At 42.7% G+C, this 115,343-nt stretch carries 98 protein-coding genes and 3 pseudogenes (1 of these 101 running past the window's edge); 78 read left to right on the forward strand and 23 right to left on the reverse strand.

Going from position 1 to position 115,343, the window contains the following annotated elements; translation table 11 throughout:
* Nucleotides 1–992 carry the 5' portion of an NAD(P)H-dependent glycerol-3-phosphate dehydrogenase gene (locus tag AB1I63_09105; GenBank protein MEW4354989.1) on the reverse strand. The gene continues 25 nt to the left of window position 1, outside the view, so 992 of the gene's 1,017 nt are visible here — the first part of the coding sequence; it begins with the start codon at nucleotides 990–992; its stop codon lies beyond the left edge, outside the window.
* A 229-nt stretch (nucleotides 993–1,221) separates the two neighbouring features.
* On the opposite strand from AB1I63_09105, the gene AB1I63_09110 reads away from it, so the two are divergent.
* Nucleotides 1,222–2,949: an ABC transporter ATP-binding protein gene (locus tag AB1I63_09110; protein ID MEW4354990.1), complete on the forward strand. Its 1,728-nt coding sequence runs from the start codon at nucleotides 1,222–1,224 to the stop codon at nucleotides 2,947–2,949.
* 97 nt (nucleotides 2,950–3,046) lie between these two features.
* Here the strand turns inward: AB1I63_09110 and AB1I63_09115 are convergent, their stop codons facing one another.
* A complete protein-coding gene (locus AB1I63_09115) occupies nucleotides 3,047–4,300 on the reverse strand; it encodes an IS110 family transposase (GenBank protein MEW4354991.1) in 1,254 nt (417 codons plus the stop codon).
* Nucleotides 4,301–4,656: 356 nt separating this feature from the next.
* Here AB1I63_09115 and AB1I63_09120 point away from each other — a divergent pair, with 356 nt between their 5' ends.
* Nucleotides 4,657–6,426 carry an ABC transporter ATP-binding protein gene (locus AB1I63_09120; GenBank protein ID MEW4354992.1) on the forward strand — a complete coding sequence of 590 codons (1,770 nt, stop codon included), beginning with the start codon at nucleotides 4,657–4,659 and terminating at the stop codon, nucleotides 6,424–6,426.
* Nucleotides 6,427–6,465: 39 nt separating this feature from the next.
* On the opposite strand, the gene AB1I63_09125 is transcribed toward AB1I63_09120, so the two are convergent.
* Complete coding sequence (locus AB1I63_09125; GenBank protein MEW4354993.1) at nucleotides 6,466–7,401, reverse strand: helix-turn-helix domain-containing protein; 936 nt, start codon at nucleotides 7,399–7,401, stop codon at nucleotides 6,466–6,468.
* 194 nt (nucleotides 7,402–7,595) lie between these two features.
* Here AB1I63_09125 and AB1I63_09130 point away from each other — a divergent pair, with 194 nt between their 5' ends.
* From AB1I63_09130 to AB1I63_09250, 25 genes and pseudogenes are all read left to right on the forward strand, one after another.
* On the forward strand, nucleotides 7,596–8,921 hold the full coding sequence (locus tag AB1I63_09130) for an LPXTG cell wall anchor domain-containing protein (GenBank protein ID MEW4354994.1): 1,326 nt from the start codon (nucleotides 7,596–7,598) through the stop codon (nucleotides 8,919–8,921).
* A gap of 479 nt (nucleotides 8,922–9,400) precedes the next feature.
* Nucleotides 9,401–9,844, forward strand: coding sequence for a dUTP diphosphatase (locus AB1I63_09135; protein MEW4354995.1), 444 nt, complete (start codon nucleotides 9,401–9,403; stop codon nucleotides 9,842–9,844).
* A 2-nt stretch (nucleotides 9,845–9,846) separates the two neighbouring features.
* On the forward strand, nucleotides 9,847–11,208 hold the full coding sequence (gene radA, locus AB1I63_09140) for a DNA repair protein RadA (protein MEW4354996.1): 1,362 nt from the start codon (nucleotides 9,847–9,849) through the stop codon (nucleotides 11,206–11,208).
* A gap of 13 nt (nucleotides 11,209–11,221) precedes the next feature.
* On the forward strand, nucleotides 11,222–11,680 hold the full coding sequence (locus tag AB1I63_09145) for an NUDIX domain-containing protein (GenBank protein ID MEW4354997.1): 459 nt from the start codon (nucleotides 11,222–11,224) through the stop codon (nucleotides 11,678–11,680).
* 4 nt (nucleotides 11,681–11,684) lie between these two features.
* Nucleotides 11,685–12,380, forward strand: a complete 696-nt coding sequence (locus AB1I63_09150; protein MEW4354998.1) for a TIGR00266 family protein — start codon at nucleotides 11,685–11,687, stop codon at nucleotides 12,378–12,380.
* A gap of 260 nt (nucleotides 12,381–12,640) precedes the next feature.
* Nucleotides 12,641–13,117, forward strand: coding sequence for an ester cyclase (locus tag AB1I63_09155; protein ID MEW4354999.1), 477 nt, complete (start codon nucleotides 12,641–12,643; stop codon nucleotides 13,115–13,117).
* 147 nt (nucleotides 13,118–13,264) lie between these two features.
* Complete coding sequence (locus AB1I63_09160) at nucleotides 13,265–13,777, forward strand: carbonic anhydrase (protein MEW4355000.1); 513 nt, start codon at nucleotides 13,265–13,267, stop codon at nucleotides 13,775–13,777.
* A 105-nt stretch (nucleotides 13,778–13,882) separates the two neighbouring features.
* A complete protein-coding gene (gene rpmH, locus AB1I63_09165) occupies nucleotides 13,883–14,020 on the forward strand; it encodes a 50S ribosomal protein L34 (GenBank protein ID MEW4355001.1) in 138 nt (45 codons plus the stop codon).
* A 109-nt stretch (nucleotides 14,021–14,129) separates the two neighbouring features.
* A complete protein-coding gene (locus AB1I63_09170; GenBank protein ID MEW4355002.1) occupies nucleotides 14,130–14,906 on the forward strand; it encodes a TatD family hydrolase in 777 nt (258 codons plus the stop codon).
* A gap of 1 nt (nucleotide 14,907) precedes the next feature.
* A complete protein-coding gene (gene rnmV, locus AB1I63_09175) occupies nucleotides 14,908–15,471 on the forward strand; it encodes a ribonuclease M5 (GenBank protein ID MEW4355003.1) in 564 nt (187 codons plus the stop codon).
* The gene (locus AB1I63_09180) at nucleotides 15,464–16,003 is read left to right on the forward strand and encodes a DUF1697 domain-containing protein (protein MEW4355004.1); all 540 of its coding nucleotides are present in this window, start codon (nucleotides 15,464–15,466) and stop codon (nucleotides 16,001–16,003) included. The genes rnmV and AB1I63_09180 overlap by 8 nt, the downstream gene beginning before the upstream one ends.
* A 1-nt stretch (nucleotide 16,004) precedes the next feature.
* Nucleotides 16,005–16,432, forward strand: a pseudogene (locus tag AB1I63_09185) (HIT family protein).
* Nucleotides 16,433–16,466: 34 nt separating this feature from the next.
* Entirely contained in the window at nucleotides 16,467–17,342 is an 876-nt protein-coding gene (gene rsmA, locus AB1I63_09190; protein MEW4355005.1) for a 16S rRNA (adenine(1518)-N(6)/adenine(1519)-N(6))-dimethyltransferase RsmA, read from the forward strand.
* Between the two features lie 262 nt (nucleotides 17,343–17,604).
* On the forward strand, nucleotides 17,605–18,483 hold the full coding sequence (rsgA, locus tag AB1I63_09195) for a ribosome small subunit-dependent GTPase A (GenBank protein ID MEW4355006.1): 879 nt from the start codon (nucleotides 17,605–17,607) through the stop codon (nucleotides 18,481–18,483).
* An 11-nt stretch (nucleotides 18,484–18,494) separates the two neighbouring features.
* Nucleotides 18,495–19,154 (forward strand): ribulose-phosphate 3-epimerase, encoded by a 660-nt coding sequence (rpe, locus tag AB1I63_09200; GenBank protein MEW4355007.1) that lies wholly within the window; start codon nucleotides 18,495–18,497, stop codon nucleotides 19,152–19,154.
* On the forward strand, nucleotides 19,147–19,779 hold the full coding sequence (locus tag AB1I63_09205) for a thiamine diphosphokinase (GenBank protein ID MEW4355008.1): 633 nt from the start codon (nucleotides 19,147–19,149) through the stop codon (nucleotides 19,777–19,779). Before rpe ends, AB1I63_09205 begins: the two co-directional genes overlap by 8 nt.
* A 1-nt stretch (nucleotide 19,780) precedes the next feature.
* Entirely contained in the window at nucleotides 19,781–20,998 is a 1,218-nt protein-coding gene (gene rmuC / locus AB1I63_09210; protein ID MEW4355009.1) for a DNA recombination protein RmuC, read from the forward strand.
* Nucleotides 20,988–21,935: a 3'-5' exoribonuclease YhaM family protein gene (locus AB1I63_09215; protein MEW4355010.1), complete on the forward strand. Its 948-nt coding sequence runs from the start codon at nucleotides 20,988–20,990 to the stop codon at nucleotides 21,933–21,935. The genes rmuC and AB1I63_09215 overlap by 11 nt, the downstream gene beginning before the upstream one ends.
* Nucleotides 21,936–22,220: 285 nt before the next feature.
* Complete coding sequence (gene purR, locus AB1I63_09220; protein MEW4355011.1) at nucleotides 22,221–23,042, forward strand: pur operon repressor; 822 nt, start codon at nucleotides 22,221–22,223, stop codon at nucleotides 23,040–23,042.
* A gap of 12 nt (nucleotides 23,043–23,054) precedes the next feature.
* Nucleotides 23,055–23,738: a hypothetical protein gene (locus AB1I63_09225; protein MEW4355012.1), complete on the forward strand. Its 684-nt coding sequence runs from the start codon at nucleotides 23,055–23,057 to the stop codon at nucleotides 23,736–23,738.
* Between the two features lie 203 nt (nucleotides 23,739–23,941).
* Nucleotides 23,942–24,355, forward strand: a complete 414-nt coding sequence (gene rpsL, locus AB1I63_09230; GenBank protein MEW4355013.1) for a 30S ribosomal protein S12 — start codon at nucleotides 23,942–23,944, stop codon at nucleotides 24,353–24,355.
* A gap of 18 nt (nucleotides 24,356–24,373) precedes the next feature.
* Complete coding sequence (rpsG, locus tag AB1I63_09235) at nucleotides 24,374–24,844, forward strand: 30S ribosomal protein S7 (GenBank protein ID MEW4355014.1); 471 nt, start codon at nucleotides 24,374–24,376, stop codon at nucleotides 24,842–24,844.
* Between the two features lie 483 nt (nucleotides 24,845–25,327).
* A complete protein-coding gene (gene fusA / locus AB1I63_09240; GenBank protein ID MEW4355015.1) occupies nucleotides 25,328–27,409 on the forward strand; it encodes an elongation factor G in 2,082 nt (693 codons plus the stop codon).
* A gap of 209 nt (nucleotides 27,410–27,618) precedes the next feature.
* Nucleotides 27,619–31,071: an SH3 domain-containing protein gene (locus AB1I63_09245; protein ID MEW4355016.1), complete on the forward strand. Its 3,453-nt coding sequence runs from the start codon at nucleotides 27,619–27,621 to the stop codon at nucleotides 31,069–31,071.
* A complete protein-coding gene (locus tag AB1I63_09250) occupies nucleotides 30,999–32,195 on the forward strand; it encodes a serine hydrolase (GenBank protein ID MEW4355017.1) in 1,197 nt (398 codons plus the stop codon). Before AB1I63_09245 ends, AB1I63_09250 begins: the two co-directional genes overlap by 73 nt.
* 307 nt (nucleotides 32,196–32,502) lie before the next feature.
* Here AB1I63_09250 and AB1I63_09255 read toward each other — a convergent pair whose 3' ends face one another.
* From AB1I63_09255 to AB1I63_09265, 3 genes are all read right to left on the reverse strand, one after another.
* A complete protein-coding gene (locus AB1I63_09255; protein MEW4355018.1) occupies nucleotides 32,503–33,396 on the reverse strand; it encodes an ISL3 family transposase in 894 nt (297 codons plus the stop codon).
* Nucleotides 33,278–33,760 (reverse strand): transposase family protein, encoded by a 483-nt coding sequence (locus tag AB1I63_09260; protein MEW4355019.1) that lies wholly within the window; start codon nucleotides 33,758–33,760, stop codon nucleotides 33,278–33,280. Before AB1I63_09260 ends, AB1I63_09255 begins: the two co-directional genes overlap by 119 nt.
* A 72-nt stretch (nucleotides 33,761–33,832) precedes the next feature.
* Nucleotides 33,833–34,819, reverse strand: coding sequence for an IS30 family transposase (locus tag AB1I63_09265; GenBank protein MEW4355020.1), 987 nt, complete (start codon nucleotides 34,817–34,819; stop codon nucleotides 33,833–33,835).
* A 300-nt stretch (nucleotides 34,820–35,119) separates the two neighbouring features.
* Here AB1I63_09265 and AB1I63_09270 point away from each other — a divergent pair, with 300 nt between their 5' ends.
* The 11 genes from AB1I63_09270 to AB1I63_09320 all read left to right on the forward strand — a co-directional run bounded on the left by AB1I63_09270 (nucleotide 35,120) and on the right by AB1I63_09320 (nucleotide 45,241).
* A complete protein-coding gene (locus tag AB1I63_09270) occupies nucleotides 35,120–36,469 on the forward strand; it encodes a glucose-6-phosphate isomerase (GenBank protein MEW4355021.1) in 1,350 nt (449 codons plus the stop codon).
* Between the two features lie 168 nt (nucleotides 36,470–36,637).
* Complete coding sequence (locus AB1I63_09275; protein MEW4355022.1) at nucleotides 36,638–37,069, forward strand: hypothetical protein; 432 nt, start codon at nucleotides 36,638–36,640, stop codon at nucleotides 37,067–37,069.
* 95 nt (nucleotides 37,070–37,164) lie between these two features.
* The gene (locus AB1I63_09280; GenBank protein MEW4355023.1) at nucleotides 37,165–38,085 is read left to right on the forward strand and encodes a DMT family transporter; all 921 of its coding nucleotides are present in this window, start codon (nucleotides 37,165–37,167) and stop codon (nucleotides 38,083–38,085) included.
* A gap of 113 nt (nucleotides 38,086–38,198) precedes the next feature.
* Nucleotides 38,199–38,558: a ribonuclease P protein component gene (rnpA, locus tag AB1I63_09285; GenBank protein ID MEW4355024.1), complete on the forward strand. Its 360-nt coding sequence runs from the start codon at nucleotides 38,199–38,201 to the stop codon at nucleotides 38,556–38,558.
* Entirely contained in the window at nucleotides 38,542–39,357 is an 816-nt protein-coding gene (locus AB1I63_09290; protein ID MEW4355025.1) for a membrane protein insertase YidC, read from the forward strand. Before rnpA ends, AB1I63_09290 begins: the two co-directional genes overlap by 17 nt.
* Nucleotides 39,358–39,372: 15 nt before the next feature.
* A complete protein-coding gene (gene jag / locus AB1I63_09295; protein ID MEW4355026.1) occupies nucleotides 39,373–40,392 on the forward strand; it encodes an RNA-binding cell elongation regulator Jag/EloR in 1,020 nt (339 codons plus the stop codon).
* Nucleotides 40,393–40,445: 53 nt separating this feature from the next.
* Nucleotides 40,446–41,075, forward strand: coding sequence for an HI_0552 family protein (locus AB1I63_09300; protein MEW4355027.1), 630 nt, complete (start codon nucleotides 40,446–40,448; stop codon nucleotides 41,073–41,075).
* A gap of 67 nt (nucleotides 41,076–41,142) precedes the next feature.
* Nucleotides 41,143–42,603, forward strand: a complete 1,461-nt coding sequence (gene gltX / locus AB1I63_09305) for a glutamate--tRNA ligase (protein ID MEW4355028.1) — start codon at nucleotides 41,143–41,145, stop codon at nucleotides 42,601–42,603.
* Between the two features lie 176 nt (nucleotides 42,604–42,779).
* Nucleotides 42,780–43,064: a co-chaperone GroES gene (gene groES, locus AB1I63_09310; protein MEW4355029.1), complete on the forward strand. Its 285-nt coding sequence runs from the start codon at nucleotides 42,780–42,782 to the stop codon at nucleotides 43,062–43,064.
* 16 nt (nucleotides 43,065–43,080) lie between these two features.
* Nucleotides 43,081–44,703 carry a chaperonin GroEL gene (gene groL, locus AB1I63_09315; protein ID MEW4355030.1) on the forward strand — a complete coding sequence of 541 codons (1,623 nt, stop codon included), beginning with the start codon at nucleotides 43,081–43,083 and terminating at the stop codon, nucleotides 44,701–44,703.
* A gap of 58 nt (nucleotides 44,704–44,761) precedes the next feature.
* Nucleotides 44,762–45,241, forward strand: a complete 480-nt coding sequence (locus AB1I63_09320; protein ID MEW4355031.1) for an NUDIX domain-containing protein — start codon at nucleotides 44,762–44,764, stop codon at nucleotides 45,239–45,241.
* A gap of 147 nt (nucleotides 45,242–45,388) precedes the next feature.
* Here AB1I63_09320 and AB1I63_09325 read toward each other — a convergent pair whose 3' ends face one another.
* The 5 genes from AB1I63_09325 to AB1I63_09345 form a co-directional block, all read right to left on the reverse strand.
* Nucleotides 45,389–46,039: a metal-dependent transcriptional regulator gene (locus AB1I63_09325; GenBank protein ID MEW4355032.1), complete on the reverse strand. Its 651-nt coding sequence runs from the start codon at nucleotides 46,037–46,039 to the stop codon at nucleotides 45,389–45,391.
* 202 nt (nucleotides 46,040–46,241) lie between these two features.
* A complete protein-coding gene (tpx, locus tag AB1I63_09330) occupies nucleotides 46,242–46,733 on the reverse strand; it encodes a thiol peroxidase (protein MEW4355033.1) in 492 nt (163 codons plus the stop codon).
* Between the two features lie 62 nt (nucleotides 46,734–46,795).
* Nucleotides 46,796–47,722 carry a metal ABC transporter substrate-binding protein gene (locus AB1I63_09335; GenBank protein MEW4355034.1) on the reverse strand — a complete coding sequence of 309 codons (927 nt, stop codon included), beginning with the start codon at nucleotides 47,720–47,722 and terminating at the stop codon, nucleotides 46,796–46,798.
* Nucleotides 47,723–47,732: 10 nt separating this feature from the next.
* Nucleotides 47,733–48,584: a metal ABC transporter permease gene (locus tag AB1I63_09340; GenBank protein ID MEW4355035.1), complete on the reverse strand. Its 852-nt coding sequence runs from the start codon at nucleotides 48,582–48,584 to the stop codon at nucleotides 47,733–47,735.
* On the reverse strand, nucleotides 48,581–49,306 hold the full coding sequence (locus tag AB1I63_09345; GenBank protein ID MEW4355036.1) for a metal ABC transporter ATP-binding protein: 726 nt from the start codon (nucleotides 49,304–49,306) through the stop codon (nucleotides 48,581–48,583). Before AB1I63_09345 ends, AB1I63_09340 begins: the two co-directional genes overlap by 4 nt.
* Nucleotides 49,307–49,484: 178 nt before the next feature.
* On the opposite strand from AB1I63_09345, the pseudogene AB1I63_09350 reads away from it, so the two are divergent.
* Nucleotides 49,485–51,305, forward strand: a pseudogene (locus AB1I63_09350) (M13-type metalloendopeptidase).
* Here AB1I63_09350 and AB1I63_09355 read toward each other — a convergent pair.
* From AB1I63_09355 to AB1I63_09365, 3 genes are all read right to left on the reverse strand, one after another.
* On the reverse strand, nucleotides 51,251–53,062 hold the full coding sequence (locus AB1I63_09355) for an IS1182 family transposase (GenBank protein MEW4355037.1): 1,812 nt from the start codon (nucleotides 53,060–53,062) through the stop codon (nucleotides 51,251–51,253). The pseudogene AB1I63_09350 and the gene AB1I63_09355 sit on opposite strands and share 55 nt — an antisense overlap.
* Before the next feature lie 103 nt (nucleotides 53,063–53,165).
* Complete coding sequence (locus tag AB1I63_09360; GenBank protein ID MEW4355038.1) at nucleotides 53,166–53,528, reverse strand: hypothetical protein; 363 nt, start codon at nucleotides 53,526–53,528, stop codon at nucleotides 53,166–53,168.
* On the reverse strand, nucleotides 53,525–53,881 hold the full coding sequence (locus AB1I63_09365; protein ID MEW4355039.1) for a hypothetical protein: 357 nt from the start codon (nucleotides 53,879–53,881) through the stop codon (nucleotides 53,525–53,527). Before AB1I63_09365 ends, AB1I63_09360 begins: the two co-directional genes overlap by 4 nt.
* A 563-nt stretch (nucleotides 53,882–54,444) precedes the next feature.
* On the opposite strand from AB1I63_09365, the gene leuS reads away from it, so the two are divergent.
* The 27 genes and pseudogenes from leuS (at nucleotide 54,445) to AB1I63_09500 (ending at nucleotide 93,940) form a co-directional block, all read left to right on the forward strand.
* The gene (gene leuS / locus AB1I63_09370; GenBank protein ID MEW4355040.1) at nucleotides 54,445–56,946 is read left to right on the forward strand and encodes a leucine--tRNA ligase; all 2,502 of its coding nucleotides are present in this window, start codon (nucleotides 54,445–54,447) and stop codon (nucleotides 56,944–56,946) included.
* A gap of 175 nt (nucleotides 56,947–57,121) precedes the next feature.
* The gene (gene glmS, locus AB1I63_09375; GenBank protein MEW4355041.1) at nucleotides 57,122–58,933 is read left to right on the forward strand and encodes a glutamine--fructose-6-phosphate transaminase (isomerizing); all 1,812 of its coding nucleotides are present in this window, start codon (nucleotides 57,122–57,124) and stop codon (nucleotides 58,931–58,933) included.
* A 726-nt stretch (nucleotides 58,934–59,659) separates the two neighbouring features.
* On the forward strand, nucleotides 59,660–61,756 hold the full coding sequence (locus AB1I63_09380) for an ATP-dependent Clp protease ATP-binding subunit (protein MEW4355042.1): 2,097 nt from the start codon (nucleotides 59,660–59,662) through the stop codon (nucleotides 61,754–61,756).
* A 315-nt stretch (nucleotides 61,757–62,071) separates the two neighbouring features.
* Nucleotides 62,072–63,523 carry a PTS ascorbate transporter subunit IIC gene (locus AB1I63_09385; protein ID MEW4355043.1) on the forward strand — a complete coding sequence of 484 codons (1,452 nt, stop codon included), beginning with the start codon at nucleotides 62,072–62,074 and terminating at the stop codon, nucleotides 63,521–63,523.
* A 96-nt stretch (nucleotides 63,524–63,619) separates the two neighbouring features.
* Nucleotides 63,620–63,898, forward strand: a complete 279-nt coding sequence (locus AB1I63_09390) for a PTS sugar transporter subunit IIB (protein MEW4355044.1) — start codon at nucleotides 63,620–63,622, stop codon at nucleotides 63,896–63,898.
* A gap of 83 nt (nucleotides 63,899–63,981) precedes the next feature.
* The gene (locus tag AB1I63_09395; protein MEW4355045.1) at nucleotides 63,982–64,467 is read left to right on the forward strand and encodes a PTS sugar transporter subunit IIA; all 486 of its coding nucleotides are present in this window, start codon (nucleotides 63,982–63,984) and stop codon (nucleotides 64,465–64,467) included.
* A 364-nt stretch (nucleotides 64,468–64,831) separates the two neighbouring features.
* Entirely contained in the window at nucleotides 64,832–65,497 is a 666-nt protein-coding gene (locus tag AB1I63_09400; GenBank protein MEW4355046.1) for a 3-keto-L-gulonate-6-phosphate decarboxylase UlaD, read from the forward strand.
* A 3-nt stretch (nucleotides 65,498–65,500) separates the two neighbouring features.
* The gene (locus AB1I63_09405; GenBank protein MEW4355047.1) at nucleotides 65,501–66,364 is read left to right on the forward strand and encodes an L-ribulose-5-phosphate 3-epimerase; all 864 of its coding nucleotides are present in this window, start codon (nucleotides 65,501–65,503) and stop codon (nucleotides 66,362–66,364) included.
* Entirely contained in the window at nucleotides 66,364–67,080 is a 717-nt protein-coding gene (locus tag AB1I63_09410; GenBank protein MEW4355048.1) for an L-ribulose-5-phosphate 4-epimerase, read from the forward strand. The genes AB1I63_09405 and AB1I63_09410 overlap by 1 nt, the downstream gene beginning before the upstream one ends.
* A gap of 206 nt (nucleotides 67,081–67,286) precedes the next feature.
* Entirely contained in the window at nucleotides 67,287–68,975 is a 1,689-nt protein-coding gene (locus tag AB1I63_09415; GenBank protein MEW4355049.1) for a transcription antiterminator, read from the forward strand.
* A gap of 217 nt (nucleotides 68,976–69,192) precedes the next feature.
* Nucleotides 69,193–70,284, forward strand: coding sequence for an L-ascorbate 6-phosphate lactonase (gene ulaG, locus AB1I63_09420; GenBank protein MEW4355050.1), 1,092 nt, complete (start codon nucleotides 69,193–69,195; stop codon nucleotides 70,282–70,284).
* Between the two features lie 120 nt (nucleotides 70,285–70,404).
* A complete protein-coding gene (gene tkt / locus AB1I63_09425) occupies nucleotides 70,405–72,375 on the forward strand; it encodes a transketolase (GenBank protein MEW4355051.1) in 1,971 nt (656 codons plus the stop codon).
* Nucleotides 72,376–72,611: 236 nt separating this feature from the next.
* Nucleotides 72,612–73,094 (forward strand): annotated as a pseudogene (locus AB1I63_09430) (prolyl-tRNA synthetase associated domain-containing protein).
* A gap of 205 nt (nucleotides 73,095–73,299) precedes the next feature.
* On the forward strand, nucleotides 73,300–78,045 hold the full coding sequence (locus AB1I63_09435; protein ID MEW4355052.1) for an IdeS/Mac family cysteine endopeptidase: 4,746 nt from the start codon (nucleotides 73,300–73,302) through the stop codon (nucleotides 78,043–78,045).
* Between the two features lie 291 nt (nucleotides 78,046–78,336).
* On the forward strand, nucleotides 78,337–78,669 hold the full coding sequence (gene yajC, locus AB1I63_09440) for a preprotein translocase subunit YajC (protein ID MEW4355053.1): 333 nt from the start codon (nucleotides 78,337–78,339) through the stop codon (nucleotides 78,667–78,669).
* Between the two features lie 133 nt (nucleotides 78,670–78,802).
* Nucleotides 78,803–79,552, forward strand: a complete 750-nt coding sequence (locus tag AB1I63_09445) for an isoprenyl transferase (protein MEW4355054.1) — start codon at nucleotides 78,803–78,805, stop codon at nucleotides 79,550–79,552.
* Between the two features lie 8 nt (nucleotides 79,553–79,560).
* On the forward strand, nucleotides 79,561–80,364 hold the full coding sequence (locus AB1I63_09450; GenBank protein ID MEW4355055.1) for a phosphatidate cytidylyltransferase: 804 nt from the start codon (nucleotides 79,561–79,563) through the stop codon (nucleotides 80,362–80,364).
* 26 nt (nucleotides 80,365–80,390) lie between these two features.
* Nucleotides 80,391–81,650 (forward strand): RIP metalloprotease RseP, encoded by a 1,260-nt coding sequence (gene rseP, locus AB1I63_09455; protein MEW4355056.1) that lies wholly within the window; start codon nucleotides 80,391–80,393, stop codon nucleotides 81,648–81,650.
* Nucleotides 81,651–81,683: 33 nt separating this feature from the next.
* The gene (locus AB1I63_09460; GenBank protein MEW4355057.1) at nucleotides 81,684–83,540 is read left to right on the forward strand and encodes a proline--tRNA ligase; all 1,857 of its coding nucleotides are present in this window, start codon (nucleotides 81,684–81,686) and stop codon (nucleotides 83,538–83,540) included.
* Nucleotides 83,541–83,661: 121 nt separating this feature from the next.
* Nucleotides 83,662–85,032 carry an SH3 domain-containing protein gene (locus AB1I63_09465; protein ID MEW4355058.1) on the forward strand — a complete coding sequence of 457 codons (1,371 nt, stop codon included), beginning with the start codon at nucleotides 83,662–83,664 and terminating at the stop codon, nucleotides 85,030–85,032.
* Nucleotides 85,033–85,153: 121 nt separating this feature from the next.
* On the forward strand, nucleotides 85,154–85,765 hold the full coding sequence (locus AB1I63_09470; protein ID MEW4355059.1) for a DUF6287 domain-containing protein: 612 nt from the start codon (nucleotides 85,154–85,156) through the stop codon (nucleotides 85,763–85,765).
* Between the two features lie 453 nt (nucleotides 85,766–86,218).
* Nucleotides 86,219–86,737, forward strand: coding sequence for a hypothetical protein (locus AB1I63_09475; protein ID MEW4355060.1), 519 nt, complete (start codon nucleotides 86,219–86,221; stop codon nucleotides 86,735–86,737).
* The gene (locus tag AB1I63_09480; protein ID MEW4355061.1) at nucleotides 86,737–87,036 is read left to right on the forward strand and encodes a hypothetical protein; all 300 of its coding nucleotides are present in this window, start codon (nucleotides 86,737–86,739) and stop codon (nucleotides 87,034–87,036) included. The genes AB1I63_09475 and AB1I63_09480 overlap by 1 nt, the downstream gene beginning before the upstream one ends.
* Nucleotides 87,037–87,186: 150 nt before the next feature.
* On the forward strand, nucleotides 87,187–91,578 hold the full coding sequence (locus AB1I63_09485; protein MEW4355062.1) for a PolC-type DNA polymerase III: 4,392 nt from the start codon (nucleotides 87,187–87,189) through the stop codon (nucleotides 91,576–91,578).
* A 171-nt stretch (nucleotides 91,579–91,749) separates the two neighbouring features.
* Complete coding sequence (locus tag AB1I63_09490) at nucleotides 91,750–92,427, forward strand: LemA family protein (protein ID MEW4355063.1); 678 nt, start codon at nucleotides 91,750–91,752, stop codon at nucleotides 92,425–92,427.
* Nucleotides 92,428–92,451: 24 nt separating this feature from the next.
* Nucleotides 92,452–93,696 carry an aminopeptidase gene (locus AB1I63_09495; protein ID MEW4355064.1) on the forward strand — a complete coding sequence of 415 codons (1,245 nt, stop codon included), beginning with the start codon at nucleotides 92,452–92,454 and terminating at the stop codon, nucleotides 93,694–93,696.
* A 13-nt stretch (nucleotides 93,697–93,709) separates the two neighbouring features.
* Entirely contained in the window at nucleotides 93,710–93,940 is a 231-nt protein-coding gene (locus AB1I63_09500; GenBank protein MEW4355065.1) for a GlsB/YeaQ/YmgE family stress response membrane protein, read from the forward strand.
* Between the two features lie 368 nt (nucleotides 93,941–94,308).
* On the opposite strand, the gene AB1I63_09505 is transcribed toward AB1I63_09500, so the two are convergent.
* Nucleotides 94,309–94,491, reverse strand: a complete 183-nt coding sequence (locus tag AB1I63_09505) for a hypothetical protein (protein ID MEW4355066.1) — start codon at nucleotides 94,489–94,491, stop codon at nucleotides 94,309–94,311.
* Nucleotides 94,492–94,685: 194 nt separating this feature from the next.
* On the opposite strand from AB1I63_09505, the gene AB1I63_09510 reads away from it, so the two are divergent.
* Nucleotides 94,686–94,979, forward strand: a complete 294-nt coding sequence (locus tag AB1I63_09510) for a hypothetical protein (GenBank protein MEW4355067.1) — start codon at nucleotides 94,686–94,688, stop codon at nucleotides 94,977–94,979.
* On the opposite strand, the gene AB1I63_09515 is transcribed toward AB1I63_09510, so the two are convergent.
* A complete protein-coding gene (locus AB1I63_09515; protein MEW4355068.1) occupies nucleotides 94,965–95,351 on the reverse strand; it encodes an NUDIX domain-containing protein in 387 nt (128 codons plus the stop codon). The two genes, AB1I63_09510 and AB1I63_09515, sit on opposite strands and share 15 nt — an antisense overlap.
* 169 nt (nucleotides 95,352–95,520) lie before the next feature.
* Here AB1I63_09515 and dapD point away from each other — a divergent pair, with 169 nt between their 5' ends.
* Genes dapD through AB1I63_09535 form a run of 4 tightly spaced genes read left to right on the forward strand, consistent with a single transcriptional unit; the run spans nucleotide 95,521 to nucleotide 98,616 of the window.
* Complete coding sequence (gene dapD / locus AB1I63_09520) at nucleotides 95,521–96,219, forward strand: 2,3,4,5-tetrahydropyridine-2,6-dicarboxylate N-acetyltransferase (protein MEW4355069.1); 699 nt, start codon at nucleotides 95,521–95,523, stop codon at nucleotides 96,217–96,219.
* Nucleotides 96,220–96,230: 11 nt separating this feature from the next.
* Nucleotides 96,231–97,361 (forward strand): N-acetyldiaminopimelate deacetylase, encoded by a 1,131-nt coding sequence (locus AB1I63_09525; GenBank protein ID MEW4355070.1) that lies wholly within the window; start codon nucleotides 96,231–96,233, stop codon nucleotides 97,359–97,361.
* 57 nt (nucleotides 97,362–97,418) lie between these two features.
* Entirely contained in the window at nucleotides 97,419–97,958 is a 540-nt protein-coding gene (locus AB1I63_09530) for a 5-formyltetrahydrofolate cyclo-ligase (protein MEW4355071.1), read from the forward strand.
* Nucleotides 97,939–98,616 carry a rhomboid family intramembrane serine protease gene (locus tag AB1I63_09535; GenBank protein MEW4355072.1) on the forward strand — a complete coding sequence of 226 codons (678 nt, stop codon included), beginning with the start codon at nucleotides 97,939–97,941 and terminating at the stop codon, nucleotides 98,614–98,616. Before AB1I63_09530 ends, AB1I63_09535 begins: the two co-directional genes overlap by 20 nt.
* Nucleotides 98,617–98,876: 260 nt before the next feature.
* Here the strand turns inward: AB1I63_09535 and AB1I63_09540 are convergent, their stop codons facing one another.
* The 4 genes from AB1I63_09540 to tyrS form a co-directional block, all read right to left on the reverse strand.
* Entirely contained in the window at nucleotides 98,877–99,698 is an 822-nt protein-coding gene (locus AB1I63_09540) for a putative RNA methyltransferase (protein MEW4355073.1), read from the reverse strand.
* Nucleotides 99,698–100,048 carry an HIT family protein gene (locus AB1I63_09545; protein ID MEW4355074.1) on the reverse strand — a complete coding sequence of 117 codons (351 nt, stop codon included), beginning with the start codon at nucleotides 100,046–100,048 and terminating at the stop codon, nucleotides 99,698–99,700. Before AB1I63_09545 ends, AB1I63_09540 begins: the two co-directional genes overlap by 1 nt.
* Before the next feature lie 45 nt (nucleotides 100,049–100,093).
* The gene (locus AB1I63_09550) at nucleotides 100,094–100,849 is read right to left on the reverse strand and encodes a TMEM175 family protein (GenBank protein MEW4355075.1); all 756 of its coding nucleotides are present in this window, start codon (nucleotides 100,847–100,849) and stop codon (nucleotides 100,094–100,096) included.
* 217 nt (nucleotides 100,850–101,066) lie between these two features.
* Entirely contained in the window at nucleotides 101,067–102,323 is a 1,257-nt protein-coding gene (gene tyrS, locus AB1I63_09555; GenBank protein ID MEW4355076.1) for a tyrosine--tRNA ligase, read from the reverse strand.
* A gap of 156 nt (nucleotides 102,324–102,479) precedes the next feature.
* Between tyrS and pbp1b the strand changes: the two genes are divergently transcribed.
* From pbp1b to AB1I63_09585, 6 genes are all read left to right on the forward strand, one after another.
* On the forward strand, nucleotides 102,480–104,804 hold the full coding sequence (gene pbp1b / locus AB1I63_09560; protein ID MEW4355077.1) for a penicillin-binding protein PBP1B: 2,325 nt from the start codon (nucleotides 102,480–102,482) through the stop codon (nucleotides 104,802–104,804).
* A 219-nt stretch (nucleotides 104,805–105,023) separates the two neighbouring features.
* Nucleotides 105,024–105,797 (forward strand): 30S ribosomal protein S2, encoded by a 774-nt coding sequence (gene rpsB / locus AB1I63_09565; protein MEW4355078.1) that lies wholly within the window; start codon nucleotides 105,024–105,026, stop codon nucleotides 105,795–105,797.
* A 250-nt stretch (nucleotides 105,798–106,047) separates the two neighbouring features.
* A complete protein-coding gene (gene tsf, locus AB1I63_09570; GenBank protein ID MEW4355079.1) occupies nucleotides 106,048–107,088 on the forward strand; it encodes a translation elongation factor Ts in 1,041 nt (346 codons plus the stop codon).
* A gap of 173 nt (nucleotides 107,089–107,261) precedes the next feature.
* A complete protein-coding gene (locus tag AB1I63_09575; GenBank protein ID MEW4355080.1) occupies nucleotides 107,262–107,390 on the forward strand; it encodes an ACT domain-containing protein in 129 nt (42 codons plus the stop codon).
* Nucleotides 107,391–107,542: 152 nt separating this feature from the next.
* Nucleotides 107,543–108,001 carry a CtsR family transcriptional regulator gene (locus AB1I63_09580; protein MEW4355081.1) on the forward strand — a complete coding sequence of 153 codons (459 nt, stop codon included), beginning with the start codon at nucleotides 107,543–107,545 and terminating at the stop codon, nucleotides 107,999–108,001.
* 3 nt (nucleotides 108,002–108,004) lie between these two features.
* Nucleotides 108,005–110,440 carry an ATP-dependent Clp protease ATP-binding subunit gene (locus tag AB1I63_09585; GenBank protein ID MEW4355082.1) on the forward strand — a complete coding sequence of 812 codons (2,436 nt, stop codon included), beginning with the start codon at nucleotides 108,005–108,007 and terminating at the stop codon, nucleotides 110,438–110,440.
* 211 nt (nucleotides 110,441–110,651) lie between these two features.
* On the opposite strand, the gene dusB is transcribed toward AB1I63_09585, so the two are convergent.
* From dusB to AB1I63_09600, 3 genes are read right to left on the reverse strand one after another with little or no spacing between them, the layout of a single operon-like run.
* The gene (dusB, locus tag AB1I63_09590) at nucleotides 110,652–111,629 is read right to left on the reverse strand and encodes a tRNA dihydrouridine synthase DusB (GenBank protein ID MEW4355083.1); all 978 of its coding nucleotides are present in this window, start codon (nucleotides 111,627–111,629) and stop codon (nucleotides 110,652–110,654) included.
* The gene (gene hslO / locus AB1I63_09595) at nucleotides 111,616–112,488 is read right to left on the reverse strand and encodes an Hsp33 family molecular chaperone HslO (protein ID MEW4355084.1); all 873 of its coding nucleotides are present in this window, start codon (nucleotides 112,486–112,488) and stop codon (nucleotides 111,616–111,618) included. Before hslO ends, dusB begins: the two co-directional genes overlap by 14 nt.
* Before the next feature lie 50 nt (nucleotides 112,489–112,538).
* Nucleotides 112,539–113,624, reverse strand: a complete 1,086-nt coding sequence (locus AB1I63_09600; protein MEW4355085.1) for a hypothetical protein — start codon at nucleotides 113,622–113,624, stop codon at nucleotides 112,539–112,541.
* Nucleotides 113,625–113,960: 336 nt separating this feature from the next.
* On the opposite strand from AB1I63_09600, the gene AB1I63_09605 reads away from it, so the two are divergent.
* Nucleotides 113,961–115,247 (forward strand): adenylosuccinate synthase, encoded by a 1,287-nt coding sequence (locus AB1I63_09605; protein MEW4355086.1) that lies wholly within the window; start codon nucleotides 113,961–113,963, stop codon nucleotides 115,245–115,247.
* The last annotated feature ends 96 nt before the right edge of the window (nucleotides 115,248–115,343 follow it).

Below are 115,343 nucleotides of genomic sequence, written 5' to 3' on the forward strand. Positions count from 1 at the left end.
AATTCGTTGCTCATCATGTCATGGATAGCTTCTTTGATCGCTTGGTTTTCATAAATGACTTGATAGATGGCTTGGGTAATGGGCATGTAGACACCGAGCTCTTTAGCGAGTTCGTAGGCGGCTTTTGTGGTGGAAATGCCTTCGATGACCATCCCCATATTCTTTTCTATGTCGGCTAATTTCTCTCCGCGTCCGAGAGCATCACCTGCTCGCCAGTTGCGGGAGTGCACGGAAGTGCCTGTGACAATCAAGTCTCCAACTCCAGATAGACCACTGTATGTTAGAGGATTGGCTCCTAACTTGACGCCAAGGCGGGTAATCTCTGCTAGACCTCGAGTAATAATCGCAGCTTTGGCATTGTCTCCATAGCCGAGTCCGTGTAGGACACCAGTGCCTACGGCAATGATATTTTTAAGAGCTCCTGCGGTCTCAACGCCGATAATATCGGTATTCGTGTAGAGACGGAAGTAATGATTGCTAAAGATTTCTTGAGCATACTTGGCAGAGGCTAAGTCTTTTGAGGCTGCGGTAATCAAGGTAATATCGCGTACAATGGCTTCCTCTGCGTGACTAGGACCAGATACGACAACAACCTCACTGCGAAGGTGTGCAGGAATTTCTTCTTCGAGGATTTCTGAGATTCGTTTGTGAGTGTCAGGTTCTAGTCCTTTTGAAGCGTGCATCAGAGTGACTTTGTGAGTTAATGCTTGAGCGACTTGTTTTGCGACGAGGCGGGTTACCTTGGTTGGAACCACAAAGAGGACCGCATCGACTTGATCGAGCGCTTCGTTCAAATCTAAATAAGCCTTAATCTTGTCGTCTAGGACAATATCTTTGAAATAGTGGGAATTGGTATGGTATTGGTTGATTTCTTGGATTTGTTCTGGGAGGTGCCCCCAGATACGGACTTCGTGGCCATTATCATTTAAGACTTGCGCCAAGGCGGTTCCCCATGAACCAGGCCCAAGAATGGCAATTTTTTGTTGTTGCATGATTCTCTCCTTTTAGAGTTCTCCTTTCTATTTTACCATAAAAAGAGAAAATGTGCATACGCTCTCACAAGTAGAGCTGGAGTTGTGTAGATACTTCTTTGCCTAAAAATATGGTATAATAAAGGGCTATACTTTGAACTGATGCTTACATCTGTGAGCTTTGTGAGGGTATATAAGAGAGCTTTTAGAAAATAGACTTATTGTCATGGGATAGAAAAGAGGAGGGAATATGTATTTTAAAACTTTATGGCGTTACAAATGGTTTGTATGTGCGTCTATTTTGATGACGTCTTTGATGATTGCAAGCAGTTTATTGCAACCCTTGTTTTTGCAAGATGTGATGAAGGCTTTACTTGCAAATCAACGGGAGGAGATTGTTCGGATTGGTCAGTGGTTGCTAGGGATAGCGGTAGCTGGTTTAGTGGCTGGAGGTGTCAATGTGACCTTGGCTGCCTATATTGCGCAGGGTGTCTCTTCTGATCTTCGAGAGCAGACTTTCCGTAAGATTCAGACATTTTCTTATGCAAATGTCGAGCAATTCAATGCAGGGAATTTGGTTGTTCGGATGATCAATGATGTCAACCAAGTGCAAAATGTGACCATGATGCTCTTTCAGGTTTTGCTTCGGATGCCGATTTTGTTTATCGGCTCCTTTATCATGGCGGTAACGACCTTGCCTGCGCTTTGGTGGGTGATTGTGGTTATGGTTGTTCTTATTTTTGGAACAACGGGTGTCATGATGGGCTTAATGGGGCCACGTTTTCGGATTTTCCAGACCTTGCTGGACAAGATGAATAGCATTGCTAAGGAAAATCTCCGTGGTGTGCGTGTGGTCAAATCCTTTGTACAGGAAAAGAGTCAGTTTGAGAAATTCAAGGCTGTGTCAGATGATTTGTTGGGTCAAAATCTCTTTATTGGCTATGCCTTTTCAATCGTACAACCCTTGGTCATGATGATTGGCTATGGAACGATTTATCTGACTATTTGGCTAGTGGCTGGGATGGTGGAGGCTAATCCTGCTGTGACAGGCGCGATTGCTTCTTTTATCACGTATCTCAATCAAATCATTTTTACCATTATCATGATTGGTTTTATGGCAAATGGAGTGACACGCGCTATGGTGTCCATGAAACGGCTGAATGAGGTATTAAGCACGGAGCCTGCCATGACCTTTAAAGATGTAGCCGATGAAGAATTGGATGGAACCATTGAGTTTGACCATGTGAGCTTTACCTATCCCAATGATGAAGAGCCTATGCTCAAGGATATTAGTTTTTCTGTGCGGGCTGGGGAAATGGTCGGCGTGGTTGGTGCGACAGGTGCTGGGAAATCGACCTTAGCTCAGCTGATTCCTCGTTTGTTTGATCCACAAGAAGGAGAAATCCGTATTGGTGGAAAAGCGTTGAGAGAGCTAAGTGAGGGAACGCTTCGTAAAAATATTTCGATTGTTCTGCAAAAGGCGATTTTATTTAGTGGAACGATTGCGGAAAATTTGCGTCAAGGAAAAGCCAATGCGAGTCTGTCAGAGTTGGAACATGCGGCAGGCATTGCCCAAGCCAGCGAATTTATCAATCGAATGGATGACCGCTATGAAAGTTCTGTCGAAGAGCGTGGCAACAACTTCTCAGGTGGTCAAAAACAACGGATGTCCATCGCGCGTGGGGTTGTTAGCAATCCGAAAATCTTGATCTTGGATGATAGTACGTCTGCTCTTGACGCCAAGTCGGAGAAATTAGTTCAAGAGGCTTTAAACAAAGACTTAAAGGGAACGACCACAGTTATCATCGCTCAGAAAATCAGTTCTGTCGTTCATGCTGATAAAATCTTGGTCTTAGACCAAGGGCGTTTGATTGGCGAAGGAAAACACGCAGATTTGGTGGCAAATAATGCCGTTTACCGTGAAATCTATGAGACACAGAAAGGAAAGTCTAGTGGTAAAAAGTCAAGAAAAAGTTGAATAACTTTTAGTTAATTTTCTAGAAAAAAGGGTGCAGTAAAAACACCTAGTGAAAATCGCTTTTTTCACTAGCTTATCCAAGGACTTGTGCCGATAATCAATTATCTTCCATAAGCCTCCTTGGTGGCGTATAGAGTTGGCGGTTGCGTAGTAGCACATCCACCAGACGCACAAACTTTCTAGCAGTTAAGACGATGGCTCTTTTGTGTTGGTGTTTAGGCACTTCTTGATACTTCTTCTTGTAAAAGGCTTGATATTCGCTATCATGTCGTCTGACAGAGTTGGCGGCTTCAACTAAGTAATAACGGAGATAGCGGTTGCCTCGTTTCACAAGGTCAGTATTTGGAGAATGAGCGTTCCCAGATTGATTCTGTTTCCAGTTCAATCCCGCATATTTAGCGACTTGAGGATGGTCTTTAAAGCGTTCAATCTGTCCAATCTCAGCGATAATCCCTGCAGCGTAGACTTTCCCGACACCAGGTATAGAGGTTAGACATTGATATTCAGGAATGACCTCTACCATATCCTCGATAGCTTTATCAATATCCTTAATCATCTTCTCAAGATGTCGCATTTCTCTAGCTAATAATCCAAGCACCACATTGACGGAATCCTGTTGGAGTTTAGAGAGTCGATAAGACCCACGAATAGCAGCTTGAATGGCTTTCGCTAATTTCTCAGGCGCTTTAAATCGGCCTCTTCCCATTTTTTGGATGAAGTCAGCCAAGTCATTGAGTGGAATATTAGCCAAGTCATCAAGAGTATAGTCTTCCGTCATCAAAGAGATGACAGTGCTAGACCAGAGATTGGTAGTTAGCTCTTCATTCTTGATTTCAGTTGATAAGGTATTGCACTTATAATAAATATTTTCAATAAAGTGCTGTTTGGTTCTTGTTAGCTGTTCAATGAGTTGAAGTCTCGTTCTAGTCAGATGTTGGAGGGCAAGGTATTTCTCTTCTTTGAGAAAGGCAGGGGAAAAGCGCTCAATCCGAAAATAATCAGCGATGTAGAAGGCATCAATGGTATCATTTTTGCTTTCTTCAAAGGCTTCGCGATATTTCTTAATCTTATTGGGCTGTTCCACCATCACTTCAACGTTAAGAGCCTTCAATTGACTATCTTCATGAAAGAACATAGCAGGGTGAAAGCTATAGAGACTAGTTGCTTCCATGCCGATGACGATTCGTTCAAAGATATGGATTTCATGAAGCTGAAGGATCTTTTCCTTAATTTCAGAAGCACCAGCTAGGTCATTAGAAAGAGAAGCTGTAAAGGGAGTTGTTGTATCACTGAGCATGATACAGACATCAAGTTTGGTAGAGCTAACATCTAAACCGACAAAACATTTCATTTGGAAGGTCTCCTTTCATATGGATTTGGAAAATTTCTTGACTACTGTAAGGTTCCCCAGAAACACCTTGAACCAACAGCCTCGCATAATAGAATTCACATCACTAGCTCACCTGCCGCCTGTACGCTACTAAGTACAGAAGTGAGACTAGTGGAAACAGCTAGTGTGTTGGAAGTAGGGACAAGGCTTGGGTAACAGACTTTCTTCGGAAGTCTAAGCAACAAGGAGGAGAAGAAACAACCATGAGTCCATTCCATGACTCTATTGTTCTGGAAAACCTTGCAATAGTCAAGTTAAAAATTGTTAAAACTTGGGATTAAAAATCCCCATAAACTTATTTTACGAGGAGGATTAACATGAGAACAGCGCGCTTTTTTTGGAAATATTTTAAGGCTTATAAAGTATCTTTTGTGATGGTCATTGTCTTGATTATCTTTGCGACAGCTTTACAGGCGATTTTCCCGATTTACTTAGGTCAGGCGGTGACGGATTTGGTGCAGCTAGGTGTCGCTTACCAACAAGGAGTTGATACGAAAACGCTTTGGTCTAGCTTTTCAGCTGTCATGGGCAATCTTGCGGTGGTCTTTCTGTGCATTTCTATTTCTAGTTTGATCTATATGCTCTTGATGAACCGTGTGATTTCCCATTCGACCAATGAGATGAGAAAGGGCTTGTTTGGAAAGTTAGAGCGACTAACGGTGTCCTTTTTTGACCGTCATCAGGATGGGGATATTCTCTCTCGCTTTACCAGTGATTTGGACAATATCATGCAGGCTTTCAATGAAAGCTTGATTCAGGTGATGAGTAATATCGCTCTTTATATCGGGCTTTTGATTGTCATGTTTTCAAGGCATGCGACTCTGGCTTTGGTCACGATTGCAAGTACGCCTGTCGCAGTCTTGATGTTGATGCTTATTTTGAAAATGGCTCGAAAATATACCAATATCCAGCAGGCAGAGGTTGGAAAACTAAATGCTTTTATGGATGAGAGTATTTCAGGTCAAAAGGCAGTCATTGTCCAAGGCTTGCAAGAAGAGATGATTGCAGGATTTATGGCGCAAAATGAAAGAGTTAAGAAGGCAACCTTTAAAGGACGGATTTTCTCAGGAATTCTCTTTCCTTTGATGAATGGGATGAGTTTGCTAAATACGGCGATTGTGATTTTTGCAGGTTCTGCGATTTTATTGCAGGATAGCAGTACATCCATTCCAGTAGCTATGGGCTTGATTGTGACCTTTGTGCAATATTCGCAGCAATACTACCAGCCGATCATGCAGGTTTCTGCAAACTGGGGGAGCTTGCAGCTTGCCTTTACAGGGGCTGATCGGATTCAGGAGATGTTTGATGCCAAAGAAGAGATTCGCCCACAAGAGGCTCCTTACTTTACAGAACTGCGTGAGGGTGTAGAGATTGAGCATGTCGATTTTGCCTATACGGCTGGAAAACCAATTTTGCGTGATGTGAGCATTTCAGCGCCTAAAGGGCAGATGGTTGCCGTTGCCGGACCGACAGGATCTGGAAAAACCACGATTATGAACCTAATCAATCGTTTTTATGATGTGGATGGTGGCAGTATTCGCTTTGATGGTCGTGATATTCGTGAGTATGATTTGGATAGCTTGCGGAGTCGTGTCGGGATTGTTTTGCAGGATTCTGTACTCTTTCGTGGCACGATTCGGGACAATATCCGCTTTGGTCTGCCAGATGCGAGCGAGGAGATGGTTGAGGTTGCTGCGCGTGCGACTCATATCCATGAGTTCATCATGAGCTTGCCAGATGGTTATGATACCATCGTGGATGATGAGCAAAATATTTTCTCAACAGGTCAGAAGCAACTGTTATCTATTGCACGAACCTTGATAACTGACCCGCAGGTCTTGATTTTAGATGAGGCGACATCAAATGTCGATACGGTGACAGAAAGCAAGATTCAGCAGGCTATGGAGGCTGTGGTTGCTGGTCGAACGAGCTTTGTTATTGCCCACCGTTTGAAAACGATTCTCAATGCTGATCAGATTATTGTCTTAAAAGACGGTCAGGTCATCGAGCGAGGCAATCATCGAGAACTCCTTGCCCAAGGTGGCTTTTATGCGGAGTTGTACCATAATCAGTTTGTGTTTGAGTAAATGAAAAATGCCGTCTGTATAGATGGCATTTTTTTACTATTATGGATTGAAAGGGATACCGGTTTGATTGAGTTTAACCGTTGTTTGAAAGAACTCCTCGCGCAAGGGTATGAGTGGACCTGAAATCCCTAATTCTTCGAGATTTTTTAAGATATTCATCACATGTTGCGCAATTTCTAGACCTTTGGGATTCTGTTGTCGTAAGTAATTGTGACTTTGAAGGATGAATAGATTCAAGTTGAGCCACATGTGACTTCCTGCTTTTGGGGCAATTTCAAAGAGCTCTAGGCATTGTTGAATTAGCTCTTCTGCCTCTTGGTAGTGACCGTTGTTGGAATAGTAAGATACGGTTTCTTTCAAAACAGCCAAGCAAGACTCGCCTAATTGGGAATGATTGATATGTGGATTTGTCTTGAGTAATTTGAGGATTTCTTGGATTTTAAAAGATATGAATTCATAGGAAAAATAAGGGAGTAGTTGGGTATAAACGTTGATTTCGATATTTCCCCATAGTTCAATATCGGTTAGTCGTTGTTTGATATACTCCACCTCTTGCCAATCTTTTGCAGTTAAGAAAGAGGTTCCAGTACGATTGGCTAGTCCGAGCTTGGTTACCACTCGATGGCTGATGACGTAATAGTCAGGAATAGGTTCTCCATCATCTTCTAGTGGGCGGTTGATGACCTCGATTGCTTTTGTGTATTGTCGCTTGGATACAAGGTCATAAATTTCAGATTGACGTTTATCTAGTGCACCAGAGTTTAACTGCATGCTGGCAATCGTATAGGTACTCCAATCTACTCCGATATTTTGTAGAAGATGGTCAAAATTTTCAAGGCTGACCATGGATTTTCCTTTTTCAAAGCGACCAAGATGTTGTGGAGACATGGTATCTCCAGCAGCTTCTTTGAGAGAGAAACCTCTCGCTTCTCGTAGGTATTTAAAGGTTTTCCCATACTTTTCAGATAGGCTCATAACTGATCTCCTAAAAACAGTTTTTTCTATTATTATATCATATCTTTATAAGGGAAAAAATAGATGAACATAAATGTTCAAATAGACCTGAAATTTTAGGGGGGGGGGGGCATAATATTGAACATTTATATCCAACTTTTTCATTTGTAAGAATGTGAGAGGTATAATAGAGAAAAAAATAAAGGAGTCCTATTATGGAAATGAAAACAACTTATGCCTTTCGTAAAACCAAAGTAGCCTTTGGTTCGCTTGCTATTGCAACACTTGCCATTTTTGCTTTGGGTGGATCAGTCGCTCATGCAGAAGGTGAAGTAGCTGCTACATCAACAACCCCAAGTTCCTCAGAGACAGTCGCTTCGACTTCATCGTCCACAACCCCAAGCTCTTCAGAGGCAGTGACTTCAACTTCAACGTCCACAATGCCGAGTTCTTCAGAGGTAAAAACTCCGACTTCGTCGTCCACAACCCCAAGTTCTTCGGAGACAGTGACTTCGACTTCATCGTCGACAATGCCAAGTTCTTCAGAGGCAGTGACTTCGACTTCATCGTCGACAACGCCAAGTTCTTCAGAGACACAACCTTCTGCATCAAACTCTTCAGAAACATCAGCGTTTACATATAAGACAATTAAAGCTACTGCAACTGATTTTGAAAATGGACAACAAGTTCGTATCACACTGATAAATGATTTGGTAAATCCTGTTGACTTGCACTTCAATGTAAAGTTTTTAAATGATAAAGGAAAAATTCAAAAAGTTCCTTTCTCTTCTCAACGTTTGTACAAACGCTCTAATTATGAAGATTGGTACATCGGTGATTTCCCTGATGGTACCTATACTTATGAAGCAACGACGGAGGAAAATAGGGTTGTCTACACTGCCACAACAACCTTCACTGTAAAAAATGGAAAAGTAGTAGATCAAAGTCAACCACAACCATCTTCTCAACCAATGACAGGTTCTTCAGAAACGCAACCTTCTTCATCAACAACGTCAAGTTCCTCAGAGAAAGGAACATCTACTTCTACATCATCTTCAGAAGTAACTCCATCATCAACTTCTTCAAGCATACAATCTTCTTCGTCATCAACAACGATGGGAACTCAAACAGGAAGTGATAAAGGCAAAGATGATAAAGGACTTAATAATACGAAAGGACCTAAAGTAGTAACTCCATCATCAACAACATCAACTTCTTCAAGCACACAACCTTCTTCGTCATCAACAACGATGGGAACTCAAACAGGAAGTGATAAAGGCAAAGATGATAAAGGACTTAATAATACGAAAGGATCTAAAGTAGTAACTCCTTCTAACAATTCTAACAATAAGAAAGAGTCAAATTCATCTGTAGAAAAACAAGGAAAAGTCCCTTCTGCTCCAGTTCAAAGTGCTACGAAGCAAACTGCAAAATCTGGTTTGCCAAAAACAGGGGAAAGCAAGGCAATTATCCTTTCAGTGGCAGGCGCTATCCTTGTATCTCTCGTCGGATTTTTAGGATTGCAAAAGAAAGAAAAATAGAAAATTTTTCCTCTTTCTTTAATGGAATCAACAGAGATTATACGAGATTCATCAGATGAACCCCCTCCTGATTTTGTGATTTATTTGATAGAATTTTAATCTTTTCAGTATAATCTTGAAACAAGGGCTAGGCGTATGTCTAGCTTTTGTTTTATCTTAGGTGGAAAAAATATGAACTTAAGCTCCTAACTTTAGTTTTCTTTAAGTAAGAGAAGGTATACTAGACCTATCAAATGAAAGACCTCCTAATTTTATAGTCATTTGGTCTTGATTTATTACGTCGTTACCTCGTCTTGTCTAACCTAAGTTCTGCCTGCGACTCGTTGCCTCGTACTAAATGAAAACTAAACAACTACATTTGATAACATCCTAACTTTTTTCATCATAAATCTCCTAAGAAAGGGTCTGGGCAGAAAGTCCAGACTCTTTTTTGCGAATTATAGTATAATAGGGAATAAGAAGAAAGAGGAGATGTGAAGATGAAACAACGTGGTTTTGAATTAGTATCGCAGTTTACAGATGAGAATTTGCTGCCAAAGCGTGAGACAGCGCATGCAGCGGGCTATGATTTGAAAGTGGCAGAGCGCGTGGAGATTGCTCCGGGTGAGATTAAGCTGGTGCCGACAGGTGTCAAGGCTTATATGCAGGAGGGGGAAGTCCTATATCTCTACGACCGTTCGTCCAATCCTCGCAAGAAAGGCTTGGTCTTGATTAACTCGGTCGGCGTGATTGACGGCGACTACTATGGCAATCCTGCAAATGAAGGGCATATCTTTGCACAGATGCAAAATATCACAGATGAGACCGTTGTGCTTGAGGTTGGAGAGCGGATTGTGCAGGCTGTTTTTGCGCCATTTTTACTGGCAGATGGGGATGAGGCGACTGGCACGCGCACAGGCGGCTTTGGCTCAACGGGGAATTAAGCATGGCTAAGAAAAAGACAACCTTTATTTGCCAGAATTGTGAGTATCATTCACCGAAATATCTAGGTCGCTGTCCTAATTGTGGCTCTTGGTCGTCCTTTGTCGAGGAAGTGGAGGTCGCAGAGGTCAAGCATGCGCGTGTGTCTTTGACAGGAGAGAAGACACGTCCGATGAAGCTAGCAGAAGTAACTTCAAGCCACGTGAGTCGCACCAAGACTGATATGGATGAGTTCAATCGTGTCTTGGGAGGTGGAGTCGTACCGGGCAGTCTTGTCCTCATAGGGGGGGATCCTGGGATTGGGAAATCAACCCTGCTCTTGCAAGTATCGACCCAGCTATCACAAAAAGGGACAGTTCTTTACGTTAGTGGTGAGGAATCGGCAGAGCAGATTAAGCTGCGTGCGGAACGCTTAGGCGATGTCGACAGTGAGTTTTACCTCTATGCGGAGACCAATATGCAGAGTATTCGTGCGGAGATTGAGAAGATTCAGCCTGATTTTCTGATTATCGACTCGATTCAGACTATTATGAGTCCTGAGATTTCGAGTGTCCAAGGCTCGGTCAGTCAGGTGCGAGAGGTCACGGCAGAGCTGATGCAGATTGCAAAGACCAATAACATTGCGACTTTTGTCGTGGGACATGTGACCAAGGAAGGAACGCTTGCAGGGCCTCGCATGCTAGAGCACATGGTGGATACGGTGCTGTATTTTGAAGGAGAGCGCCAGCATACTTTCCGCATTCTGCGTGCGGTGAAAAATCGCTTTGGCTCGACCAATGAAATCGGGATTTTTGAGATGCAGTCAGCAGGACTTGTCGAAGTTCTCAATCCAAGTCAAGTCTTTTTAGAAGAACGCTTGGACGGTGCGACAGGGAGCAGTATTGTCGTGACCATGGAGGGTACACGCCCAATTTTGGCGGAGGTTCAGGCGCTAGTAACGCCGACTATGTTTGGCAATGCCAAGCGCACCACGACAGGTCTTGATTTCAATCGGGCTAGTCTCATTATGGCCGTTTTGGAAAAGCGGTCAGGTCTTCTCCTGCAAAATCAAGATGCCTACCTCAAGTCAGCAGGTGGTGTTAAGTTAGACGAGCCAGCTATTGACTTGGCGGTTGCGGTGGCGATTGCTTCAAGCTACAAGGACAAGCCAACCAATCCTCAAGAATGCTTTATTGGAGAAATCGGTTTGACAGGTGAGATTCGTCGTGTCAATCGTATTGAGCAGCGTATCAACGAAGCAGCCAAATTAGGATTTACTAAACTTTACGCCCCTAAAAACTCCCTAGCAGGTCTTCAGATTCCAAAAGAAATCGAAGTCGTTGGGGTGACGACGATTGGTGAGGTGTTAAAGAAAGTATTTGGTTAGAGGAGAGGAAGAGATGAAGGAGCGTTTCTTATCGCATACTGCCGTGTTGCCTGTGATTGTAGAGGAGGGGAAGATTCTCTTACAGCTGCGGCAACATACAGGCTTTTATGATGGGTATTGGGATTTTGCAGGAAGTGGGCATATCGAGCAAGGCGAGACAGCGACAAGCGCCTTAATGCGAGAAGTGAGAGAAGAATTGGGTGTGAGCGTCCATGTAACAGAGAAAGATTGTGTCCATGTGTCTCACATGGTGATGGCAGAGAAAAGCTATCTCTACTTCTACTTTTTAGTCTCTCGGTTAGCAGAATTGCCACAGATCATGGAAGCTGATAAGACAGCAAAACTAGCGTGGTTTTCTTTGGAAGATTTACCTAAGATGCTTATCCCAGAAAGACGGACAGTGTTGGAGCTGATCCAGCAGTCCATAAGATATAGCGAATACAAGATAAAGGAGTCAGAAAATGGCGGATAATCGTATGAAATTTCAACTAGATAGCAACATGCAATTTCCCTTGGTGGAAATTGAATTGGAAAAAGGTGAGACAGCTTATATCCAGCGTGGTAGCATGGTCTATCATACCCCAAGTGTGCAGTTAAACACCAAACTCAATGCCAAAGGTTCAGGACTTGGTAAATTGGTCAAGGCCGTTGGTCGGTCTATGGTATCAGGCGAGAGTACCTTCATCACACAGGCAGTGTCTCATGCAGATGACGGTCGTTTGGCGCTAGCGCCTAATCTCCCAGGGCAAGTCATGCCCTTGTACCTTGGCGAGAAGCAATATTGTCTCAATGATGGTGCCTTTTTAGCCTTAGATGGCTCTGCCTTTTACACCATGCAACGTCAATCTGTTGGGCGTGCCTTATTTGGCGGTCAAGGCGGATTTTTCGTCATAACCACAGAAGGAGAAGGGACGCTTTTGGTCAATGCTTTTGGCTCCATTAAAAAAATCGAGCTGCATGATCAAGAAATGACTATTGACAATGCCCATGTCGTAGCGTGGAGTAGTGATTTGGACTACCATGTGCATTTGGAAAAAGGATTTTGGCAATCTGTCGGCACAGGCGAAGGGGTGGTCAATACCTTTAGAGGTACAGGAGAGATTTATGTGCAAAGTTTAAATATCGAAACCTTTGCCAATGTCTTAAGTGGATTGCTCCCGAAAAATGGGTAAAATTGAAGCAATATAGCCAGTCTCAGTCAATGAGATTGGCTTTTTATAGTTATTTAGTTTTCATTTATGACGCCGTTAATTAGTCTTGCCTGCTCCTCGTTACCTCGTACTAAATCAAAACTTTGTTAGCGAGGAGATATAGTTTGAAAAAACGCAGAAAATTTTCGAGATGTAAACATTGACATTACAATGAATAAGTGATATTATTTTGTTGTAACGAAAATATTTACAACAAAATAATAAGCAGAAAAGAGGATATCATGAAAAAAACAGTGATGAGTATTGTAGCAGCGATTGTTGTCATTTTAGTAGCAGCAGGGGTCTATTTTCAAATGAATGGATATTCGCAAGAATCCATTAAAGAGAGAAATAAGGCGAATGCCTTAGCCTTTTATGATCAAGTGTTCAACAAACACGAAGTGAGAGAGGGGACAAAGAAGTATGTCGGTTCAGAATATCTGCAACATAATCCAGGTGTTGCGGATGGACCAGAAGCCTTTATTGAAGCATTTGAGCCATTTTTGAAGGAAAATCCTGACTCAAAAGCTGAAGTGGTGCGTGTGACGGCTGAAGGAGACTTGGTTATGCTACATGTCCACAGTAAGGTGAATGCAGATGATCTAGGTGAAGCAGTCGTAGATATTTTCCGTTTTGATGATAAAGGAAAAATCGTAGAACATTGGGATGTCATTCAAAAAGTTCCTGAAAAGACAGCTAGCGGTCGCAGTATGTTTTGAGGTGGCTGAAAGGATAGACTGAAAAAGATTCGGAATAACCGAGTCTTTTTTTTGAAATCAAGTTCGCACACTGACAAATGCTCTATAAAATGATAGGCTAGTATGAAAAGGGATGAAAATCAACTGATTTTCGCGAAAGGAGTTTTCATGTCTTATTTTCAACATTTTCTGAAGGCTAATCAGGCTTATGTGGATTTGCATGGTACGCACCATTTGCCCTTAAAGCCCAAGACCAAGGTGGCGATTGTGACCTGTATGGATTCGCGGCTTCATGTGGCGCAGGCCTTGGGACTAGCGCTGGGAGATGCCCATATTCTGCGGAATGCTGGTGGTCGGGTGACAGAGGATATGATTCGCTCGCTCGTGATTTCTGAGCAGCAGCTGGGTACTCGGGAAATCGTGGTCTTGCATCATACGGATTGCGGAGCACAGACCTTTACCAATGAGACTTTTCAGGCAGAGTTAAAGGAGAAATTAGGTGTTGATGTATCACATCAGGATTTTTTACCTTTTAGCGATGTCGAAGACAGTGTTCGTGAGGATATGGACTTGCTGCGCAGGTCGCCCTTGATTCCAGATGATATTATCATCTCAGGAGCTGTTTATGATGTGGATACAGGACGTATGACCGAAGTGAAAGCTGAAAAATTACTGGCATAACTATTGACAAAGCGTAAAGAATCAGATAGAATAGTAAAGTATGTTTAGTAACTGATCAAAACTAGCCGGCTAAACGAATACAAAATCTATGAGGAGGTATTCATCGTGAAACGTACTTTTCAACCAAGTAAAATCCGTCGCGCACGCAAACACGGATTCCGTAACCGTATGTCAACTAAAAACGGCCGTCGCGTGTTAGCAGCTCGTCGCCGTAAAGGACGCAAAGTCCTTGCAGTGGCATAATAAAACGATAAAAAAGCCAGCAGAAACTCGAGTCTGTTGGTTTTTTTGTGGGAAAAGCGGTATAATGGATAAAATGAGCTTTTAAATGGCAAAGAGTACAGGAGAAACAATGATTCAAATTTTTGATACCCATACCCACCTTAATAGCGAAGAGTTTGAGGGGCGCGTTGAGGAGGAATTAGCCTTAGCAGCAGAAATGGGCGTGACGAGAATGAATGTGGTGGGCTTTGATAAGTTGACGATTGCGCGTGCCTTGGACTTAGCAGAACGCTATGAGCAAATCTATGCGACCATTGGCTGGCACCCGACGGAAGCTGGCACCTATACTGACGAGATTGAGGAATTTTTGCGTCAGAATCTTAAGCGAGAAAAGGTGATTGCTTTGGGCGAGATTGGCTTGGATTATCACTGGATGACAGCTCCTAAAGAGGTACAGGAGCAGGTTTTCCGCCAGCAGATTGCCTTAGCAAAAGAGTTTGATTTGCCTTTTGTGGTTCACACTCGCGACGCCTTGGAGGATACCTATGACATCATCAAGAGCGAGGGCGTAGGACCGCGTGGAGGGATTATGCACTCTTATTCAGGCTCTTTGGAAATGGCAGAGCGGTTTATCGAGCTTGGCATGACCATTTCATTGTCAGGGGTTGTTACCTTTAAGAAAGCTTTAGATATCCAAGAAGTAGCGACTCACTTGCCACTAGATAAAATTTTGGTCGAAACAGACGCACCGTATCTTGCTCCTGTTCCCAAACGTGGACGGGAAAATCGTACCGCTTATACCCGCTATGTTGTGGATAAAATTGCAGAATTACGTGGTTTATCTAGCGAGGAAGTTGCAAGTAGGACCTACGCCAATGCGCAACGACTATTTGGATTGACAGACTGATATGAAGCGGAAGATAAGAGAAATTATCGTGGTGGAAGGTCGCGATGATACGGCAAATCTCAAGCGGTTTTACGAGGTAGAAACCTATGAAACCAGAGGGTCAGCCATTTCACAGGAGGACCTTGGACGCATCAAGCGCTTGAATGACCTGCATGGGGTGATTGTCTTTACAGACCCTGACTTTAATGGGGAGCGGATTCGCAAGATGATTATGGCAGCTGTTCCGAGTGCCAAGCATGCCTTTCTAAATAGAGATGAGGCGGCGCCTAGCTCGAAAACCAAGGGAAGATCGCTTGGTATTGAGCATGCCTCTTTTGAGGACTTGGACAGGGCGCTATCGCAGGTACTAGGTGGTGCAGATAAAGAAAAAGCTCACGTTGACATCACACGGGGTGATTTGATTCGCCTAGGATTTCTTGCAGGTGGAGACAGCCGCAAACGCAGGGAATACCTCGGAGAGCAACTCCGCATCGGCTACACCAATGGCAAGCAACTCTTGAAACGGCTCGAGATGTTTGGCATTTCCTTGGCGGATGTGGAAAAGGTCATGGAGGGGTATGAGTAAGGAGATTGTATTGTTACGTGGGGTGACCCCGACAGGACAAAATCGTATTCCCAAGATGTCTTATTTGGCAGAAATCTTGCAAGAAGCTGGATTTGAAGAAGTCAAGACCTATATTCAAAGTGGAAATGTCATCTTGAGAACAGAAAAAACGGATGAGGAAATCCAAAAGTTGGTTCATGATGTAATCTATGACAAGATTGGAGCTGATTTGGCTGTGATTGTCAAAACTCCTCATCAGTTGGAGAGAGCAGTGACAGAACAGCCGTTTGATAATTCCTTTGATAGGTCTCGAGTGCACTTGGTCTTTACAAATGAGAGGATTGTGCAAGATAAGCTGGCAAAACTACTTCAAGAAGATCTTGGCGATGAAAAGATTGTGCAAGGTGACGAGTGCTTGTATCTATACTTGCCACGTGATGCCAAAAAGAAACGGTGGAATACCAACTTTCTGGAAAAGAGGTTGGGCATTCGAGCGACTATGAGGAAATTGAATGTGGTTTCACGATTGAGCGAGCTAGGAGAGGAACAATAATATGTGTCTGATTTGTGAACGGATTGATTGGATTCGCTTAGGGAAAAATCCATACTTTGTGAAAGAACTTGAAACGGCTATGTTGTTATCGGAGACCATCAGCATTTTTAAGGCTATACCCTTTTCCTCTGCAAACAGCATGTGACGGAATTGCATCATTTACCCAAGCAATTTCGGGATAAACATGTATCTGAAATGGCAGATGTAGCAGAGGCAGTCAGCCTAGCTTTTTCGGCGGATAAAATGAAGATTGAAAGTCTGGGAAATGGAGATGCTCATCTACATTGGCATCTTTTTCCGAGAAAAGCAGGTGATTTAGGGAGTTATGGTCGTGATGGCAAAGGCCCAGTTTGGTGGCTTCCTTTTGAAGGCATGTACGCTAATGAGACACGAATTTCAAGCAATGAATTAGAACAGATGAAGAGATAACTTTTAGCTGAATTTGAAAATTAGAAAGAGAAATATGAGAATTGCAGATTATAGTGTGACGCGTGCGATTTTGGAGCGTCATGGTTTTACGTTTAAGAAGTCCTTTGGTCAGAATTTTTTGACGGACACCAATATCTTACAGAAGATTGTAGATACGGCAGAGATTGATAGTTCAGTCAATGTCATTGAGATTGGACCTGGAATCGGTGCTTTGACGGAATTTTTGGCGGAGCGAGCAGCGGAGGTCATGGCATTTGAAATTGATGAGCGTTTGGTGCCGATTTTGGCAGATACCCTGCGTGATTTTGACAATGTGACCGTGGTCAATCAGGATATCTTGAAGACCAATTTGGCGGAGCACGTCAAGCAGTTTAAAAATCCTGATTTGCCAATCAAGGTAGTGGCCAATCTCCCTTACTACATCACGACACCGATTTTGATGCACTTGATTGAAAGTGGTATTCCTTTTAGTGAATTTGTTGTGATGATGCAACGCGAGGTGGCAGACCGCATTTCCGCAGAAGCCAATACCAAAGCTTACGGTAGCTTGTCGATTGCGGTACAGTATTACATGACTGCAAAGGTCGCCTTTATCGTGCCACGGACGGTCTTTGTGCCAGCGCCCAATGTGGACAGTGCGATTTTGAAAATGGTGCGACGACCTGAGCCTGCGGTCGCGGTATCAGATGAGAGATTTTTCTTTAAGGTCGCAAAAGCTAGCTTTACTCACCGCCGCAAGACCTTGTGGAATAATTTGACCAGCTATTTTGGAAAGAGCGAGGGTGTCAAAGAAAAGCTAGAAGCAGCTCTAGCAGCAGCCAATCTGCAGCCGTCTGTCCGCGGTGAAGCATTGACTTTGGAGGATTTTGCCCGCTTGACGGATAGCTTGAAGGCAGAAGGTTTGGGCTAGTGAATCAGTATTTTCAGAGATCAAAAAGGATTGAGAGAGCATGCTCACTCCTTTTTTACTGCTCATTTTTAGCTATGTTGTTTTGATATGCTCCCTGTCTCTTCTCGTCTGTGATTTTTATGAGGAACTATAAATTTTCTCGCCATTTTCTTGGAAAATTTGATATAATAAACAGTAGTATAGTCATTTGGTTTTCATTTATTACGTCGTTACCTTGTACTAAATCAAAACTAAACAACTATAACGCAATAAAGGAGACGATTTGCAAGGAAAGATTATGAAAGCTCTGGCTGGTTTTTACTATGTCGAGAGTGATGGAAAGCTATATCAGACGCGTGCGCGTGGGAATTTTCGCAAGAAAGGGCAGACCCCCTATGTGGGCGATGTAGTGGATTTTTCGGCAGAAGAGCAGTCTGAGGGCTATATTTTAAAGATTCATGAACGCAAAAACAGCTTGGTGAGACCGCCGATTGTCAATATCGATCAGGCAGTGGTCATCATGTCAGCTAAAGAGCCTGAGTTTAACGCCAATCTCTTGGATCGTTTTTTGGTGCTATTGGAGCATAAGAGAATTCACCCCATTATTTATATCAGTAAGACGGATTTGCTGGCGAGTTCTGATGATTTGGCTGAGTTTTTGACGGTGTATGAGGCAGTTGGCTATGATGTGGTGATGACTGTCGCGGAGCTTTTGCCGCTTTTGACAGGTAAGATTACAGTCTTTATGGGGCAGACAGGGGTTGGAAAATCCACACTATTAAATAAAATAGCGCCAGAGTTAGCGTTGGAAACAGGTGAAATCTCAGAAAGTCTGGGACGTGGTCGGCATACGACGCGGGCTGTCAGTCTTTATGACCTTAATGGAGGCAAGATTGCAGATACCCCTGGCTTTTCTTCCCTTGATTATGAGGTAGATACGGCTGAAGAGCTAAATAACTGTTTTAGAGAGGTCAAAGAAGTCAGTCAAGCTTGTAAATTTAGGACCTGTACCCATACGCACGAACCAGCTTGTGCGGTCAAGGTAGCGGTGGAAGATGGTGCGATTGCAGCTTTTCGTTTTGACAATTATTTGCAAATGCTCAGTGAGATTGAAAATCGCCGTGAAACCTTTAAGAAAACTGCTAAAAAATTCCCTAAGTAAAGGAGAAAAAGATGAAATTATCTAAGATTGCCCCTTCGATTTTAAGTGCTGATTATGCGAATTTTGAAACGGAGTTAAAGAAGATTGAGAACAGCGGAGCAGAGTATGTCCATATCGACATTATGGATGGGCATTTTGTGCCCAATATCAGCTTTGGTGCTGGAGTGGTAGCTGCCATGCGTCCGCATAGCAAGCTCGTATTTGATTGCCATTTGATGGTGTCAAATCCTGAGCATCATATTGAGGATTTTGCACGGGCAGGTGCAGACATTATCAGTATTCATGTGGAGGCGACTCCGCACATTCACGGTGCTCTGCAAAAGATTCGCCTAGCAGGGGTCAAACCTTGTGTGGTGATCAATCCAGGAACTCCGATTGCTGCTATTGAGCATGTTCTTCATTTGGTGGATCAGGTCTTGGTCATGACGGTCAACCCTGGTTTTGGAGGACAGGCTTTCTTGCCAGAAACCATGGATAAGATTCGTCAGCTGGTCGCTTTGCGAGCAGAAAAAGGTTTGGACTTTGACATCGAGGTGGATGGTGGTATTGATGATCAGACGATTGCTACGGCAAAAGAAGCAGGTGCCAACGTATTTGTGGCAGGAAGCTATGTCTTTAAAGGCGATGTCAATCAGCAAGTAGCTCACTTACGAGATGCGCTCCATGACTAGGATAGCAGTCTTTGCAGGGGGGCGTATAGGGGCTTATCAGACAGACTTTGACTATTTTGTTGGCGTGGATCGTGGGGCCTTTTTCCTGTTGGAAAAAGACTTACCACTTGATCTTGCCATTGGTGATTTTGATTCAGTTGGTTGCTCTGAACTTAGTCAGATTCGAAAGACAGCAGAGGAAGTGATTCAGGCACAGCCTGAAAAGGATGATACGGATTTGGAACTAGCCTTAAAAACGGTCTTTCAGAAAATGCCAGAGGCGGAAGTGACTGTCTTTGGTGCTTTTGGTGGACGTTTGGATCACACCTTGTCCAATATCTTTCTGCCGAGTGATGAGAAACTCGCTCCTTACATGCGTCAGCTGTGCTTGGTCGATGAGCAAAATCTGCTCTGTTATTTTCCAGAAGGAACACATACAGTGGAGGAGAAAGCAGGTATGACCTATGTAGCTTTTATGTCAGAATCATCTAGCCCTTTGACGATTAAAGGAGCGAAATACCCTCTAAATCATGAGAATTTCTTTGCAAAAAAAATTTACAGCTCTAATGAATTTGTTGACTGCCCCATTGAAGTGACCTGCCCCAAGGGCTATCTGGTCGTGATTTACAGTAAGGATAGGAGCTAGTATGGAGTGGATCATTGTTGTTTTAGGATTGGTCAATGTTGTCTTGCTCTTTTTGCTTTGGCAGGATAAAGAGAAAACGCAGATCCTATTAAAAGAGAGCTTGGAGGAGCAAGCGGATCACTTATCAGACCAGCTAGATTACCGTTTTCGTGAGGAACGACAAGCCAGCCAATTACAGGCACAGCAGCTGGAATTAGCACTGAGTGACCGTTTGACAGAGTTTCGCTTGGAAATGGCAGAGCATCTCAGCAAGAATCGTGACAAGACTGATGAGCGGATGCAGCAGATCCAAGCTTCGAATGAATTGCGCTTGGAACAGATGAGGCAGACAGTGGAGGAAAAGCTGGATAAAACCCTACAAAGTCGCCTGCAATCCTCCTTTGAGACAGTTTCAAAACAACTCGAGTCCGTCAACCGTGGTCTGGGAGAAATGCAGCATATCGCACGAGATGTAGGGACGCTCAACAAGGTCTTGTCTAATACCAAGACGCGGGGGATTATGGGCGAATTGCAGCTGGCTCAGATTATTGAGGATATTTTAACTCCCAGTCAGTATGAGGTGGAGTTTGCGACCATACCAAACTCGAGTGAGCGCGTGGAGTACGCGGTGAAATTACCAGGGCAGAGCGATACCCCGCTTTATCTCCCTATTGACTCCAAGTTTCCTTTGGCAGACTATTATCGCTTAGAGGACGCCTATGAAGCTGGTAATAAAGAAGAAATAGCACTTTACCGAAAGGCTCTTCTATCTAGTATCAAGCGGTTTGCCAAGGATATCAAGGGCAAGTATATCGCACCGCCTCACACGACTAATTTTGGAATTCTCTTTTTGCCGACAGAGGGCTTGTACGCAGAAGTCGTCCGAGAGCCTATCTTTTTTGACAGTCTTAGGCGAGAAGAGCAGATCGTGGTGGCAGGACCAACGACCCTATCAGCTCTTTTAAACTCGCTCTCCGTAGGTTTTAAAACCCTAAATATCCAAAAAAGTGCCGATGATATTAGCAAGGTCTTGGGTAATGTCAAGACAGAGTTTAGCAAGTTTTCTGGAATCTTGACCAAGGCGCAGAAGCATTTGCAGCATGCGTCTGGCAATATTGATGAGCTCTTGATGCGGCGGACCAATGCCATTGAGCGAACCTTGAAGCATATTGAGTTAGCAAAGGAAGACGAGCTTGACTTGCTCCAGTTCCAAGAGGAAGAGGATGTAGATGAAGATTAACCAAATGAAAAAAGATGAGCATTTTCAAGGATTTTACCTCATAAAATCTGCCGAAGTGCGCCAGACGAGAGCTGGGAAGAACTACCTAGCCTTCACCTTTCAAGATAATACAGGAACGATTGAAGGCAAGCTCTGGGATGCTCAGCCCCACAATGTAGAAGAATTTACAGCTGGTAAGGTTGTTCACATGCAAGGGCGTAGGGAGGTTTATAATAATACCCCACAAGTCAACCAAATCACCCTGCGATTGCCAAAAGCAGGTGAGCCAAATGACCCTGCGGAGTTCAAGGAAAAACCGCCAGTTAATGTAGCTGATTTGCGTGACTATATTTCCAAGATGATTTTCCAGATTGAAAATCCGATTTGGCAGCGAGTAGTGCGTTCGCTTTACGCCAAGTATGACAAGGAATTTTATAGCTATCCAGCCGCTAAGACCAATCATCATGCCTTCGAAGCAGGTCTAGCCTACCATACGGCGACCATGATTCGCTTGGCTGATAGCATAGGTTCCATCTATCCGCAGTTAAATAAGAGCCTACTCTATGCAGGGATTATGCTGCATGATTTGGCAAAAGTCATTGAGTTGACAGGGCCAGACCAGACTGAGTACACGGTTCGTGGCAATCTCATTGGGCACATTGCCCTAATTGATGAGGAGATTACCAAGACATTGTCTGAATTGCAGATTGATGATACCAAAGAGGAAGTTATTGTCCTACGTCATGTGATTCTCAGCCATCATGGGCTTTTGGAGTATGGTAGCCCTGTTCGTCCAAAAATTATGGAAGCAGAGATTCTTCATATGATTGACAACCTAGACGCCGAAATGATGATGATGACCACAGCCCTCAATTTAGTTGCGCCAGGCGAGATGACCAATCGAATCTTTGCCCTTGATAATCGAACCTTTTACAAACCAAGCTTCGATGAGGACTAGGGATTCTGGATTAAAAACCTGTATTCATAAGTGAAGTGATTCTAATCGGGCGTTTATTTTCCGATAATCAAGGCGTTTTTTGAAGGAATACTGACTGTATTTCGAGAAAAGGCAACGATGAGTAGCGAAAAATAAGCCCTGAATAGAGTTGCTGAGCTGTGAATACAGGTTCTACATGTGAGAAAACCCAATAAAAAGCGAAAAACGGATGTTAGATACAAAATAATGTTCGTTTTTTCTGCTTTTATGGTATAATGGAAAAAATATCAATGAAATGGTGACAGAATGAAATTAAGAAGAAGTGAGCGGATGGTAGTGATTTCTAATTATCTCATGAACCATCCTTATGAACTAACTAGTTTAAATACCTTTGCTGAAAAGTATGAATCTGCTAAATCCTCTATTTCTGAGGACATCGTGATTATCAAGCGTGCCTTTGAAGAGATGGAAATTGGCCATGTCGAGACCATCACAGGCGCAGGTGGTGGGGTGATTTTTACTCCATCTATCTCAGACACAGAAGGGCGTGCTATGGTGGAAGAGTTGCGAGATAAGTTATCTGAGAGCAACCGAATCTTGCCTGGTGGCTATATCTACCTTTCTGATCTCTTGAGTACGCCAGCTATTCTCAAAAATATCGGGCGGATTATCGCAAAAGCTTTTCGTAAGCAAAAGATTGACGCGGTCATGACGGTCGCAACAAAAGGAGTTCCTCTAGCCAATGCCGTGGCAAATGTTTTAAATGTACCCTTTGTCATCGTCCGTAGAGATTTGAAAATTACAGAAGGCTCGACCGTCAGTGTGAATTATGTTTCAGGTTCAAGTGGGGATCGGATTGAAAAGATGTTTCTATCTAAACGTAGTTTAAAAGCTGGCAGCCGTGTCTTGATTGTAGATGATTTCCTAAAAGGAGGAGGAACCATCAATGGGATGGTCAGCCTTTTGGCAGAATTTGATTCAGAACTTGCAGGGGTAGCCGTCTTTGCAGATAATGCTCAAGCAGCGAGAGATAAATTTGACTATAAATCTCTCCTTAAAGTGACCAATATAGACGTCAAAGCTAGCAAAATTGATGTTGAAGTTGGAAATATTTTTGATAAAGAATGATGAGGTAATGACGTGAAAAGTCTATTTGACAAATTTGATCAAAGTCCGCTGTGGTCGCGTGTAACAGTCATCGTTGTCCTTATGGCTATTTTAGTATCAGGATTATTGATGGTTGGAAGACAGCGGGCAGAGGAGCAAAAGAAATTGCTTGCAAACCAACCTGCGACTGTACAAACTTCCTTGAGTGAGCGTGAAAAAGACCGCAAAGAACAGCAAAAATTGGAAAAAGAGATTGATATAGAGCTGAAAAAGATTGAAGCAACTCCTAAAAAAGAGAAAATTGCTCCCTTGAAAGAAAAAATTGCTAAAATCAAGGATAAGGCGATTCGAGATAAATTTGAGAAACGCTTAAAAGCTGTGGAGAGCAAGATTGAAGCAGAGGAAGAAAAAGCGAAAGCAAGTACCTCTAGTGAATCAACTTCTACACCAGCTTCTATACCGCCTGTATCATCAGAAGAAGCACCTGTTCAACCAAGTCAATCTGTACAGGAAGAAGAGGTTACAGTGACTCAACCAGTTCAGTCATTTGAGTCTGTCCAGCCGGTTCAACCCATTCAACCTGTTCAACCGACTCAGCCAATTCAACCGACGCGCCCAACAGCTCCGGTTACTACCCCAGAGCCTCCAGCGGCAGAACCCGTTATTTCACAGCCATCTTCAGAAGGCGATAGCACTTCATCTAGCACTGCGGAGTAGAGAAATCACTATATTCCTCATTTGTTAGAAAAAATGATTGACAAAAAAGTATCGTCGTGTTATAATAACAGACGGTACTTTTTACTTTTGGTCTCTCAAAAGTGTACAGAGACGTGCTGACAAATAGTTGCAAAGTACACACAGATGGTCGCTGTCACCAAGTGGATCATCACCCAAAAATAAAAAAATACAGGAGAATGTAGATGCCTACAATTAACCAATTGGTTCGCAAACCGCGTAAATCAAAAGTAGAAAAATCTAAATCACCAGCTTTGAACGTTGGTTACAACAGCCTTAAACGTGTTCCTACTCGTGAGAACTCACCACAAAAACGTGGTGTTGCAACTCGTGTTGGAACAATGACACCTAAAAAACCTAACTCAGCCCTTCGTAAATTTGCCCGTGTACGTTTGAGCAACTTGATCGAAGTTACTGCTTATATCCCAGGTATTGGACACAACCTTCAAGAGCACAGTGTGGTGCTTCTTCGTGGTGGACGTGTAAAAGACCTTCCAGGGGTACGTTACCATATCGTTCGTGGTGCACTTGATACAGCAGGTGTAAATGATCGTAAACAAGGCCGTTCTAAATACGGTACAAAACGTCCAAAAGGGTAAGAAAGGGGATAAAGATAAATGAGTCGTAAAAACCAAGCGCCTAAGCGCGAAGTATTGCCAGATCCGCTTTACAATTCAAAATTAGTAACACGCTTGATCAACCGCGTTATGCTTGACGGAAAACGTGGTACAGCTGCATCTATCGTTTACGGAGCTTTTGAACAAATCAAAGAAGCTACTGGTAACGATGCACTTGAAGTATTTGAAACAGCAATGGAAAACATCATGCCTGTACTTGAAGTGCGTGCACGTCGTGTTGGTGGATCTAACTACCAAGTCCCAGTTGAGGTTCGTCCAGAACGTCGTACAACTCTTGGACTTCGTTGGTTGGTAACAATCGCTCGTAACCGTGGTGAGCACACAATGGTTGACCGTCTTGCAAAAGAAATCATGGATGCAGCAAACAACACTGGTGCAGCTGTGAAGAAACGTGAAGATACTCACCGTATGGCAGAAGCGAACCGCGCGTTTGCACACTTCCGTTGGTAATATAGGATATGAAGGCGTTAAACAAATGCTAGCCAAAATAGGAAATTCGACGAAGAGTTTTAAAACTCTAGGAGAATTTATCTTTTTGGCAGACATTTGTAGCCTGAATTCAACTAATCTAAGATACTAAGGGCGTTAAAAACGTACAGTGAAAATAGGGAAGTGACGTGGTGTCTCTTGGACACAAGGAACTTCATCTTTTTCACCTAGCGTTTAGCCCGAGTTCAATTAAGATACAGAGACGCAGAGAGCAAGGACAAAATAGGTAAACTGACAACGAAGCTTGAGCTTCTAGGAAGTTTTATCTTTTTGGACTGGTTGCTCTCAAGTTGAGTTCAATTAAATCATTTCATTGAAAACGTATCTTTTACCAGCTTACAAACTAAACAAGCATGTTAGAACGGGTAGGTCTGCCTATCCGTTTTTTTCTAAAATATGCTATAATGAACTGTAAACAAATTTAACTAAATATAGGAGAACATAATGGCACGCGAATTTTCACTAGAAAAAACTCGTAATATCGGTATCATGGCCCACGTCGATGCCGGTAAAACAACTACAACCGAGCGTATTCTTTACTACACTGGTAAAATCCATAAAATCGGTGAAACACACGAAGGTGCTTCACAAATGGACTGGATGGAGCAAGAGCAAGAACGTGGTATCACAATCACATCTGCTGCGACAACTGCACAATGGAACAACCACCGCGTAAACATCATCGACACACCAGGACACGTGGACTTCACAATCGAAGTACAACGTTCTCTTCGTGTATTGGACGGTGCGGTTACCGTTCTTGACTCACAATCAGGGGTTGAGCCACAAACTGAAACAGTTTGGCGCCAAGCAACTGAGTACGGAGTTCCTCGTATTGTATTTGCCAACAAAATGGACAAAATCGGTGCAGACTTCCTTTACTCAGTAAGCACTCTTCATGATCGCTTGCAAGCAAATGCTCACCCAATCCAATTGCCAATCGGTTCAGAAGACGATTTCCGTGGAATCATCGACTTGATCAAGATGAAAGCTGAAATCTACACAAATGACCTTGGTACAGACATTCTTGAAGAAGATATTCCTGCTGAATACCTTGACCAAGCTCAAGAATACCGTGAAAAATTGGTAGAAGCAGTTGCTGAAACTGATGAAGAATTGATGATGAAATACCTTGAAGGTGAAGAAATCACAAATGAAGAGTTGAAAGCAGCTATCCGTAAAGCAACAATCAACGTTGAATTCTTCCCAGTATTGTGTGGTTCTGCCTTCAAAAACAAAGGTGTTCAATTGATGCTTGATGCGGTTATCGATTACCTTCCAAGCCCAGTTGATATCCCAGCAATCAAAGGTATCAACCCAGATACAGATGCTGAAGAAGAGCGTCCAGCTTCAGATGAAGAGCCATTTGCAGCCCTTGCCTTCAAAATCATGACTGACCCATTCGTAGGTCGTTTGACATTCTTCCGTGTTTACTCGGGTGTTCTTAACTCAGGTTCATACGTAATGAACACTTCTAAAGGTAAACGTGAACGTATCGGACGTATCCTTCAAATGCACGCAAACAGCCGTCAAGAAATCGAAACTGTTTACTCAGGTGATATCGCTGCTGCCGTTGGTTTGAAAGATACTACAACTGGTGACTCATTGACTGATGAAAAAGCAAAAGTTATCCTTGAGTCAATCAACGTTCCAGAACCAGTTATCCAATTGATGGTTGAACCAAAATCTAAAGCTGACCAAGATAAGATGGGTGTTGCCCTTTCTAAATTGGCTGAAGAAGATCCAACATTCCGCGTTGAAACAAATGTTGAAACTGGTGAAACAGTTATCTCAGGTATGGGTGAGCTTCACTTGGATGTCCTTGTTGACCGTATGCGTCGTGAATTCAAGGTTGAAGCAAACGTAGGTGCTCCTCAAGTATCTTATCGTGAAACATTCCGCGCTTCAACTCAAGCTCGTGGATTCTTCAAACGTCAATCAGGTGGTAAAGGTCAGTTCGGTGATGTATGGATTGAATTTACTCCAAACGAAGAAGGAAAAGGATTCGAGTTTGAAAACGCAATCGTCGGTGGTGTGGTTCCACGTGAATTCATCCCAGCGGTTGAAAAAGGTTTGGTTGAGTCTATGGCAAACGGTGTTCTTGCTGGATACCCAATCGTTGACGTAAAAGCAAAACTTTACGACGGTTCATACCACGATGTCGACTCATCTGAAACTGCCTTTAAAGTTGCGGCATCTCTTGCTCTTAAAGAAGCAGCGAAAACTGCACAACCTGCTATCCTTGAGCCAATGATGCTTGTAACAATCACAGTTCCAGAAGAAAACCTTGGAGATGTTATGGGGCACGTAACAGCTCGTCGTGGACGTGTAGACGGTATGGAAGCACATGGTAACAGCCAAATCGTTCGTGCGTATGTACCACTTGCAGAAATGTTCGGTTATGCAACAGTTCTTCGTTCTGCATCTCAAGGACGTGGTACATTCATGATGGTATTTGACCACTATGAAGATGTACCTAAGTCAGTACAAGAAGAAATCATTAAAAAACACAACGGTGAAGCTTAATCTCTTCATCTAGCATCTGCTCTTTAGCAGGTGCTTTTTTTAAAAAAATTTTTTAATATTTCTTCAAAAAATCATATTTTTTACGAATAGATAAGTAGAGGAATTTTTTAGGAAAAATGATCTGAAAAATTAGATGTTGATAGATTTTCTTAAAAATATATGCTATAATACCATAAAGAAATATTTAACAAGTCAGTGAGGAGATGGCTATGAGAAAAAAGATGTATAAAGCGAAAAAAAGATGGGTTGTTGCTACTGTTGCTATTGTCGGAATGATTGGAAACGCGGCTGCAGCTGCAGCAGATACGGAGAGTGTAAATACTCAGCCTGTACCAGATGTAAATAGTTCAGAAGTTAAGACCAATGCAGAGCCTACGATAGCAAATTCTGTAGAAATTCCAGAGAAGCCTTCAACAGCTGAAGAAAAAGTCGTAGAGACACCAGCCGTAGCGGTTGAAGAGGATAAGGCTGAAAAAACAGCCCAAGTTGAGACACCAGTTGTATCTGCTGAAGAGAACAAGCTTGAAAGATCAGCCTCAGTTGAGGCACCAGTCGAAGAAAAACAGCAAGGTTCAGCGTCTCAAGGAAATTACCAAGTTGTGAATAAGGTTATTTATTTGGATGCAGGACATGGTGGCAGTGATTCTGGTGCTAGCTATGGAGGCGTTCATGAAAAAGATTTAACTCTATCCATTCATAATCTTGTGAAAGAACAGTTACAAAGTGCTGGGTATGAAGTGAAATCTGCCCGAACTAACGATCGTTATGTTGAATTGCTAGATCGTTCTAGAGATGTGAATCAGTCAGCGTCTGATTTATTTGTCAGCATCCATATAAATGCGTCAAATGCCTCATCTCCACAAGGAATTGAAACTTACTGGTACGAGTATGACCGAGATTATCCTTCGCGTTTGAATGGTCAGTATCACATTGATCCAGAGCGTTTGAAACGCAGTGCCTATTTGGCAGAATCTATTCATAAAAATACGTTAGCCCAAAGTGGAGCAATCAACCGAGGTGTTCGTAGAACAACTTTTTCAGTTTTACGTGAAACAACTGCTCCAGCAGTATTAGTGGAGCTAGGCTATTTATCAACTCCTGCTGAACGTGCTAAATTGGTGAATCGTGACTATCAACAAAGATTAGCAACAGGAATTGTTGATGGTATTTTGGATTACTATCAACATTTCGGTTCAACTGTGACACGTCCAACAGCTACAACACCAAATATTTCAACTTCTAAACCAGCCACTTCCACCTCATCACTTCTACCAGATTCAGGTAGCTATACTTTCAAAGAGGCTGCAGGTGTGAAAAATGAAGCGAAGTTGTCAAGCCCCGACTTAGCGACCTATGAAGCAGGTCAAAGTGTTAACTATGACCGCACCTTGACAGCCGAAGGTTACCAATGGTTGAGCTATGTTTCTTACAGTGGCAGTCGTCGTTATGTACCTGTGGTTAAACTGCAAGAAGCAGTCAAACCGGTCGAAACTAAACCAACGGCGCAGCCGGCTCCAAGTAAACCAGTTGAAAGCAAGCCAGCCGTAGTGAACCAAAATCTCCTTCCAGATTCCGGTAGCTATATCTTCAAAGAGGCTGCAGGTGTGAAAAATGAAGCGAAGTTGTCAAGTCCCGACTTAGCGACCTATGAAGCAGGTCAAAGTGTTAACTATGACCGCACCTTGACAGCCGAAGGTTACCAATGGTTGAGCTATGTTTCTTACAGTGGCAGTCGTCGTTATGTACCTGTGGTTAAACTGCAAGAAGCAGTCAAACCAGTCGAGACTAAACCAACTGAAAGTAAACCATCCGAGACTAAACCAACGGCGCAGCCGGCTCCAAGTAAACCAGTTGAAAGCAAGCCAGCCGTAGTGAACCAAAATCTCCTCCCCGATTCCGGTAGCTATATCTTCAAAGAGGCTGCAGGTGTGAAAAATGAAGCTAAGCTGTCAAGTCCCGACTTAGCGACCTATGAAGCAGGTCAAAGTGTTAACTATGACCGCACCTTGACAGCCGAAGGTTACCAATGGTTGAGCTATGTTTCTTACAGTGGCAGTCGTCGTTATGTCCCTGTGGTTAAGCTACAAGAAGTAGTTAAACCAGTAGAAGCCAAACCAACCGAAACTAAAGCAACTCCAAGTAAACCAGTTGAAAGCAAGCCAGCCGTAGTGAATCAAAATCTTCTACCAGATTCAGGTAGCTATATCTTCAAAGAGGCTGCAGGTGTGAAAAATGAAGCTAAGCTGTCAAGTCCAGACTTAGCGACCTATGAAGCAGGTCAAAGTGTTAACTATGACCGCACCTTGACAGCCGAAGGTTACCAATGGTTGAGTTACGTTTCTTACAGTGGTAGTCGTCGTTATGTCCCTGTGGTAAAATTGCAAGAAGCGGTTAAACCAGTAGCAACCAAACCAACAGAAAGTAAACCATCCGAGACTAAACCAACTGCACAGCCAACTCCAAGTAAGCCAGTTGAAAGCAAGCCAGCCGTAGCGAATCAAAATCTCCTTCCTGATTCAGGTAGCTATACATTTAAAGAGCGTGCCGGTGTGAAAAATGAAGCGAAGTTGTCAAGTCCTGATTTGGCGACCTACGAAGCAGGTCAAAGTGTGAACTATGATCGTACGTTGACATCCGAAGGCTATCAATGGTTGAGTTACGTTTCTTACAGTGGCAGCCGTCGCTATGTTCCAGTGGTTAAATTGCAGGAAGCAGTCAAACCAGTAGAGACTAAACCAACGGCACAGCCAACTCCAAGTAAGCCAGTTGAAAGCAAGCCAGTCGTAGCGAATCAAACACTTCTACCAGATTCAGGTAGCTATACGTTCAAAGAGCGTGCCGGTGTGAAAAATGAAGCGAAGTTGTCAAGTCCAGACCTAGCAACCTACGAAGCAGGCCAAAGTGTGAACTATGACCGCACGTTGACATCCGAAGGTTACCAATGGTTGAGCTATGTTTCTTACAGTGGCAACCGTCGTTATGTTCCTGTTGTCAAACTGCAAGAAGCGGTTAAACCAGTAGAAACCAAACCAACAGAAAGTAAACCATCCGAGACTAAACCAACGGCACAGCCAACTCCAAGTAAGCCAGTTGAAAGCAAGCCAGTCGTAGCGAATCAAACTCTTCTACCAGATTCAGGTAGCTATACGTTCAAAGAGCGTGCCGGTGTGAAAAATGAAGCGAAGTTGTCAAGTCCAGACCTAGCGACCTACGAAGCAGGCCAAAGTGTGAACTATGACCGTACGTTGACATCCGAAGGCTATCAATGGTTGAGTTACGTTTCTTACAGTGGCAACCGTCGTTATGTTCCTGTGGTTAAATTGCAAGAAGCAGTTAAACCAGTAGAAACCAAACCAACAGAAAGTAAACCATCCGAGACTAAACCAACGGCACAGCCAACTCCAAGTAAGCCAGTTGAAAATAAACCAGCTGTATCTAATCAAACTCTTCTACCAGATTCAGGCAGCTATACGTTCAAAGAGCGTGCCGGTGTGAAAAATGAAGCGAAGTTGTCAAGTCCAGACCTAGCAACCTACGAAGCAGGCCAAAGTGTGAACTATGACCGCACGTTGACATCCGAAGGTTACCAATGGTTGAGCTATGTTTCTTACAGTGGCAACCGTCGTTATGTTCCTGTGGTAAAATTACCAGAGGGGAGGTAAAACCCACAGCAACTAAGCCTGAAATTCCAGTAAAACCAGTAGATAAATCAGAAACAGCATTTGGAACAGTTTCTATTTCGGATATTGATAAACAAAATTATACATTTACTACAACTATTACTAATGCAAAACACGAAGCTGGTATTAAGAGTGTTAAAGTAGCAGTATGGTCAGATAGTAACGGTCAAGATGATTTGGAATGGTATGTAGCAACCAAACAAAAAGATGGTACTTATAATATCCATACTTACTATGAACTAGGCAATAATAAGCTAGTTGGAATTGCTAATAATACAATTCAGGTAACGACTCCAGCTCCTCGTGAGTATATTAAGAAAGAGCTTGCAGCTATTAAAACACAGTTTGAGCAGTTGTTTAATAAAGTACCAGGAGATAAATCTTTAGTCGTTATGCCAACAGATGGAACAGAATTATTATCGATTAATGATAACGTTCAACGTTCTGCATCTACAATCAAGTTGTTTATCATGGCTAGTGCTTTTGCAAAAGCAGAGCGTGGGGAATTGAACTTAAGTAAAGCTTACACTGTCAAATCATCAGATATTGTGGAGGCTTCCGTAGCTTTGACTGGAAAGGCAGGAAAGACTTATACCTTAGATGATATTACTCGCATGATGGTTCAATATAGTGATAATACTGCAACAAATATTATGATTACTGCTGTTGGTGGCGTAAAAGCAGTGAATGATGAAATTCGTCGTTTAGGATATACCAAAACTACTTTGAATCGTTATATGAGAATTCCATCTCAGATTAATGCAGGGTTGGAAAACTATATCTCTGCTGTTGAAGCAACTGACTTGTTGAAGAATATTTATAATACTGCATCAACAGCTAGTGCGAATTCTGATCGTTCTATGCTCAATAAACTGTCTAATAATTATTATAAATTATGGTTGCCAGCTACTATCCAAGGAATTGCCCAAACTTGGGATAAACCTGGGAATGATCCAGCCTTTGGTGTAGAAAATGATATTGCGATTATAAAGAAACATGGACGTGCTTATGCAGTAGGATTGTTAACGCAAGGACCAGGAAGCAATGGTTTCACGAATACAAACCGTTTTGCACAATTTGGTCGCGGAATTGCAAATTTACTATAAATGTAACAAGTAAATTGTTCGTATAAGAATTGGGAGTGAGATTCTATCATGATTTCGAAGAAATCGATTTTGTAGTCTTCGCTTTCCAGTTTTTAGGCTCAGGTATCAATAGTCCGCTGGGGTGTTCATATCCCGCAAGGTTGATGTGGCTCGTAGAATAGTGATTTATCATGGATAAGTGAATCATAACTTTCTGTTCTCTTAAACGGCTCCACTGGAGCGTTGAACCCAGCGATAACGATTGCATCAAGCTATTCAAACTATAAACATAAGGGCACTTTGTCAACTGTAGTGGGTAGATGAGAATCTAAACCCGAGAGAGGATCTTAATGTTCCTCTCTTTTTTAATGTTTAAGGTGATGAGAATTTTGGTTTTAAAGTTACTAAAGTTTCTAAAACCAAAAGCTTGTCGTTTGATATCTTTGATAAGTTTGTTGGTAGCTTCTAGCTTAGCATTAGAATAGGGAAGCTCTAAAGCGTTCCTAATATATTTCTTGTATCGTAGAAAAGTTTTGAAAACTTTCTTAAAAGGTGGATTAACAAGCTTTATAGTATCTTCCATAAGTGAAAAAAAGTGAAGGCTATTCTTTTCTTGAAAGTGGAATAAGAGGAGCTGATAGAGATCGTAATAGAATTGAAGTTCATCTGAGAATTTAAGCGTTATATCCACGATTTCTTTAGGTGTTCTCGTTTCACGTAGTGTCCGCGAATAGAAGAGTTTATCAGAGAGCTTGCGGCTGTCTTTGTGGAGTATTCGCCAGTGATTCTTCAAGATAGGGTAAGGTAATGACTGCTTATCAAACTGCTTCATAATAGCGATTCTAGATGCCATCATGGCACGGTTGAGATGTTGGATGATATGGAAGCGGTCGAGGACAATTTTGGCATTAGGAAAGAGCAGCTTGATGATGGGAATGTAAGCCCCGGACATGTCTAGGGTGAAGACTTTAACCTCCTTTCTAGCTTCTTTAGAATATTTATAGAAATAGTTTTTGATGGTAGTTTGACGATTATTCTCAAGGATAGCAATGATCTTTTTCGTCTTGTAATCTTGAGCAATGAAGGCTAGTTTTCCCTTGTTTCTAGAAGAATTCATCCCAAGATAGGATATCAGGAAGTCTTGAGAAGTCTTCTTTGAAGGTGAATTGAGTAAGCTTTCGCTGTACGGTAGAGACAGACACGTGGTTCTTCTTAGCGATATCAGAGTTCGTTAGTCTTTCAGTATGATCAGCCGTCATTTTCTGCCAGACAGGTTCAGAAATTTGGTAATTCTTTCTCACCAGGGGTGTTTCAGCCACGGTGACACGCCGGCACTGTTTACACTGGAAACGGCGTTTCCGTAATTTAATGACAGTAGGCATAGCTTGAACGTCTAGGAATGGAATGGTGGACACTCGTTGAAAATCATATTTTCCCATCTTACCTTGGCAATGAGGGCACAAAGGAGGTAGGTAATCTAGAGTAGCTTTGATGATAAGATGGGAGTCAGTTTTCAGAACTTCCATAATCGTAATATGTTTGTCTTTTATTCCGATGAGTTGTGTGGTATTATTAATGTGTTCCATAAGTTACTTTCTAATGATGGTTTAGTCACTTTTCATTATAAGATTTATGGGACTTTTTTGTACGGCGAATTGTCAAATTAAGTGCACATTTATCCCATAAAAAATTTCATAAGGTGTTTTCCAGTTTAGACATTTTCGTGGTCTGTTGTTTAATTTATCTTCCCATTCCTGAATGATCAAGTGTTCTACCTCTGTTAAGTCACTTCCTTTTGGAAAATACTCTCGCAATAAGCCATTTGTATTCTCGTTTGTTCCTCGTTGCCAAGGAGCATGAGGATCAGGAAAATAGACTTCGACATTTAGTTTCTCGGTGAGTTCAGGATGTCCTGAGAATTCCTTACCTCTATCAGGAGTCACTGTTTCTTTTGGTAGGGACTCTAACATATTTACCATGGCTTCTATAACCAATTTACTTTTCTTGACAGCTACTTTCTGAATTTTGAGGAAGCGGGAATGCCTATCAGTGAGTGTTACTAGGCAAGCTTTTCCAGTCTTTCCAGCAACAGTATCGGCTTCCCAATCACCTATTCTCGAGCGTTCATTAGCTGCTGTTGGCCTCTCATGAATGGTATGAGAAATAGGAATTTTTCCTCGCTTTTCCACATGGGATTGTGTATGGCGTGTTTTACCATGGTGACGAAGTTTGCGAACACCCCCACGAGCACCATGTGAAAGAGGCGTGTCGTCAAAGTGACCGCGATAGATAGCTCTATAAATGGTTTGATAACTAATGACGGGTCTTTCTCGTTCTAAACGTAATCGCCCCTCAATTTCTTCTGGCGACCATTGACACTCAAGAAAAAGATGCTTGACGGTCTGACTGAGTTCAGTGTCTATTTCTAATTTCCTTTTTCGCCCACAATGCGATTTAGCGAGATGATAAGCTGTTTGTGCCCTACTAGGCGAATAGTTGCCTTGTTTTGAATGACGTTTTAATTCACGGCTAATACTTGAGGGGTGCCGATGTAATAGTCGTGCTATTTGAGAAAAGGTCATCCCTTTAGTACGATAAATCAGAATACTTTCTCGTTCATCTATGGTAAAATGATGGTAGCTCATAAGATTTCCTTTCGTAAGATGTTTGTTCAGTTTTATTTTACTAGAAAAAATCTTATGAGTTTTTATTGTGCACTTATATTGTAAATTCAAGACTCAAAAAGCCCTATAAGTCCTGTGGCGGGAGTTACCCACTACAGAAATTATAGAGCCAACATAAGGAGGTTGGGTACTTTTGTTCCAACCTCTTTTTAGCATAGATAGAAACATACAGCGTATGTAAACGCTTTAAATGACAGAAATGACTTGCTAAATTAGCTCTAAAGCGTTATCATAGGAGAGAAGAATAAATGGAGGAAAGACATGACACATATTACATTTGATTATTCAAAAGTTTTGGATAAATTTGTAGCGCCACATGAAGTGGACTATATGCAAGCACAGGTAACAGCGGCAGATGAGTTGTTGCGTAAAGGAACAGGCGCAGGCAGCGACTTCTTGGGCTGGTTGGATCTTCCTGAAAACTATGATAAGGAAGAATTTGATCGTATTTTGAAGGCAGCTGAGCAAATCAAATCTGATAGCGATGTTTTGGTCGTTATCGGAATTGGGGGTTCTTACCTTGGAGCTAAGGCAGCGATTGATTTCTTGAATCATCACTTTGCAAACTTGCAAACAAAAGAAGAGCGTAAAGCACCGCAAATTTTGTATGCTGGAAACTCTATTTCATCTACTTACTTGGCTGACTTGGTAGAATACGTTTCAGACAAAGAATTTTCTGTTAACGTGATTTCAAAATCAGGTACAACCACAGAACCAGCGATTGCTTTCCGTGTTTTCAAAGAGTTGTTGATTCAAAAATATGGTCAAGAAGAAGCCAACAAGCGGATTTATGCGACAACAGACCGTGAAAAAGGTGCGGTAAAAGTTGAAGCAGATGCAAACGGTTGGGAAACATTTGTGGTGCCAGATGATATTGGCGGACGATTCTCTGTGTTGACAGCAGTGGGCTTACTTCCAATTGCAGCTTCTGGTGCGGATATCAAAGCTTTGATGGATGGTGCAAATGCGGCTCGTAAAGCCTATACATCCGATAAGATTGCTGAAAATGAAGCGTATCAATATGCAGCACTTCGCAATATCTTGTACCGCAAGGGCTATGCGACTGAAATCTTGGTTAATTATGAGCCATCTCTTCAATACTTTAGCGAATGGTGGAAACAATTAGCAGGGGAATCAGAAGGAAAAGACCAAAAAGGGATTTACCCAACATCTGCCAACTTCTCAACAGACTTGCACTCACTTGGTCAATTTATCCAAGAAGGCGCTCGTATCCTATTTGAAACAGTTATCCGTGTGGATAAACCTCGTAAAAATGTGATTATCCCTGAATTTGAAGAAGATTTGGACGGACTTGGCTACATCCAAGGAAAAGATGTGGACTTTGTCAATAAAAAAGCGACCGACGGTGTTCTTCTTGCTCACACAGACGGCGATGTGCCAAACATGTTTGTGACGCTTCCAGAACAAGATGAATTTACTCTTGGATATGTGATCTACTTCTTCGAGCTTGCTATTGCCCTTTCTGGTTACTTGAATGCGATTAACCCATTTGACCAACCAGGGGTAGAAGCGTATAAGAAAAATATGTTTGCTCTTCTTGGAAAACCTGGATTTGAAGAATTGAGCAAAGAATTGAATGCTCGCTTGTAAAAGCGATGGGAACGGCTTCCGTGAGGAGGTCGTTTTTTGATGAGAAAATATTCATTTTTATCCCTAAAATGCTTTTTAGGTTATATTGTATCTAGCGATATCCTCCATTTTATAGTGATGGTATTACTGGTACTTGGAGGAGGATTGAGCAAGTTTAAAGATCGGAATATGACAACATCATCACTTCCATCATCCACAAGTCCATCTAGTTCAGAAGAGGTCACAAAGACTGATGAATCTGCTAGCAGTTCCTCTAGCGAAAAAGAGATAGAAACAGGATTTGAGCCGCACGATGTGTCTGATTCGACCATTGAATCCATTAAGACCTATCAGGATTATTTGACCATATATGAATATATTGTCAATAATTACATCACTAATTATGAAGCTATAGTTTCGCGTCAGGGATTAGGGAATGCAGCGGCTTATCAAGCTATGAGAGATGGTGTCGTAGAGAGTGTGGAGCAACAAAAGAAACAATATGGCATTTTGGGCAAGGCTCCGCTAGTTGGTAAGAGCGAGTTAGTAAAGTTTCTCAAAGATTACCGTGATGAGTTGCAAAAGATGGTTGATGAGATGGCCGCTGCTTTAGGTGGATAAACGATTGGTTGAAGGAATAGAAATATCCCTTGTTTTTATGAAAAATTCAAGAAATTTTTCTTCCTTTTTCCATATGATTTTGATACAATAGTCCAATGAATCAGTATCAGAAACGTATCTTTAAGGGGATTTTATATGCTTTATTCTCTGGGGTGATCTGGGGGATTTGTGGCATTTTAGGAGAGTATTTTTTCAGTCATTATCAGGTGTCCTCAGGGTGGATTACCTCAACTCGTTTGGTGATTGCAGGGGTGAGTGTCTTGTTGCTATCTGCGAGTCAACAGGGAATGGCGATTTTTGAGATTTGGAAATGTCGGCGCTCTTTTCTTCCTTTTTTAGCCTATGCGATTTTGGGAGTCTTTTCGGTTCAGTTTTTCTTTTATCTCTGTATCGAATCTTCTAATGCTGCAACGGCAACGATTTTGCAGTTTGTGAGTCCTGTGTTTATCCTTCTTTATAATCACGTGATGAAGCGGCAAAAAGCGTCTCTTTTAGCTATTGTCTATATTGCATTAGCGATGATTGGGGTGGCTTTAATGGCTACTAAAGGGGATTTTTCGACTTTAGCGATTACACCTTTTGCGCTAGTGACTGGTCTTTTAAGTGCTATTGCAGTAGGATTTAATGTGATTTTACCCCAGCGGTTTGCAAAGAATTATGGCTTTATCAATACGGTTGGTTGGGGAATGTTAGTGGCAGGGCTTTTGAGTAATAGTCTGTATCCGATGACGAAAGTGACGTTTACGCTTGATTGGGTGAGTGTAGCCATTATTTTAACGATTACCTTATTTGGAACAGCTCTCTCTTTTCTAGTGTCTATGAAAGCAGCTTCCTTGGTTTCTCCCTTGATTGTATCTGTCATTGGCGCTAGTGAGCCTTTGTCTTCGGCTTTCTTGAGCGTTCTTTTTCTAGGCTTGCAGATGGATTGGATTTTATTGATCGCTATGACTTTGGTTGTGGTGCCTATGGTTTTTCTATCTATTGAAGAATCTCGTACAGGTCAAGAAATGCATTAAAAAGTTAGGTTTTGCCTAGCTTTTTTACTTTTGGGTAGGAAAAACCTTGCTGTTATTGGTTTTTTGAAAAAATATGGTATAATAGAGTTAATTTTGGTAGATGGAGTTGAGTTTTGAAGAAAAGCTATCGCGTCAAGAGAGAAAAAGATTTCAATGCGATTTTCAAGGAAGGACAAAACTTCGCAAATCGGAAGTTTGTTGTTTATAAATTGGAAAATCATCACAAACATTTTCGGGCAGGATTGTCAGTGAGTAAAAAATTAGGCAATGCTGTGGTGCGAAATCAGATTAAGCGCAGGATTCGTCATATTTTAATGGCGCATCAAATCAATGTGAAAGCGCTTGATTTTGTAATTATCGCACGCAAAGGCGCAGAAGTTCTGACCTACCAAGAGTTAGAAAAGAATCTACTCCATGTATTAAAAATAGCAAAAATCTATCAGGAAGGTTATGATTGTGAAAAAGAAAAGTAGCCTGCTGTTGCTTTCCCTAAGTTCCCTTGTGGTTTTAACAGCTTGTGGAACCAGTGACATCACAGCAAGTACACCGGGCGTTTGGGGGAAATTTGTCTATTTCTTTGCGGAAATGATTCGAATGTTATCCTTTAATGGTAGTACCGGAATTGGGATTATTCTCTTTACCTTGGTCATTCGGACGATTCTCTTGCCAGTTTTTCAGTTGCAAATCAATGCTTCGCGGAAAATGCAGGAAATTCAGCCACAAATGCGTGCTCTTCAAGAGAAATATCCAGGGCGAGATATGGAAAGTCGGACACGGCTAGAGGAGGAGCGCCAGCGTTTATTTAAGGAAGAAGGGGTGAAACCTTCCGCTGCTATGTGGCCGATTTTGATTCAAATGCCTGTTCTTTTGGCCTTGTTCAATGCGTTAACAAGAGTGGAGTTCTTGCAGCAGGGGCATTTCTTATGGCTCAATTTAGCAGAAAAAGATCCCTACTTTATTCTTCCTGTTTTAGCAGCTGGCTTTACCTTTTTAAGCACTTGGCTTAGCAATAAAGGATTGGTCGAAAAGAATGGTCTTACCACAGGAATGATGGTTATCATGCCAATCATCATCTTTATCTTCACCTTACAGGTAGCAAGTGGGGTAGCTCTCTATTGGAGTACATCAAATGCCTATCAAGTCTTTCAGACCTTGATTTTAAGCAATCCTTTTAAGATGATTGAGGAGAGACAAGCCAAGGAGGCGGCTGAGAAGGAATTAGTAGCCAAGAAAAAACGTGCGATGAAAAAGGCACAGAAAAAGAAAAAGTAAAGGAGGACTCTTGCTATGGTAGTATTTACAGGAGCGAGTGTCGAAGAGGCCATCCAGAATGGCTTGCGTGAATTAGATATTCCACGAATGAAGGCGCATATCAAAGTCATCTCTCGTGAGAAAAAGGGCTTTTTAGGCTTATTTGGTAAAAAAGATGCCCAAGTGGATGTGGAACCAATTAGTGAAATCACAGTTGCTAAAGCCAACCAAAAGGCAGTAAAAGGGGTTCCAGAAGAGATTAACGCCCAAAACGAGCCGGTCAAGAGCGTGAGCGAAGCAACGGTTGATTTAGGGCGCGTGGTTGAAGCCATCAAAAAAATCGAAGAAGAGGGCGAAGAAGTTTCAGACGAAGTGAAAGAAGAGATTCTGAAACATGAAAAAGAGCCGACAACGATTTTGGAAGAAACAGGGACGCTAGATCTTTTGATTGAAAAAGAGGAAGCAACTGAGCCTGTTAATCTCGAAGATACCAATGTGATTTCCTTTGAGCGTGCTATTGAAAAGCGAAGAGAAAAGCCTGAAAGAGAAGAGTCTTTTGAGGACTTAGGTCTTGAAGTGGAAGAAGTCGATGAAGTGGATATTGAAGATGTTGTAGAGACAGTGACGGCTTATGTGCAGACCATTGTCGATGAGATGGATGTGGAGGCTATGATTAGTAGCGAGCACAATCGTCGTAGCATCAATATGCAGATTGATACCAATGAGCCAGGACGAATTATTGGCTATCATGGCAAGGTTTTAAAAGCTCTTCAGCTCTTGGCACAAAATTATCTCTACAATCAATACACCAAGAGTTTCTACATTTCCATCAATGTAAATGATTATGTAGAGCATCGAGCGGAAGTGTTGCAGAGTTATGCGCAGAAATTAGCGGATCGGGTTTTGGAAGAACGTCGTAGCCAAAAGACAGATCCGATGTCTAATAATGAACGCAAGATCATTCACCGAATTGTCTCTCGCATGGATGGTGTAACGAGCTATTCTGAAGGCGATGAGCCAAACCGTTATGTAGTGGTCGATATTGACGAAGATTAAGAGTAACTGAGAAGAATGTCTTCTCAGTTTGTCTTTTATAGAGAGGAGAAAGGATGTTTCAGGCATTAGAAGCCTTTTTAGCTCATCAAGGTGAGAAATATACTAGGCCTCAAAAAGCAGGTGCTATGGCGGCTTATATGGAGGAACTAAAGGCAAAAGGACAAGCAGCTAGAAAAGAGTTTCAAGAATTGTCCAAAGCCTTTCAAGCGAGTCAGCCTCAGTTGACTATATTATCAACCAGCCAATGGATGAATCAAGCACAAATCCTACGACCGCATTTTTGGACCTATTTTCAGGCTGAAGGAGAGGAAAGCGAGCCGATGTTTGCCCTGCGTTTGTATGGGAAGACTGAGGATTTTGGTGTTTCTCTGGAAGTGAGCTTTTTAGAGCGAAAAAAAGACGAAGATAGTTTAAGCAAGCAAAATCGTGTATTAGCTAGCCCCTTGTCACCTCCTAGCTACTATGTGGTGCAAGAGGCAAATGAGAGCAACATGTGGGAAGCAACGCAAGAAAATCGCCTCAGCTTGATTGACCTCGTCCAAAAAGGAGAGGTTCGAAAAGTCTTATTGAGACAAGATATAGCGCTGAAAGATCGAGAAGATATGAAAATGGTTTTGCAGGATTTATCAGACGCTTATCACTGTTTAGAGCCATTTTATCAGTTGACTCGCCAGAAATCCTAAGCAGATACTTAAAAAAATTCTGGAACTATGATATAATGAGAAAGATTGAAAAATACAGGAGAGAAACATGACAAAAGCCATTCGTGTGCGTTATGCACCAAGTCCAACTGGACTTTTACACATCGGAAATGCGCGGACAGCGCTCTTTAACTACCTTTATGCTCGTCATCATGGCGGAACGTTTTTGATTCGGATTGAAGATACTGACCGCAAGCGCCATGTGGAAGACGGTGAGCGTTCGCAATTGGAGAACCTCCGCTGGTTGGGAATTGATTGGGACGAAAGTCCAGAAACTCACGAAAAGTACCGCCAGTCAGAGCGCCTTGACATCTATCAAGAGTATGTTAATGAATTGTTAGAAAAAGGTTTGGCATACAAGTCCTATGTGACAGAAGAAGAATTGGCAGCTGAGCGTGAGCGCCAAGAAGCAGCTGGTGAAACACCGCGCTATATTAATGAGTACCTTGGCATGTCAGACGAAGAAAAAGCAGCTTATATTGCTGAGCGTGAGGCAGCAGGTATCATTCCGACAGTTCGTCTGGCGGTCAATGAAGAGGGCATCTACAAGTGGAACGATATGGTCAAGGGTGAGATTGAGTTTGAAGGTGGCAATATCGGTGGCGACTGGGTTATCCAGAAAAAAGACGGCTATCCAACCTACAACTTTGCCGTGGTCATCGATGACCATCTAATGGAAATTTCTCACGTTATCCGTGGGGATGACCACATTGCCAATACTCCTAAACAGCTCATGGTCTATGAAGCCCTTGGTTGGGAAGCGCCAGAGTTCGGTCACATGACCTTGATTATCAACTCTGAAACTGGTAAGAAATTGTCCAAACGTGACACCAACACGCTCCAATTTATCGAAGATTACCGCAAGAAAGGCTATCTGCCAGAAGCAGTCTTTAACTTTATTGCCCTTCTTGGCTGGAACCCTGGTGGTGAGCATGAAATCTTCTATCGTGAGGAATTGATTGAGTTATTTGATGAACATCGTCTCAGCAAATCACCAGCAGCCTTTGACCAGAAGAAGCTCGACTGGATGAGCAATGAGTACATCAAGAATGCCGATTTTGAAACGATTTTTGAAATGGCAAAACCATTCTTGGCTGAAGCTGGTCGTTTGACAGATAAGGCTGAAAAATTAGTGGAACTTTACAAACCACAAATGAAAGCAGTCGATGAAATCGTGCCTTTGACCGACCTCTTCTTTGAAGATTTCCCAGCTCTGACTGAAGCTGAAGAAGAAGTCATGGCAGGAGAGACCGTGCCAACTGTTCTCACCGCTTTCAAGGAAAAATTAGAAGCCATGACGGAAGAAGACTTCAAGTCTGAAAACATCTTCCCACAAATCAAGGCGGTTCAGAAAGAAACTGGTATCAAAGGCAAAAACCTCTTCATGCCAATCCGCATCGCCGTGTCAGGTGAAATGCACGGGCCAGAATTACCAGATACCATTTATCTACTTGGCCGTGAAAAATCAATCCAGCATTTGGACAATATGCTGAAAGAAATTACAAAATAATCATTTGAAAAGTCTAGGACTCCGTTCTAGGCTTTTCATGTAGCTTCAGTCTTGGGACGGATTTTCTAAAAAAGCAAGCGAATTCCCTTGACTATTTTTGACCAAATGATATAATAAAAACATAGAAATTAGCACTCGAATAGAAAGAGTGCTAAACAAATCCTTGGAGGTAAGATATGCTCAAACCATTGAACGATCATGTGGTCGTAAAAGTAGAAGAAAAAGAAGAACAAACGGTTGGTGGCTTTGTCCTTGCGGGCAATAACCGTGAGGCGACCAAGGTCGCTGAAGTCCTTGCAGTCGGACAAGGAATCCGTACTCTTACAGGCGAATTAGTCCCATCAAGCGTGAAGGCTGGTGATAAAGTCGTTCTGGAAGACCATGCAGGGATTGAGGTCAAAGACGGTGATGCGAAAGTCTTGCTTGTCCGTGAAGCAGAAATTTTAGCAATTGTAGAGTAAGGAGAGGCTTAAAAATATGGCAAAAGAGATTAAATTTTCATCAGATGCCCGCACAAGCATGGTGCGTGGAGTGGATATTTTAGCAGATACAGTAAAAGTAACCTTGGGTCCAAAAGGACGCAATGTAGTGCTTGAAAAAGCTTTTGGCTCACCTTTGATCACCAATGACGGTGTAACGATTGCCAAAGAAATCGAACTAGAAGACCACTTTGAAAATATGGGTGCTAAATTGGTGTCAGAAGTTGCTTCTAAAACCAATGATATTGCAGGTGACGGAACTACAACAGCAACTGTTTTGACCCAAGCCATTGTCCGTGAAGGGATTAAAAATGTAACCGCAGGGGCAAATCCAATCGGAATCCGTCGTGGGATTGAAGCAGCAGTAAGCGCAGCTGTTGAGGCACTTAAAGCGACTTCTGTGCCTGTGGCTAATAAAGAAGCTATCGCCCAAGTAGCAGCTGTGTCTTCACGCAGTGAAAAAGTTGGTGAATACATCAGTGAAGCTATGGAAAAAGTTGGCAAAGATGGTGTTATCACGATCGAAGAGTCTAAAGGGATGGAGACAGAGCTTGAGGTTGTAGAAGGTATGCAATTTGACCGTGGTTACCTCTCTCAGTATATGGTGACAGACAATGAGAAAATGGTGGCTGACCTTGATAATCCATACATTTTGATTACCGATAAGAAGATTTCAAATATTCAAGAAATCTTGCCGTTGTTAGAGAGCATTCTTCAAAGCAGTCGTCCGCTTTTGATTATCGCAGATGATGTGGATGGTGAAGCGCTTCCTACTCTTGTCTTGAACAAGATTCGTGGAACCTTCAACGTTGTTGCTGTGAAAGCACCAGGATTTGGTGACCGTCGTAAGGCGATGCTTGAAGACATCGCGATTTTGACTGGTGGTACTGTTATTACAGATGACCTTGGTCTTGAGTTGAAAGATGCGACTATTGAAGCCCTTGGTCAAGCTTCTAAAGTCAGCGTGGATAAGGATACAACTGTTATTGTTGAAGGTGCGGGTGACGCCACAGCTATTAAGAACCGTATCGGTATTATCAAGGCACAAATCGAAACAACAACTTCTGACTTTGACCGTGAGAAATTGCAAGAACGCTTGGCGAAATTGTCAGGTGGTGTAGCTGTCATCAAGGTCGGAGCAGCGACAGAGACAGAGTTGAAAGAAATGAAACTCCGTATCGAAGATGCCCTTAATGCTACTCGTGCAGCCGTTGAAGAAGGTATTGTTGCCGGTGGTGGAACAGCATTTGTCAATGTCATTGATGCTGTGGCAAGTCTTGAAGTAGAAGGTGACGAAGCGACAGGACGAAATATTGTTCTTCGTGCCTTGGAAGAGCCAGTTCGCCAAATCGCGCTTAATGCAGGATTTGAAGGTTCTATCGTTATTGATCGCTTGAAAAACTCAGAAGCAGGTACAGGTTTCAATGCTGCAACCGGTGAGTGGGTTAACATGATTGAAGCAGGAATCATTGACCCTGTGAAGGTGACTCGTTCTGCCCTTCAAAATGCAGCCAGCGTTGCAAGTCTCATCTTGACCACAGAAGCTGTTGTCGCAAACAAACCAGAACCAGCTGCCCCAGCTCCAGCAATGGATCCAAGCATGATGGGTGGCATGATGTAAGAAATGAAAATCTCGTAGAAAATTTTCTGCGAGATTTTTTGAGTATAAGAAAGAAGGATTGAAAATGGATTATGTAAATTTTATTCGTTCGAAAGTTGGGCATGAAAAGATTTTTCTTAACTTTGCCGCAGGTATTTTGCCAGACGAGTTTGGACGGATTTTACTGCAAAAACGGGCAGATAAAGAAGTCTGGGATTTTCCAGGCGGATGTATGGAGCTCGGAGAGTATGCTGTGGAGACATTGCTGCGGGAATTTAAGGAAGAAACAACGCTTGAGGTAGAGCCAGTCCGTTTTCTAGGAGCTTATACGAATTGTCAGGTTTCCTATCCTAATGGTGATGAGGCACAGGCAGTTGGCTTGATTTATGAAGTGGCAGCAAAACAAGATCTGACAGGGATTGAACGTGTGAAGACAGAAGAGAGCTTGGAGTTGCGCTTTTTCTCACAGGAAGAGATTGAGGTTTTGACGCTCGAGGGTCCGCATAGTAGAGCTATAATAGAGGATTATTTTTTAGGCACTTATCCTTTGAGGCGTTGATGATATAGTCATTTAGTTTCCATTTATTACGTCGTTACCTCGCCTTGCTTAACCTAAGTTATGCCTGCGACTCGTTGCTTCGTACTAAATCAAAACTAAACAACTATAAAAAGCTTGATGTGAAATAGGTCACATCAAGTTTTTATTTTAGCTGATTTTATCGACATAGAGTTGCTTAGCAATGCTGCTGCTGATTTGGAGTTCTTTTTCTCCTGTTTCAATGGAGTAGAGTTGCGTAAAGGGGTCGTATTGGGTCAAATGAATCGTGTCTCCGAGTTTTAAATCCTGCTTTTCCAGATATTGGAGCAGTTCGAATTCATCGTGAACCCGTGTTAATTGATACATCCCCACCTCACGCGCTGCATCAAGGGTGAGTGCATTTTTTTCCACCAAAATCGCCCCTTTTTCAGGAATCGTTCCCCCGTGTGGGCACATGGCAGGATAGTCAAGAAAGTGATTGAGGCGCTCGACAAAGAGATCTGAGATGGTGTGCTCCAAAACTTCTGCTTCATCGTGGATTTGATCGGTCGTGTAGCCGAGTTTATCTAGCAGAAAGACTTCAATCAAGCGATGTTTGCGGTAGAGGTCAGACACTAAGCCTAGTCCTAAATCGGTCAAGAGATAGCCTGCCTTGCTGTCTTTTTCAATCAAGCCTTCTTCAATCATGCGTTTGACCATTTCAGTCACAGCAGGAGGAGATACTTGCATACGGGTAGCGATTTCCTTATTGGTAATCTTTTTGGTATGCACGCTAATCTCATAGATACATTTTAGGTAGTCTTCTTTGTTTGGGGTCATCTGTCTCTCTTCCTTTTTGGGATTCTCTGGGAGTGGGACAAAAATCGGGATTTCGCAGAAATCGATTTTGTAGTCCCGCCCCCGCAAGGTTGATGTGGTTTGTAGAATATTGATTTATCAATGTTTTACAAACCCGACATCTACTGCGTCAAACTGTTAGAACTATAAAATGTAACGAAATCGGGGACTTTTGTCTCAACCTCTAGAGTTGGTTGAGGGCGGAAAGTGCAGCCTCATAGTCGGGTTCTGAATTGATATTGTCCAGATATTCGACATAGCCAATCTTGTTTGTTTCATCTAGCACGAGAATAGCGCGTGCTAAAAGATGCCATTCATTCATCAATAGACCATAAGCCTCTCCAAAAGAATGGTCGAAATAATCGGATAGTAGCACAGCCTTGTCTAAGCCTGCAGCACCACACCAGCGTTTTTGAGCAAAAGGCAAATCCATAGAAATAGTAATCACCACAGCGTCCTCTCTAGCTGATAATTCTTGATTAAAACGACGAGTCTGTGTGGAGCAAATGCCAGTGTCAATCGAAGGCACAATGCTGAGGACCTTTTTCTTGCCAGAAAAGTCAGATAAAGAAATTTTTTCCAATTCTGGGTTGATAAGGGTAAAGTCAAGTGCGGTATCACCGACTTGTAGTTGTTTCGTTTCAAAAGTCACGGGTTGTCCGAGAAATGTTGCCATAAAATACTCCTTTTTTCTTTCTATTGTAGGAAAATTTTTGCAACATTGCGAATGATTTGTTTTTATTTTGCCAATCCTTCAGCAATTTTATCCAAATTCCATTTCATCATGGCATAGTAACTGTCTCCGTCTTCGCCTTCTTCAGCGACAGAATCGGTGAAGATTTTCGCGTAAATCGGGATATTGGTGTCTTTTGAGACGGTCTTCATTGGACGGTCATCGACACTACTTTCAACAAAGAGGGATGGAACTTTAGTCTGACGGAGTTTTTCAACTAAATTCTTGATCTGATCAGGTGTTCCCTCTTCTTCGGTGTTAATTTCCCAGATGTAGGCAGATGGAACCTGATAGGCTTTGGAGAAATATTTGAAACAGCCTTCGCTGGTGACAATCATTTTCTTCTCAGCAGGAATGTTGTTGAATTTTTCTTTGGCTTCTTTATCTAGTGTACTAAGTTTTTCGAGGTAGGTAGCTAGGTTTTTCTCGTAAGTTTCCTTGTTTTTTGGATCTTTAGCAATTAATTGTTTTGCAATATTTTGGGCATAAATCATCCCATTTTCAAGATTGAGCCAAGCGTGTGGGTCTTCCTTGCCTTTTTCATCTTCCCCTTCAAGGTAGATGACTTCAACGCCGTCGCTGACAGCAAAATAGTCCTTGTTTTCTACCTTGTTGGCATTTTTGACCAATTTGGTAAACCAAGCATTGCCGCCGGTTTCAAGGTTAATGCCGTTGTAGAAGATGAGGTCAGCTTTCGATATCTTTTTCACATCTTCAGGCAGAGGTTCGTATTCGTGCGGATCTTGCCCAACTGGGACAATACTGTGAAGATCAATCTTGTCACCTGCGATATTTTTGGTTATATCAGCAAGGATAGAGTTGGTTGTGACAACTTGTAATTTCCCGTTGTCAGCTTTTTTGCTGCTGGTTGAGCAGGCAGTAAGCCCAAGGATTGCAAGGAATGCTAGGGCAAGGATTGAGAGTTTTTTCATCAAGTGCTCCTTATGAATGAGACGACTTTTTGACATAGCGCATCAAGATGCCTTGCTTTGGGGCAAAGAGAAAGCTAATCAAAAAGAAAGTGGCTGATGTCAAGACGATACTGGATCCTGCGGCAATATTAAAACTATATCCGATAAAAAGTCCAACGATAGAAGCAAGGGCTCCCAAGGTGGAGGATAGGAAAATCATTGTTTTTAAGCTATTGGCGTAGAGATAGGCAGTAGCGGCTGGGGTAATCAGCATGGCAACAATGAGGATGGTTCCGACACTTTGCATGGCAGTGACTGAAACCAAAGTCAGCAAAATCATGAGAAGGTAGTGATATGCATTAACAGGCATTCCCATGGATTTTGCAAGTAAGGGATCAAAGGAGGTAATCAAGAGTGGCTTGAAGAAGAGGAAAATGAGGAGGAGTACAACGGCTGCAACGCCAATCGTAATCCATTTATCCATATCTTGTACCGCCAGAATATTTCCAAATAAAATATGGAATAAATCGGTTGAGCTATTTGCAACTCCAATCAGGATGACCCCCAGCGCCAGAAAGGCTGAGAAGGTAATCCCGATAGCGGTATCACTCTTGATGATACTATTTCCTTTGATGTAGGTAATCATCACCGATGCCAGAAGCCCGAAGGCAATCGCACCGATAAAAAAGTTAATGCCTAAGATATAAGAAAGGGCAACGCCTGGGAGCACCGCATGGGAAATTGCATCTCCCATGAGGGACAAGCCCCGTAAGATAATAAAACATCCCACTGCTCCAGCGACAATTCCAATCACAATGGCTGTCACGACAGCATTTTGCAGAAAGTGAAAACTTTGCAATCCTTCAATAAATTCTTGAATCATTTTGTATGCTCCTCCATCACGATCAGTTGATTGCCATAAGTAGCCTCTAGGTTTTCCTTGGTAAAGGTGACATTCGTCTCTCCAATGGCGATGAGTTGGCGATTTAGCAATAGCACTTGGTCAAAATAGTGCTTGACCTTGTTGAGGTCATGATGGACGATGAGGATGGTCTTGCCTGCTGCTTTGAGTTGTCTAAGCGTCGTCATGATGATTTCTTCACTGACAGAGTCAATCCCGACAAAGGGCTCATCAAGAAAGATATAGTCAGCCTCCTGAACCAAACAACGAGCAATCAAGACACGCTGGAACTGTCCGCCAGAAAGTTCGCTGATTTGTCGGTCAGCATAATCCTTTAGTCCAACCAAATCAAGGGCATGTGCGACTTTTTCCCAATGCTTTGCTTTGAGTCGCTCGAAAAACTGGATTTTAGGATAGAGTCCTAGCGACACGCACTCCTTGACCGTAATCGGAAAAGTGAAGTCAATCGCTGCTTTTTGCTCGACATAGGCGATTTTGCCGCGTTGTTTTCGAATATCCTTGCCATCCAAAATGGTCTTTCCCTCGTGGTCAATAATCTGAAGCATAGCTTTTAAGAGGGTAGATTTGCCTGCCCCGTTTGGTCCTAGAATACCTGTAATGGTTGGTCCTTGGATGTTTAAGTGAATCGTGTCCAAGGCTAGCACTTGGTGATAGCTGACACTTAAACGTTCTATTTCAATCATCATTCATACCTCGCATAGAATTAATATAGCTTAATTTAAAAATTAAGTCAAGTTAATTTTTGAAAAAATGTAAGCATTTTCTCCTTTTTCTTTAAAAATGAGGTAAAATTCATTTAAAAGCCTGCAAATTCTTGTGTTTTCTGCTATCATGTAGATAGAAAATAGAAAAGAGGTTCCTATGGTACGTTTACAAGATGATTTTTATGAGGCAATAAATGGACAATGGGCAGAGACTGCTGAAATTCCAAGTGACAAGCCAGTGACAGGCGGTTTTGTGGATCTACATGATGAGATTGAAGAGTTAATGCTTGCGACAACAGACAAGTGGCTAAAAGGTGAGGAAGTACCTGAGGATAGCGTTCTTCAAAACTTTGTCAAATACCACCGCTTAGCAGCAGATTTTGATAAAAGAGAAGCAGATGGCATTGCACCAGCTCTTTCCTTGATTGAAGAATATAAAAATATCCAGTCTTTTGCAGATTTTGTCGAAAAAATGGCAGCCTTTGAATTGGCAGGTAAGCCAAATGGACTACCGTTTGGTATTGCGCCTGACTTTATGGACGCTAAGACCAATGTCCTCTGGGCAGGAGAGCCAGGAACTATCTTGCCAGATACGACCTACTATGCAGAAGACCACCCACAAAAGGCAGAATTGTTAGCTCTTTGGCGCCAGTCTGAGACAGACTTGCTCCGCAAGTTTGACTTTTCAGATGAAGAAATTACTGATTTACTGGATAAGATGGAGGAGCAGGATGCGCGTGTGGCAAAAATCGTGCTTTCAAACGAAGACAAGGCCGAGTATTTCAAGCTCTATCATCCCTATACATTTGCCGATTTTGCAGCCCTTGTGCCAACGCTTCCGTTAGATAATTTCTTTAAGCAAGTTATTGGTCAAGTTCCAGACAAGATCATTGTGGAAAATCCTCGTTTCTGGGAAATGGCAAAAGAATTTTACTGTGAAGAGAATTGGGAGTATTTGAAAGCTAACTTGATTGTGAGTGCGGTGAGCTCTGTGACTTCTTATCTGACAGATGAGATTCGTATCCTATCAGGAGCTTATGGACGGGCCTTATCTGGTACGCCAGAAGCACAAAACAAGAAAAAAGCTGCCTTCTATTTGGCACAAGCACCATTTGATCAAGCTCTGGGCTTGTGGTATGCAGGGGAGAAATTCTCACCAGAAGCTAAGCTTGATGTGGAGCAAAAAGTTGCGACCATGATTGAGGTCTATAAAGAGCGCTTGGTAGCTAACGACTGGTTGACTGAAGAAACCAAGAAGCAAGCCATTGTCAAGCTCGGTGTGATTAAGCCTTATATCGGGTATCCTGAGAAATTGCCAGAGCGCTATTATGACAAGGTCATCGATGAGAGCAAGTCTCTCCTTGAAAATGCTCAATTCTTGAGAGAATTGTCTATCAAGCATTCATGGAGCAAGTGGAATCAACCGGTTGACGATAGCGAGTGGGGGATGCCAGCTCACATGGTCAATGCCTACTACAGCCCGCAACAAAATAAAATCGTCTTTCCAGCGGCTATCTTGCAAGCGCCGTTTTACTCACTAGAGCAGACCTCGTCTGAAAACTATGGCGGAATCGGTGCGGTCATCGCTCACGAAATTTCGCATGCCTTTGATACCAATGGCGCTTCCTTTGATGAAAATGGTAGCTTGAAAAACTGGTGGACAGAAGAAGACTACGCAGCCTTCAAGGAAAAAACGCAAAAAGTGGTGGACCTCTTTGAGGGGCAAGATTCTCACGGTGCTAAGGTAAACGGGAAATTGACCGTCTCTGAAAACGTGGCTGACTTGGGTGGCCTTGCAGCAGCACTTGAAGCCGCAAAACGTGATGAAGACTACTCAGCAGAAGAATTCTTCACCAACTGGGGTCGCATCTGGCGCATGAAAGGACGGACAGAGTACATGAAGTTGCTTGCGAGCGTTGACGTTCACGGACCGGCAAAACTCCGCGTTAACCTACAAGTACCAAACTTTGACGAATTCTTTGAAACCTTCGATGTCACAGAAAAAGACGGCATGTGGCGCGCACCAGAAGATCGTGTAGTGATTTGGTAGGATATATAAAAAAGGGCTGGGCAAAAACTTGCTTCAGAATAAAACCACACTGTCATTTCCATCTTGAAAACAATCAAGATGAAAGAATCACAGTGTGGTTTTTGATTTTTAGAGGTTTTAGTAGCCAAATTCTTTGCCAATTTTGTGAGATTCATACTCATGAAGAGGAATCCGACCTCTGTTTGGACAGCTTGATTCCCTCGAACGTGAACTCTGCGCACGCCAAAAATACTCTTCAATCTGCCAAAAACGGGCTCGATATCGATTTTCCGTTTAGCGTAGATGCGAGAGCCTTCTTCGCTATGCAATTGTTCCTTTATGACTTCCTTAAAATAATTCCAAGTCGGATTATAATGGATTTGTTTCTGATGACCACTTTCTGTTTTGGCAAGTTGATCTAGCTCTAGCGTGTCCTGTATCTTATCTGCCTCGTAAATTTTGAAATCTCGTTCAAAGCCGTACTTGTCCGTTCGGCGAGAATAGTTCTTAAAGGAATAAACAACTCCATCTGGTTTTATAAACTGGTCTGTCTCTTCAAGATAATCCCAGTTAGCTGGGTTCTCTGCACTGTTCTTATATTTCTTAGTTAATTCCTTTTGGTACATGCCATAGGGAATAAGCGGTGTTTTCTCCAGCTCATCCATAATAAAACGATAATTCTCCTCGCTACCATAACCTGCATCAGCTACAATGTTTTGGAACAAGTCTAATGTTTGAATGGATTGGAGGAAGGGTTTGAGGGTTCTGGTATCAGTTGGATTGGGAAAGATATCATAAGCAAGAACGTATTGACCATTGGTTGCGGCTTGAACATTATAACCAGGTTTCAACTGGCCATTCATCATATGATCCTCTTTCATCCGCATAAAGGTAGCGTCATGGTCTGTTTTAGAAAACGAATTGCGTCCTAGAAAAGTATCTCTAGCCTCTTCGTAGCGCTGTTTACGAGGGAGGTAATCTTTTTTCAATTGGTTGCGGAGCTTCTGGATGCGACGTCGTTTTTGTTTATTAGCAGAACCGCCTTTGATAACTTTTGGCTCTTGGGCGATTGCTTTTTCCACTTCATCAAGGGCCTCTTCAGTCTTTTCAAGCAGGGCTTTGAGTCCCTCGCTGGTTTCACATTCTTCTTTTGAGAGGGCTAAATCTACCCCTTCTTGAACGAGCTTGTCATAGAGTTTAGAGATGTTTCCATTTAAAGCAGTCTCGTATTTCTCGACAGCTTTCTTCCATGTGAAAGAATAGAGATTAGCATCGGCCTCTAGTTTTGTGCCATCGATAAAGAGCGCCTCGTCTTTAATCAGACCATTGTCTCGCATGAGTAGGGTAAAGTAAATAAAGGCCGTCTTAATCAGGTGATTGGCATGTTTACTTGAACGGAAATTATTGATGGTTTTATAGCTAACATAAGTGTCTTGACTTAGCCATTTCATCGGAATAACTTCTTCGTTCATCTGCACTATTTTACGACCAGAAAAGACCTGACGGGCATAAGCGAAGAGCGTCATTTTTAACAGCATAGCAGGATGAAAAGCAGGGCGGCCCGTGTGTGACTTTTCTTCAAGCAGCACATCACTTGGCATACTATCCACGAACAAACTAATCAGTCTTGCTTCATGCGTCATTGGGAGATCAAAAGCAAGATTTAGTTCCAAACTTAATTGATTTGTGTTATACTCTTTATACATCGTCATGGCTTTCTAGTTATTTTGTGGTTATTATAATGATACCATGACTTTGTGAAAACGAGCATCTCCATCTACGGAAATGCTCGTTTTTTAACTTCTGAAGCTAGTTTTTGCCCAGACTCTTTTGCTTTTTCTGATATAGATAATTCCCCAATGCTAGTAAGCTGAATATTCCACTTGCTATAAATAAGGGAACGGGCGCTGGGTGGATGGGTTGTGGTGCCAGGGTATTCCAAATCGGCTCTAAAATGAAAATCAGGCTGATAGCAATCAGAAAGCGATAGCGTAGTTTGGTTTTCATCTTATGATTTAATACTAAAGGAAAGGTGAAGAAATTGGCAAGGTGATTGAAGGTGATTTCTAAAATAGAATTTGGATAAAAAAGAAGTGTCAGAGCAACTGTTCCACAAAGAATGGCATTTAGCTGACAAAAGTACTCCCAATAATAAAATAATTCTTTTTTCATGCCTGTTGCTTCTTTCTGTTTTGATGCCAATAATTTGCTAATGCTAACAAGCCCAGTACCAGACTAGCTAGGAAGTAGAAGAGCGGGGTTGGGTGGAGCGATTCTATTGAAATCATAGCCCAAATCGGCTCTAAAATGAAAATCAGGCTGATAGCAATTAAAAAGCGATAGCGGAGCTTGGTTTTCATCTTTTGACTGGTAACGAGAGTTAAAGAAAAGATATTCACAAGAGTCGATAGGCGTAGTGTTGGGTCGAGTTGTGGAAAGATGAGCATGGTGATAGCAGTTAGTGTGCATAGGGTTGCATTTAGGATGCAAAAATGTTCCCAGTAGTAAAATAGTTCTTTTTTCATTTTAGGGCTTCCTTCTTTTTTTGTAGAGATAGTTGCTCAGCGAGAGGAGGGCAAAAATGCTCGTTAAAATAAGCAAGTGATTTCTTGTGAGAAGGATTGAACTTGGTTCAAAAAGAGTTGTGAGAGGTCCAATGACAACACACATCAAAAATCCAATACTATTTCTATAAAGGGGACGTATGCTTGAGTTTTTGTTGACAAGTAGAGGCATGGAGAGAAGAATCGCTATTTTTGAAAAATGAAGGTGGAGAGTTTGATCAGAGGAAGTATTTTTAATCAATAGAGGTGTCATAAAATAGGTTAATCCGCAGATACAAAATATAGTCCAGTAGCTAAAAAATTCCTTTTTCATGCTTTTATCTCCTTTCTTCATCTAGCTCAGATAGGCAGTCATACAATAGCTAACATACATTTCAATCGTTTAATAACTCCTTTTTATTTTAGTATAGCGTTTTCAAAAGTGAAAATCAAGAAATTCCTGCATTTTCCGTTTAATCTCCTGCTGCAAATGGGATAGAACATGGTATAATAGAAACATCATACAAAATTGGAGAGAAAAGGCTATGAGTTTTTACAATCATGGAGTGGTAGAGCCTAAGTGGCAAAAATACTGGGCAGAACACCACACCTTCAAAACAGGTACAGATAAAGAGAAACCAAATTTTTATGCCCTTGATATGTTCCCTTATCCAAGTGGGGCGGGGCTTCACGTTGGACACCCAGAAGGCTATACCGCAACAGATATCTTGAGCCGCTATAAGCGTGCCCAAGGCTACAATGTCCTTCACCCAATGGGCTGGGATGCCTTTGGTCTGCCTGCGGAGCAATATGCCATGGATACAGGAAATGACCCTGCGGAGTTTACAGCGCAAAATATTGCCAACTTCAAACGCCAAATCAATGCGCTTGGATTTTCTTATGACTGGGACCGTGAGGTCAACACGACAGATCCTGACTACTACAAGTGGACTCAGTGGATTTTCACGAAACTCTACGAAAAAGGTTTGGCCTATGAAGCTGAAGTGCCTGTCAACTGGGTAGAAGAGCTTGGAACAGCCATTGCCAACGAAGAAGTTTTGCCAGATGGAACGTCTGAGCGGGGTGGTTATCCAGTAGTCAGAAAGCCAATGCGTCAATGGATGCTAAAAATCACCGCTTATGCAGAGCGCTTGCTCAATGACTTGGAAGACTTGGATTGGCCAGAGTCCATCAAGGACATGCAACGTAACTGGATTGGAAAATCTCGTGGTGCCAATGTCACTTTTGCCGTCAAAGGAACGGATAAGGACTTCACCGTCTTTACAACCCGCCCTGATACCCTTTTTGGGGCAAGCTTTGCCGTTTTAGCACCTGAGCATGAGTTGGTAGACCAAATCACAACGGCTGAACAAGCCGCTGCGGTAGCAGACTACAAGCACCAAGCCAGCCTTAAGTCAGACCTTGCGCGGACGGACCTTGCCAAGGAAAAGACAGGTGTTTGGACTGGTGCTTATGCGGTGAACCCTGTCAATGGTCAAGAAATTCCGATTTGGATTGCGGACTATGTCCTTGCAAGCTACGGGACAGGTGCCGTTATGGCAGTGCCTGCACACGACGGTCGTGATTGGGAATTTGCTAAGACCTTTGATTTGCCAATTGTGGCAGTTATCGAAGGAGGCGATGTGGACAAGGAAGCCTATACAGAGGACGGACTTCACATCAATTCTGATTTCCTAGATGGCTTGAACAAGGCATATGCGATTGAAAAGATGATTGCCTGGTTGACTGAACATGGTGTCGGTGAGGAAAAAGTGACCTACCGTTTGCGCGACTGGCTCTTCAGCCGTCAGCGCTATTGGGGTGAGCCGATTCCAATCATTCACTGGGAAGATGGTACATCAACAGCTGTTCCTGAAAATGAATTGCCGCTTGTCTTGCCAAAAACCAGCGATATTAAGCCGTCTGGTACTGGAGAAAGCCCGCTTGCTAACTTGACAGACTGGCTAGAAGTGACCCGTGAAGATGGTGTCAAAGGACGTCGTGAGACCAATACGATGCCACAATGGGCAGGTTCAAGCTGGTACTATCTCCGCTACATCGATCCGCACAATAGTGAAAAACTCGCTGATGAAGACCTACTCAAGGCTTGGTTGCCAGTAGATATCTATATCGGAGGTGCAGAGCATGCAGTACTTCACCTACTCTATGCCCGCTTCTGGCACAAATTCCTCTATGATATCGGTGTCGTTCCAACCAAGGAACCATTCCAAAAACTCTTTAACCAAGGGATGATTTTGGGAACCAGCTATCGTGATAGCCGCGGTGCGCTCGTTGCGACTGATAAGGTTGAAAAACGTGACGGTTCATTCTTCAATATCGAAACAGGAGAAGAGTTAGAACAAGCCCCTGCTAAGATGTCCAAATCCCTCAAAAACGTAGTCAATCCAGACGATGTCGTAGCCCAATACGGTGCAGATACCCTTCGTGTTTACGAAATGTTTATGGGACCGCTTGATGCGTCCATCGCTTGGAGTGAAGAAGGCTTGGAAGGTAGCCGTAAGTTCCTCGACCGTGTCTATCGCTTGGTTACATCAAAAGAGATTGTTGCAGAAAACAACGGGAACTTAGACAAGGTTTACCATGAAACGGTCAAAGCTGTGACCGAGCAGATTGAAACGCTCAAGTTCAATACAGCTATTGCCCAACTCATGATTTTCGTCAATAGCGCCAACAAGGAAGAAGTGCTTTATGTTGAATATGCTAAAGGCTTCATCCAGTTGATTGCCCCATTTGCGCCACACTTGGCAGAAGAACTCTGGCAAATCGTGACCGGCTCAAATGACGGTATTTCCTACGTGCCATGGCCAAGCTATGACGAATCCTTCCTAGTGGAAGACGAGATTGAAATCGTTGTTCAAATCAAGGGCAAGGTTCGTGCTAAATTGGTCGTTACCAAAGACCTTTCTCGTGAGGACTTGGAAGCTGCAGCTCTTGCGGATGAAAAAGTCCAAGCAGAGATTGCAGGTAAAGACATTGTCAAAGTCATTGCCGTACCGAATAAATTAGTCAACATTGTTGTGAAATAAGGATAAAAGAGGTTAACGATTTGTTTAACCTCTTTTATCTAGACCAATTTTTAGACTTGACAAGTAAAAATCAAATGATTATAATAGTTTCACTGATTGTCTAAAAGACGAATTAGACTATACCAATTTTCGAAAGAGGAGGAAATGGCAAGAAACTTTGCCATTGTCAAAGACTATGTGTGGAATTGTCGGCGTTGTTGGAAACGCAAATGCAACAGATATTTTAATTCAAGGTTTGGAAAAACTAGAGTACCGTGGCTATGATTCAGCTGGGATTTTTGTCGTTGGTTCTTCTGATAGCAAGCTCGTGAAATCCGTTGGTCGTATTGCAGATTTATCTAGCAAGGTCGGGGAAAACTTAGAAGGAACAGCGGGAATCGGTCATACACGCTGGGCGACTCACGGAAAACCAAGTGAAGTCAATGCACATCCTCATCAATCACAAACGGGTCGTTTCACCTTGGTGCATAATGGCGTGATTGAAAACTACTTGGACATTAAAGAAACCTACTTAACAGGACATGATTTGAAAGGTCAAACGGACACAGAAATTGCGGTTCATTTGATTGGCAAGTTTGCAGAAGAAGGCTTATCAACTCTTGAAGCCTTTAAAAAAGCGCTGCATATTATCCAAGGTTCGTATGCTTTTGCCTTGATTGATAAGGAAGATTCAGAAACTATTTACGTCGCTAAAAATAAATCACCACTCTTGATTGGCTTGGGAGATGGCTATAACATGGTCTGCTCTGATGCTATGGCGATGATTCGTGAAACTAGCGAATACATGGAAATTCACGATAAGGAATTGGTTATCGTGAAAAAAGATAGCGTAGAAGTGATGGACTACGATGGTAACCCAATCGAGCGTAATAGCTATACAGCAGAGCTTGATTTGTCAGATATCGGAAAAGGGACTTACCCTTACTATATGCTCAAAGAAATCGACGAGCAGCCAACAGTTATGCGTAAGCTCATCCAAGCTTATACCGATGAAAATGGCGATGTGACGGTTGATCCTGCGATCATCTCAGCTGTGAAAGAGTGTGACCGCATTTACATTATCGCCGCAGGAACTTCTTATCATGCAGGATTTGCCTCTAAGATGATGCTAGAAGAATTAACAGGAAAACCTGTGGAGCTAGGCATTGCCTCTGAGTGGGGATATGGTATGCCACTCTTGAGCCAAAAGCCACTCTTTATCTTCATCAGCCAGTCAGGCGAGACTGCAGATAGCCGCCAAGTATTGGTGAAAGTGAATGAACTTGGCTATCCAAGCTTGACCGTGACCAACGTTCCAGGATCCACTCTTTCTCGTGAAGCGACTCATACTATGATTCTTCATGCAGGACCAGAAATTGCTGTGGCGTCAACTAAGGCTTATACGGCTCAAATTGCGACCTTGGCATTTTTAGCAAAAGCAGTCGGCGAAGCGATGGACAATGATAAGGCAAAAGATTTTGATCTAGTTCATGAATTGTCGCTTGTGGCTCAGTCCATTGAGTCAACCTTGTCTGAAAAAGACTTGATTGAAAATAAGGTTAAAGATTTGCTAGAGACGACTCGCAATGCCTTTTACATCGGTCGTGGCAATGATTATTATGTTGCTATGGAAGCAAGTTTGAAATTGAAAGAGATTTCCTACATCCAGTGTGAAGGTTTTGCGGCTGGGGAGTTAAAACACGGAACGATTTCCCTCATTGAGGATGGCACACCTGTGCTAGCCTTGATTTCAGCAAATCCAGTGATTGCCTCACATGCGCGTGGAAATGTATCTGAAGTCGTGGCGCGTGGTGCCAAGGTCTTGACCATTGTCGAAGAAGGCGTTGAAAAAGAAGGGGACGACATTGTCTTGAATAAGGTTCATCCATACCTATCAAGCATTTCTATGGTCATTCCAACGCAGTTGATTGCTTACTACGCATCGCTCCACCGCGGACTTGACGTTGACAAACCAAGAAACCTCGCAAAATCCGTAACCGTAGAATAGAAACAACAGTCGAGAGTAATCTCGGCTTTTTTATAGCCGTTTAGTTGCAATTTATTAGGTTGTTAACTCATCTTGCTCCAACAGTCTGGGAGACTGTTGGGAGAGTGGGACAAAAGTATCCAACCTTGTTACATTTTATAGTTTTAACAGTTTGGCGCAGTAGTTGTCTGGTTTGTAGAATGTTGATAAATCAACATTCTACAAACCTAGTCAACCTTGCGGAGGTGAGAGTAAAATAATCCAGTGGATTATTTTAGCTCGAACTTAAAAATAAAGAAGTGAGGCAAATCGATTTCTTCGAAATCACGATTGAGTCCCACTCCCAAGTTATGCCTGCGACTTGCTACCTTGTACTACATCAAAAGGAAAATATGTCTGTTTTAATGATCTAAAAAACAAGCAAAAACATTTACATAATTTTAGAAATGATTTATAATGATATCTGTAAACAAAATACACTAATATCGCTTATATCACCTTATTTTATTCTTTATGAACGAAAAAATTATGTAATTTTTTAACCAAAAAAGTGTTGACATAATTTTTTGGATGTGATATAATTACAGATGTAAACAAGAAAAGAGTTTACAAAGGCGGAGCGAATAGCTCCATTTCTTAGGAAAGAAGAAAAGTTATGTAATATTTTATGAATAAGTAAACAATAAGACACTGGGTTGTCTTTTCTAAAAAAGCAAAACAAAAATTATGTAAAAAAGAGGTATGAATATGAACAACAATTACAACAACTTTAACAACATGGACGATATTTTCAATCAACTAATGGGACGTATGGGAGGCTACAACACAGAGAGCCGCCGCTATCTCATCAACGGTCGTGAAGTAACACCAGAAGAATTTGCCCACTATCGCGCAACAGGTCAACTGCCACAAGTAGAAGCTCAAGAAACAGGCACACACAATCCGCATTTCAAAAAAGATGGGGTTCTTGCAAAGCTTGGTCGGAACTTGACCGCAGAAGCACGAGAAGGAATGCTTGATCCTGTCATTGGACGCAACAAGGAAATCCAAAAAACAGCAGAAATCCTTTCTCGTAGAACCAAAAATAATCCTGTTTTGGTTGGAGATGCTGGTGTTGGGAAGACCGCAGTTGTCGAAGGTCTAGCCCAAGCAATCGTGCGTGGTGATGTACCAGCCGCGATTAAAAATAAGGAATTGATTTCGATTGATATTTCAGGTCTTGAAGCAGGGACCCAGTACCGTGGTAGTTTTGAGGAAAATGTCCAAAATCTCATGACAGAAGTCAAGGAGATGGGCAATGTCATCGTCTTCTTTGATGAAATTCATCAGATTCTCGGTGCAGGTAGTACCGGGGAATCTGGCTCAAAAGGTCTTGCGGACATCTTGAAACCAGCACTTTCTAGGGGAGAATTGACCGTGATTGGGGCAACGACTCAGGACGAATACCGCAATACCATTTTGAAAAATGCAGCATTAGCACGCCGTTTCAATGAAGTCAAGGTCAACGCACCGTCTGCTGAGGATACCTATAAAATCCTTCAGGGCATCCGCGACTTATACGAGGCGCACCACAATGTTATCTTGCCAGATGAGGTCTTAAAAGCTGCAGTGGATTATTCTGTCCAATACATTCCCCAACGCAGCCTCCCTGATAAGGCCATTGACTTGCTCGATGTGACGGCAGCTCACTTGGCAGCTCAGCATCCTGTCACAGACATTTATGCTCTTGAGGCGGAAATAGCCCAAGAAAAAGAAAAGCAGGAACAGGCTGCACAAAAAGAAGACTACGAAACAGCCTTGAATGCCAAAATCCGTATTGAAGAATTGGAAAAACAAATTGACAACCATGCTGAAGACACCAAGGTGACAGCAAGCATTAACGATGTGGCAGAGTCTATCGAGCGCATGACTGGTATTCCGGTATCACAAATGGGGTCAAGCGACATTGAGCGCTTGAAAGAGATGAATAGCCGTCTCAAGACCAAGGTCATCGGTCAAAATGACGCAGTTGAAGCAGTCGCTCGTGCCATTCGCAGAAATCGGGCAGGCTTTGATGAAGGCAACCGCCCAATCGGTAGCTTCCTCTTTGTCGGTTCGACCGGGGTTGGAAAGACCGAGCTAGCAAAACAGCTAGCACTTGATTTATTTGGAACAAAAGATGCCATTATTCGCCTTGATATGTCTGAATACAGCGACCGCACGGCTGTTTCTAAGTTGATTGGAACAACAGCAGGCTATGTGGGTTACGATGACAATAACAACACCTTGACGGAACGTGTTCGCAGAAATCCTTACTCAATCGTTCTATTAGATGAGATTGAAAAGGCAGACCCACAAGTCATCACGCTTCTACTTCAAGTGCTTGATGACGGACATTTGACAGACGGTCAGGGAAATACAGTTAACTTTAAAAATACAGTCATCATCGCGACCTCGAATGCAGGATTTGGTTACGAAGGTGCAAGTCATAATGAAGAAGACAAGCCTGAAATCATGGATCGTCTCAAACCCTTCTTCCGACCAGAATTCCTCAACCGTTTCAATGCCGTGATCGAGTTCCTACACCTTGGAAAAGCAGATTTGGCAGAGATTGTTGACTTGATGCTGGCAGAAGTCAATCAAATGCTTGCTAAAAAAGAGATGCTGCTAGAAGTGACAGACAGCGCCAAAGAATACTTGATTGATCAAGGGTATGATGAAATCATGGGCGTGCGCCCACTCCGCCGTGTCATTGAGCAAGAGATCCGCGACAAGGTGACGGACTTTTATCTTGACCACCTAGACGCTAAGGAACTCCTTGCGGATATGGTGGATGGAGAGCTTGTGATTAGCGAAAAAGAATGATAGATGAATGATGGGAGGTTGGGGAAAGTACCCAACTTCCTTATTTTTATAGTTTGAGTCGTTTGACGCATATCAATAGTCAGGGAAGTGACTATTGATACCTGAGCCTAGAAATGAGGAGGCGAAATTGACAAAATCGATTTCTACAAAATCACGACTTCTGTCTCACTCCTTTTTTTGATGATATGCAGGTTTGTTTCACACAGTCCAAGTGTGAACACAAGCCTGTGTTTTATTTGGTCTTTTTGTATGCGCTTGCAAGTTCTATAATGAAGATAGGAAAAACAAAAAATAAAAAGAAAAGAGGAGTTCAGAATGGAGATTTTGAAAAACATTCTATTTTGGTTCTCGCAAAATATCTTGCAGAATCCAGCCTTCTTCGTCGGACTATTAGTCCTTGTCGGTTATGCTCTTTTGAAAAAGCCAGGGCATGACATCTTTGCAGGCTTTGTGAAAGCAACAGTCGGTTACATGATTTTGAACGTAGCAGCAGGAGGTTTGGTAACAACTTTCCGTCCAATCCTTGCAGCGCTTAACTTCAAATTTAATATCGGTGCGGCAGTTATCGACCCGTATTTTGGTTTGACAGCAGCTAACACCAAGATCCAAGAAATGTTCCCAGACTTTGTCGGAGCAGCAACAACAGCTCTCTTGATTGGTTTTGGGGTCAATATCTTGCTCGTTGCTCTTCGGAAAATTACCAAGGTTCGGACTTTGTTTATCACAGGTCACATCATGGTGCAACAAGCAGCGACTATCTCGCTCATGGTGCTCTTCCTCATTCCTCAGTTGCGCAATGGCTTTGGAGTGACAGCTATCGGAATCATCTGTGGTCTTTACTGGGCAGTCAGCTCAAATATGACTGTTGAAGCAACTCAACGCTTGACAGGTGGTGGCGGATTTGCCATCGGTCACCAACAACAATTTGCGATCTGGTTTGTGGATAAAGTGGCTGGAAAACTTGGCAATAAAGAAGAAAATTTGGATAACTTGAAATTGCCAAAATTCTTATCAATCTTCCACGATACAGTGGTTGCCTCTGCAACCTTGATGTTGGTCTTCTTTGGAGCCATTCTTCTAGTCTTGGGTCCAGACGTTATGGCCAATAAAGAAGTCATCACTTCAGGTACACCGTTCAATCCTGAAAAACAAGACTTCTATATGTATATCATTCAAACAGCCTTTACTTTCTCTGTTTACCTCTTTATCTTGATGCAAGGGGTACGGATGTTCGTAACAGAATTGACCAATGCCTTCCAAGGTATCTCAAGCAAGCTCCTTCCTGGATCATTCCCTGCGGTGGACGTTGCTGCTTCTTACGGTTTTGGTTCTCCAAATGCGGTACTTTCAGGATTTGCTTTTGGTTTGATTGGACAACTCATCACCATTGTACTCTTGATTGTCTTTAAAAATCCAGTCCTTATCATTACCGGTTTCGTACCAGTATTCTTTGATAATGCGGCGATTGCAGTTTACGCAGATAAACGCGGTGGCTGGAAAGCAGCGGTTATCCTGTCCTTTATCTCAGGTGTGCTTCAAGTAGCACTTGGTGCAGCCTGCGTTGCCCTACTTGATTTGGCAGCATACGGTGGTTACCACGGAAATATTGACTTTGAATTCCCATGGTTGCCATTTGGTTACCTATTCAAATATCTTGGTATTATTGGTTATGTTTTGGTTTGCTTGTTCTTCCTTGCAATTCCACAAATCCAATTTGCCAAAGCAAAAGATAAAGAAGCTTACTACCGTGGGGAAGCCCAAGAGTAAGGCTACTTGTCAACAATAAAATTCTGACATCAGCACTACCTAAGAAACTATCAAAAATAGAAAAATCAAAAATTATATTATCAGGAGGAAAAGAAAATGGTTAAAGTACTAACAGCATGTGGAAATGGTATGGAATCATCTATGGTCATCAAAATGAAGGTGGAAAATGCCCTTCGTAATCTTGGACAAAGCGATTTTACAGTGAATTCTTGCAGCGTTGGTGAGGCAAAAGGTCTTGCAGCAGGGTATGACATTGTCATTGCTTCGGTTCACCTTATCAATGAATTAGAAGGTCGCACCAATGGTAAATTAGTCGGTCTTGATAATCTCATGGATGACAACGAAATTAAGACAAAATTGCAAGAAGTTCTGTAATACTCTTTGAGCATAGGATAGTGATGTAGAGGCTGGGACGAGTATTTCCAGCCTCGTTTGATAAAAAATAAAGGAGAAACTATATGAATTTGAAAAAAGCTTTTACAGAAAACAAGTCAATCCGTCTTGGTTTGACAGCTGAGACTTGGGAAGAAGCGGTACGTTTGGCAGTTAACCCCTTGATTGAAAGTGGAGCGGTCAAAGAAGAATACTACCATGCCATTATTGAATCAACCAAAGAATACGGTCCTTACTACATATTGATGCCTGGTATGGCGATGCCGCATGCCCGTCCAGAAGCGGGAGTGGAGCGCGATTCCTTTGCCTTGATTACCTTGACAAAACCAGTCGTCTTTCCAGATGGTAAGGAAGTGAGCGTTCTCTTGACGCTTGCGGCTACAAGTTCAGACATTCACACATCCGTTGCCATTCCACAAATCATCGCTCTTTTTGAATTGGAAAATTCTATCGAGCGCTTGGTGAATTGCCAATCAGAAGAAGAAGTCCTTGCTATGGTAGAAGAATCTAAGAATAGTCCGTATCTTGAAGGACTTGATTTAGAGTCATAATTTTTTTGGATATTTTTCTGAAATGGTGCGGACGTCAGCAACTCCTACGGATTTCATGACTAAGTTTTGAGCCTTTTGTCTCAAAACTTCCGTGCTTGAGGTTGGGACAAAAGTACCCGATCTCGTTACATTTTGTAGCTCTAACAGTTTAACGCAGTTGTTGTCAGGTTTGTAAAACGCTGATAAATCAACATTCTACAAACCGCGTCAACCTTGCGGGGGTGGGACGACAAAATCGATTTCTTCGAAATCACGATTTTTGTCCCACTCCCAAGCATCTCACCATAGCGAAAAATATCGGATTTGGCTCACTTCGTTCGCTATTTACAACAATTAGAAAATAAAAAATAAAAGAGAGGTTCATATGACAAAACATATTCCAAATTTACAGGTTGCACTTGACCATTCAGACTTGCAAGGAGCGATTAAGGCGGCAGTTTCTGTTGGCCATGAGGTTGATGTGATTGAAGCAGGAACGGTTTGCTTGCTTCAAGTGGGAAGCGAATTGGTAGAGGTGCTTCGTAGCCTCTTCCCTGATAAAATCATTGTTGCAGATACCAAGTGTGCAGATGCTGGTGGAACTGTTGCCAAAAACAATGCGGTGCGTGGGGCAGACTGGATGACTTGTATCTGTTCAGCGACTATTCCAACGATGAAAGCAGCATTAAAAGCAATCCAAGAAGTCCGTGGTGACAAGGGAGAAATCCAAGTGGAACTCTACGGAGACTGGACCTATGAACATGCTCAAATGTGGCTTGATGCAGGGATTTCTCAAGCCATTTACCACCAATCTCGTGATGCTCTTCTTGCAGGCGAAACTTGGGGTGAAAAAGATTTAAACAAGGTCAAAAAATTAGTAGATATGGGCTTCCGTGTGTCTGTTACAGGTGGTCTTGATATTGATACCTTGAAACTCTTTGAAGGAGTGGATGTCTTTACCTTTATCGCAGGTCGTGGCATTACAGAAGCAGAAGATCCAGCGGCAGCAGCGCGTGCCTTTAAGGATGAAATCCGCCGTATTTGGGGGTAGGTTATGGCTAGACCGATTGGAATTTATGAAAAGGCAACGCCCAAGCACTTTACATGGCTAGAGCGCTTGGAGTTTGCAAAAGAACTCGGCTTTGACTTTGTGGAAATGTCGGTGGATGAAAGTGATGACCGTCTCGCTCGGCTTGAGTGGACCAAGGAAGAACGCTTGGAGATTGTTAAAGCCATTTACCAAACAGGTATCCGCATTCCGACCATTTGTTTCTCTGGGCACCGTCGTTATCCGCTTGGTTCAAACGATCCTGCCCTTGAAGCCAAGTCACTTGAAACCATGCAAAAATGTATTGAGCTAGCGCAGGACTTGGGTGTGCGGGTTATTCAGCTGGCAGGCTATGATGTCTATTATGAGGAAAAATCCCCAGAGACCCGCGCTCGTTTCTTGAAAAATCTCCGCAAGGCGTGTGACTGGGCAGAGCAAGCTCAGGTCCTGCTTGCCATTGAAATCATGGATGATCCGTTTATCAATAGCATTGAGAAATACTTGGCAGTCGCTCAAGAAATCAACTCGCCTTATCTCTTTGTCTATCCAGATACGGGTAATCTCTCTGCTTGGCACAATGATTTGTATAGCGAATTTGTCATCGGACATCAAGCACTTGCGGCACTTCATCTGAAAGATACCTATGCGGTGACAGAGACTTCTAAGGGGCAATTCCGTGATGTGCCTTTTGGACAAGGGTGCGTTGATTGGGAAGATACCTTTGCCATTTTAAAGAAAACCAACTACCAAGGACCATTCTTGATTGAAATGTGGTCTGAAAATTGTGAAACCGTAGAGGAGACAAAAGCAGCTATCAAAGAAGCTCAGGATTTCCTTTACCCACTCATTGAGAAAGCGGGGTTGAAGTAATGCCAAAATCACTCGAAGAAATGCGCCAGCGTGTCTATGAAGCCAATGTAGCTCTTCCTGAGCATGGCTTGGTCAAATTCACTTGGGGAAATGTATCTGAGGTCTGCCGTGAATTGGGACGGATTGTCATTAAACCGTCTGGCGTGGACTACGATAAATTAAGCCCAGAAAACATGGTTGTGACAGACTTAGACGGAAACGTTGTCGAAGGGGATCTGAATCCGTCTTCTGACCTTGCGACCCATGTGGCGCTTTATAAGGCTTGGCCAGAAATCGGTGCCGTTGTCCATACTCACTCGACAGAGGCAGTTGGTTGGGCGCAGGCAGGGCGTGATATTCCGTTTTACGGAACGACTCATGCGGATTATTTCTATGGACCAATTCCATGTGCTCGCTCGCTCACAGCTGATGAGGTCAATACAGCCTATGAAAAAGAAACAGGCAGTGTCATCATCGAGACCTTTGCAGAACGTGGCATTGACCCTGTTGCCGTTCCAGGAATTGTCGTGCGCAACCACGGTCCATTCACTTGGGGGAAAGATCCAGCTCAGGCGGTCTATCACTCTGTCGTGCTAGAAGAAGTAGCAAAAATGAACCGCTTTACGGAGCAAATCAATCCGCGCGTAGAGCCAGCACCTAAGTACATCATGGACAAGCATTATCTGCGCAAACACGGTCCAAATGCCTATTATGGACAAAAAGGCGATGCGCATTAAAACTTCGGTATAGTCATTTAACTTCTATGCTTTGAGCCCTTGGCTTAGGATTAAATGGCCCTCAAAGACGAATAAATAGAAAAGAGAGGAAGCATATACGATGGATGCCCGTTTTCCTCTCTTTTTGGTAGGATTGGAAATTTCTGAAACATAGCTTTTCAACGCTAAATATGTTAAACTATGAAAAGAAAAGGAGATGGGAATTGATGGTACTCGATAAAAGCAGTTTTGAACTGCTGGATTATATAATGGAGTTGACAAGTCCAGAGACAGTGATGAGCATTTCGCGTGCGATGGGACAGTCTCGGCGGAAAATCTATTATCATTTGGAGAAGATCAATGACTCTCTTCCACAGGAGATAGATCCGATTGTCAGTCTTCCAAGGGTTGGTATTTTATTAAATGATGCCCAAAGAGCAGCCTGTCAGCTCTTACTGGATAGCGTGGATTCGTATAGTTATGTAATGAGTATGGAGGAGCGGATTCAGCTCATGACGATTTACATCGCCATTACCTCTGAGCGCGTGACGATTGAAAAGCTTATGGCGCTAACCGATGTATCACGCAATACGGTTTTAAATGATCTGAGTGAAATTCGGGCGCAGTTAACGACCGAGCAATTCAAGGTATATCTCTATGCGACCAAGTCTGAGGGCTATTTTTTCAAATGCCATCCGCTCAACAAAATTCAATACGTTCATTCCCTTCTCTATGATGTCTTTTCAAAACCCAACGAGGGATTTTTAACGATTATTAATGAAAAGGTGCCTTATTTTGAAGGGTGTGAGCTCCTCTTTAATCCTGCATTGGTAGAGTTTCTTGCAGAGCAGGTTAATCAGCTAGAAGTTGACTTGGGCAAGAAAATCAATCATTATGAGATCGAGTTTATGCTCAAAGTTTTACCTTATCTGCTTCTTAGCTACCGCAATATGGCTTTAAAGCCAGCTGAGCAAGGAGAAATCAAGCGAGAATTTGGCTTGATTCGAAAACGAATCGAGTATAAGGTAGCGCATAATTTAGCTTCATCCTTATCCGAGCGCTTTGAGGTAGAGCTTGATGAGATTGAGATTTCCCTTATTGCCATGCTCCTCTTGTCTTACCGCAAGGACAAGGACATTCATACCAATAGCCAAGATTTTGCAGAGATTAAGACGACTTTGGAGCATTTTATTGCTGATTTTCAAAAGCATTCGGTCTTTGAGTTAGAAAATGTCGAAACGCTCATGAGAAATCTCATCATGCATGCCAAGGCCTTGCTCTTTCGCAAAACTTACGGTATTCTCTCGAAAAACCCCTTGACCAGACAGGTTAAAAAGAAATACCAAGATTTGTTTGTGTCTGTGAAGCTATCTTCTCATATCTTGGAAGAGGAATGGTTCATTCAGCTGACAGATGATGATATTGCTTATTTTACCATTCATATCGGCGGTGCGCTCAAGCATCGGCATATTCAAAATCCTTCTTGTAGTCAGATTTATCTGGTTTGTGATGAAGGCGTGGGTGTTCAAAAATTGCTCTACAAGCAGTGTCAGTCCTATCTTCCTCCTGATAGTATCAAGGCGGTTTTTACTACGGAGCAATTTCGCAGTGTAGAGGACATTTTAGAGATGGACTTGCTGATTTCAACCAGTGATAATCTGCGAGCTTCTTTTCCGATCTTACAGGTCGAGCCTGTCTTGACCTATGAAGATGTCATGAAAATCAATCATTTTCTGACCTATCACACCATGAAAGAGAGCAGCAAGCAATTTCAGCCGCACTTGGAGCAGCTCTTGTCTCGCTATCTCACAAAGAAACGAGATGTAGCAGAAGTGATGAATAAAATTCAAGAGTTGATACAAGATGACCTTCTATTAGCCAAAATTGAAGACAATCATTTACAAGATCTATATTGACAGAGAACTGGGGAATGCCCCAGCTTTTTTAGATTGGACAATTCTTTCATTTAAGTTATGACTGTAATTTATTACCTAGTACGAAATAAAACCACAAGAGTGGAGAAACTATTGACAGTCCAAAACTGAACACAAGCCTGTGTTTTATTTGGTCTTTTTTTGAACACATGAAAGCGTTATACTAAAGCTATAAACAAGCCTATCAGGAGGAAATATCATGGCAAAAGTGAACGAAATTACAAGAGAATCATGGATTTTGAGCACTTTCCCAGAATGGGGAACATGGCTCAATGAAGAAATCGAAGAAGAAGTAGTTCCAGAGGGAAACTTCTCAATGTGGTGGCTAGGGAACTGCGGTATCTGGCTTAAAACACCAGGCGGTGCAAATATCGTCATGGACCTTTGGTCAGCTCGCGGAAAATCAACTAAAAAAGTAAAAGACATGGTGCGTGGACACCAAATGGCCAACATGGCAGGTGTACGCAAACTTCAACCAAATCTTCGTGTGCAACCAATGGTCATCGACCCATTTGCCATCAATGAATTGGACTACTATCTTGTATCTCACTTCCACAGTGACCACATCGACATCAATACAGCAGCGGCTATTGTCAACAATCCAAAATTAGACCACGTGAAATTTGTCGGACCTTACGAATGTGGGGAAATCTGGAAAAAATGGGGTGTGCCAGAAGAGCGCATTATCATCGTAAAACCAGGCGATAGCTTTGAAATCAAGGACATGAAAGTCCATGCGGTAGAATCCTTTGACCGTACTTGCTTGGTGACCTTGCCAGTAGAAGGAGCAGAGGCTCAAGACGGTGAATTGGCTGGACTTGCTGTGACAGATGAGGAAATGGCTCGTAAAGCAGTTAACTATGTCTTTGAAACACCAGGTGGAACAGTGTACCACGGTGCAGACTCTCACTTCTCAAACTACTTTGCAAAACACGGTCGTGACTTCAAGATTGATGTTGCCTTGAATAACTACGGTGAAAACCCACTTGGTATCCAAGATAAGATGACCTCTATCGATCTACTTCGTATGGCTGAAAATCTTCGTGCCAAGGTCATCATCCCAGTTCACTATGATATTTGGTCAAACTTCATGGCTTCAACTGATGAAATTCTTGAACTCTGGAAGATGAGAAAAGAACGCTTGCAATACCAATTCCACCCATTCATCTGGGAAGTTGGGGGCAAGTACACTTATCCAATGGATCAAGACCGTATTGAATACCATCACCCACGTGGATTTGACGATTGCTTCTTAGAAGATTCAAATATCCAATTTAAGGCTTTGCTATAATGTTGTAGAATGAAAAGGGAATCTTGCTCCGGCTATTCCCTTTCTGATTTGTCCGCATATCATTGCGTTATGCGGATATTTTTCATATAATAGAAGGTAGAAAATCGAAGGAGAAACCTTATGTCAAACTTATCAGTCAACGCAATTCGTTTCCTTGGTATTGACGCCATTGAACAATCAAAATCAGGTCACCCTGGAGTGGTTATGGGTGCAGCACCTATGGCTTATAGCCTCTTTACCAACCAAATGCGCATCAATCCACAAGTGCCAAACTGGATCAACCGTGACCGCTTTGTCCTCTCAGCTGGACATGGTTCTATGCTCCTTTATGCTCTTCTTCACCTATCAGGCTTTGAAGAAGTGAGCATGGATGAAATCAAAAATTTCCGCCAATGGGGTTCTAAAACACCAGGTCACCCAGAATACGGTCACACTGCTGGGGTAGACATTACGACTGGACCTCTTGGTCAAGGGATTGCGACGGCGACAGGATTTGCCCAAGCAGAACGTTTCCTTGCAGCTAAGTACAATAAAGAAGGCTACAATATCTTTGATCACTATACTTATGTTATCTGTGGAGATGGGGACTTGATGGAAGGGGTATCTGCTGAGGCAGCTTCTTACGCTGGTTTGCAAAAGTTAGACAAGCTCATCGTTCTCTATGATTCAAATGATATTAACTTGGACGGAGAGACCAAAGATTCCTTTACAGAAAATGTCCGTGCCCGCTATGAGGCTTATGGTTGGCATACGGATTTCGTTGCAGACGGTACAGATGTAGTAGCCATTAACCAAGCTATTGAAGCTGCAAAAGCAGCAGGTAAGCCAGCTCTTATCGAAATCAAAACTATCATCGGTCATGGTTCACCAAACAAACAAGGAACAAATGCTGTTCACGGTGCGCCACTTGGAGCAGAAGAAGCAGAAGCAACTCGTAAGGCCTTGGATTGGAACTATGCGCCATTTGAAGTACCAGCTGAAGTGTATGCTGATTTCAAGGAAAAAGTCGCTGATCGTGGTCAAGCAGCCTATGCGGCTTGGGAAACATTAGTCGCAGATTACAAAGCAGCCTACCCAGAATTAGCAGAAGAAGTTGCAGCTATCCTTGAAGGTCGTGATGTAGCAGACTTGAAACCAAGCGACTTCCCAGCTCACGAAGCAGGTTTCTCACAAGCAACTCGGAATTCAAGCCAAGATGCCATTAACGCAGCAGCTAAAGTGCTTCCAACCTTCCTCGGTGGATCAGCTGACTTGGCACACTCAAACATGACCTACATCAAAGAAGATGGTCTGCAAGATGATAGCCACCGCCTCAACCGCAATATCCAATTTGGTGTGCGTGAATTTGCTATGGGTACGGTCTTAAATGGTATGGCAGCCCACGGTGGAATTCGTGTCTATGGTGGTACCTTCTTCGTCTTCTCAGACTACTTGAAAGCCGCTATCCGCTTGTCAGCCCTTCAAGGATTGCCAGTGACCTATGTCTTTACTCACGATTCGATTGCCGTTGGAGAAGATGGTCCAACTCATGAACCAATTGAGCATTTGGCAGGACTTCGTGCAATGCCAAACTTGACTGTTTTCCGTCCAGCAGATGCGCGTGAAACACAAGCAGCTTGGTACTTGTCATTGAAGAGCACATCAACACCGTCAGCCCTTGTCCTTACTCGTCAAAACTTGACCGTAGAAGAAGGAACAGACTTTGACAAGGTAGCAAAAGGTGCTTACGTGGTTTATGAAGAAGCAGGATTTGATACTATTCTTCTTGCATCAGGTTCAGAAGTGAACTTGGCAGTCAATGCAGCCAAAGCTCTTGCAGCTGAAGGCATCAAGGCTCGTGTGGTTAGCGTACCATCGACAGAACTCTTTGACGCTCAAGATGCAGCCTACAAGGAAGAAATCTTGCCAAACGCTATCCGTCGCCGTGTAGCCATTGAAATGGGTGCGACTCAAAGCTGGTACAAATATGTCGGCCTAGACGGTGCTGTACTTGGTATCGATACCTTTGGAGCATCAGCGCCAGCTGCAAAAGTCATTGAAGAATATGGCTTTACGGTGGAAAATGTGGTCAATACTGTTAAAGGATTGTAAGATTTATTTACTTAGGGAGTGGGACAAAAATCGTGATTTCGTAGAAATCGATTTTGTAGTCCCACCCCCGCAAGGTTGACGCGGCTTGTAGAATATTGATTTATGAATGTTTTACAAGCCCGACAACTACTGCGTCAAACTGTTCAAACTATAAAAATAAAGAAGTTGGGTACTTTTGTCCCAACCTCTTTTTCTGTATTTTATGATAAAATAAAGAAAAATGGAGGCGTTTTCTTATGGTAGAAAAAGAAGCAATGATTTATCAATTATTAGCGGAATTAGGGATTGACTACGTTCGATTAGACCATGAGCCGATTAGCTCTGTTCGAGATACGGAGATTCGTTTGCCAGGACAGTAAGTGAAAAATCTCTTGCTTAAAACGAAGAAAGGGCGACAATTTTACCTCTTCATTTTGCCAGATGAAAAGATTGCAAATATGAAGCGATTAGCAGAAAATCTAGGAGAAAAACGTTTATCCTTTGCCGGTGATAGTGATTTGGAGAATTTACTCCAAGTAGAAGCTGGAGCAGTCACACCCTTTGGACTGGTATTTGATAAGGAACATCAGGTACAGGTCTTGGTTGATGATACCGTTGATGAAAGCCTAACTGTCGGTTTTCATCCCTTTGTCAATACAACAACACTGAATATTACTTATCAGGATTTTTTACGATTTGCAGACTTTACCGGTCATGAGGTGAGACGGGTATTAGGATAGCGAAAAATCAATTTTTATACTTTTTCATGTATAATGAAACACTTTGTGCATGCTCCATTTATATTTATTTTTGACCGTAGAAAGCTAATATCTACGGTTTTTCTATGATGCGTGTTTTCTTTCTGTACTCTCTTGTATTCTGTCGTATGCATATGATATGCTAACATTATAATGAGACTTTGACCAATAAAGGAGGAAATATGAAGTGCATCATAAACTATTTAATTCTAAAGTCCAAAATTTTCGAATGTGGAAATCAGGGAAACGATGGCTTTTTGGAGCAAGCGTTCTGGTTGCACTTGCATGTGGGAATTCTGTTTCTGTATTAGCTCAAGAAACAGGAACTAATCAGCTTTTAGATAGCGGAAGCGCTATCGAACAGACAACTGTTGTTCAAGAGAATCGTGTTTCAGACACTGAGTCACAAGTAGACAATCTGACTCCTGAAACAACTAGCGAAACGACAGCTACTGATATGGATTTGCCGGCAAAAACAGCTAGCGATTCGTTGTCTCCAACAAAAGAACTTAGTGAGGAACCTTCCTCTACTAGCACCAAAGAGATTGAAGAACCTGTATTAGAATCTAAATCTCAGAAATCAGATGAAGAAAATCAAACACCGCCAACAATATCTGAGAATCAAGCATGGACTCATGGAGTGTCGAAGCCAAGTAAGGAAGAACTAACTTGGCAGAAAGAGTACTATCAAGGTTATTATACAGCACCTTATAAAGATGGAAGTCATCTTTTCGATGTCAATAAGGAGTATGCTGCAAGGGGTAGTGAATTTGGGTTATGTTCTGCAGGAGTTGCTGCCAACATGCTTCACTGGTGGTTAGTTAATAATAAAGAGCATGTAGATAAATATTTGCAAGAATCCGCGACAAATGGTGTTGTGACAACAAAAAGTCGTGTCATTGATTTACGAGACCACAAAGATTATATTGGGGAGCAGCATAAAAGTAAGATTTTTGATTTATTTAAGACTTATTTTCTATATCGAGCTGTCTATATAGATAAAGTGTTAGATCTCTTTTTTAGCGGTTATCCTAATGCTTCTGAGTATCAAGTCAATCAAGAGACAGACTATAACGATAAGGAAGAAAAAGGACTCCTTGATACGCGAGGTGGCTTTTTCAAGGATGTTTTTGAACAGCACTTACTCACCAGCCGAGAAGATGTGAGCGATTATACCTCTATTGGGAATAAAATCAAACAAGCTTTAAATAAGAAAAAGGCTTTGGCAATTGACTATCTCTTTAAGCAAGGCAGAGGACATGCTGTTACTGTCTGGGGAGCGGAGTTTAATGAGAACGGACACCTAAAGGCGCTCTATGTAACAGATACAGATGATTATACTTCTGTAATTGATGCAAAAGATGGTAAACCATTACAAAGCTTAAAACGTTACCAAGTTGTTAATAGAGATGGCAAAGCCTATATTTCAAATAATTATGATGGTACGAGTGGTGTTGCTATTCGAAATCTATATACCTTAGATTTAGGTACAAAACATTGGGAAACTTATTTTTCTAAGAGCAAAGAAGAGCGTGACAGGGCTACGCGGAAAAAAATTATGAGTGTGGTTTGTTTAGCGCAAACTAAAGCTGATCTTGTTGAAGCGATAAAGAGACCATGGGGAGGAGGATTCTCAAAACAAGATATAGAATTGCTCCAGAAAATCCAAAATGCAGACTTTACAGACGATGAGTTTGGATCGTTTCATGCAAGATTGCTAGACATATTATCAGTGTCAAACATGCAAGGAGATAGACAATGGGATGGGCGTTTTCCTAGTCCTGGTCAAAAACTTCCACTGATTAGTAAGCAGAATACTCTATCTGAGTCAACCCCAATCACTCCGAGGATGCCAGAGATTCCGCGCTTGACTTCTACACAAGTAGACCCAAAAATGGAGTTGAAACCTGTCACTCCAAATCCTGCCGATACACCAGATGTGTCGGTGATTCCTCAATCTGATGCGAATGTGCATATTGGTTCAAAGAGTACCATTCTTCCGCCGAAGAACTCAGAACCATCAACGCCAGAACTTGGTTCCAAACCAGAGTTGAACATTCCGACTCAATCAGATTCAGAACCAACTGTTCCAGAGACTCCACGCTTGACTTCGACACAGGTAGGCCCAAAAACGGAGTTGAAATCTGTCACTCCAAATCCTGCCGCCACATCAGATGTTCCAGTGGTTCCTCAGTCTGATTCGAATGTGCATGTTGATTCAAAGAGCACTCTTCTTCCTCCGAAGAACTCAGAGCCATCAACTCCTAAGTTAGATAGTTCATCTGACACACACCCAATTTCACCGAGAGTAGCAGAGATTCCGCGCTTGACTTCTACACAAGTAGACCCAAAAATGGAGTTGAAACCTGTCACTCCAAATCCTGCTGCCACACTAGATGTTCCAGTGGTTCCTCAATCTGATTCGACTGTGCACGTTGGTCCAAAGAGTACCATTCTTCCGCCGAAGAATTCAGAGTCGTCAATTCCCGAACTTGGTACTAAACCAGAATTGAAAAATCCAACTCAATCAGATTCAGATCCAACTGTACCAGATACTCCAGATTCCACTTCAACTCAGGTAGGCCCAAAAACGGAGTTGAAATCTGTCGCTCCAAAGAGTGCCGATAAACCAGATGAGTATGTAACTCCTCATTCTGATGAAAATGTCCATATTGGTTCAAAAAGTGCCATTCTTTTTCCGAAGCAAGCAGAACCATCAATGCCAGAGCTGTCTACTCCTAAGTTAGATAGTCCATCTGACACACAACCCATTTCACCGATGATGCCAAAGATTCCACGCTTGACTTCGACACAAGTCGGACCAAAAACGGAGTTGAAATCTATCTTTCCAAAGAGTGATGCCACACCAGATGAGCATGTAACTCCTCAATCAGATGAAAATGTCCATATTGGTCCAAAGAGTACTATTCTTTCACCGAAGAACTCAGAACCATCAACGCCAGAACTTGGTTCCAAACCAGAGTTGAACATTCCGAATCAATCAGAGTCAGAGTCCACTATTCCGAGTGCACCAGAGACCTCATCTTCAACACAGGTAGGCCCAAAAATGGAGTTGAAATCTGTCACTCCAAAGAATGACAACGCACCAGATGTGCCATCTATTCCTCATCTTGATGTGAATGTATATGTTGGTTCAAAGAGTACCATTCTTCCACCGAAGAAAGAAGAACCATCAACGCCAGAGCTTGGTACTAAGCCAGAGTTGAACATTCCGAATCAAACTGCACCAGATTCAATTCTTCCGAGTGCACCCGAGACCTCATCTTCAATACAGATAGGTTCAAAAACGGAGTTGAAATCTATCGCTTCCAAGATTGCCGATACATCAGATGTGTCAGTGGTTCCTCAGTCTGATTCGAATGTGCATATTGATTCAAAGAGCACTCTTCTTCCTCCGAAGAACTCAGAGCTATCAACTCCTAAGTTAGATAGTCCATCTGACACACACCCAATTTCACCGAGAGTAGCAGAGATTCCGCGCTTGACTTCTACACAAGTAGACCCAAAAATGGAGTTGAAACCTGTCACTCCAAATCCTGCCGCCACATCAGATGTTCCAGTGGTTCCTCAGTCTGATTCGAATGTGCATGTTGATTCAAAGAGCACTCTTCTTCCTCCGAAGAACTCAGAGCCATCAACTCCTAAGTTAGATAGTCCATCTGACACATACCCAATTTCACCGAGAGTAGCAGAGATTCCGCGCTTGACTTCTACACAAGTAGACCCAAAAATGGAGTTGAAACCTGTCACTCCAAATCCTGCTGCCACACTAGATGTTCCAGTGGTTCCTCAATCTGATTCGACTGTGCAGGTTGGTCCAAAGAGTACCATTCTTCTACCGAAGAACTCAGAACCGTCAACACCAGATTTGGGTACTCAACTAGAATTGAAAAATCCAAATCAATCAGAGTCAGAGTCTACCATTCCGAGAGTCCCAGAGACCTCATCTTCAACTCAGGTAGGCCCAAAAACGGAGTTGAAGTTGGTCACTCCAAATCCTGCCGATACACTAGATGAGCCAGTTATTCCTCAGCTTGATGCGAATGTGCATGTTGGTTCAAAGAGTACCATTCTTTTACCGAAGAACTCAGAGCCGTCAACACCAGATTTAGGTACTCAACCAGAATTGAAAAATCCAAATCAATCAGAGCCAGAGTCTACCATTCCGAGAGTCCCAGAGACCTCATCTTCAACTCAGGTAGGCCCAAAAACGGAGTTGAAGTCGGTCACTCCAAAGATTGCCGATACACTAGATGAGCCGGTTATTCCTCAGCTTGATGTGACTGTGCATGTTGGTTCAAAGAGTACCATTCTTTTACCGAAGAACTCAGAGCCGTCAACACCAGATTTAGGTACTCAACCAGAATTGAAAAATCCAAATCAATCAGAGCCAGAGTCTACCATTCCGAGAGTCCCAGAGACCTCATCTTCAACACAAGTAGGACCAAAAACGGAGCTAAAATCTGTCACTTCTAAGAGTGATGCCACACCAGATGTGCCAGCTGTTCCTCAGTTTGATGCGACTGTGCATGTTGGTTCAAAGAGTACCATTCTTCCACCGAAGAAAGAAGAACCATCAACGCCAGAGCTCGGTACTAAGCCAGAGTTGAAGATTCCTGAGCGACATACTCTATCTGACTCAAAAACTGTTGTTCTGAGTGAGCCAGAGACTTCAAAATCACCTTCTGTGCTGGATCGCTCAAGTAAAAAAGACGATCACATGGATAATAAAGCATCATCTGATAGTAAACATGAGATGAGCAATCAAGTAACTGAAAAGAATCAAGTGAAATCAGCCGCCACAAAAGTTAAAAAGGGCATAAGAGCTTCGCATATTCATTATCTAAGCATGGTTCCAGTATTTCTATTAGTAAGTATTTGGGGACTGAAACAATTGAGAAAAGGAAAATGAATGTTTAGTTTCCTTTCGCTGTGAATTGCAATGACTCATTGTAAAAAAGGAAACAGGTATTAGGAGAGTGAGAGAAATGGTTATGGATAGCCTGTCAACAATGTAGCTGAGTTGGGGTCAATGAAGCTAAAGTAATGTTGTAAGGCAAATCGTTAATCTTGCTAGTGATAGGTGTGCTCATGATGTGAGAATAGATACTCTCCAGATTAGTTACTGGGAAATTCAGCCCAAACTTGAAAAGCAGCTCCTCATTTGTTATAATAAATAATATCTGAACAAAAGGAGCAAACAATGCCAACATTATTGATTATGCTGGTTGTGTTGATGGGGTCTATGTACTTCATGCAACGCAACCAAAAGAAACAAGCCCAACAGCACATGGATCGCTTAAATAAGCTTGAAAAAGGGACAGAAGTTGTCACAATCGGTGGTCTGTACGGAGTGGTTGACGAAGTTGATCATGACAAACGCACGGTGACTCTTGATGTTGATGGCGTTTATTTGACGTTTGAACTCATTGCTATCAAGCGTATCTTGAGTGAACCTGCCGCGACTCAAGCAGTTGTCCTTGACGAAGTAGCGACAGACGATGTAATCGAAGCAGATTCTGCAATCGAAGAATAAGAACGAAAAAGACAGAGATTGATTATTTCTGTCTTTTTTGTCTATTTCTATCGCTCTATAAGGTAGAGAAAAGTGCATTTTATCCGCTTTTGTGGTATAATGAAATGATAAAATTTTATTAGGAATAAGACAGATGTTTGGTTTTAAGAAAAAAGAAAAAATTGACCTTCCTTTACAAGTTCCTAAGCATATAGGGATTATTATGGATGGAAATGGACGCTGGGCGAAAAAGCGTATGCAGCCGCGAGTCTTTGGGCATAAAGCAGGCATGGAAGCTCTTCAGAGTGTGACCATTGCGGCTAAAAATTTAGGTGTTCAGGTCTTGACCGTCTATGCCTTTTCAACAGAAAATTGGAAGCGACCTGAAAAAGAAGTGAAATTCATCATGAATTTGCCTGTGGAGTTCTACGAGCGCTATGTTCCAGAATTGCACAAAAATAATGTGAAAATTCAGATGATTGGAGATACCGAAAGACTCCCAGAAGCGACCTATCAAGCGCTTTGTAAGGCAGAAGAATTGACCAAGCTAAACACGGGTCTCATCTTAAACTTTGCTCTCAACTATGGAGGTAGAGCAGAGATTACCCAAGCCATTCGGATGATTGCGCAGGATGTGCTGGATGCGAAGTTCAATCCTGGAGATATCAGTGAAGACATGATTGATGATTACCTTCAAACAAGCACGCTTCCGCGCGTTTTGCGTGATCCAGAATTGATTATTCGGACGAGTGGAGAGCTGCGGTTGAGCAATTTCCTACCTTGGCAGAGTGCATATAGTGAGCTTTATTTCACAGATACCTTGTGGCCAGACTTTGGTGAAAAGACGCTTGAGGGAGCTATCAAAGAGTATAATCGCCGCAATCGTCGCTTTGGAGCGATTTAGGAGGAATGATGGATAAGGATTTACAAAAACGAGTCATTTTTGGAGGAGTGGCAGTAGCTCTGTTTCTCCCCCTCTTAATGGCAGGAGGTGTGTTCCTCCAGATTGGCGTGGGGCTACTTGCCATGCTTGCTATCCATGAATTGCTGAAAATGAAAGGATTGAAAACAGCGACTTTAGAAGGGCTTTTGGGCATGCTTGCTGCCTTTGTCTTGACCCTTCCTCTTGAGAATTACTTGAAGTTTTTGCCAGTTGATGGCAATGTTGTTGCTTATAGCATTGTCGTAGGTATCCTCTTGGGGTCAATGGTCTTTCATGAGGATTATAGTTTTGAAGATGCGGTGTATCCGATTGCGTCAAGTTTCTATGTAGGTATGGGCTTCAATGCATTACTCGACGCACGGACAGCAGGACTTGATAAGGTGCTACTTGCTTTATTCATCGTTTGGGCAACAGACAGCGGTGCTTACTTGATCGGTCGAAAATACGGTAAAAGAAAGCTCGCACCCACCGTTTCTCCTAATAAGACGATTGAAGGTAGTCTAGGAGGTGTTATTTTAGCAATCTTGGTTGCTTTTATCTTTATGATTGTGGATAGCAAGGTTGCAGCTCCTCACAACTTTTTGACCATGCTTGTTTTAACCGTTGTTTTTAGCTTGGCAGGACAATTTGGAGATTTGGTGGAAAGCTCAATTAAGCGCCATTTTGGTGTAAAAGATTCTGGGAAATTCATCCCAGGGCATGGTGGCGTTTTAGACCGATTTGACAGCCTACTGTTTGTCTTTCCTCTCATGCATTTCTTTGGTTTATTTTAACAATAGAAAGGTCGGTAACTAGCTAGATGAAAGGAATTTTAGCCTTTGTACTCATTTTCTGTGTGATTGTGGTCATTCATGAATTTGGGCATTTCTATTTTGCAAAAAAATCGGGTATTCTCGTGCGTGAGTTTGCCATTGGGATGGGACCAAAAATCTTTTCTCATATCGGACGAGACGGAACCGCCTATACGATTCGTATGCTTCCCTTGGGAGGTTATGTTCGCATGGCTGGTTGGGGCGAAGATACCACAGAGATTAAGACAGGAAGTCCTGCTAGTCTGACCTTGGATGAAGCAGGTAAAGTCATCCGCATCAATCTTTCTGGGAAGAAGATTGACCAAATGGCTCTTCCTATGAATGTAACGAGCTTTGATTTTGAGGATAAACTAGAAATCACAGGTTTAGTCCTAGAGGAAGAAAAGACCTATCCAGTCGATCACGATGCGACGATTGTCGAGCAGGACGGAACCGAAGTCCGCATTGCGCCGCTTGATGTTCAATATCAAAATGCTAGCATTGCAGGTCGCTTGATGACCAACTTTGCAGGACCCATGAATAACTTTATTTTAGGAATTCTAGCCTTTATGCTGCTTATCTTTATGCAAGGTGGGGTGCCTAATCCTGATAGCAATCAAGTGCGGGTAGTACCAGACGGTGCCTTGGCAAAAGCAGGTGTCAAGACCGATGATGCGATTTTGAAAGTCGGCTCACATGGGATTGACAATTGGGAAGATTTGACCCAAGCTGTGGAGAGTGAAACCAAGAACAGTGAGAGTCAGCCACAGTTGAAACTTCTCGTGAAAACAGGCGGGGAAGAAAAAGAGATTACCGTAGAGCCTAAAAAAGAGGGGGAACGCTATGTGATTGGCGTCATGCCAGCGCTTAAGTCAGACTTGTTATCCATGATTTTAGGTGGATTCACCGAAGCTTGGAATGCTAGCTTCCGGATCTTTGGCGCTCTTAAAAATCTAGTCCTTCGTCCAAATCTGAATGAACTAGGTGGTCCAGTTGCGATTTTCCAAGCCAGCAATCAAGCTGCTAAAAATGGCATTGAAAGTGTCATTGGTCTTCTTGCTATGCTTTCCTTGAATATTGGGATTTTTAACCTGATTCCGATTCCAGCCCTTGATGGAGGGAAAATTGTTCTGAATCTCTTAGAACTCATTCGCAGAAAACCACTCAAACGTGAAACCGAAAGCTATGTGACCTTAGCAGGAGTTGCCATTATGGTCTTTCTCATGCTAGCTGTGACATGGAATGATATCATTCGTGCTTTCTTTTAAGAATTAGAAAAATTGAACCGTAAAGGAGTTTATATGAAACAAAGTAAAATGCTAATCCCAACTCTTCGTGAGATGCCTAGTGATGCACAGGTTATCAGCCATGCGCTCATGTTGCGTGCAGGATATGTACGTCAAGTGTCAGCTGGGGTGTACTCGTACCTTCCTCTTGCCAATCGCGTGATTGAAAAAGCTAAAAATATCATGCGTGAGGAATTTGACAAAATTGGTGCCGTTGAGATGTTGGCGCCAGCTCTTCTTAGTGCAGACTTGTGGAGAGAAAGTGGGCGCTATGAGACTTATGACGGAGGTCTCTATAAGTTGAAAAATGGAGAAGGTTCTGACTTTATTTTGGGACCAACTCACGAAGAGACTTTCACAGCCTTGGTGCGTGATTCTGTCAAATCTTACAAGCAATTACCGCTAAATCTTTACCAAATCCAAGCCAAATATCGTGATGAAAAACGCCCACGTAATGGTCTTCTTCGGACTCGTGAGTTCATCATGAAAGATGGATACAGTTTCCACGCGAACTACGAAGACTTAGATGTAGTTTATGATGAGTACAAAACAGCTTATGAAAATATCTTTACTCGGAGCGGTCTTGAATTTAAAGGGATTATCGGAGACGGCGGAGCTATGGGAGGAAAAGATAGCCAAGAATTTATGGCAATCACACCTGACCGCACAGATCTTGATCACTGGGTGATTTTGGACAAATCTGTGGCAAGTTTTGATGAAATCCCAGAAGAAGTCCAAGCAGAAATCAAGGCAGAATTGGCAAGCTGGTTAGTATCTGGAGAAGATACTATCGTTTACTCAAGCGAATCTGGCTATGCAGCCAATATCGAAATGGCAACTAACGAATACAAACCAAGCAACCGTGTGGAAAGCCAAGCAGAGGTAGCTCGCGTTGAAACTCCAGATTGCAAATCAATTGATGAAGTTGCAGCTTTCTTACAGGTTGACGAAGGACAAACCATTAAGACCTTGGTCTATATGGCAGATGAAGAGCCAGTTGTAGCCCTTCTTGTCGGCAATGACCAGCTCAATGAAGTTAAATTGAAAAATCACCTCGGAGCAAATTTCTTTGAGGCAGCAAGTGATGAAGAGGTCAAGAACCTTCTTGGAGCAAGTTTTGGCTCACTCGGTCCAGTCAATCTGCCAGAAGGTGTGAAAATCATTGCTGACCGCAAGGTCCAAGATGTGCATAATGCTGTTGTAGGAGCGAATGAAGATGGCTATCATTTGACAGGGGTGAATCCAGGACGCGATTTCACAGCAGAGTTCGTTGATATCCGTGAAGTACGCGAAGGTGAAATCTCACCGGACGGCAAAGGTGTTTTGAAATTCGCGCGTGGAATCGAAATCGGACACATCTTTAAACTAGGTACTCGCTATTCAGATAGCATGGGTGCAACAGTGCTAGATGAAAATGGTCGTGCAGTGCCAATGGTTATGGGCTGTTACGGAATTGGGGTTAGCCGCCTGCTTTCTGCAGTCATGGAACAGCACGCTCGCCTCTTTGTGAATAAAACACCAAAAGGTGAGTACCGTTATGCATGGGGAATTAACTTCCCGAAAGAGCTAGCACCATTTGATGTGCATTTGATTACGGTCAATGTGAAAGATGAAGCAGCGCAAGATCTTACACAAGACCTTGAAAATCGCTTGGTAGCAGCAGGTTATGAAGTGTTGACTGATGACCGCAATGAACGTGTCGGAGTAAAATTCTCAGATAGTGATTTGATTGGCTTGCCAATCCGTGTCACTGTTGGTAAAAAAGCCGCAGAAGGCATTGTTGAAGTAAAAATCAAGGCGACAGGGGACACGATTGAAGTCCATGCTGATAATCTACTTGAAACTCTTAGTATTTTAGGAGAACAAAAATAATCCAAAAAGAGAGATTTTTCTCTCTTTTTTTGATTTTTTAGTAAAAGCTGCGAATAGGATAAATAGACAGGTCGCGCGCGGGCCTCTCTAATTGAAAAAGAAATGTTGAAAGGAAACGTCTATGTCACAATTTAATGCTACCCCTACTCTCAAAAAATACTCTCTTCTTGCAGCTTCTGCTCTCACAGCCTTTACCTTGGTGACAGCCCAAGCTTCAGCTGATGAAGTAGATAGCGCACCTGCTCTTCCTAAAACAGAGCAAACAACCGTGATTGCAACAGACAGTACAGCACCTATTGCTGAATTATTCACTGAATCAGTCGATAAGAAAGAAGAAACAGCAGCGCTAGCTTCAGTAGAAAGGGTAGCTGAAAATACAGGGACTTCCACAGTTAACGAGACACCAAGTGTTCAAATGGAGAAAACAGTTATCGCCACAGAAGAAAAAGCAATGCTGGCACCGATTGCTGAGACACACGAAACGACTTCACCTACCGCTATTGCAAGACAAGAAATCAAAACGAAACCAACAACCAATCTTGAAACGCGTGAAGTAAAATCAAGTGTTGAAACTGTAAATGTTCCCTCAGTAAGTTTTCGAATGGCTGCAATAGCATCAGAATTTCGTGGAGATGATTACCCTGCACATTTGAAAAATGCAGCTCAAGATACGATTGTAGATCCATGGACCATGTATAATCGAGAATGTACATCATTTGTAGCCTATCGCTTAAGTTCTGCAAATGGCTATAACCTACCAGCGGGGTATGGAAATGCAGATACGTGGGGAGGTATTGCTCGTAGCAGAGGTATTCGAGTGGATAAAACACCAGCACTGGGTGCGGTTGCATGGTGGGATCACTGCCATGTAGCATGGGTAGCAGAGTTGATGGGTGATCAGGTTCGTATTGAAGAGTATAACTATGATTATGCAGGTCATTATCATACTCGTATTATTCCAACTAGTTCGGTAACAGGTTTCATCCACTTCAAAGATATTGCTCCTGGTGCACCAGCTAGAACCAGTCATTCTCAAGAAGCAAGTTCAGAATTAGCTTCAAGCGGTATTTATCGCTTTACCAAATCTTCTGGTGTGAAAAATATTCCACGTATGTCAGCGCCAGACTTGGCGACCTATGAAGCAGGACAAACGGTTAATTACGATCGAGTGATGCAGGCAGATGGACATAAGTGGATTAGCTATATCAGCTACTCTGGAGTTCGTCGCTATATTCCAGTAGAAGAGGTTCAAAATCCAGCACCACAGCCAGTTGCAACAACGCCAGCCCGTGTCAATATTCCAGCAAGTGGAACTTATCGCTTCACAGTACCATCTCCAATCAAGTCTGAGGCTCGTATGTCAGCGCCGACAATTGCGACCTATGATCCAGGTGAAACTGTAAACTATGACCGTGTCTTGGATGCAGATGGTCATCAATGGATTAGCTACCTTAGCTACTCAGGAGCACGTCGTTATATTGCGATAAATTGATTGAATTATTACATTTTGAATCTAATGTTACAAAAAAATGACAAAAATTTCATTTTGGTGTTGACAAAGTTTCTTTCAGATGATATACTAATAGCAGTTAAAAGAAAAGAGGAAATTAAAAATGAAAAAACAATGGATGACCAAGTCAGCAATGGTATTAGTAACAGCTTCACTACTTCTTGGTGCGTGTGGTAATAAAGCAGAAAAAGCAAGTGATGCTAGCTCAAGTACTGCAAAAGTAGAGCAATCTTCTACCAAAGCTTCAAGTAAAGCAAGCAAGATGAATGAAAAATCTTCAAGTGAGATGAATCAAGCAAGCGAAGAAACTCAAACAAGTACTTCTAGTCAAGAAACAACTACAAGCAACAATGAGAATCAAGAAGCAACAGAGAAAAAGGAAACAGCAGCTGCAAGTGCCATTGATGTGAATGCTCTTATAAATGGAGATTTTTCAAGTATTGCAGGAACATGGCAAAATGATAAAGGAGAAACATTAGTATTTTCAAATGACGGATTGGTATCAGAAGATCGTCAACTACTAACAAATGATGTAGTTGCTGGACGTGCTCACTTTACGATCGCTCCAAAAGTTGTAGGAGAAGGTGGAGCATCAGGATTACTTGTTATGCCTACCGGTGTAGCAGCTCCAGGTGGAACAGTATATACACAAGATGCTATTGTGGTAGCTCAGTCAATGTCTGAAGAAGCTCATCCATACTACAAAACAAACTAATCAGTAAATCAATCAGCATGAAAGGACAGGATTCATGCTGATTTTTCTATTTTTTATATGAAATAGTATAATGTAGTTAGAAAATATCGTGCGAGTTGCTTATGGATAGAAAACTATTTGTAAAACAAATCAAAAATCTGCGTTTAAAAAGGACTTCCTAAAGAAAAATTATCTGTGTGCTAATGGACACGACTGGGGGCGAGAAAAGTGCAATTGACAACTGCGACTTTGGAGTATCTGTCCAAATGATTTGGATGGAGTGGGAGTATTACATCTTTCACGAGAAAAAAGCTAACTTGCCAAAAGAGTGTCAAAATCTCAAGTATCCATTCTTGCTTGGAAAGTTAGAAGAAAAAGAAAGAATATTTCAAAAATGTTACAAATGTTTCAAAAATGTGTTGACAAGATACACAATTGGTATTATAATATAAACAAAAAAGCGAGGTATCTATCATGAAAAAACAAAGAATTCTATCCATGTTTGCACTAACTTCTGTTGCCATTCTACTCACCGCTTGTGGTGGAGAGAAGAAAGAAGCAGGTCAAGCTTCTTCTAGTTCAGTGAAAATTGAAAAAAAGGCGAGCAAAAGCGAAACTAAGAAAAACAGCTCTACTAAATCAAGCAAGGATTCTGAAATGAAAGCTACTGAGACAAGTTCGTCAACGATGGAAAATGTCACAAGTGGAGTATCTGGAGAATCAGAAAATAAAGAAACATCCGCGCCTTCAACGAATAAGGAAAATGAGGAGGAAAACAAAGTGGATGCTTATGTCCCAAATGGCGGAACCCTTTCATTATATGAGGAGACCCCTGTCTATACAGACATGGATAAAGGAGAAGACGCAGGCTTTACACTTCCAGCTGGGGATATAGAATGGGATCAGTACCTAGAAGGTAATGGAGATTATTGGTATAGCTATGAGTCTAATGGAACACGTTATTATATCGCTTACTCAGATGTAGGTCATTGATGCAAATCTTAACTAGAACCACTTCCGTCTCCCACCCGCCCTTTCCTAAAATCCCTCTGTACAACGTGTCTCATCAGGTCGTTGCCTACTACAAAGCCTATCGTTTTATCGGGATTTATATTGAAAATCCGACATATAAGCGCCAGATGTTTCGTATTTTTGGAAATGAGACCTTACTTGGTTTTGCCCTTGTCGAGGCTCAGGATAGCCGTCTCTACTTTTTTGATAAACAAATGACACTCAATCCAAGAGATGTTCACCTTGAAGAACATTTAGAAGAATATATCTATGAAGATTAAAGGAAAAGTCAGCTGTTGCTGGCTTTTTTTCATGTAGGACAAACTTTGTCCGCGGTATAGTGTAGGATAAAGAGAGCCTAGACAAGTTCTCGAAAAATAGTGGACTTTATGGTAGAATAAAGAGATAGAAAAGGACAAGGAAAAGCAAAGATGACAGATAAGTTTCAATTACTCATGAACCAGCTGGATATGCCACTTGATATGCGCAAATCAAGTGCCTTTTTGCATGCGGAGATTGAGCAAGTCTTGGTGCATAAGGTCAGTCGGGTTTGGGAGTTTCGCTTTGTTTTTGCAGAAATTCTGCCGATTGAGCTGTTTAAAGAGCTGAGGGAGCGATTGAAGGAGCAATTTTCAAAGACGGGCAACAAGGCAGTTTTTTCTATCCGAGCAAGGAACAATGAGGTTTCCTCAAGCTTGTTGCAAGCCTACTACCGTGAAGCTTTTTTGGAAGGTCCTTGTGCGAGTCAGGGATTTCGGAGTCTCTATCAGGATTTAGAGGTTCGTTTAGATGCGGGCAAGCTCTTGATTGAGGGGCCATCAACTATTGATACGGAACATTTTAGAAAGACGCACTTGCCAAATCTTTCTAAGCAATTAGAGCAATTTGGTTTTCCACATTTGGTTTGTCAAGTAGTGGCAAATGATCAGTTGACTCAGCAGCAGGTGGAGGCGTTTGAAGCTGAGAAAGAAAAGATTGAAAAGGCAGCCAATGAAGAGGCTCTTGAAGCTTTAGCTGCTCTGGAGAAAATGGCTCCACCAGTGGAAGAAAAGCCTGTCTTTACACAGGAGTCTAGCTATCGCAGACCTGCAGCGCCTAAGCTTGACAAGGCGGAGATTACGCCGATGAATGAGGTAGAAACAGAGGAAAATCGGATTGTTTTTGAGGGCTTGGTTTTTGATGTGGAACAAAAAGTCACTCGGACTGGGCGTGTATTGATTCTCTTTAAGATGACGGATTACACCTCTAGCTTTGTTCTCCAAAAATGGGTTAAAAATGAAGAAGAAGCCAAGAAATTTGACATGATCAAGAAAAATTCTTGGCTGCGCGTGCGGGGAAATATTGAGATGAATAATTTCATCCGTGATTTGACCATGAATGTGCAGGATATACAAGAAGTTGTCCATTATGAACGCAAGGATCTCATGCCTGAGGGAGAAAAGCGGGTCGAATTTCATGCTCATACCAATATGTCTATGATGGATGCCCTTCCTGAGGTCGAAGAGATTGTGGCGACAGCTGCTAAGTGGGGTCATAAGGCGGTGGCCATTACAGACCACGGCAATGTGCAGAGTTTTCCGCATGGCTACAAGGCAGCGAAAAAGGCAGGAATTCAGCTGATTTATGGGATGGAGGCCAACATCGTTGAGGATCGAGTGCCGATTACCTATCATGAAGTGGATATGGAGCTAAATGAAGCGACCTATGTAGTCTTTGACGTGGAGACGACAGGACTTTCTGCCGTGTATAATAAACTCATCCAAGTCGCTGCCAGCAAGATGTATAAGGGGAATGTCATTGCTGAGTTTGATGAATTTATCAACCCAGGTCATCCTTTAAGTGCCTTTACGACGGATTTGACAGGAATTACAGATGATCATGTGAGAAATGCAAAGCCGCTGGAAGAAGTGCTTAGGATGTTCCAAGAGTTCTGCGAGGGCTGTGTCCTTGTTGCCCACAATGCGACCTTTGACGTGGGCTTTATGAATGTCAATTATGAACGTCATGGTTTGCCGATTATCACCCAGCCAGTCATTGATACCTTGGAATTTGCTAGAAATCTTTATCCGGACTTTAAGCGTCATGGTTTGGGACCGTTGACCAAGCGTTTCCAAGTGGCTCTGGAACATCACCACATGGCAAACTACGATGCCGAGGCCACAGGACGCCTGCTCTTTATCTTTTTACGCGATGTAGCAGAAAAGCATGGGGTGACCAACCTTAAAGATTTGAATACGGATCTGGTTGATGAAAATTCTTACAAAAAAGCGCGGGTCAAGCATGCGACGATTTATGTGAAAAATCAGACGGGCTTAAAAAATATCTTCAAATTAGTCAGCTTGTCGAATACCAAGTATTTTGAGGGAGTGCCACGGATTCCACGGACGGTGCTAGATCAGTATCGCGAGGGCTTGATTTTGGGCTCTGCTTGCTCAGAAGGAGAAGTCTTTGATGCGGTTGTGTCAAAAGGGGTGGATGCGGCTGTTGAGGTGGCGAAATATTACGATTTTATCGAGGTGATGCCACCTGCTATCTATGCTCCCTTGATTGCCAAGGAGCAGATTAAGGATGAGGAAGAAGTTCATACGATTATCAAGAGCTTGATTGAGGTGGCTGAGCGTCTCGATAAGCCCGTTCTTGCAACAGGAAATGTCCACTATATCGAGCCAGAAGAAGAGATTTATCGAGAAATCATCGTACGCAGTCTCGGTCAAGGGGCTACGATTAACTGGACCATTGGGCATGGGGAAAATGCGCAGCCAGCGCCCTTGCCCAAAGCACATTTCCGTACGACCAATGAAATGTTGGATGAATTTGCCTTTTTAGGGGAGGAGTTGGCACGCAAGATTGTCATCACCAATCCGAATGATTTGGCGGATACATTTGAGCCGATTGAGGTGGTGAAAGGCGATCTTTATACGCCATTTATCGACAAGGCTGAGGAGACAGTTGCTGAGTTGACCTATCAAAAAGCTTTTGAAATCTATGGAAATCCCTTGCCTGATATTGTGGATTTGCGGATTGAAAAGGAATTGACTTCGATTTTGGGGAATGGCTTTGCCGTGATTTATCTGGCTTCTCAGATGTTAGTGCAGCGCTCCAATGAACGAGGGTACTTGGTCGGCTCACGCGGATCTGTCGGATCTAGCTTTGTAGCGACCATGATTGGGATTACTGAGGTAAATCCACTCTCTCCGCACTATGTCTGCAAGCATTGCCAATATAGTGAGTTCATCACAGATGGTTCTTACGGTTCAGGATTTGATATGCCAAATAAAAACTGTCCAAACTGTGGCGAGCTCCTTTCTAAAAATGGGCAGGATATTCCCTTTGAGACCTTCCTTGGGTTTGATGGGGACAAGGTACCAGATATTGACTTGAACTTTTCAGGGGAGGATCAGCCAAGTGCTCACTTGGATGTTCGAGATATTTTTGGGAGTGAGTATGCCTTTCGGGCGGGTACGGTCGGTACAGTTGCGGCAAAGACGGCTTATGGCTTTGTCAAGGGTTATGAGCGTGATTATAATAAATTCTACCGTGATGCTGAGGTTGAGCGTTTGGCACAAGGCGCGGCAGGTGTCAAGCGGACCACTGGTCAGCACCCAGGGGGGATCGTTGTTATTCCAAACTATATGGATGTTTATGATTTTACGCCTGTCCAGTATCCGGCTGATGATGTGACAGCCGAGTGGCAAACGACTCACTTTAACTTCCATGATATTGATGAAAATGTCTTGAAACTCGATGTCCTTGGACACGATGACCCGACCATGATTCGAAAGCTTCAAGACCTATCGGGCATTGACCCTAATGAAATCCCTATGGATGATGAGGGAGTAATGGCTCTCTTTTCTGGAACGGAAGTTCTAGGCGTGACGCCTGAACAAATCGGCACACCGACAGGGATGCTTGGGATTCCAGAGTTTGGAACCAACTTCGTTCGAGGAATGGTGGATGAGACCCATCCAACAACCTTTGCAGAATTACTCCAGCTCTCTGGGCTTTCTCACGGAACCGATGTCTGGCTGGGGAATGCACAGGATTTAATCAAGCAGGGAATTGCTGACCTATCGACCGTTATCGGTTGTCGGGACGACATTATGGTTTATCTCATGCATGCGGGATTGCCTCCGAAAATGGCCTTTAATATCATGGAGAGGGTGCGTAAAGGCTTGTGGCTCAAGATTTCTGAGGAAGAGCGCAATGGCTATATTGCTGCTATGAAGGAAAACAAGGTGCCAGAATGGTACATTGAATCCTGTGGAAAAATCAAGTACATGTTCCCCAAAGCCCATGCGGCAGCCTATGTTATGATGGCTTTACGGGTGGCTTATTTCAAGGTTCATCATCCGATTTACTATTATTGTGCTTATTTCTCCATTCGTGCCAAAGCCTTTGATGTCAAGACCATGGGAAGTGGACTTGAGGCTGTTAAGCGCAGGATGGAAGAGATTGCTGAAAAACGCAAGAACAATGAAGCAAGTAATGTCGAGATTGACCTCTACACCACTCTTGAAATTGTCAATGAGATGTTAGAGCGGGGATTTCATTTTGGAAAAATTGATCTCTATCGCAGTCATGCCACAGAGTTCTTGATTGAGGGAGATACCTTGATTCCACCATTTTCTGCCATGGATGGTCTGGGTGAAAACGTAGCCCGTCAGTTGGTACGCGCAAGAGAAGAAGGGGAGTTCCTTTCAAAAACAGAGTTGAGAAAACGAGGTGGCTTATCTGTAACCCTTGTGGAAAAAATGGATGATATGGGGATTTTAGGGGATATGCCAGAGGATAATCAGCTCAGTCTATTTGATGATTTTTTCTAGTAGTAGAAGATGAAGTTAGAAATTAAAGCTAGTGATAGCGATAAGAAAATATGCATTTCAGTGGCTTGATGCAGCCATTCATTAGTGCCTAGTTACGGTTTGTGGAACGATTTTAGGAGTGCTCGTGTTGAAAAAACTCTTGAGTTGTCGAAAAGAAAAATAGGAGAATATATGAAAAAGAATAATCCTTTTATCATTTTATTAAGTTTTTTAGGAATATTTATTTTAGCTGCTTTTGTTTGGATGATGATCTTTAGCACGTTTACACCAGCTGGATTTCCAGAAGATCAGACTTGGGAGCCATTTCCCTATGCAATTCCTAGTTTTGCAATGGTGACAACCGTCATCTTGACCTTGAGTTTGCAGTACAATCAACTACGTTTTTTAGAGCAGCGTTTGGAAAATAGCAAGAGTAATATCGCTGTTTATGAAGAGCGTAACAAGAAACTTTTAGACAAGGCCAATCGCTTTGTTGATAAGCATCAAGATCGTGAAAAAGAAACGATAGTGGATGTAGCTAAGGTTTCGGGCAAGGAATATCAAAAAGAAGTTAGACATCACCTGAAAGGTTCAACGATTGAATCATCAGCAGAATTTGGTCAATTTTTAGATGAAATGCCAGATTTGTTAGCGAATAAAAATGTGGAGCGTTTGCTGCAAGAAATTTTTGATACAGAAAATAACCTGGCTCAATTCCGCTTTGCTTATAACCAAGATGTGGAAAACTTCAATGTACAGTTGCATGAATTTCCGACAAACATCGTTGCAAAATTGTGCAAGATAAAACCGAAAGAGTACTATATCCTTTCTGTGGATGAAGAATTCACAGATGAAATGTTGGGTATTTAACGAAGATTAAAAAGGAGATTTACCATGGTATTACCAAATTTTAAAGAAAACTTAGCAAAATATGCAAAACTATTGATTTCTAATGGCATCAATGTCCAAGACGGTCACACAGTGGTCTTGTCTATTGATGTGGATCAAGCCGAATTGGCACGTCTTTTGGTCAAGGAAGCCTATGCTCACGGAGCCCATGAAGTTATCATTCAGTGGACGGATGATGTGGTTAATCGTGAAAATATGCTGCATAAACCGTTAGAACGTTTAGAAAATGTTCCAGATTACCGTATTGCTGAGATGAATTACTGGATGGATAAAAAAGCGAGTCGCTTAGGTGTTCGCTCGGCAGATCCAGATGCTCTTGCAGGAGTGGATGCGGATAAATTAGCCAAGGCAACGCGTGCTATGAGCCTTGCTTATAAACCACTCAGCATCGCTACGCAAGCCAATAAAGTGAGCTGGACAGTGGCTGCAGCTGCAGGAACAGCGTGGGCAAAGAAAGTCTTTCCAAATGTGACTTCAGACGAAGAAGCTGTGGATTTGCTTTGGGATCAGATCTTCAAAACCTGTCGTGTCTACGAAGAAGATCCGGTCGCTGCTTGGAAGGCACACGAAGAAACCTTGAGTGCCAAAGCTAAGATTTTGAATGAAGAGCAGTTTGACGCCCTCCACTATACCGCACCAGGAACGGACTTGACCCTTGGCATGCCGAAAAATCATGTCTGGGAAAGCGCAGGCAGCCTTAATGCTCAAGGGGAGTATTTCATTGCCAATATGCCGACAGAAGAGGTCTTTTCAGCACCAGACTATCGTCGTGCCGATGGTTATGTTACCTCAACCAAGCCACTTAGCTACAACGGCAACATTATCGAAGGAATTAAAGTAACCTTTAAAGATGGTGAAATCGTCGATGTGACTGCAGAAAAAGGCGATGAAGTGATGAAAAAATTAGTCTTTGAAAATGCAGGGGCAAGAAGTCTTGGGGAAGTAGCTTTGGTACCTGATAAGAGTCCAATTTCGCAATCAGGAATTACCTTCTTTAATACCTTATTTGATGAAAATGCGTCCAATCACTTGGCGATTGGGGCTGCTTATGCGACCAGTGTCAAAGGTGGAGAAAATTTTGGCAGTGAAGAAGCCTTAAAAGAAGCTGGGCTCAATCGTTCAGATGTCCATGTGGATTTCATGATTGGCTCGAATCAGATGAATGTGGATGGTATTCGTGCGGATGGAACGGTTGTTCCAATCTTTAGAAATGGCGATTGGGCGATTTAGAAACGAGGAACATATGATTGGAAGTATGTTGATTGGGTGGTTGATTGCCTTTTTGGCAGCTGCCATTACCAATCGTGGAGAACGCATGGGCTGTATTGGAAAAATCCTGCTCGGTTGGGCAGGGGCTTGGATCGGTCAGCTTCTATTTGGTTACTGGGGGCCACAAGTGGTAGGTACAGCCGTTGTGCCATCGATTTTAGGCGCTATGTTATTGCTTGCTATCTTTTGGAGAAGAGATAGTTAAGGGAGTAGGACTCAATCGTGATTTCGAAGAAATTGATTCTCCTCACCCCTGCAAGATTGGAAATAGGGCTAGCGAATTATTTTTCGCTAGCCTCTTTTGATAGAATGTTGATTTATCAACGTTTGACAAACTAGACAAGACTGCGTCAAACTGTTAGAACTATAAAATGTAACGAGGTTGGAACTTTTGTCCCAACCTCTTTTGGAATGTGTGATAGTCATTTAATGTTCATGTATTGCGTTGTTACCTTGTATTGCTCCAACAGTCTGAGAGACTGCTGGAGGTTGGAAATAGTGTCCCCAGCTAATCTAAGTTCTGCCTGCGACTCGTTTCTTCGTACTCAATCAACACGCAACAACGATAAGATGTTATGTGATTCCTTTTTCTGCTAATTTTTCATTGAGTTGTTCGATTAATCTTGTCATACTTTGGATTTGTTGCTTGAGTTGTTGGATTTGTGCCTGTCGCTCTACAATTTCCTCTTGGAGAACTTCTCGATTTTCGAGCCATTGTTCTTTTGTCCCGCACTTGGTTTCGTGGATTTCTTTCATACGCTTAATAGCTTTGATGGATAATCCCAGCTCTCGTAGCTGGAGAATATTTTCAAGGTCGGTGCAATCTTTGTGACTCCAGCTGTACTGATCTTGTAAGTTTGAGTGATGTATCCTGTTTTCATTGATTTCCTTTCAAAAGTGCTTGACAGGGACTTAGACCCTCATGGTTTAATGGGGGAAAAGGAGGAAAGATGTTTCAATTATTGATTAGTTTGTATGTTGCCTTGCCATTGTTGGCGTCACTGTCCATGAAAGCTCGTTTTTCTAAGGCTTGGTTAGTTCTCTATGCAATACCGGTGTTTTTAGCCATCTTGGCATGTATCCTAGTGAGTCATCACAAAGAGCTAGTTGTGGCAAGTCTGGTGCTTACATGGCTGATTCGCCCCTTAGCAGGAAAATTCGTCTTTGGAAAGGTTCATCTGTCTCACTTTATCGTGCATGGCGTAATCAGTTTCTTGCTCATTTTGGGATTATTTTTCTTTTAAAAACAAGCGCTCGAGATATTCTTTTTGCCGTGGGATGACGAGAGTGTTTTCGAGAAATGCAGCTAGCTCTGCGCGTGACACCCAGATGTAGTCAGTCGTTTCGTCTTCTTGGAGGGTAATGCTGTCTTTGTTGCAATCGACTGTTGCCCAGTAGAGGTTAAAGATGCACTGGTCTTCGTGTGCGACAAAGTGGTGGTGGTAAACGAGCTGACGAGCCTCTAGCTGGATGCCAGTTTCTTCACGCACTTCACGGAGAATCACTATCTCAGAACTGTCATTAAGCAGAGCAGATTCGCTAGCTGTTGCGTCAAAATAGTTAGGATAAGAGGGTTTCTTGCTATCTTGTTTCATAAAAAGGATACTTTCATCCATGCTATCTCGCTTTCTCCTTGATTTATTTCTAGTATAACAAATTTTGTTCGTAAATTGTCAGTTTTTTCAGATAATTATTTTTCTTTTTGGTCCTATTTTCAAGCTTTGTGGTATAATAGGTGATAACTTTGCAAAACTGCAAGGAAATGATTGTTTGAAGGAGAAACGAATGTCAGCAACGAAAATGACCGCACAGGAAATTATCCAATTTATCGCAGATGCGAAAAAGAAAACAAGAGTGAAAGTGACCTTTGAAGGTGAATTAGCACAGCCAGTGCCAGAAACAGTGACTAAGCTCGGCAATGTCCTTTTTGGAGATTGGGCAGAAATTGAGCCTCTTCTTGTATCACTCACAGAAAATAAAGACTATGTCGTGGAGCAAGATGCTAGAAATTCAGCAGTGCCATTACTGGATAAGCGGGCGATTAACGCTCGAATTGAGCCAGGGGCAATTATTCGTGACCAAGTGGAAATTGGGGATAATGCCGTGATTATGATGGGTGCTGTGATCAATATCGGCGCTGAGATTGGTAGCGGAACCATGATTGATATGGGGGCTATTCTTGGTGGTCGTGCGATTGTTGGAAAAAATAGCCATGTAGGAGCAGGGGCTGTTTTGGCAGGTGTGATTGAGCCAGCCAGTGCCGAGCCTGTTCGTGTCGGTGACAATGTCTTGATTGGTGCCAATGCCGTAGTGATTGAGGGCGTGCAAATCGGTAGCGGCTCTGTCGTAGCAGCGGGGGCAATCGTGACCCAAGACGTTCCTGAAAATGTCGTGGTAGCAGGAGTGCCAGCTCGTATTATCAAGGAAATCGATGAGAAAACCCAGCAAAAAACAGCTCTTGAAGACGCTCTTCGGACTCTTTAGTAGGTGAGTCTATGTTAGATGTAGAACAAATCCGCCGTGATCTTCACCAGATCCCTGAGATTGGCTTAGAGGAGTTTAAGACGCATGCCTATCTCATGCAGGTGATTGAGCGTTTAACTAGTGGGCTTGATTTTGTGGAAATCAGGACTTGGCGGACAGGAATTTTAGTCTTTATCAAGGGAAGTAGCCCAAGTAAGACCATTGGATGGCGGACAGATATTGATGGTTTGCCGATTGTAGAAGATACTGGCTTGCCTTTTTCGAGTCAGCATGAGGGTCGTATGCACGCTTGTGGGCATGATATGCATATGAGTATTGCCTTAGGTTTGCTAGAAAAGCTCGTCTCAAAACAACCTAAGAATAATCTCCTCTTTCTTTTTCAGCCAGCGGAGGAAAATGAAGCTGGGGGTATGCTCATGTATGAAGATGGAGCATTTGGAGATTGGTTACCAGATGAGTTTTATGCGTTACATGTACGTCCAGATTTAAAAGTTGGCGATATTGCGACCAATCGTGGGACTCTATTTGCAGGGACTTGCGAGGTTAAATTGACCTTCACTGGAAAAGGGGGACACGCTGCCTTTCCACATGAGGCAAATGACGCTTTGGTAGCTGCGAGTTATTTTATCACTCAAGTGCAAACCATTGTGAGCCGCAATGTCGATCCTATCGAGGGAGCTGTGGTGACTTTTGGTGCCATGCATGCAGGTGTGACCAATAATGTCATTGCAGAAACGGCTTTTTTACACGGTACGATTCGGACGCTGACCATGGAGATGAACCGTTTGACCCAAGATCGAATCCGTTCGATTGCGGAAGGAATTGCTAAGTCATTTGAAGTAGACCTTGACTTGGAGTTGAAACAAGGAGGCTATCTTCCTGTGGAAAACCATGCAGGACTCGCAGATCAGTTGATGACCTTCTTTGAGGAGGAAGAGGGGGTTAACTTGATTGATTGCCTACCTGCCATGACCGGAGAAGACTTTGGTTATTTGTTAAACAAGGTAGATGGAGTCATGTTTTGGCTAGGAATCGACAGTCCCTACGCTCTTCATCATCCAAAGATGACGCCGGATGAAGCAGCTCTGCCATTTGCTGTGGAAAAGATCGGGAAATTTTTACAGATGAAAAGTGAGGAATAGGGAGATAGGAGAGAGTGAGGAGTGCCCCTCTCTCTTTTTCCCGTATTAGGAGGATAGATGAAAAAGGGATTAAGACAAGAAGTCTTACAAAAGATGGAAGAGTTTTTAGGAGCTGAAAAGGCGCGTGCGGATGAGTGGTTAATGAAACAAATCTTGGCGAGTCCTGCTTATCAAGAAGCAGAGGTTCTTGCGACTTACTTGTCTTTTCCGCACGAGGTAGCGACGATTCCTTTGATTGAGAAAGCCTTACAAGACGGAAAGCGTGTGGTGATTCCAAAGACCTATCCACAGGGACGAATGATCTTTGTGGATTACGAACCTGATCAGTTGATTTCTACGTCTTTTGGTTTGTTAGAGCCTAAAAGCGAGCTTGCAGTTGAGAAATTGCTGATTGATGTAATCCATGTTCCTGGGCTTGTGTTTACAAGGCAAGGGTATCGAATTGGCTATGGTGGGGGCTATTATGATCGCTATTTAGCGGATTATGATGGTGTCACGATGAGCACGATTTATGACTTTCAAGAAAGGGAATTTGAGCCAGCTTTTTATGATATTCAGATAGAAAAGGTATATAGATATGAACAAAATATGGGATAAACGTTATCCAGTAACTAGCAGTTTGCTGGTTGTGACGCTCTTGGTATTTCTAGCCATGTTACTGACTCGCGGATTTGCTTATAGCAATGCCCAGACGGTGTTTGAATTTGGAGGTATATATGGCGATGCTTTATTGGCTCTTCCAAGTCAGTCTTGGCGCTTAGTATCTGCCATTTTTGTCCACATTGGTTTTGAACATGTGATTCTCAATATGTTGACTCTTTATTTTATTGGTCGGCAGGCAGAGGACATTTTTGGTTCTCTGAAGTTTCTCATGCTCTATCTGTTTTCTGGGTTGATGGGCAATATCTTTGTCTTTTTCTTCACGCCATATGCAGTAGCAGCAGGGGCATCCAGCTCTTTGTTTGGGATTTTTGGGGCCATCATCATGCTTCGCTATGCGGTTCGCAATCCCTACATTCAGCAGTTGGGGCAATCCTATCTATCCCTTTTAGTGGTCAATTTGCTCTTTAGTCTCATGCCAGGAATTAGCTTGGCAGGTCATTTAGGGGGTGCTGTGGGCGGTGCTCTTTGTGCTGTTATTCTCCCTGTTCGTGGGGAAAGACGTGCTTATACAATGAAAGAAAGAGTCTTAGCTTTGGGAGCTTATCTGCTTTTAGCAGGAGGTTTGCTCGTTATTGCTTTTAGCCGTCGATAGCTGTCGTCACTTCGTTTTTATTTATGGCGTCATTCACTCGTCTTGCTTCAACAGTCCAGTGGACTGTTGAAGGTTGGAAATAGGGATTATGCCATAATCCTCAACTAAGTCCAGTGGACTGTTAGAGGTTGGAAATAAGAGTTTGAGATAAATGCCCTCAGCTACCCTAAGTTCTGCCTACGACTCCTTGCCTCGGACTCCATTAAAACTGATGCAACTATAAAAATATATCCCACTGACACTCGTGTCAGCGGGATTTTTTATGTTCCGAGTAAAATCTCAGCAGATATGGTAATCTCTGTTAAATCAGACCAGTCTATTGCGTCTTTATCCACATGAAAGAGGAGTGGAGTCATGGCAAGAAGAGCCGTTTTACTCTCTTCGCTTAAGAGATACGTTCTTGAGACAAGTACCGTCTTTTCAATATCCACATGCTCTTTGAAATGATTGATAATCTCTTGGTTGCTATATGCTGTTTTACCAACTTTTAGGCGAATTTCTTTGAGGTGGTCTAGGGTTGGAATGACTTTGATGATTTTTCCATGAGGGGCAAGAATGCGCCTGAATTCCTGATAATGGGCAGGAGAGAAGATATCAAGTAAGATATCCATGCTGTGATCCTTTATCGGGAGTTGGGCGAGATCTGCGACAAACCAGTTGATGGTCTTTTCTTTGTCACTTTTTGCACCTAACTGCACGGAGTGCTTAGACAAATCAAAGGCGTAAAAGTCTTTTTTAGGAAAATGCTCTTGCAGGTGGCGGGTATAGTAGCCCTCCCCACAGCCGACATCGAGAATGTTTTGATGATTCGAAAGTTCAGCCAGCAAATCTCTCAAGGCTTCTAGGATATGTTGATAATAACCAGCTTCTAAGACCAGTTGGCGCTGCTGGAAGTTTTCCTTATCATAGGTTTTGGATTGCTTGATGTGGGGAGCTAGATTGACGTAGCCAAATTTACTGATGTCAAAGCAGTGTTTCTTGGGACATACTAGACTCTGCTCGTGTAAGTGTAGTTGAGTCTTGCAAAGCGGGCAAATGAAAGAGTTGGCAGATGATTCAAAACGTAAAAAATTAGTAGACATTAGAGTGACCTCATGGATTGTTCGAAAGTGGAAAGCGAGTGTGAAAGTAGGGGGAGCTTGATGGTATCCCAAAAACCGTCGTCTTTTCTTCGTGGAATGAGATGTGAGTGAGAATGTGTTCCCGTATCCATTAACTCCTTGTCATTACGAGCAAGGGTTACACCGTTAATGGGACGGTGTTGTTCCATCAGAATTGTGATTTTTTGCTCCAGCTCTGCTAGCTCGTGTAGGACAGGGAGTGATAATTCCGCAAGACTTGTGAAATGGTCCTTGCTAATAATCAAGAGATGTCCTGTCTGAATCGGATCAATATCCCACACCAGCTTAAAATGCTCTGTCTGATGGAGAATCTATTCTTCTAAAATATTTTTGCAAAAGATACAGTGGATAGCGTGTTATCCTTTCTGGATTGGAAGTGGCAGATTCCGCCCACGCCTTGGGTGGAGTGAGTGCCAGAAGGAAAGAATTGGACTGAGAATATAGAAGTAAAAGGCTAGATGTGGGTTGATAAAGGCTAGTCCAAAGGTGAAGAGGCTGATAAGAGTAGAAGAGATGAGCCGTCGGAAACTCATGCGTTTCATGAGAATTTGTAGACTATTAAGCTCTGAAAAACGGCTTTGGGAAAGGAAGAATTCCGACAGCCAAGCAAAGAAATTAGTGATAAAAACGGCAATGCCGTAGCTGAGAACGGTTGTGATATTGACTTCCTCGAGCATCCAGCGAGCAAAGATTGGAAGTAGTGCCAAACTTGCCATAAAGGCAAATTGAGCAATCACAGCACCTGAGCCAATGCCTTTAACTTGGTTGTAGAGCTTGTGGTTGTCCCACCACATGTCCATGATGATAAAAAAGGTGACTAAAAAGATGAAGATGCTAAAGAGAAAGGCTTGAAAGCTTGTTGCGTGAGAGGGCAGAGGAATTTCAAGCAGCATAATGGTTGCGATAATGGCAATGACGGCATCGGTAAAGACTTCTAAGTGTTCTTTGAGACGCCTTTGATTTTCAGCCTCTTGCTCGGCAATCAATTTTCTGCGAAATTCCAAGGCTTCTTCGTCGCTTAGTCCCTCTAATTCAGGATACATTTGGGAAAATTCTTCCTTGACTTGGTTGAAAAAGTTGGCTAATTCTTCTTGACGATTTGATCGGGTCATAGCGTTCCTTTCTGGATTTTGAGATATGAAAAGGGAGTGGGATAAAAATCGTGATTTCGAAGAAATCGATTTTGTGGTCCCACCCCCGCAAGGTTGACGTGGCTTGTAGAAGATTGATAAATCAATGTTTTACAAGCCCGACAACTACTGCGTCAAACTGTTAGAGCTACAAAATGTAACGAGGTCGGGTACTTCTGGCCCAACCTCTTCTTGGTGTTTAGTATGTTAGTACAAAGTATTTTTTCTTACCCCGGCGGATAACAGTCAATTCATTTTCTAACTTGTCTGCATCTGTTAGCACGTAGTCAAGGTCTTGTACGCGTTCGCCGTTGATGTAAATCGCACCGTTCCCTATGTCTTCACGGGCTTGGCGTTTGGAGTTGACTACACCTGCTGTGACAAGAAGTTCCACGATGTTGAGGTTGTCCTCTGCTGTCACTGTGTAATTTGGCACGCCACGAAGTCCTTGTTTGAGTTCTTTGACCGAAAGATTTTTGATGTTTCCTGCAAAGAGTTGCTCGGTGATGTTGAGTGCCTCTTGGTAGGCTGCTTCACCGTGGACCAAGGTTACCACTTCACGAGCAAGGATTTTTTGAGCCAAGCGCTCATGTGGCGCTGCTTCAAATTGCTGGCGGATTTCTTCGATTTCATCAAGTGGCAAGAAGGTGAAAATCTTCAAGAAACGAATGGCATCTGCGTCCATGACATTCATCCAGAATTGGTACATTTCGTATGGGGAAGTCTTATCAGCATTGAGCCAAACGGCGTTGCCTTCTGATTTTCCAAATTTCTTACCAGTTGCATCGGTAATGAGGGGAACCGTGATGACATGACCAGTCTTATCTGCCTTGCGGCGGAGCAATTCTGTTCCCGCAGTCATATTGCCCCATTGGTCACTTCCTCCGATTTGAAGAGTAACATTGTGCAAGCGATTGAGCTCGTAGAAGTCAAATCCTTGCATGATTTGGTAGGCAAATTCTGTATAGGAAATTCCTGTTTCAATCCGTTTTTTCACAGATTCCTTGCTCATCATGTAGTTGACAGTGAAATATTTTCCAACATCGCGCAAGAAATCAATGAAGCTGACGCTGCCGAACCAATCGTAGTTGTTGGTCATGACAGCCTTGTTGTCACCAGTTTCAAAATCAAGGAAACGCTCTAATTGTGCCTGAATACTTTTCACCCAGCTATCAACCGTATCTTTGGTTTGTAGGCTACGTTCTGCGTCTTTAAAGGACGGATCCCCAATCAAGCCAGTTGCGCCTCCCACAAGCGGATATGGCTTGTGACCTGCTAATTGTAAGTGGCGGCAGACAAGGATTGGCACCAAATGTCCTAAGTGTAGGCTATCAGCTGTTGGATCGTAGCCAGAATAATAAGAGACTTGGCCCTCTTCTAAGGCTTTTCGCAAAGCATCTTCATCTGTGGTTTGAAAGACTAAACCACGCTCTTTTAGCTCATCAAAAATGTGCATGTCTCTTCTCCTTTTTTGTTTATAGTTAGATTCCATTGTATCACAAAATGATGAAGAACGGCATAGATTTGTCAAAAAAGTTTGGATTTCTAGTCTTTCGTTTGTAAGCAGCTTTAAAAATTTGCTATAATAGTTCTAACTGTGAGGTGAATGAGCATGAAACAGAGAATAGAACGCATAAAAGGCTGGATTTCTAGCCGACCGAAAAAGGAAAAACTTCCCAAGGAGGAGTGGACGGCAAGTGATATTGCAGCGATTGGCTTGCGGACCTTGAAACTCCTCTCCAATCTCATCTTTGTATTAGGATTTCTAGGCTTCTTGTTTGGAGCAGGTATTGCTCTGGGGTACACTGCTAGCTTGTTTGATGATGTCAAGGTTCCCCAAGAAGAGGAGTTGGTCAAGCAGGTTCGTGATATTTCAGCGATTTCTGAGCTGAAGTATGCAGATGGAAGCCCTATTTCTAGCATTGATAGTGATTTGTTGCGGGTGGCAGTAGAAAGCAAGGATATTTCAGAAAATATCAAAAAAGCCGTGATTGCAACAGAAGATGAACACTTTAATGAACATAATGGGGTGGTTACAAAGGCTGTTTTTCGGGCAACTTTGGGTTCGGTCGTTGGGATTGGTTCCTCCAGTGGAGGATCAACCTTAACCCAACAATTAATTAAGCAACAGGTGGTTGGAGATGCACCTACCTTTAAGAGAAAGGCAGTAGAAATCGTTGATGCCCTTGCCCTTGAACGCTATCTATCAAAAGATGAAATCTTAACGACCTACCTCAATGTAGCTCCATTTGGACGAAACAACAAAGGACAAAATATCGCAGGTGTGGAAGAAGCGGCTCAAGGTATCTTTGGAGTTGCGGCTAAGGACTTGAGTATTCCGCAGGCAGCCTTTATTGCAGGTTTACCGCAAAGTCCGATTGTCTATTCGCCCTATGCAGCAGATGGAAGCCTCAAGAGTCCTGAAAATATGGCTTATGGACTTGAGCGGGAAAAAGATGTTCTCTACAATATGTATCGAACAGGTGCTTTGACAGAAGATGAATACAAGCTCTATAAAGATTATGACTTGAGCAAGGAATTCTTGCCAGCAGAGCAAGTGCCAGCTATTTCACATGATTATCTTTATTTTACAGCTATTGAAGAAGCTAGAAAGATCATGTATGACTATGTGATCAAGCGTGATCAGGTGTCTGAGCAGGATTTGAAAAATGATGATACCATTCAAGCTTATAAAGAGTTAGCAGCGAAAGAATTGAGTGAGGGTGGCTATATTGTCACAACAACCATCAACAAAAATATCCACAATGCCATGCAAAATGCGGTTGCGAACTTTGGTGGTCTACTAGATGATGGGACAGGCTTTGTTGAGACGGGAAATGTACTCATGGACAATCAAACAGGAGCAGTCCTTGGCTTTGTCGGTGGTCGAGATTATCAGTCTAATCAAAACAACCATGCTTTTGATACCGTACGTTCACCAGGATCAACCATTAAGCCAATTCTGGCGTATGGAATTGCCATTGACCAAGGCTTGATGGGAAGTGCCAGTATCCTCTCTAATTACCCAACTAATTTCTCAAGTGGCGAGCCGATTATGCACGTGGATAGCCGAGGAACAGCGATGATGGATCTTCAAGAAGCACTCAATACTTCGTGGAATATCCCTGCTTACTGGACTTATCAATTACTTCGAGAAAAAGGGGTCAATGTGCGTGGCTACATGGAGAAAATGGGCTATGAGATTCCTGAGTATGGCATTGAAAGTCTGCCGATGGGTGGGGGTGTTGAAGTTTCTGTTGCTCAGCACACCAATGGATTTCAGACCTTGGCAAATAATGGCGCTTACCATGAAAAGCACATGGTGGCTAAAATCATCAAAAAAGATGGAACGGTTATTTATGAGCATAAGGCCAAGCCAGTTCAAGTCTATTCAAAAGCCACAGCGACTATCATGCAAAATCTGTTGCGTGGGGTGCTGACTTCTGGCGCAACAACAACCTTTAAATCACGTTTGGCGCAAGTAAACGGTGCTCTATCAGGTGCAGACTGGATTGGAAAAACAGGGACGACAAATATAAATGGCGATATGTGGCTCATGCTCTCAACTCCTAAGATTACGCTGGGAGGCTGGATTGGTCATGATGATAACCGTCCATTGACTCCACGAGCTTATGATAATAATGCTCATTACATGGCAAATCTCATCAATGCCATCCATCAGGCAGATCCAAGCGTATTGGGAACCAATGAAAAATTCAATCTTGATCCAAGTGTTATTAAGACGGACGTTTTAAAATCTACTGGAGAAAAACCTGCAGCGGTTAATATTAACGGTCGTACGATTAGTGTGAGCGGTCAAATGGTACCTAGCTATTGGGCTAAAAATGGCGCTCCAAACACCAGTTACCATTTTGGAATTGGTGGAACGGATAGCGACTATCAAAATGCATGGGCAGCTATTTTAGGCAGTCGTTAAACCAAAACTCTGTTGATTTTTAATCAGCAGAGTTTTTTTATAAGAAAAACGGCGAATTTTGTGGTGAATCTCTTGTCAAGCGTCCTAAGTTTTGATATAATGAATAGGTTGTCAAAACAACAAATACTCATTTTGGATGAATTGTGGAGCTGTTGCCGTTTGGTCGCCCTGCAAGCTGAAATCCAAAAGAGGAGAAAAAACAAAAAGGAGACATTACTCATGGCAGTAATTTCAATGAAACAACTTCTTGAGGCTGGTGTTCACTTTGGTCACCAAACTCGTCGCTGGAATCCAAAGATGGCAAAATACATCTTTACAGAACGTAACGGAATCCACGTTATCGACCTTCAACAAACTGTAAAATATGCAGATCAAGCGTATGACTTTATCCGTGATGCAGCTGCAAACGATGCAATCATCTTGTTCGTTGGTACTAAAAAACAAGCTGCTGATGCAGTTAAAGAAGAAGCAGAACGTTCAGGTCAATACTACATCAACCACCGTTGGTTGGGTGGAACTCTTACAAACTGGGCAACAATCCAAAAACGTGTCGCTCGTTTGAAAGAAATCAAACGTATGGAAGAAGAAGGAATCTTCGACGTTCTTCCTAAGAAAGAAGTAGCATTGTTGAACAAACAACGCGCTCGTCTTGAAAAATTCTTGGGTGGTATCGAAGAAATGCCACGCATCCCAGATGTGATGTACGTTGTTGACCCACATAAAGAGCAAATCGCTGTTAAAGAAGCGAAAAAATTGGGTATCCCAGTTGTTGCGATGGTTGACACAAACACAGATCCAGATGATATCGATGTGATTATCCCAGCAAACGATGATGCTATCCGCGCTGTTAAATTGATCACTGCGAAAATGGCTGATGCGATTATCGAAGGTCGTCAAGGTGAAGATAGCGTTGAATCAGTAGAAGCAGAATTGGCAGCTACTGAAACTGAAGCAGCATCAATCGAAGAAATCGTTGAAGTTGTAGAAGGCTAAACCAAGAATTTTAGATTAAATTGTAAGAACCAAAAGGGCGGGGCTCAGCCCTCCCCTTTTTAAAAATAAAATTGAAACTAGGCTAATGAAACACCTTGTGTTTTATAGCCTTAGTATCTTGTGTAACTGAACACGACCTAAACACTGTGTGAAAAAGAGTAATCTTCCTAGAGTCTGAGGACTCTTCGTCAGATTTCCTATTTTCACTTTGTGTTTTACGGTCTTAGTATCTTAATTAAGGAGAAAAACTATGGCAGAAATTACAGCTAAGCTTGTAAAAGAATTGCGTGAAAAATCTGGTGCTGGTGTCATGGACGCTAAAAAAGCCCTTGTTGAAGTAGATGGAGACATCGAAAAAGCGATTGAATTGCTTCGTGAAAAAGGAATGGCAAAAGCAGCTAAGAAAGCTGACCGTGTAGCAGCAGAAGGTTTGACTGGTGTTTACGTGGACGGAAACGTAGCAGCAGTTGTTGAGGTAAATGCTGAAACTGACTTCGTTGCGAAAAACGCTCAATTCGTTGAATTGGTAAACGAAACAGCAAAAGTAATCGCAGAAGGTAAACCAGCGAACAACGAAGAAGCACTTGCTCTTACAATGCCTTCAGGTGAAACTCTTGAAGCAGCTTATGTAAATGCAACTGCAACTATCGGAGAAAAAATCTCATTCCGCCGTTTTGCTTTGATTGAAAAAACAGATGCACAAGCATTTGGTGCTTACCAACACAATGGTGGACGTATCGGTGTTATCTCTGTTATCGAAGGTGGCGACGAAGCTCTTGCAAAACAAGTATCAATGCACATCGCTGCGATGAAACCAACTGTTCTTTCATACAAAGAATTGGATGAGCAATTTGTAAAAGATGAATTGGCACAATTGAACCATGCGATTGAGCAAGATAATGAAAGCCGTGCAATGGTTGGTAAACCAGCTCTTCCATTCTTGAAATACGGTTCAAAAGCTCAATTGTCTGATGAAGTGATTGCACAAGCAGAAGAAGATATCAAGGTAGAATTGGCTGCTGAAGGTAAACCAGAAAAAATCTGGGACAAAATCCTTCCAGGTAAAATGGACCGCTTCATGCTTGACAATACGAAAGTTGACCAAGCTTACACACTTCTTGCACAAGTTTACATCATGGACGACAGCAAGACAGTTGAAGCTTACCTTGACTCAGTAAACGCTAGCGTTGTAACATTCGCTCGTTTCGAAGTAGGTGAAGGAATTGAAAAAGCAGCAAACGACTTTGAATCAGAAGTTGCTGCAACAATGGCTGCTGCCCTTGGTAAATAATTATTTATTGTAAAATCGAACTCAACTGAGTTCGATTTTTTTCTTTTTGAGATGAATGTATAAGACTTATTTAGTAAAGAAGTTGTATCTTCTTTGTATCATAGAACCTATCTCTGAGATGCTTAGAAAAAAGAGGATGGCTATATGTTTCCTAGATTGGTATTCTTGATCTAATGTTGGCAGATTATCACATCCGCATTTTTGCGGTATCAACCTATAACACCGACTATATCTTGGTCAAAGAAGAAGAGTTTGCCCGAGCAGGGGATGTTTTAGCAGCAAATGGCTATAAAATTGTGTAGAAAATAAAGTAGGGCAGTGGATGAGCAGTTCATTGCTTTTTACTTGTCTAGAAGTCAAGCCCCATTGCTTTTGCTTTTCAAAGTCAGTGATTTAGGGTATAATAGTCAAAGATAGTCAGTGTGATGCAAACATGAAAGAGAAAGGATCTGGGATGGGCGCAAAAAATACATCAGATAGTATTGAAGAATATATCAAGGCCTTGCTTGCGCAAGTTGGGATTGCAGAGCTCAAGCGTAGTGAGTTGGCAGACGTCTTTCAGGTCGTTCCGAGCCAGATTAACTATGTCTTAAAGACACGTTTTACGGAAAGTCGTGGCTATATTGTAGAGAGTAAGCGTGGCGGTGGTGGCTATATCCGTATCGGAAAAGTCGAGTTTTCCAATCACCACGATATGCTTTGTGAGTTGATGAGTAGCATCGGCGAGCAAGTCAGTCAGCAGGTCTTTGAGGATGTGCTGCAAATGCTCTTTGAAAAGGGAGTCATGACCAGACAAGAAGGAAGTCTCTTGATGTCCGTTGCCCTAGATTCGGTCTTGGGAGAGGGTGCTGAGAAGATTCGCGCACGCATGTTAAAACGAATTTTGCAACAAGTAGATAGAAAAGGAATGTAGGAAATGAAGTATTCAAAAGCCTTAGAGCAGAGCTTAGCGTCAGCCGAGGTGCTCGCTAGTCATTTTGAAGCGCACTATTTGGAGTCTTGGCAGGTTTTGATGGCGATTGCTAATAATCCGTATAGTGTAGCTGGAGCAGTATTAAATGATTATCCCTTAGAAGTAGATCATTTAGAAGAAGCAGCTCAGACAGTGACAGGGAAAGCTTATCAAAAAGAACCTCAAAAACGTGAGCTGCCATACTCTTATCGCTTACAAGAGCTTTTTGACATGGCTGAAAAGATTGCAGTAGCGGTTCATGCCAAGAGTCTAGGGACAGAACATGTCTTCTTAGCCATGCTTTTAGATCGAGCAACGCTTGTGTCTCGGATCTTAGAGGAGGCAGGTTTTACCTACGAAGAGAAGGAGCGTGGTATTCGAATCGCTGATGTCCGTAAAAATCTCAGTCAGCGAGCTGGTTGGGACAAGGATGACTGGAAAGCCATTCGTAGTCTCAATAAAGCTCCAAATCAAAACAAGCAAAATATGGCGAATATGATGGGTATGCCACAAGCACAAAGTGGTGGTTTGGAAGACTACACGCGTGATTTGACAGAATTGGCACGAGCTGGTCAGCTAGAGCCTGTGGTTGGACGTGACGAGGAAATCTCACGTATGATTCAAATCTTGAGTCGCAAGACGAAAAATAATCCTGTCTTAGTCGGAGATGCTGGTGTCGGAAAAACAGCTCTAGCCTTGGGATTGGCTCAGCGTGTAGCGAGTGGTCAAGTGCCTGGTGAGATGGCTAAGATGCGAGTTTTGGAGCTTGATTTGATGAATGTCGTTGCTGGCACGCGCTTCCGTGGGGATTTTGAAGAGCGGATGAACAATATCATCAATGATATTGAAGAGGATGGTCGTGTAATTCTCTTTATTGATGAACTCCATACGATTATGGGCTCAGGGAGCGGGATTGACTCCACGCTTGATGCAGCTAATATCTTGAAGCCAGCTCTTGCTCGTGGAACACTGCGGACGGTTGGTGCTACGACGCAAGAAGAGTATCAAAAGCATATTGAAAAAGACGCTGCGCTATCTCGCCGTTTTGCAAAAATCACGATTGATGAACCAAGTGTGGCTGACAGCATTCGCATTTTGAAGGGCTTGCGAGAGAGCTATCAAAGTCATCACAAGGTGGTGATTTCAGATGCAGCCATTGAAACAGCGGTGAATTATGCTCATCGTTATTTGACAAGTAAGCATTTGCCAGATTCGGCGATTGACTTGCTAGATGAGGCAGCAGCTACGGTGCAAAATAAAGGAGCTAAGACTGGTAGCTTCGCTCAGTCTGAGTTGACAGAGGCGGATGTGGCTCTGATGGATAAGAAATTCACTCAGGTAGCTCGTCTATTGAAAAAAGAATTAGAGCCGCACCACTATATCTTGAAAGTGGAAGAATCAGATATTTTAACGACCTTGAGCCGTTTATCAGGTATTCCTGTACAGAAATTGAGCCAAACGGATGCGAAGAAATACTTGAGTTTAGAAACAGAATTGCACAAGCGTGTGATAGGACAAGATGCGGCAATTTCAGCGATTAGTCGTGCCATTCGCCGCAATCAATCAGGTTTGAAAACCAGCAAGCGTCCTATTGGTTCTTTCATGTTCTTAGGACCAACAGGGGTCGGTAAGACAGAGCTTGCTAAGGCTTTGGCAGAAATTCTTTTTGATGATGAGTCAGCTCTTATTCGCTTTGATATGAGTGAGTATATGGAGAAATTTGCAGCGAGCCGCTTGAATGGAGCTCCTCCAGGTTATGTGGGCTACGATGAGGGAGGAGAATTGACGGAGAAGGTCCGCAATAAACCTTACTCAGTGCTTCTTTTTGACGAGGTGGAGAAGGCTCATCCAGATATTTTCAATGTTCTCTTACAAGTGCTTGATGACGGAGTTTTGACCGATAGTAAGGGGCGCAAGGTCGATTTTTCAAATACCTTGATTATCATGACGAGCAATATCGGTGCAACTAGTCTTCGAGATGATAAGACAGTAGGCTTTGGAGCTAAGGATTTGCGCTTTGACCATGACATGATGGAAAAACGTATGTTAGAAGAGTTGAAAAAGGCCTACCGTCCGGAATTTATCAACCGAATTGATGAGAAAGTAGTCTTCCATAGTCTATCTAGCGAAGACATGCAGGAAGTGGTGAAAGTGATGGTGAAACCATTGATTGCAGCACTTGCTGAAAAAGGAATGGACTTGAAATTCCAGCCATCTGCCCTCAAGTGGTTGGCAAAAGAAGGGTACGACCCAGAAATGGGAGCAAGACCTCTCCGCAGAACCTTGCAAACTAAAGTAGAAGATCCATTAGCTGAGCTACTTTTGAAAGGTGAACTAGCAGAAGGGCAAGTCTTAAAAGTAGGTGTCAAAGGCGATAAACTCAAGTTTGATGTTGTTTGATATAGTCATTTAGTTTTCATTTATTACGTCGTTAACTCGTTTTGCTTCAACAGTCCAGTGGACTGTTGAAGGTGGGGAATAAGGATTATGAAATAATCCTCAGTTCATCCCAGTTATGCCTGGGACTTGTTGCCTCGTACTAAATCAAAACTAAACAACTATAAATTTGAACCAATAAAAAATAAGGAAGGATTTTGTCCTTCCTTATTTTTTAGGCATTCACCTGTAAGAGATTTTCGATTTCCTCCAAGCTTTGGGCTTGTGAGATAGCGCCACGGAGTTTTGCGGCACCAGATGTTCCACGCAGGTAGTGTGGAGCTAAGCCACGAAATTCGCGTACGGCAACGAATTCGCCTTTGAGATTGACCAAACGTTTGAGATGCTCATAAGCAATCTTCATCTTGTCTTCAAAGCTCAAGTCGGGTAGGATTTCCCCTGTTTCAAAGTAATGATTGATTTGGTTGAAGATATAAGGATTTCCCATAGCGGCACGACCGACCATGACAGCATCGGCACCAACTTCCTCGATCCGCTGCTTGGCTTCTTCGACGGAGCGAATATCACCATTTGCGATAAATGGAATTTTAGTCAAGGCACTTGCAACATCACGAAGAGTTTCAAGGTCTGCATGTCCTGTGTACATTTGCTCGCGCGTCCGTCCATGCATGGCAAGAGCGGAGACACCTGCGCTCTCAGCGGCAAGGGCATTTTCCACAGCAAGGCTCGTATCTGACCAACCCGTTCGCATTTTAACCGTTAGTGGAATGTCTAGGACTGATTGCACCTTGTGGATAATGTGGTAAATCTTATCCGGGTCTTTTAGCCATTTAGCACCAGCCTCGTTTTTGACGATTTTGTTTACAGGGCAGCCCATGTTAATATCCACAATGTCTGTCCGCGTGTTGTTTTGGATGAATTCCGCCGCACGGCAGAGGCTATCCGCATCGCTTCCAAATAATTGGATAGAAACGGGATTTTCTCCCTCATCAATATGAAGCATGTGGAGGGTCTTTTCGTTATTGTACTGAATGCCTTTATCAGACACCATTTCCATGACAACCAGCCCTGCTCCGAGTTCTTTTGCGATGGTTCGAAAGGCTGAATTTGTCACACCAGCCATGGGCGCTAGAACGGTGCGGTTGGGAATTTCCACATTTCCAATCATAAAGGGCGTATTAAGATTTGTCACGAATCAAGTCCTCCAAGTCTTCTTCAGTAAATTGATAGTCGGTTTGGCAAAATTGGCAGATGATTTCTGCGCCTTTGTCCTCTTCTTTCATCGCTTCCAATTCTGATGTTGGAAGTGTTTTAAGGGCATTGAGGAAGCGTTCCTTGCTACAATCGCATTTGAAATGTAAGTCTTCCTCAGATAAGCGTTTGTAAGCTTCATCTCCGTAAATGGCGCTAAGAAGAGCTTCGATGTGGTCTTCTGACTCTAGCAAGGTTGAAATGGCAGGCATTTCCTGAATCCGCTTTTCAAAGCGGGCAATCTCAGCTTCCTTAGCGTCGGGAAGGACCTGTACGAGAAAGCCACCTGCAATCTTGACTTTATCCTCTTCATCTAAGAGAATATTGAGTCCGACCGCAGACGGTGTTTGCTGACTTTCGGTCAGATAATAGGCAAGGTCTTCTCCGATTTCTCCAGTGATCAAAGGTGTCATAGAATGGTAAGGGTTGCGCATGCCGTAGTCAGTAATGACGAGAAATTCACCATTGCCGACAAAGGGTCCTACCAAGACTTCACCAGTGGCAGTTTTCTTGATATCCACTCCAGGATTTTGCACATAGCCCTTAACATTTCCCTTGGTGTCTGCAACGGAAATGATAGCGCCAAGCGAGCTAGAACCTAGCACTTTCACAGTTACTTTAGTATCGCCTTTTTCATTCGCTGCAAGGATTTGATTGGCAATCAAGGTGCGTCCTAAGGCAACGGTTGAGCTAGCAAGGGTCTGATGCTTTTCTTGAGCAGTTCTGACAGTTTCTGTGCTATCTAGCACAAAGGCTCTAAAAGAGCCGCTTTCTGATATTGTTTTAATAATCTTGTCCATTCCTCTATTTTACCATAAAATGAGGTGAAAAGGGATTTGTGAGATTGGTTTTATGGATTTTCACATTGGATGATTTGCTGTTGGACGAGGTCAAGGAGTTGTGTATAGTACTCTTTTTCATCTTGTAGGAAATGCGAGAGTTGAAAAGCCGTTCTTGCTTTTTTAAGAGAATGCTGAGCTTGTGCGCTGTCCTGTAAGATAAAAATTTCATAGTAGGCTTTGATCATCTGAACTTGGCTTTGGGGCTGTTGAAAGACTTTTTTGATGTCTTTTGTCTCAGCTAGCTCGGTTGCTTTTGGAAGCTCCTCTTTGAGGAGATAAGTAAGTAGTAGCAAAGCTTGACTCATCATTCGAATGGTGGCAATTTCAGTAAATTGTGATAGGGTGAGAAGTTGTTTTTCGGCTTGGTCTAGGTGTCCATGAAAGAGCTGGACTTCCGTGTGGTTCAAATAAGCGGTTTGAGCGATAATCCCAGCTTCAAGAGGAATTTCCTGCGTGAAATCAGCTAACTTGGCTTCTTGATTATCCAAAAATAGCTGGGCTGCATGGTCTAGTTCTTGATAGAGATAGACTTTGTGCTGAGGATACAGGGCTAATTCGAGGATTTTAGCCCCATCAGTGATTCCGTTAGGATCGATGTTTAGGATGAAAAGAGCAAGATTGAGAAAAATTTGTGGCAGAAACCAAGTCCAGACTTGGCTCATCATCCCAAAGAGGAGGTAGCAGCTGGCTAGTGTGAGGTGGACAATGAGTCCGCCAGAAAACATGAGAATATCTCCATCAGTTTCCCTATTCTTTTTGACACCGATGTATTGAGCGGCAGCTTCTTTGGTCAAGAACTTCTTTTTATAGCGTACACCATGTTTTAAAAAGACAATATTCCATTTTCCCAGACCTAAAGCTATGGTTTGATAACCGCTGATTCTACCAAAAAACGCATGCCCTAATTCATGGAGGATAAGCGCTAGATAAAAGCCAAGAATCCAAAGAAATACTTGGATAGGGATGTCATACAGAGGATTTTGGCTTACGCCAGCTTGATAGCCCAGAATGCCAAAACTTGCATAAATCAAAAAAATAGCTAGAATGGAGCAGAGGATATGGATAACTTTTAAAAAGTAGGGTTTATGTAACATCTGTATCTCCTCAGTCATTTTATAATCATTTAGTTTTCATTTATTACGTCGCGAGTTTATCTTGCTTAGTTCTAAATCAGCGTGAAACAATTATATGTATTATAGCATACTTTTTTAAGTTTAGATAGGAGTTTTGAAGACCATCGTTCAGTTTTTGCAAGAAATAGATAATATTTTTTAAAGAAATTTAGACATTTTACGGACAATATTCGCTCTAATCTTGAAAAAATCGCCAAAATCAGCTATAATGAATTGTAAGAGAAACTAGCAGGTGAGAGTCCTGCCGTGCGTGAAGAAAGGAAGCAGAGTTTGCTCTGCTGTAAATAAGTAAAAGATATGACATCAGTTGTTGTTGTAGGTACCCAGTGGGGCGACGAAGGTAAAGGAAAAATCACCGACTTTTTGTCTGCTAATGCAGAAGTGATTGCACGTTACCAAGGTGGTGACAATGCAGGTCATACGATTGTCATCGATGGCAAAAAATACAAGTTGCACTTGATTCCGTCAGGGATTTTCTTCCCAGAAAAAATTTCGGTTATTGGAAACGGTATGGTGGTCAATCCAAAATCGTTGGTGAAAGAATTGAATTACTTGCATGAAGAGGGTGTGACGACAGATAATCTTCGGATTTCAGACCGTGCACATGTGATTTTACCATACCACATTAAACTCGACCAGTTGCAAGAAGAAGCTAAAGGCGACAATAAAATCGGCACAACCATTAAAGGAATCGGCCCTGCTTACATGGACAAGGCTGCGCGTGTGGGAATCCGTATTGCAGACCTCTTGGATCGCGAGATTTTCAGAGAGCGCTTGGAACGTAACTTGGCAGAAAAAAATCGCTTGTTTGAGAAACTGTACGATAGCACAGCGATTGCTTTTGATGAAATCTTTGAAGAATACTACGAATACGGTCAGCAAATTAAGAAATATGTGACAGACACTTCTGTTATTTTGAACGATGCCTTGGATCAAGGCAAACGGGTTCTCTTTGAGGGAGCGCAAGGGGTTATGCTTGATATCGACCAAGGAACTTACCCATTTGTAACCTCATCAAACCCCGTTGCAGGTGGTGTGACCATCGGATCTGGAGTTGGACCAAGCAAGATTGACAAGGTGGTTGGGGTATGTAAAGCCTACACAAGTCGTGTCGGAGACGGACCATTCCCAACAGAACTTTTTGACGAAATTGGAGAGCGCATCCGCGAAGTTGGTCATGAATATGGAACAACGACAGGTCGTCCACGCCGTGTTGGCTGGTTTGATTCTGTGGTTATGCGTCATAGCCGTCGCGTATCAGGCATTACCAACCTATCTTTGAACTCGATTGACGTTCTTTCAGGCCTTGAAACCGTGAAAATCTGTGTGGCTTATGATCTAGATGGCAAACGCATTGACCACTACCCAGCAAGCCTTGAAGAACTCAAACGCTGCAAACCAATCTACGAAGAATTACCAGGCTGGTCTGAAGACATCACAGGCGTCCGTAGCCTTGAAGACCTCCCAGAGAATGCACGCAACTACGTCCGTCGCATTAGCGAACTCGTCGGCGTCCGCATCTCAACCTTCTCAGTCGGCCCAGGCCGCGAACAAACCAATATACTGGAAAGTGTATGGGGTTAAAAAGGTCCGGGGGACCTTTTTAAGTTGGAAATAGGAGCTTTGCGAAGCAAAGGGTCCCCTTACGGGTTGTTTTAGGTTGGAAATAAGGATTTGTGG

This window comes from Streptococcus pneumoniae (assembly GCA_040719455.1).
Taxonomy (GTDB): Bacteria; Bacillota; Bacilli; order Lactobacillales; family Streptococcaceae; genus Streptococcus; species Streptococcus pneumoniae_G.

Coding starts and splice junctions, on each gene's coding strand:
- AB1I63_09120 (MEW4354992.1), top strand. CDS start 4,657: ATGAGAACAGCGCGCTTTTTTTGGAAATATTTTAAGGCTTATAAAGTA.
- AB1I63_09500 (MEW4355065.1), top strand. CDS start 93,710: ATGATTGGAAGTATGTTGATTGGGTGGTTGATTGCCTTTTTGGCAGCT.
- AB1I63_09475 (MEW4355060.1), top strand. CDS start 86,219: ATGAAAAAACAAAGAATTCTATCCATGTTTGCACTAACTTCTGTTGCC.
- rmuC (MEW4355009.1), top strand. CDS start 19,781: ATGGAGTGGATCATTGTTGTTTTAGGATTGGTCAATGTTGTCTTGCTC.
- rpsL (MEW4355013.1), top strand. CDS start 23,942: ATGCCTACAATTAACCAATTGGTTCGCAAACCGCGTAAATCAAAAGTA.
- AB1I63_09150 (MEW4354998.1), top strand. CDS start 11,685: ATGAAATTTCAACTAGATAGCAACATGCAATTTCCCTTGGTGGAAATT.
- AB1I63_09380 (MEW4355042.1), top strand. CDS start 59,660: ATGAACAACAATTACAACAACTTTAACAACATGGACGATATTTTCAAT.
- leuS (MEW4355040.1), top strand. CDS start 54,445: ATGAGTTTTTACAATCATGGAGTGGTAGAGCCTAAGTGGCAAAAATAC.
- AB1I63_09495 (MEW4355064.1), top strand. CDS start 92,452: ATGGTATTACCAAATTTTAAAGAAAACTTAGCAAAATATGCAAAACTA.
- AB1I63_09510 (MEW4355067.1), top strand. CDS start 94,686: ATGTTTCAATTATTGATTAGTTTGTATGTTGCCTTGCCATTGTTGGCG.
- AB1I63_09445 (MEW4355054.1), top strand. CDS start 78,803: ATGTTTGGTTTTAAGAAAAAAGAAAAAATTGACCTTCCTTTACAAGTT.
- AB1I63_09250 (MEW4355017.1), top strand. CDS start 30,999: ATGGTTGAGCTATGTTTCTTACAGTGGCAACCGTCGTTATGTTCCTGT.
- AB1I63_09260 (MEW4355019.1), bottom strand. CDS start 33,760: ATGGAACACATTAATAATACCACACAACTCATCGGAATAAAAGACAAA.
- AB1I63_09180 (MEW4355004.1), top strand. CDS start 15,464: ATGAGTAAGGAGATTGTATTGTTACGTGGGGTGACCCCGACAGGACAA.
- AB1I63_09485 (MEW4355062.1), top strand. CDS start 87,187: ATGACAGATAAGTTTCAATTACTCATGAACCAGCTGGATATGCCACTT.
- AB1I63_09275 (MEW4355022.1), top strand. CDS start 36,638: ATGACAACATCATCACTTCCATCATCCACAAGTCCATCTAGTTCAGAA.
- rnmV (MEW4355003.1), top strand. CDS start 14,908: ATGAAGCGGAAGATAAGAGAAATTATCGTGGTGGAAGGTCGCGATGAT.
- AB1I63_09530 (MEW4355071.1), top strand. CDS start 97,419: ATGAAAAAGGGATTAAGACAAGAAGTCTTACAAAAGATGGAAGAGTTT.
- AB1I63_09405 (MEW4355047.1), top strand. CDS start 65,501: ATGGCTAGACCGATTGGAATTTATGAAAAGGCAACGCCCAAGCACTTT.
- AB1I63_09365 (MEW4355039.1), bottom strand. CDS start 53,881: ATGAAAAAAGAACTATTTTACTACTGGGAACATTTTTGCATCCTAAAT.
- rseP (MEW4355056.1), top strand. CDS start 80,391: ATGAAAGGAATTTTAGCCTTTGTACTCATTTTCTGTGTGATTGTGGTC.
- AB1I63_09480 (MEW4355061.1), top strand. CDS start 86,737: ATGCAAATCTTAACTAGAACCACTTCCGTCTCCCACCCGCCCTTTCCT.
- groL (MEW4355030.1), top strand. CDS start 43,081: ATGGCAAAAGAGATTAAATTTTCATCAGATGCCCGCACAAGCATGGTG.
- rsmA (MEW4355005.1), top strand. CDS start 16,467: ATGAGAATTGCAGATTATAGTGTGACGCGTGCGATTTTGGAGCGTCAT.
- tkt (MEW4355051.1), top strand. CDS start 70,405: ATGTCAAACTTATCAGTCAACGCAATTCGTTTCCTTGGTATTGACGCC.
- AB1I63_09155 (MEW4354999.1), top strand. CDS start 12,641: ATGAAAAAAACAGTGATGAGTATTGTAGCAGCGATTGTTGTCATTTTA.
- AB1I63_09205 (MEW4355008.1), top strand. CDS start 19,147: ATGACTAGGATAGCAGTCTTTGCAGGGGGGCGTATAGGGGCTTATCAG.
- AB1I63_09505 (MEW4355066.1), bottom strand. CDS start 94,491: ATGAAAGAAATCCACGAAACCAAGTGCGGGACAAAAGAACAATGGCTC.
- AB1I63_09395 (MEW4355045.1), top strand. CDS start 63,982: ATGAATTTGAAAAAAGCTTTTACAGAAAACAAGTCAATCCGTCTTGGT.
- AB1I63_09605 (MEW4355086.1), top strand. CDS start 113,961: ATGACATCAGTTGTTGTTGTAGGTACCCAGTGGGGCGACGAAGGTAAA.
- AB1I63_09130 (MEW4354994.1), top strand. CDS start 7,596: ATGGAAATGAAAACAACTTATGCCTTTCGTAAAACCAAAGTAGCCTTT.
- yajC (MEW4355053.1), top strand. CDS start 78,337: ATGCCAACATTATTGATTATGCTGGTTGTGTTGATGGGGTCTATGTAC.
- AB1I63_09145 (MEW4354997.1), top strand. CDS start 11,222: ATGAAGGAGCGTTTCTTATCGCATACTGCCGTGTTGCCTGTGATTGTA.
- AB1I63_09410 (MEW4355048.1), top strand. CDS start 66,364: ATGCCAAAATCACTCGAAGAAATGCGCCAGCGTGTCTATGAAGCCAAT.
- hslO (MEW4355084.1), bottom strand. CDS start 112,488: ATGGACAAGATTATTAAAACAATATCAGAAAGCGGCTCTTTTAGAGCC.
- AB1I63_09575 (MEW4355080.1), top strand. CDS start 107,262: ATGTTGGCAGATTATCACATCCGCATTTTTGCGGTATCAACCTATAAC.
- pbp1b (MEW4355077.1), top strand. CDS start 102,480: ATGAAACAGAGAATAGAACGCATAAAAGGCTGGATTTCTAGCCGACCG.
- AB1I63_09355 (MEW4355037.1), bottom strand. CDS start 53,062: ATGTATAAAGAGTATAACACAAATCAATTAAGTTTGGAACTAAATCTT.
- AB1I63_09280 (MEW4355023.1), top strand. CDS start 37,165: ATGAATCAGTATCAGAAACGTATCTTTAAGGGGATTTTATATGCTTTA.
- AB1I63_09160 (MEW4355000.1), top strand. CDS start 13,265: ATGTCTTATTTTCAACATTTTCTGAAGGCTAATCAGGCTTATGTGGAT.
- AB1I63_09600 (MEW4355085.1), bottom strand. CDS start 113,624: ATGTTACATAAACCCTACTTTTTAAAAGTTATCCATATCCTCTGCTCC.
- AB1I63_09550 (MEW4355075.1), bottom strand. CDS start 100,849: ATGACCCGATCAAATCGTCAAGAAGAATTAGCCAACTTTTTCAACCAA.
- AB1I63_09535 (MEW4355072.1), top strand. CDS start 97,939: ATGAACAAAATATGGGATAAACGTTATCCAGTAACTAGCAGTTTGCTG.
- AB1I63_09345 (MEW4355036.1), bottom strand. CDS start 49,306: ATGATTGAAATAGAACGTTTAAGTGTCAGCTATCACCAAGTGCTAGCC.
- groES (MEW4355029.1), top strand. CDS start 42,780: ATGCTCAAACCATTGAACGATCATGTGGTCGTAAAAGTAGAAGAAAAA.
- AB1I63_09125 (MEW4354993.1), bottom strand. CDS start 7,401: ATGAGCCTATCTGAAAAGTATGGGAAAACCTTTAAATACCTACGAGAA.
- AB1I63_09340 (MEW4355035.1), bottom strand. CDS start 48,584: ATGATTCAAGAATTTATTGAAGGATTGCAAAGTTTTCACTTTCTGCAA.
- AB1I63_09540 (MEW4355073.1), bottom strand. CDS start 99,698: ATGTCTACTAATTTTTTACGTTTTGAATCATCTGCCAACTCTTTCATT.
- rpsB (MEW4355078.1), top strand. CDS start 105,024: ATGGCAGTAATTTCAATGAAACAACTTCTTGAGGCTGGTGTTCACTTT.
- AB1I63_09270 (MEW4355021.1), top strand. CDS start 35,120: ATGACACATATTACATTTGATTATTCAAAAGTTTTGGATAAATTTGTA.
- AB1I63_09300 (MEW4355027.1), top strand. CDS start 40,446: ATGTTTCAGGCATTAGAAGCCTTTTTAGCTCATCAAGGTGAGAAATAT.
- AB1I63_09325 (MEW4355032.1), bottom strand. CDS start 46,039: ATGACCCCAAACAAAGAAGACTACCTAAAATGTATCTATGAGATTAGC.
- AB1I63_09170 (MEW4355002.1), top strand. CDS start 14,130: ATGATTCAAATTTTTGATACCCATACCCACCTTAATAGCGAAGAGTTT.
- tyrS (MEW4355076.1), bottom strand. CDS start 102,323: ATGCACATTTTTGATGAGCTAAAAGAGCGTGGTTTAGTCTTTCAAACC.
- purR (MEW4355011.1), top strand. CDS start 22,221: ATGAAATTAAGAAGAAGTGAGCGGATGGTAGTGATTTCTAATTATCTC.
- tpx (MEW4355033.1), bottom strand. CDS start 46,733: ATGGCAACATTTCTCGGACAACCCGTGACTTTTGAAACGAAACAACTA.
- radA (MEW4354996.1), top strand. CDS start 9,847: ATGGCTAAGAAAAAGACAACCTTTATTTGCCAGAATTGTGAGTATCAT.
- AB1I63_09335 (MEW4355034.1), bottom strand. CDS start 47,722: ATGAAAAAACTCTCAATCCTTGCCCTAGCATTCCTTGCAATCCTTGGG.
- dapD (MEW4355069.1), top strand. CDS start 95,521: ATGTCAGCAACGAAAATGACCGCACAGGAAATTATCCAATTTATCGCA.
- rpsG (MEW4355014.1), top strand. CDS start 24,374: ATGAGTCGTAAAAACCAAGCGCCTAAGCGCGAAGTATTGCCAGATCCG.
- AB1I63_09360 (MEW4355038.1), bottom strand. CDS start 53,528: ATGAAAAAAGAATTATTTTATTATTGGGAGTACTTTTGTCAGCTAAAT.
- AB1I63_09525 (MEW4355070.1), top strand. CDS start 96,231: ATGTTAGATGTAGAACAAATCCGCCGTGATCTTCACCAGATCCCTGAG.
- AB1I63_09215 (MEW4355010.1), top strand. CDS start 20,988: ATGAAGATTAACCAAATGAAAAAAGATGAGCATTTTCAAGGATTTTAC.
- AB1I63_09460 (MEW4355057.1), top strand. CDS start 81,684: ATGAAACAAAGTAAAATGCTAATCCCAACTCTTCGTGAGATGCCTAGT.
- jag (MEW4355026.1), top strand. CDS start 39,373: ATGGTAGTATTTACAGGAGCGAGTGTCGAAGAGGCCATCCAGAATGGC.
- rpe (MEW4355007.1), top strand. CDS start 18,495: ATGAAATTATCTAAGATTGCCCCTTCGATTTTAAGTGCTGATTATGCG.
- AB1I63_09465 (MEW4355058.1), top strand. CDS start 83,662: ATGTCACAATTTAATGCTACCCCTACTCTCAAAAAATACTCTCTTCTT.
- AB1I63_09385 (MEW4355043.1), top strand. CDS start 62,072: ATGGAGATTTTGAAAAACATTCTATTTTGGTTCTCGCAAAATATCTTG.
- AB1I63_09110 (MEW4354990.1), top strand. CDS start 1,222: ATGTATTTTAAAACTTTATGGCGTTACAAATGGTTTGTATGTGCGTCT.
- tsf (MEW4355079.1), top strand. CDS start 106,048: ATGGCAGAAATTACAGCTAAGCTTGTAAAAGAATTGCGTGAAAAATCT.
- AB1I63_09515 (MEW4355068.1), bottom strand. CDS start 95,351: ATGGATGAAAGTATCCTTTTTATGAAACAAGATAGCAAGAAACCCTCT.
- AB1I63_09135 (MEW4354995.1), top strand. CDS start 9,401: ATGAAACAACGTGGTTTTGAATTAGTATCGCAGTTTACAGATGAGAAT.
- AB1I63_09400 (MEW4355046.1), top strand. CDS start 64,832: ATGACAAAACATATTCCAAATTTACAGGTTGCACTTGACCATTCAGAC.
- AB1I63_09580 (MEW4355081.1), top strand. CDS start 107,543: ATGGGCGCAAAAAATACATCAGATAGTATTGAAGAATATATCAAGGCC.
- fusA (MEW4355015.1), top strand. CDS start 25,328: ATGGCACGCGAATTTTCACTAGAAAAAACTCGTAATATCGGTATCATG.
- glmS (MEW4355041.1), top strand. CDS start 57,122: ATGTGTGGAATTGTCGGCGTTGTTGGAAACGCAAATGCAACAGATATT.
- AB1I63_09415 (MEW4355049.1), top strand. CDS start 67,287: ATGGTACTCGATAAAAGCAGTTTTGAACTGCTGGATTATATAATGGAG.
- AB1I63_09245 (MEW4355016.1), top strand. CDS start 27,619: ATGAGAAAAAAGATGTATAAAGCGAAAAAAAGATGGGTTGTTGCTACT.
- AB1I63_09265 (MEW4355020.1), bottom strand. CDS start 34,819: ATGAGCTACCATCATTTTACCATAGATGAACGAGAAAGTATTCTGATT.
- AB1I63_09585 (MEW4355082.1), top strand. CDS start 108,005: ATGAAGTATTCAAAAGCCTTAGAGCAGAGCTTAGCGTCAGCCGAGGTG.
- ulaG (MEW4355050.1), top strand. CDS start 69,193: ATGGCAAAAGTGAACGAAATTACAAGAGAATCATGGATTTTGAGCACT.
- AB1I63_09390 (MEW4355044.1), top strand. CDS start 63,620: ATGGTTAAAGTACTAACAGCATGTGGAAATGGTATGGAATCATCTATG.
- AB1I63_09470 (MEW4355059.1), top strand. CDS start 85,154: ATGAAAAAACAATGGATGACCAAGTCAGCAATGGTATTAGTAACAGCT.
- AB1I63_09115 (MEW4354991.1), bottom strand. CDS start 4,300: ATGAAATGTTTTGTCGGTTTAGATGTTAGCTCTACCAAACTTGATGTC.
- AB1I63_09450 (MEW4355055.1), top strand. CDS start 79,561: ATGGATAAGGATTTACAAAAACGAGTCATTTTTGGAGGAGTGGCAGTA.
- AB1I63_09490 (MEW4355063.1), top strand. CDS start 91,750: ATGAAAAAGAATAATCCTTTTATCATTTTATTAAGTTTTTTAGGAATA.
- gltX (MEW4355028.1), top strand. CDS start 41,143: ATGACAAAAGCCATTCGTGTGCGTTATGCACCAAGTCCAACTGGACTT.